Below are 113,634 nucleotides of genomic sequence, written 5' to 3'. Positions count from 1 at the left end.
ATCCGATTCGGGCGCAAAGTGCAGAATGAGATGCTCGCGGGCATTGGCCTTGAGGGGCTTCCAGATCGGATTACCGCGCCGACGGCCCGTGTATCCGAGGAAGTTTCGGCCTTGGCCACCGAAGGCGAGAAGCTGGATCAGAAAGCCGGCAATGCAGCCGATAAAATTCGGAAACTATAGCAGTCCATTGAAGCCTTCCGCGATTCACTTGCGGAAATAATAGTGGCATCGACAATCCTGCCTTCACGCAATATCAGGCCGTTTTTCTCCAAATGCTTGTTTACCTCTTTGACCAGTACCTTGCCAAGGCTGGGCTGCTCCAGTAAATGACGGAAGTTGAGAATGGCGTTCTCGTCCGGCAAACGGTCCAGTCTCAGATCAGCGAAGTGCCGCATGGATTCGATCTCGTACAGAGCGTCTTCCATCGCCAGGTCGCTCAGGTTATAGAGCAACTGCATGCAGTGGGCTCGCTGCATCGCAGACAACGGGTACGGAGGTCGTCCTTTCGGGCCCTTGGGGTAATAACGAGCTACCTTCCTCTCTAACTGCTTCTAGGGAATCAATTTGTCCATTCGCTCCAGAAAAATTTTTGCGGCGGCTCTTCTGCTTCTTAGTCTGGTACTCGGTTTCGGAGAAGGTGATCTGGTCCATGGTGGCAACGAATCCTGTGCAGTTGACGATGTTCGTTATATCGCTGATTTTGGGGACTAATTCTGAAACTCTCTAAGTAACTGCAATGTGGGGATAAGATCTGCACAGAAGGGATATCAACCTCAAGCGAAATGCTTTCCAATAGAAGCACTAAAATAAGAGTTGGAGCACTCAAAAATGAATAAGTTTAAAACCTATTTCGTAATGCTAGTGTTGGGATATTTTATGAGCATGGCTACAAATACCGCGCTCGCATCTTCCGATATAAAAATTGGAGTAATGCAGCCATTGAGTGGGGTATATGCTGGACCGGGCCAGTCTGGGCTTGATGGTTTTTTGCTTGCACTGAAACCATATACGAATAACTCTCATCAAAATTCAATCGAAGTAATTACACTTGACACGGAAGCCAAGCCTGCGCGAGCTCCGGAATTAGCAACATCCCTACTTATGCAACACAAAGCAGATTTCATTTTTGGGCCAGCTCACTCTGGCGTAGCAATGGGGATGATCAAGGTGCTGCGAGGCAAGGATACCGTGATGATTATTCCGAATGCCGGCGCTGCCGCCGCCACCGGATCGCTTTGTTCGCCGAACATTTTCAGGACCTCCTTTTCTTCTTGGCAGCCGTCCTACCCCATGGGTAAGGTTGCTCTCGATAAGGGCTACAAGGACGTGTACCTAATTAGCTGGAATTACGGTATGGGTCGAGAAAGCTTGGAAGCCTTCGAAGAGTCCTTTGAGGCTGGTGGCGGCAACGTAGTTAAGAAGGTATTGATGCCTTTTCCATCCACCAACTTTCAGCCACACATCAGTGACATCGCCGCCCAAGATCCCGATGCCGTATTCGTATTCTTTGCGGGCGGCGGCGCAGCCAAGTTTGTCAAAGACTACGATGCGATGGGCTTGCGCGGCAAAATCCCGCTGTTAGGTTCGGGCTTTCTCACCGAGGGCACGTTGGAAGCTCAAGGCGAAGCAGCCGAGGGCGTGCTTACAACCCTCCACTATGCCGAGCAGTTGGATGTGCCAAAAAACCTGGAGTTTAGAGAGACCTTCCATACCGAGTATGGCCACTATCCGGACATCTACGCAGTCCAAGGCTATGACGCAGGCCAAGCTATCATCAAAACCATCAACCTGCTTGACGGAGACGTCAGCGACAAACAGGCGGTGATCAACACCATGGAAAAACTGACCATCAACAGTCCGCGCGGTGACTTCACTTTCTCCCGGGCCCATAACCCAGTGCAGAACATCTATCTGCGGGAAGTGAAAAACGGCGTGAACGTAGTGGCCAGCGTGGCAGCGGAAGCTCTGGAAGATCCGGCACGAGGCTGTAAGCTCTGATCCGCCTGTAAAACACACCCCGGCCCGCCAACAACGGACCAGGGTGTCTCATGAAAAACACCCTCTCGGACCCGGCATGGGTCCGCTGCAACATCGCTGGGTACCTCTATGACGACCGAACTCTTCTTCGTGCAACTTATCAACGGGATTCAGTACGGCTTGCTACTGTTCCTGATTGCCTCCGGACTGACGCTGGTGTTTGGCGTTATGGGCATCCTGAACCTGGCCCATGGTTCCATGTACATGGTGGGCGCGTACCTAGTGTGGTACTTCGTCACCGTCACCGGCAGCTTCACCGTTTCGGCGGTGATCTCGGCCATCATCGCGCTGACTCTGGGCATCCTGATCGAGCGGGTGCTGATACAGCGGCTGTATAATCGCAACCACTTGGACCAGGTGCTGCTGACCATCGGCATGATCTTCGTGTTCAATTCGTTGCAGAGCATCCTGTTCGGTAACGATCCCTACGGCGTGGCCGTGCCCGGCGCGCTGGGCGGGGGTATTCCGTTTACCGACAACTCCAGCTATCCCATCTACCGCATATTCGCAGCCCTGATCTGCGTAGCCATCGCCGGCGCGCTGTATTACGTGGTGCGCAGCACCCGGCTGGGCATGCTGATCCGAGCTGGGGAGTCCAACCGGGAGATGGTGGAAGCCCTGGGCGTCAACATTAAAAGCCTCTACACCATCGTGTTTGCTATCGGCGTCATGCTGGCGGCTGTCTCCGGCATCATCGCCGCGCCCATGCGCTCGATCGTGCCGGGCATGGGCGAGAGCGTTCTGATTACCTGTTTTGTAGTGGTGGTCATCGGTGGCATGGGCTCGATCACGGGTGCATTCGTGGGCGCCTTGCTGGTGGGCCTGATCAGCACTTTCTCATCAGTGCTGATGCCGAGCATGTCCAACATGATTATCTACATCTTTATGATCCTGGTGCTGCTGGTAAAGCCCCAGGGCCTGTTCGCGAAGTAGTAAGCGGGAGCCGATCATGATTTTCGAGAAACGCACCGAGCGAATCCTCGTTCCGATGTTCTTCGTGGTGACTCTGTTCGTGCCACTGTTCCTGGAGTCCAACTCCTTTTTCGTGGATAAGGTGACGACCATCATCATTCTATCCATCTTCGTGATGTCCCTGGACTTCCTGGTAGGCCGTGTCGGCCTGATTACCCTGGGCCACGCGCTGTTTTACGGTCTGGGTGGCTACCTGTTTGTCATCCTGTCACCGGAATACGAAGCGGTGAACTTCTGGGTCTACAGCTTCTATATCTGCGGCTTAGCGGCCTTGATCGCTCTGGTGACCGGCGCCGTGGTGCTCCGGACCACGGGTATTTACTTCATTATGATCACCCTGGCGATCTCCCAGATGATGTTCTATTACTTCTTCGACTCGCTGGACTTCGGCGGTGACGACGGTGTGTTCATCTTCATGAAGCCCGAGACCAGCATCTTTGGCCTCAGTTTCCTGAACCTGGATGACCCGCAGCACTTCTACTACTTGGCGCTGTTCTCCCTCTTCAACACCCTGGTGTTCTTCAAGGTGCTGCTGCGTTCGCGCTTCGGCCGAATCGTCGAGGCCACCAAGCAGAATCCGGACCGCACCGAAGCCCTGGGCTACAACATCTTCGCTTTCCGGATCACGTGCTATGTGATTGGCAGCACCCTGGGCGCTTACGCCGGCTTCCTGTTCGCCTTGCAGTATGGCTTCGTGAATCCGTCCTTCCTGGCCTGGGAGATGTCGGGCACGGCGCTGGTCATGTCCATCTTGGGCGGTCTGGGCACCATCTACGGCGCCATCCTCGGCACCTTCGCCTATGAGGGCTTGCAGTACTTCTTCGAGCACCTGACCGAGGAATGGCTGTTGTTCATGGGCTCCGCCATCATCCTGATGGTCATGCTGCTGCGCAAAGGCATTGCTGGCTACCTCGAAAAGCTTCTGGAGAAATAACCATGGCTAACGACATCGTTCTGGAAACCGAAGCCCTGAGCAAATACTGGGGCGGCATCAAGGCCCTCAACGACATCAGTTTGCAGTTCCGGGACCAGCAGCTGCACGGCGTGGTCGGCCCCAACGGCGCTGGCAAGAGTACTCTGCTGAACATGCTTTGCGGCACCCTGAAGCCCACCTCCGGCTGTATCTTCCACAAGGGCCAGCGCATCGATACCCTGAAGCCTTGGAAATTCGTCCGGCGTGGTATCGGCCGGAGCTTCCAGAAGACCAACATCTACCCGGAAGTGACCTGCCTGGAGAACTGCGCCATTTCGGCCCAGCGCCGCTTTGGCGGCAACTTCAACCTGTTTGTCTCCCGTCACGGCAACGAGCTAGTGCGCAAGGCAGCCGAGCAGGCCCTGGCGCAGGTGGGCCTCGAGGACCGGACCCACACTATTGCCGCCGAGACCTCCTATGGCGAGCAGCGCCAGCTGGAAATCGCCATGGTGCTGGCGACCGAACCCTGCATCCTGTTGCTGGACGAACCCATGGCCGGAATGGGTCACGAGGAGTCCCAGCGCATCATCGAGTTGCTCAAGAAGCTCAAAAAAACCTACTGCATCGTACTGGTGGAGCACGACATGGATGCCATTTTCGAGCTCTCAGACCAACTCACAGTACTGGATAACGGCTGTCACCTGATAACCGGCACGGTAGATGAGGTAAGGGCCGACCCGCAAGTGAAAGAAGCGTATCTGGGAGCGGAAGAGGACGATGCAAAGGAGCGGGTAGCATGAGTACGGCACTGCTGGAAATCAAGAACATCAATACCCTGTATGGGCGCAGCCACATCCTGCACGACCTCTCGTTTCGGCTCGACAAGGGCCATTCATTGAGCCTGATGGGCCGCAACGGCATGGGCAAGACCACCACCCTTAAGTCCATTCTTGGCATCGTGCCGCCCCGTAGTGGCCACGTGTATTTCGATGGCGAAGACATCGGCAGGCTGCCTACCTGGAAACGCATGCGCCGGGACATCGCCTACGTGCCTGAGGGGCGGGGCATTTTCCACAACCTGACGGTGAAGGAACATCTGCAGATGGCGGCCCGTCCCGGCAGTAATGGCCAAGCCAGCTGGGACTACGATAGGGTGATGGAAACCTTTCCGCGCTTGCAGGAACGGTTGTCCAACCTGGGCACCGAACTGTCCGGGGGCGAACAGCAGATGCTGGCCATCGGCCGAGCCTTGGTCACCAACCCGCGCCTGATGATCTTGGACGAGGCCACTGAAGGTCTGGCACCACTTATTCGCCAGGATATCTGGAACGTCATTGCCACTATTCGGGAGTCCGATATCTCCACTCTGGTGGTGGACAAGAACATCACGGCGCTCAAAAAATTGTGTGACCGTCACGTGGTCCTGGTCAAGGGAAGAGTGCACTTCGACGGCAGCTCGGCAGAACTTGACCGGAACCTGGAAAAGGTTGAAAGGGCATTGAGTTTATAGATTTACAAGAAACGGATAAGAATAGTCATCTATCGGATAGTTAACATTGCTCAAATTGGCGATTCTTGGTTTTCAATAAAATGGAGAAATAAAACCATGAACTATCGAAATTCTTCGCTGACATTTATGATCGCGTCCAGCCTCGGAGCCGTACCTGCAACCTACGCGGTTGATCTCGGTACCTACAACGACACCTCCTTCAGCGTCGCGGGATTCCTCAAGGCGGAGGGCATCTTCGAGGATCCCGAAAATGGTGATAGCCGCATTTTTGGTCGCGCCAACCAAAGCCGATTCAACTTGAAAACCGTAACCCAAAAGCAGGGACACACCGTGATAGGCTTCATAGAGGGAGACTTCTATGGGGGCGTCTATCCGGGCGAGAACAGCGACTGGCGTTTGCGCCACGCTTTTATCAAGATTGATAACACCACTGTTGGTCAGACTTGGACCGGCCAGTTCTGGGCTGTGGCCTTCACCGACTACCTCGACTTCTTGGGTGGCCCACGTGGCACCCTGGCCGGTTTGAACTTTCGTACTACTCTAGCCAGTTACGAGTTCCAGGGCCTGCGGGTAACTGCTCAGGATCCGGTATACGCTGATGCTGATATTCCTGATCTCGCCATCAATTACAACCTCAATCTGGAGGGTGGTCACAGGATTATCCTGACCGCCAGTGGCCGGGAAGTGGACAACGGGGATTTCGTCGCCGGCGCTGCCGTCGGCACCAAAGTCATGCTGGGTCGCCATAGTCTGAACCTCAATGCCCACTATGGTGAAGGTCTGGGCGCCTTTACAGGCGTAGGCGTGAACGGTTCCCTGTCCGACGACGTCGAAAATGGAGATGCTGTGAGCCAAGCCGGCCTGAATGCTGGTTTTCGCTATGTCTTCAACGATCAGTGGCGCGCCAATGTGGCTTACACCAAAGTCGAGGTGGACGACCAGGCAGAGACCGATTACGAGGGCCAACGCGTGAACTTGATTCATAACATCATTCCAGAGTTGGAAGTCGGGGTTGAATGGCGGAAGTATAACCTGGCTTTTGGCCCGCTGGCTCCGGAAGGGCAGCAGGTCGAAGTCATGGCCAAGTACGCGTTCTGAATTGATCGTTCAGAATTAGCGTTTTTGCTGTATCGAACTGCATCGAGCAGGGAGCGGGGCGCCCCCTGTTCCTCTCGACTTGGCCGGGTTTATTTCTTCAGCTCATCCAGAGATGATCGCTGCTCAGTAATCAAAAATAGATTTCGGTGCTGTCAAATTAACTAACGTCGAACCAAGTTGTGACCTTCCCGCCTTTGTCATGCCGCAGCCACTTTCCAATCCGAGAACGCACCTACAGTGAGTTTCCAGTAGTGCCCTGCACCGATCAAGTAACGGTCGAGACTAAACAACGTGTAATATGCAGCCCTGCGCCTGTTGGGGCGATTTGAATCAACGCATCGGCCTCTCCCGCACACCGGGGGTGGCTGATGCGATAGCTCCGCTTTGTTACTAGCATACTGGGCGCTGTTATGAATGACCTCCGGCACCATATCTCGGTGTGCGACTCCATAGATCCTCGATTTATCGGACAGAAAGAAGGTAACGGTGGGAGCCTTCAAGGGGCATCAACTCCCATTGACCAGCCACTGACTAATGATGAGGAATCTCCGTCATTGGAGGCCGGAGCCACATCCTTGATGTCCCACCGGTCAAACTTTCGTTTTCCCGTCCAATGATGACGGTCCGTAAAGCCTATAATGGCCGTCGCAGGCCTGGAGCAAGAGGTTCGGAAACCGCTAGTGAGCCAGGTGAGGGCCAACCGGAAATCATTACCGACGAGCCGACTATTCAGGGTAACTTGCCGGCGGGCAGATTTGATGCCGTTGACGATCAAAGTAATGATTCGCATCTTTATACTCGTAACTTTGACGCGTTTCCCGCAATGATTGAGTTGCTCGAAAATAGAGGATGCCGATTGCTGTTTGGGGGTATCAGGAAGCTGCCGGTGTTGAAAGACTACTCAAAACGCCTGCTGGCGGTCGGAAACCCCCGGTGCTTGTCGTATCGAGTATTGAACTACGCAAGCCGAAATTACGCACTCTTGGAAGTGGATAAGCCGGATATTAACAAAGGACTATCAATCCTCCTCTTAGAGCAGCCGAGGCCAGACTTTACCTGGCATGCAACTGTCGCGGAGTTGGAACAACGGCTCATCAAGAAGTCGTTGCGCTGGCCAACAACCTATCTGGACGAGACGTTTTCTGGTGCTTACAGGCGAATATCGCACCATGGAGTGCGAGCAAGAGAAACAATGGTTAGCAAAGTAGCGTATCAGGATGTAAAGGCCATTTGTTACTGGTCCTAGAAAATCTTAGCAGAGTTATTGTGAACTGACTGTCAGGCTACTTCGGGAACGTAATCGACCCTTCGGTCCGGTCATTATATGAACGGTCCGAAAATAGAGTTACGGAGACTCTGAAAAAGTTGCGTTCAGCAACCTGATGATTGGATAAAAATAGATGCTGGTGCAAGGCCGTTCAGATTGTCGCCTAGCACTTAGCGGGCAACCGCTGGGCTGGTTGGGGAGAAAGCTCAATCTGTATCAAAACACGCAAGGCAAGCGTCTCATCATTTGTGGTCGACCGAAAAAATCGGTGTTGTAGACAGTAAGTCAGCATCCGGGAGCAAGTTCGTTGGCGTGCGCTTCAATCCAGCTTTGGCATAGAGCCCTTCGGTGAAATCGCGATCTCGATGTTGTAGACGGCGTGATCAGAATTGGCGCTCAGGTCTGTTACTGGGTCCCCTTGTGTCATCAGTGTCCGCTGAAGGCCTGCTGTCTCCGGAGGAGCGAGAAGTTCCATGTCTCACCGGAAGCTTATGAGCTGGCCCGGTAATCCGCGTGATGTTGCATATTGATCTGGCGGAAATCTGGTTAATGTGTAACTTACGTTTGCCCTAATGATTAGCTTACGATTTACTGTTACTGAATCATCGATAGCAGGGCAGTGACATGGATCAGAAAACCCCTCGAGATCAGTTTCTTTTCGCTAATGCCCGGGTAGCGAGGCGCTGGCGCAAGTTGTTGGATGAACGCCTGAATGACCTGGGGGTTACGCAGGCGCGCTGGTCCACCATGGTCTGCCTTCAGCGTAGTGGTGGATTGACCCAGCGGGAGTTAACCCACCTGATGGCCGTCGAGAATCCGACATTGGTCCGCCTGCTTGACAGCCTCGAGGAGCAGGGTCTCATTGAACGCCGGCCCAACATGCGTGATCGGCGGACCAAGCTGCTTTATCTCACCAATGCCGGCGAGCGTTTTATGAGCACATTAAATGAGCGGGCGAGTGTGTTGCGGCACGAGATGCTGAAAAACATTGAAAACACAGACCTGGAAGTTGCCCTGCGTGTTCTTGAACGGGTTATGGAGAATTCTGCCAACCTCAAAAATATTTGAGTCCGAGGCATTTTTCAGGTTCGAGCGAAAAAATTAGAGCCGGGGCGTTCCTCAAATTACAACGGTGCAGGACAATTCCACCACGGCTAGCGGTCAATAATTATCCGTGTTAGTTTTAGTTTGCACTGAACAATTTGAACGAGCAGCCGTCTCATCATTTTTGGCCGATCACCGAAAAGGTCAGTCAGCACCCGGGAGCAAGTTCTTTTGCAGCCGGTTTAACCCGACTTTGGCAGAGGGAACTTCCTTGAAATCTCGATGTTGCAGAAAATGTTATCGGAATTGGTGCTCAGGTCTGTTGCTGGGGTTCTTTGTGACATCAGCTTCCGCTGGAGGCCTGCTGTCCCTGAAAGTGGAAAACGATGCGTTTTCCGCCGGCGGCGATGGTCAATATACCAACGGCGCAGAGGTAATCTGGGCCTTCGAGCCGGCTGATCAACATTGGACCCGCCGTCTTGCGGATTTTATTCCGGGCTGGTCTGCCAGTAGTCTTGCCGGTGTAACTTACCGGTTTGGCCAACAGATCTATACGCCGGAAGACATAGAGGTGGAAGCGCTTATTGAAGATGACCGTCCCTATGCCGGCCTTTTGTTTGGCGGGATTTCGCTACTGAACGAAAGAAAGCTCGGCGGCTTGCGTTTGGCAGAAAGTTTGTATATCGACGTGGGCATCGTAGGACCGGCTTCTGGTGCCGAAATGGTCCAACGAAATACCCATGAACTTATTGCGTCAGCCAAGCCGAGGGGGTGGGACAACCAGGTTGATAACGAGCCAGTCATCAATTTCGGTTACGAACGTGCCTGGTTTGTTCAGCAGGATTTCGCTGAGCTGACCGTTGAATACGGACCGTCTGCCGGGTTTGCGCTCGGCAACCTGTATACCTACGCTTCCAGTGGCCTTGGATTTCGTTTGGGGGAGGGTCTTGATCGTAGTTTCGGCATTCCGTCAGTCGCCCCTGCACAAGGCGGACAATCTTCATTTCGGCCTAATCGGGGCTTTAGCTGGTACGTCTTCGCTGCCGTTGAAGGGCGCTATATGGCACACAACCTGTTTTTAGACGGCAACAGTTTCGAGGACAGCCACTCGGTTGATAGCCGCGAATGGGTTGGCGACGCTCAGGTAGGTGCGGCATTGACCTGGGATCGCTGGCAGATCGCCTACACCTACGTGTGGCGCAGCGAAGAATTCGAGGAAAAGGACGGCTTCGATCAGTTTGGATCGATCGTTCTGTCTACCTGGTTGTAAGTAAAGGCATGGATCGAACGGTCTTTGAGTCTTTTGTCCATTCAGAGGTTAGTTATATGCAGGCAGAGAAGAGTTTGATGGCGCGTCTATTTGTTGCAAATGCAATGGAGGTGCTGCTGGGCCGGGATCCGCGTTAGATGATGGAGGATGTCATTACCGCGACCAATACGATCAATGCCATTGCACCCCTGCAGGCGTACCCGCCGGGCGGCCTGGGGATTTTTTGGTTTGACTCCCCGACATTGTTGCCGCCGAGCAAGAACTTGTGGCCAGAAACGCTGAAATCGGAGTTACCCATGCCGCCTTCCTGCCGACGATTTCGTTTACCGAGCTGCTGGGTCAACAAAGTGCCACCGGCGGCGATCTGTTCCAGGGATCCGCATCTACCTGGCAACTGGGGGTGGCGTTGGTCGGGCTATTGCTGGACTTCGGGCGCGCCGAGGCATTAGTCAATCAGGCGGAGGCACGTCAGCGCCAGGCTCTGATTGCCTACCGTCAAGCCATTCAGACGGTATTTCAGGAGGTGCTCGACGCCCTAGTAGGGCTGCGCGGCTCCGACGAGTGCCTGCAAACGCGGGCTCGACAAGTAGCAGCCCTGCGCAACACTACTGAACGTGCCCGGCTGCGTTTTGAAGGCGGTGCTTCCAGCTACCCGGAGGTCCTGGACGCTGAACGACGCTGGTTCACGACCGAGCTCGACCTTGTAGCAACGAAACGCGACCGTTTGCGTTCGATGGTTAATCTCTATCGTGCCATGGGCGGCGTCTTCGGGGTGCTATTAACCGCGCAAACTGAGGCCAAAGAAACGGTTGATTAAGCGGTCAATACACCAGAACATGGAGAGTTGTGATGAGCGGCAGGAATTGGTGGGGAAAGCACACAATCAAAACTCTCCTGAGGGCTGGGTGGGTGCGTGGCCTGACCGCTTTAGTTGTCGTTGGCTTGGCAGCGTGGGTCAGGTGGTCTAAGCAGCCGGAAGAGTCGAGGCGGTTGAGATTAACATTGCCACCAAAACAGTCGGCCGGGTCAGGGATTTTCTGGCCGGTGAAGGAGAGTTTTTGAGAGCCGGCGATGAACTGGCGAGAATGGTACAACTGTCCTGGAGGCACAGCGCAGCGAGGCTCAAGCGCGTTTGCAGCGTCCGGATGGGCACAGAGCCAGTGGCCCAGAGGGAAGCTGAGAAGCAGGCTGTCGAGGCGCTCATTGCCCAGAGGTGAGAAGAGCTCGGCGCAGCGCATCGGCGCCTGGCGAGTAGCGAAGAACTTGCAGCCAAAGATGCCGTCCAGTGCATCATGCTTGCCTCGCCCAACACGCATTTCGTGGTGCTGGCCCAGGCGATCCTCTATCGTGGCGCGGGCTTCACCCCCGTCTGACCACAATTCCTGGCTATCGCCGTTGTCGGGGCCGCCCTTTTCGGATTTGCTCTCGCACGTTTCCGGCGGCCCCTTAACACCATGGCGTGATCAGTGCTTGGAAAAGCGCCAAGACGCGTTCAAGTGTACTGGCCCTTGGCAGGGCACGCCTGGCGAAGACCGTGCTCAATCAAGCCTGAGCTTGTAGGAATGCGACGCGACCGTTTAAAGTACGCGTTTAATCCGTATCGCATTTTGTTGGAGGACTGGCAGGGCCCGCACGGGCCCTCTGACTATGAAAATACTCACTGAATCAGACGCGCGCTTTATTGAACGCATGGGCCAGTTAGCCCAAGCAGAGGGGCTTTCCCGCATAGCAGGACAAATCTGGGCGGTCCTCATCGTGTCTGATGACCCGGTCAGTTCGTCAGAGTTGGTGGGTCTGTTGCGTGTCAGTAAGGCCAGCGTGAGTACAAATACCTGCTTTCTTGAACGGTTGGGCATTGTCGAACGTCGTTCAGCGTTAGGTGAACGGCAATATTTTTTCTCAATCCGTCCCAACCCTTATACTGCTTTCCTAGAAGGTCAGATTAAAAGATATGCGACCGCAAAATCGGTCGTCGCGGAAGCCAAGTCGACGATTACGAATGACCGCACTCGCGCCAAGCTTGCCGATCTGGAAAAGTTCTACGGCATGTATTACCAGAGCTTGAGCGATCTGTTGGAACATTTAAATGTTCAAGCCTCTGAGGATGAAAAATAGGGCATCGGGATGACCCTGTCAGTGCGGCGTATCGCCCTTGACAGAGGCAGACTGCCGTTCTTCCCGTCAACGGCAACGCCGAACATAGGTTCGCGGAGATGGCAGGTACGGTAGTGTGTTCAGTATTGTACGCGGTTCTCCCGGATTTTTTAGGTTTCAAGTTACAATCCGATTATCAGGAAATGGCTGCGAGGCGAGAGAATGAATGGGCCACGTTATTTATCTGTTCAAAAAGTCCAGCCCTGAGGCCGGCCTTATATCGGGTTTAATCAGTTTTGTGTTTAAGGCGACACATACCTGAGGTGAAGTTCATTCGGAGCGATTTCTATTGTCAGTTCCGTGTTTATGTCGATCACTAAGTTTACTACTCCATTAACAACTCCGCCGAATAGGCGGCAAAGAAGTCCGGTTCCGAAACTAAAAATTGCGGACTCTTCTTCAAGCAAACCCACCCACAGTTGCTTCACCCAAGAGGCAGGTCAGAAGCAATATCGGTTCAACGTTTCGTTGGTCGATAACTAGTTGCCCATCATCAAGGAAACTCATCGGGCCGGAAAGCTTCAGTCCATCGATTGGAAAACTGCGGAGGTTGTCCTCAAGGCGGGTATTGGCTAAACCACTCAGTCTGACATTCTGATACGGTGCATCAAGGTATACATCCGGCTCGGTCTCGAAAGTCAGCTCGCCATCTTTTTGAACAATTACGCCATTAATGAGATCGTCTCGGTTTTCGCCCTGGCAACGCATGCGCAAGACGAGAGGGCCTATGTCAAACTCTTGAGAGGCCTTTAAATCACTGGTTGCAAGTGCTGCCAGCAGTTGATTGCTCAGATCGACCCAGATGTTGCTGGGTGTGGTAAGCAGACCGAAGGACGCAACTTCACGCGTACTCGCATGCTGCCATCTTCGGCAACTGTTGGTTCACCCGCTATCTCAACATTCAGGTTTGCCGTCAGAAAGATAAATTTTTTGAACTCATCGCAAACTGAGGCACCTACTTTACAGCCAATCTGCCCGTTGTCCTCCAGAACCCCGCTACTGATCTCCGTGATGGTAAGCTTCATGGCATTTTCAGGGATTCCGCTAATCGCTTCAGGCTCTGCGGGATCCAGTTTCAGGTTAGTATTTACATCCCTGTCCGGGAGGTTTTTTCAGCGGCAGAGGTACGGATGCTCTGGTTATATCTATGGCAATAAATCGGTTTTCAAGCGATTGCCCGTCTGACGAAAGATCCCCAAGGCTCCTTCCCGGGTCGGCATACTGGCTAAGAAGTCTGGTGCACAGGGGGCACCCTGTTGATTGGTAATACCATCGGTCGGCACGTAACGGTAGGTTGTGCCTGGTTCCCAACTTTCAAGCGGTATGGCTCTTAGTTCACGGCCGTGTTGGCCGCCCTTTGCACGAGGCCGAAGTGTGCTTCGCCCAACCGAAGCTCAAGTATCACGCAATGTATTCGGACTTTTTGTCCGGGCAGATTCACTTTGATTGCAACCAGTTCAAATTCAGCTTGCCGATGGAATTATGTCGGGAACCGAACTCCTCCGCCAACCATGAAAATTATCGTCTGGCCATGCGACAGCGTGAAACCATGCTTGCGCAACTTCAGTCCGATAAACTGAGCTACCAGACCCGCCTGACGAAGGTGATGTTGTCCCGACCGCCCGGAACGCTCAGTGAAGACGAAGCGGCAGCCTCTTTATTCATGAGCAAACGCACCCTGGCACGCAAACTCAAGCGCGAAGGCCGCAGTTTCCGAAAAATTCGCGACGAGATTCTGTCCCAGCAGGCAGCGACCTACTTGCATGACAGCCAACTGTCAATCGAGGCCATTGCCGCGTTGATGAACTATCACGACAGTGCCAATTTCAGACGCGCCTTCAAGCGCTGGTGTGACCCGTCCTCTGAGCAATTCAGGCAAAATGTCAGATCACAAACAGTGCATCCGTATGATTAGTGATCATAAACAGAGGCTACTTGCGTTTGTGAAGCCAGAACCTATGCCTGAACCCCTTTATTGATCACACCGTCCATAGCGATTTGCCAAATCAAATCACCAATGGCGTCGAGTGAATGAGCCCCGTTCGGGTCGAACCAGGTTGCAACCCAGTTGAGCGCCCCAAGGCCGATCAGGCGGAGCAATCGGCCGTCAACATTCTTCCGGATCACGCCCTGTTCAATCATTGTTTCGAGGATCTCAGCCCACAGGGACTCGTATTGGTCACGCAGTTCGATGATTTCCTCGCGAGCCTCCGGGCCGAGCGCTCGCCATTCAAACAGCAGCACGTAAACCGCGTCCGAATCTAGCAACAGGGCCCGCAGATGCGCTTTGATACAAAGACGCAATCGCTCAACTGGATCATCCGAACTGGCGTAAGCCGACTCGACCTCTGCGGTAACTAGGTCGACTCCCCGGCGCATCAGCTCGACAAGGAGCGCTTCCTTGGTACTGTAACGATAATACAGACTTCCGGGTAGCATATTGCAGGCATCGGCAATCTCCTTGAGCGAGGTCCTTTCGAATCCGCTCTCACGAAAAAGCCGGGCTGCGTTAGACAAAATATTGCCCTGATCGCCCAGTTTGCTTGTAGGAGTAATCTGTCTGTCAACCATGGCTTAAACATCTCCTCAGCAAGCCAGTTTTTTATTCATCAGAGCGGCCGCCACCAGACTCGTTTCACTGATGGTACGCCATTACACCGGCGGCGAGCCATTTCCCTCAACAGATTCTTGACTTTTGGTTGGTTAACCAACCAAAATCCAGAAACGAATGTTATTCGGCAGAAAGTGACATGGCAATGACTTATGAAAATCAGCTGTTTCCCATCATTCCCGCCCCTGTGTGGAATGCAAACCGGAGTGCGCAGATCTGATGACGGATTCGAACAGAGTTCAGCATAGTGATGCTGTGTCGACGGCGTGGCAGTTCACCGAACAGGTTCCTCACGGCAGGGATCTGGGTATGCAGGTTGTCTCTGTGAACGGAAACCAGGTATGCATGCGCCTGACCCCTGAGTCTTGGATGTTCGCCGAAGATAGTAGCGAAGAGATCTGCACCAGCGTGCTCTACTCGCTGGCAGACTCGGCCAGTGGACTGGCGGTATTCGCAGAAGCCCGGGAGTTGTCGCCCACTGCCACGCTGGATTTGCGCATGGATTATTTGCGCCCTGCCATTGGCGACCGGGCCCTGTTAGCGGTGGCCACCTGTCGTCATTTAACGGACGAGGTCGCGTTCATCCATTGCGACATCCTCAGCGAGAGCGATAGTGCACTGTTAGCGACGGCAAACGCCACCTTCATGCGCAACACCCAGGGCCAGCGATTCCAGGCCGGTGGACGAAAAAAGGAGGGCGCATGAGCACGACTGGCGATTCGGCACAACCCATCTCAGGCCCTACCGAAAGCGGGAAAGAATGTTCCGACTGGGGAGCCCTGCTGGAGCGCATTCCCTACGCACGGCATCTTGAGCTTGAGGTTCAACGCTATGACGCAGGTCTTGTGGTTCATATGCCATGTCGTGAGGCCCTGATTGGCAACTTTATGCTCCCCGCCCTCCATGGCGGAGTTATTGGTGCACTGATCGAACTCATTGCGCGGGTCGCTGCGCAAAGCCAGGATACAGAGACACGTTGCCCACGCATTCTCGACAGCCACATCAATTACCTCCGCTCCGCGCAGGCCCGATCGACTTTCGCCAGCGCCGAGATCGTCCGGCAAGGCAGGCGGACCAGCCTGGTCCGGGTGACCTGCTGGCAGGGCGATAAGAGCAAACTGATCGCCAGCGGTCAGGTTCAGTTGTTGCTCCCGACGATGGCGGACAAACAAGCAGACCTTCATGAACAATAAGCACAACAGACCTGAACGCGAGGAATTCCAGGCGCCGGATGGCGCGGAGATCGCCCTGTGGCGCTGGTGGCAATCCAAAGCGCGCCCCACGGTGCACTGGGCCCATGCCACGGGTTTCCATGGTCGCCTGTACCACCCCCTGCTTGACGAGCTTGCCACGGACGTCAATGTCCTGGCCTGGGACATGCGGGGGCATGGGGCCAGCGCCGGTGCGACGAACGTGTCGACATTCCGGGGCTGGGAAACCTATTATCGCGACATGACCGCTCTGCTGGAAAGCCTGGACGAGCCGGTCTGGCTCGCCGGCCATTCCATCGGTGCCACCACCAGCATCATGGCCGCTGCCCGACGGTCAGACAAAGTGCTGGGCCTGATTCTGGCGGAGCCGGTGATCATGGATCCGGGGCAGGGCCTGAAGCTGTGGCTGGCCAAACTGCTACGCCAGTCACATCGGTTGTCACTGGCCGCCGGAGCCGCACGTCGGCGCAGGGTATTCGATTCGCACGCTGCTGCGCTGGACAACTATCGTGGCCGCGGTGGCTTCAAGACCTGGCCCGAAGCGTGGCTGGAAGCCTACATCCAACACGCTTTCCTGCCGCAGGACGATCAAGTTCGCCTGGCGTGTGCGCCGGAGTGGGAGAGCACCACCTTTGCCCATACCGAACACAACCCCTGGCCCGGTATTCGTCAGTTGCGGTGCCCGGTTATCGCGCTGGCGGCGGAACGCGGGTCAACCTTCTCACCGGCGGCGCGAAAACGCCTGCAGACCCTGCTGCCTTCGGCTGACGTCAGGGTTATTGAAGGTACGACCCATTTTCTGCCCATGGAGCAGACGGAAACCGTTCGCGATGCCATCCTGCAACTTGCTTTGTCCGGACACCGCGAGAGCTGATACCCACACCTTGATTTTGCCAATCGGGACACCTGCCATGCGCTGTATGCTGACACTGTTTATCTCGCTGCTCATTCTGTCTGGTTGTCAGCAGTCTTCGGAACCGCCCCCAGAGGCCCACGCCCCTATCCCCTGGGTAAAAACAGTTGAACTGAAGGATGCTGGCCCAACAGCGCAGAGATTTTCAGGGACCCTGCGAGGCCGCCACGAAGTTCCTCAGGCCTTTCAGATCGCCGGTCGGATTCAACATCGTTACATCGATCCCGGTCAGCGCGTGGAAAAAGGCGACTTACTGTTCAAGCTCGATACACGAGACCTTTTAGCAACGGCGGAGGGAGCCGCCGCGGATCTGAAGCGTGCAGAAGCCGCCCTGGCAATTGCCACCAATGAGCTCCAGCGCCAGCAGCAACTTGTGGGGCGTCAGTTTGTCAGCGAACAAACTCTGCAACGCCTTGAATTGGCAGAGCGTGAGGCGCGCAGCCAGGTGGAAACGGCTTCTGCACGCAATCAGCAGGCTCAGAATGCCTTGGGGTATGCGGAACTAAAAGCCGCTAATGCGGGCGTGGTCACTGAGGTCATCGTTGAACCCGGCCAGGTTGTGGGTGTGGGACAAACCCTTGCCGTTCTGGCTGAAGATCAATCGCTGGAAGTCGAGGTTTTTTTACCAGAGGGCAGTAATCCCCCCGAACGCGGTTATCTTCCTTTACCTAATGGCGAACAGCTTGCTGTGAGTCTGAAAGAGATTGCCGGGGCTGCCGACCCCCGAAGCCGGAGCTGGCGTGCCCGATACAGCCTGGAGGGCCCCTACCCCTCGTCTTTAACCCTGGGTTCGGTGGTGAGTGTGCGGTTATCACAGAAGCAAACCGCGTCCAGCCATCGCGTACCGCTGGGTGCCCTCGATGAGAGAGGGCAAGCGCCGCAGATCTGGTTGATCTCCGACGGCACGGTGAAGCCCCTTGCGGTCGAGGTTATTGATTTGGGCGAGGAGTATGCGCAGATCAAGGCCGATATCAACGTGGGAACGCTTATCGTCGCATTAGGGACACACCTGCTCACGCCTGGCATGGCGGTGCGGGAGCTGACTCAATGAGCTTACCGAATCTTTCCGCGCTGGCAGTGCGCGAGCGTTCGGTCACCCTCTTTTTTCTTTTGCTGTCCGTTGTTACCGGTTTCTACGCGTTCTCGTCCCTTGGCCGGGCGGAAGACCCTGCGTTCACCGTCCGGGCGATGGTGGTTTCTGTCGTCTGGCCAGGAGCAACCCCCGAGGTGCTGCAGAATCAGGTCGTGGATCGTCTGGAAAAGCGAATTCAGGAGGTGGCGTATTCCGATACCATTGAAACAACCATCCGGCCCGGGCAGGCCGCCATGCTTATCCGATTCCAGGATTCTACGCCCAGCAAAAAAGTGCCGGACCTCTTCTATCAAGTCCGCAAACGAATGCTCGATGAGAGGCCCAACCTGCCCCGGGGTGTGATCGGCCCCATCGTCAACGATGATTTCGCGGATGTGTATTTCTCCCTGCTGGCCCTGACGGCACCCGGGATGCCGATGCGTGAACTGACCCGAGAGGCAGAATCGATACGGGATCGCTTGCAACGGCTGCCCGGCTTGCAAAAAGCACAGCTCTTGGCGGAGCGTCCTGAGCGGGTGTATCTCGAATTTGATCAGGACCGGCTCAACAACCTCGGTTTGTCGGCAGAAGAGGTGTTGCAGGCGATAGAGGCCAACAACCGTCTTCAGCCTCTTGGCTTTGTTGATATTGCCGGCCCGCGGGTTTATGTCCGCAGCAACATCGACCTGTCTGACATTGAACGCCTCACCTCAGTACCTCTGCGTATCGGAGACCAGCATATCACCGTGTCTGATCTGGCCGAGGTGCGTTTAGGTTATGAAGATCCTTTGAACTACATCGTCCGCTCCAACGGTGAGGATGCGATCCTCCTGGGTGTGGTCATGCGTGCGGGTGAAAATGGCCTGGAATTTGGCGAGCGGCTGCGCGAGTTTGTCAGAGCTGAACAGGCCAGACTGCCCCTGGGAATGTCAATACAGACCCTGACCGATCAGGCGGAAGCGATTACTCAGGCGGTTGATCTTTTTCAGGTCAAGTTTCTGGTTGCGTTGGTCGTGGTGATGGGGGTCAGCATACTGGCGATCGGTCTGCGCGCGGGTTTGGTGGTGGGCATTGCGATTCCTGTGACCCTTGGCCTGACCTTTTTATTGATGAAAATGGCGGGCATTAACCTGGACCGCATCACCCTGGGTGCCTTGATTATCGCACTGGGCCTGTTAGTGGACGATGCGATCATCGCCATTGAAATGATGATTGTGAAGATGGAGAGCGGCTGGGACCGGGTGCGGGCAGCCAGTCATGCCTGGAGCATAACAGCCGCGCCCATGCTCTTTGGCACGCTGGTGACGGTGGCCGGATTTGTCCCCATCGGATTTGCCCAGTCCGGGGTGGGAGAATACACCGGCAACATCTTCTGGGTGCTGGCTTTTTCGTTGTTAATTTCCTGGGTGGTGGCGGTAACCTTTACGCCTTATCTGGGCGTCAAACTCTTGCCCGATTACACCGGGCATACGGGCCAGGACCTCTACCAAAGCGCGTTTTATCAGCGGTTGCGCGGGGTGATCACAGCGTGTGTACAGTACCGGAAAACCGTCGTTTTTATCACAGTGGGTTTGCTGGCGATCAGTGCTTTCGGGATGGCAACCCAGGTGCAGAAGCAATTTTTTCCCAGTTCTGATCGCCCCGAAGTTCTGATCAGTGTCTACGCTCCGCAGGGGAGCGCTATCGCCACCACGGATCAAAGTGTCAGACGCCTGGAAGCGATTCTGATGGACATGCCGGAGGTGAAAAGCCTTTCTGCTTACATCGGTGCCGGTGCGCCCCGATTCTTCGTATCGGCCAACCCCGAGCAGCCGGACCCGGCATTTGCCAAGTTGATTGCCATTGGGCAGGACGTTGAAGGGCGCGATCGCATCATCTCGGCACTGGAAGCCAGAGTCGCGGCGGGTGAATTTCCGGAGGCACGAGTGCGTGTAACGCGTTTGCTGTACGGTCCCCCGGTGGTCTGGCCGGTCAGTTTTCGTGTGCTGGGTCCGGAAGCCGATCAGCTCAGAGAGATCGCGCACCAGATCCGGACTCTCATGACCGGGCATCCGAACATCGTCATGCCGCATCTCGAATGGGATGAGCGCGTACCCACGCTCTATCTTGATATGGACCCGGAAAATCTGGGTTGGATGGGCCTGACCCCGGCGGAAGTTGCCCGGCAACTGCAGTTCCAACTTCGCGGAGTGGCCGTCACCGAACTGCGCCAGGGCATAAGGAGCGTTCAACTGGTGGCGCGTAATGCCCGTGGCGAAGTGATCATGCCGGAAGATCTTGAGATCAAAACCCGCGACGGCCGCAAACTTTCCGTACAGCAACTGGGCAAGTGGCAGGTTCGTTACGAGGACCCCGTCATAAAGCGTTACAACCGTGACCCCTTCCTGGCCGTTCAGGCCGATGTAGAAGGTGCCCAGCCACCGGATGTCACCAAGGAAATCTGGAGTGCGATGATCGCCCTGCGTGAACAGTTGCCGGAGGGTTACCGTATTGAAATCGGCGGTACGGTGGAACAATCAGCCAAAGCCAATGCGTCCATCCAGACATTACAACCGGTGATGTTGGCGTTGATGCTGATCTTAATCATGCTTCAGATGCGTTCATTTATCGGCACATTGACCGTTCTCGCCACCGCGCCACTGGGTCTGATTGGGGCTGTGCTGGCTTTGCTGCTGTTTAATCAACCCTTTGGCTTTACCGCGTTGCTGGGACTGATTGGCCTGGGCGGCATCCTGATGCGAAATACCATGATTCTGACCCAACAGGTGCAGGACAACTTCAAAGCAGGGATGGTTGCCCGGGAAGCCGTGGTCGAGGCGGCAGTCCAACGCGCCCGCCCTGTGGTGCTCACTGCCCTGGCGGCCGTTCTGGCGTTTGTACCTCTGACCTTTGACCTGTTCTGGGGGCCGCTGGCTTATGTCCTTATCGGGGGCGTAGCGGTCGGCACTCTGATCACGCTATTGTTTGTGCCGGCGCTTTATGCCCTCTGGTTTCGTTTAAAGAGCGAAAACTGATGAAGGTCGGAATAGCGTCAAGTTTTGTTAGCAAGTACTTTTCAATTAGGTCTGCCAGGGAGGTGTTTGAATTCTGAGATAATCCTCGCATACGATCTGTCGTCACACTCCTTTTCTTAATATCTAGTCGCCCCGCCTGCCCATGCGGGGAGTTATACTGATGCCCAGCCAGCCAGCCAGCCAGCCAGCCAGCCAGCCAAGCGAGTAGGCCGAGGGGGATAATGAATAGACGGCGCTTCCGTAAACGCAGCATGCTCCCATAAAGGAGCATGCTTTGGAAGTTCGCTGCAGGCTTTCATAAAGTTACCAACTCTTTAATGATGCCACGCTGCCGCAAGAATTCGAAGCTCTGACAGAGCGTCTTCCATCGCCGGGTGGCTCAGGTTATAGAACAATTGCATGCAGTGGACTCGCTGCATCGCGGACAACGGATACGGAGGTCGTCCTTTCGGGCCTTTGGGGTAATAACGGGCTACCTTCTTCTCCAGCTGCTTCCAGTAAATCAATTTGCCCGTTCGCTCCAGAAAGATTTCGCGGCGGGGTTTCCGCTTCTTGGTCTGGTACTCTGCTTTGGAGAAGGTGATCTGGTCGATGGTGGCAACGAATTCTGTGCAGTTGATGATGTCCGTATTATCGCTGATTTTGGGGACTAATTCTGAGACTTCTTAACACGCTGATGCTGTTTGTGTTTTTCTGGTGTCAGACAATATCCCGATAACACTATTGGGATGTTAGGATACTTTGTTTGTCATAACTTGAATCAGTTACTCCACCTCCTCAATATACCCGGGCGGGCACGCCCCAAGCCAATTTGTCCAGGAATATGGCCAAAGTTGAGCTATTGATTCCCAACCTTCCCAGGCAAAGCCGGTCGTTGAGTCGAATTGATCAATTTGTGGTTAGTTCATGAGATTCAGACAATAGACAGTGGTCCCGGTTAGGGCGCCGGGTGAGTTAAAGGTGACGGGATGTTCGAGTGACTTATCCGAAAGAGGCAAGACCTCGATAGAGGTCCCGACAAATGACAAAACCCGGAAAGTGTCGGCCAAATCGCAGCAGCCATTGTCGGCCGCTGTGAATTAGTCGGCGCGCCATGTAAATGAGGTCTTGCATCATCATCTTTAGGCGACGGCGTTCGGCTGGGTGGCGCATTCGGGCCGGTGAGTCTCTGGCCCATCCAGCGCAGCAGGTTGTATACCATTGTGGCGAAAGCTATTGCCAGGTTGTTGGTGTGGAGCTTGCCCGAAGGTAGACACTCCAGGTCCAGGTCGGTCTTGAATTCACTGTAGAACTGTTCACTGATGGCGTGGTAGCTACACAGTGCCATGACTTGCTGCTCGTTGGCGATGTCGGCTGGTAAGGTCGCGATCCAGCCTTCGAGGCTAACGTCCGGTTCCAGATACAGCTGTCCACTGGCGTCGCTGATGTGCACGGTCTCCTTGAGGACTCGGCGGAACCCGAGCTCGTCCGAAACTTCTTCTGACAGTACCGCTTCCATCTTGTCGTCACGGTCCAGGTTCCAGGCGCAACAGAATGGGCTTGTCCGTGGGTGTCCGGGCCTGAGGCAGAATTCGCCGGAGCGTGTCTAGGAAACCGTTGTTGGCATGCTGGCTGCCAGGGCGCAGCTCGCAACCCAGGCACCAGCCCCCCGCCCCTGGGAAGCGGCTATCGGGAGATGGCCGTCATCCCCCTTGTTGACGCCTTCCTTATGGGACTGCCTGTTGTCCTTGGGAAAGGCATCCACATTCAGCGCGACATGGCCCAGCCTCAAGGGCGATATCGGGGCTTCGACGGACTGAATAAACTCAACGATGGCCTCAACCAATACGGGCGTCAACGCCTGTCCATCCTCATCAATTCGCTGTGGCAACTGCGGAGATGGATGTGATTGCAGAAGCCGGACAATGAATGCAGTAATAGGATTTCGATCTCTGACTAATTTAGAGAATATTAACGCGAACCATCGTTGTTTATCTCCATGTTGGGTCTTTGTCCCTTGCCTTGGTGAGGGACCTTTTTAAGAGTCTCGACTCGGTAGTCTTATACGTTGATAACTACAAGTTTGGTTCATTCTCTATTAATTGAGAAGTCGTGAGGTATATATGTCAGACCGCATAAAAGAGAAAATCGAGTCAATGCTTGTCACGGATTCGGAGAAAGGAATTTATAAGCTACGGAGGGATGCCTTCACTGATGAGGAAATTTTTGAGCTAGAAATGAAGTATATTTTTGAAGGTAACTGGGTATATCTTGCCCACGAAAGCCAAATTCCAAAAAATAACGATTTCTTTACGACCTACATTGGTCGACAGCCGGTGATTATAACGCGAGACAAAGCCGGCAATCTTGATGCCTTCCTCAATGTTTGTACTCACAGAGGAGCGATGCTCTGTCGGACGAAGAAAGGTAACAAATCCGTTATGACATGCCCCTTTCATGGCTGGAGTTTTAGTAATTCGGGGAAATTGCTCAAAGTTAAGGACGAAAAAGATTCGGGATATCCTGATTCATTCAACTGTGAAGGCGAACTGAACCTCAAAAAGGTTGCGAAGTTCGAGTCTTACCGTGGATTCCTTTTTGGAAGTCTGAATCCTGATGTGCAAGAGTTGAAAGATTATCTGGGTGAATCTACAAAAATAATCGATATGATCATCAACCAATCGGAAGATGGTATTGAAGTTCTACGAGGTGCTTCCACTTATACGTTCGATGGTAACTGGAAGATGCAGGCAGAAAATGGTGCAGATGGATATCATGTTTCGGCTGTCCACTGGAACTACGTTGCTGCAGTTGCAAGAAGAAAACAGGGTCTATCTAAAACTGATGCAAAGACTTTGGATCTTAGTACTTGGAATAAGCAAAAAGGAGGATTTTACGCCTTCGAGAATGGGCACATATTATTATGGATGCAAGTGCCGAATCCAGAAGATAGACCATTGGCTGAAAAAAGACAAGAGCTCTCCAGAAAGTATGGTGAGAATAGGGCGGATTGGATGATTTCCAATATGAGGAACTTAGGAATTTATCCAAATGTTTTCTTAATGGATCAAACGAGTACTCAAATTCGTCACTTTCGCCCAATCTCACCGACTAAAACTGAAGTGACGATATATTGCTTTGCGCCTAAGAACGAAAGTGAAGGTGCGCGTACTCTACGTATTCGACAATACGAAGATTTCTTTAATGCTACTGGTATGGCAACACCGGATGATCTAGAGCAGTTTCGTTCCTGTCAGAACGGTTTTCAAGCTTCCGAGGTGCCTTGGAATGATCTTAGTCGAGGGGCTAAGCATTGGATTGATGGGCAAGATGAAGCGGCGAAAGATATTGATCTATTTCCGCTGCTAAGTGGTGCTAAAAGCGAGGATGAGGGGCTGTTTGTAGTTCAGCATGAACATTGGGCTAATACGTTAAAAAACATACCTGATGAGGAAGGGCGAATTATTTATAAAAGATGAAATTATCTGGAGAGATGTTATGACTTTTTATTACGAAAAAGTTTGTGGATTTTTATATTCCGAAGCCCGCTGTTTGGATGATAAAGATTTTGAATTCTGGATTCGGCATTATGATAAGAGTGTCGAGTTTTGGATGCCCTCTTGGGATGATGATGGTAATCTTACAAGTAACCCAAGAACCGAAATTTCACTGATGTACTATGATAGCCGTGACGGCCTCGAGGATCGAGTATTTCGTATCCAGACCGATCGGTCGGGAGCAAGCAGTGAGCCCGATCCCAGGACGCTTCATTCGATAAGCAATATAGAGATAATTGATGCTAGTAAAGAATCATGTAGTGTTCGGTATAACTGGATAACAAAAAGTTTTAGATATAATAAAGTAGATACATATTTCGGTGTCACGTTCGTTGAGTTGATTGTTAATAGTGACGAGAATTATGCAATCTCAAGAAAGAAAGTAATATTGAAAAATGACTATATAGATCATGTGCTGGACATCTACCATGTGTGAGTTGTCTACAAATTTATGGTCTGAACTTCTCACGGTCGTCCTTCCTGGTTAACCGTTTGATGAAAAGGTAGTAAAGAATGTATAAGGTAGCGCTCAATTTTGAGGACGGCTTCACTCGATTTATTACAACCTTACCAATGGAAGCAGTGGCAGACGCGGCGTACCGATCCGGAATCAATATTCCGCTCGATTGCCGTGACGGGGCATGTGGCACCTGTAAATGCCACTGTGAGTCCGGCAGCTACGAGATGGGTGGGTATATCGAGGATGCGCTCTCTGATCAGGAGGCTAGGCGCGGATATGTTTTGACCTGCCAGATGATTCCGGAGTCGGATTGCGTCGTCACAGTACCGGCTTCCTCTGAGGTTTGTATAAGGAGTCAGCAGGCCGATTTACGCGCCAAGCTTTTTGACATCAATCGCTTGTCAGAATCAACTTTGTCATTCACCGTTGCCAGTGATGAGCTGCGTGCCATGCACTTTTTGCCGGGACAGTATGTCAAAGTGCTGGTGCCGGGAACTGATCAGTGGCGTGCCTACTCCTTCAGTTCCTTAATCAACCAAGCTGATGGGTCGGTGTCCTTTCTCATCCGTGTAGTACCCGAAGGTCTGATGAGTACCTATATGACAGAAAAGGCCAGGGTAGGTGACAACATCACGCTGTGCGGTCCGTTCGGCAGCTTCTACCTGCGTGACATCCAGCGCACCGTACTGATGCTGGCTGGTGGCACCGGCCTCGCACCCTTCCTGGCGATGCTGGAAAAGATCCAGCGGGATGGCTGTGCACACCCGATCCATCTGATTTACGGCGTCACTCACGATGCTGACTTGGTTGACATGGATAAGCTGGAATCCTTCGCAAACGCCATCGATAACTTCACATTCAGTTCCTGCGTTGCCTCTAAAAATAGCAGCTGGCCACAGAAGGGCTATGTCACCGACTATATAGAACCCGGACACCTGCATGATGGCGATGTGGACATCTACCTCTGTGGCCCGCCGCCGATGGTAGAAGCGGTGGACTGCTATATGCAGGAAAAAGGTATTCAGCCAGCCAGCTTCCACTATGAAAAATTTGCGGCAAGTAAATGAGGATAGCTAAATGAGAGTTGAACGTTTTGAAAACCGCGTCGTTGTGGTGACCGGTGCTGCCCAAGGTATTGGTCGTGCTGTTGCCCTTCAGATGGCTGCCGAAAAAGCTAGCCTGCTGCTGGTGGATCGCTCCGAGTTCGTCAAAGAGGTGGCCGAGGAGGCCCTGGACGCTGGCGCGGCAAGCGTCCAGATAAGCGTCGTTGATCTGGAACGGTACGCGGATGCCTGCAAGGCAGTCGATTTGGCGGTAAGTCATTTTGGCCGCATCGACATATTGATCAATAACGTTGGCGGTACGATCTGGGTCCAGCCCTATGAAGTCTACGAGGAAGTGCAGATCGAAGCCGAGATTCGTCGCTCCTTGTTTCCGACCCTTTGGTGTTCCCATGCAGTTTTGGCACAGATGCAAAAGCAGCAAAGTGGAGTGATCGTGAACGTGTCATCCCTTGCAACCCGAAGTACTAACCGTGTGCCCTATGCGGCGGCCAAGGGTGGCGTAAACGCTTTGACCGTGTGTATGGCGTTTGAAAATGCCAAATATGGAATCCGTGTCAATGCAGTAGCACCCGGTGGTACTGATGTTGGCCCGCGGCGGATTCCTCGTAATAGTGAAGCCATGAGCCAATTGGAGAAGGGGTGGTATCAGGCTATCGTTGATGAGGCTACCGAAACGAGCTTCATGAAGCGCTACAGCGTACCGGAAGAGCAGGCCAATGCCATACTTTTCCTGGCGTCTGACGAGGCTTCCTATATCACAGGTACGGTGCTGCCGGTGGGTGGCGGGTATCAGGGGTAACCTAACCCTTTGCTCCAATTAAGAAGTTCGCACTGATTACGCCGGTGGTTGAGTAGTGCGCCTTTGCCTCAAGTTAGGAAGATAGTTTCGAACTAACTATGGAGAAATGCTTGGGAGCGGCTGACGGCACGTTTGAAATGTAACGTTGGGCTCCTCAAGGAGATCTGATTTGAGGGTGAGCCATGGCCGGATTTCAGGTGTCTAATCGCACAACGGGAGACCGCTTTACCTGCCAGGAGGGCCAGAGTGTGCTCAAGGCTATGGAGCAGAGGGGTCTGAAGTGTGTTCCTGTGGGCTGTCGGGGTGGTGGTTGCGGATTTTGTAAGATCCAAGTTCTGGAAGGGCACTTCGAGTGCGGCAAGATGAGCAGGCGGCATGCCCCGCCCGAAGCCGTTGAAAAAGGCGAAGTTCTAGCCTGCCGGATCTATCCTCTGACGGATCTAATCATTGAGTGTATGCCTCTTCCTGAGAGGACACTTGCGAAGCAAACAACAAAACTGTTGAGGTGATTGCCATGAAAAAGGGTGTCATGCGTCCCGGCCACGTCCAGATCCGCGTTCTCGATATGGGCGAAGCCATTGAGCATTATACGGGCTTGATGGGTCTGATTCAAACCGATCGCGACGACCAGGGGCGGGTGTATCTGAAGGCCTGGTCTGAAGTGGACAAGTTCTCCGTGGTCCTGCGCGAAGCGGACGAGCCTGGCTGCGACTTCATGGGCTTCAAGGTGGTTGACGAAGAGGTCCTGGTCCAGCTGGAAAAAGACCTGGTGGATTACGGCGTTGACGTTGAGCAGGTACCGGCAGAGGAGTTGAAGGATTGCGGTCGTCGTGTTCGCTTCACGGTGCCTTCCGGCCACGCCTTCGAGCTGTATGCCGATAAGCTCTATACGGGTAAATGGGGTCTTTCCAGTGTTAATCCGGAGGCCTGGCCGCGTGGTCTGAGGGGCATGAAAGCCGTGCGCTTTGACCACTGTCTGTTTTACGGTCCTGAGCTGGCGGCGACTTACGATGTTTTTGTCAATGTCCTGGGCTTCGATCTGGTCGAGCAAGTATTGGATCCGGAAGGCACACGGGTGGCGCAGTTCCTGACCGTCTCCATGAAAGAGCACGACGTGGCGTTTATCCATCACGAGGAGAAGGGCAAGTTCCACCACGTCTCTTTCCACCTGGAAACCTGGGAAGACGTCCTGAGGGCGGCGGACCTGATCACCATGACCGATACGTCCATCGATATCGGTCCGACCCGTCACGGTCTGACCCACGGCAAGACCATCTATTTCTTCGACCCGTCCGGCAACCGCAACGAAGTGTTCTGTGGCGGTGATTACTTCTACCCGGATCACAAGCCGGTCACCTGGAAGACGGAAGAGCTTGGCAAAGCGATTTTCTACCACGACCGGGCACTGAACGAACGGTTCATGACGGTGCTGACCTAACCCAATACTGGCTTCACGGGAATGAGCAGCAATGAAAGACATAAAACACTACATCAACGGACAGTACGTTGGGTCGGCCAGCGGCAAGCTCTTCGACAACATCAATCCGACTAACGGCCTGTTGATCAGCAAGGTTCACGAAGCCGGCCGCGAGGAGGTGGATGCTGCCGTCAAGGCCGCGAAATCGGCCCTGGGTGGCCCTTGGGGCAAGATGACGCTGGAGCAACGGACCGGCATCCTGCACAAGGTGGCCGACGGCATCAACGCACGGTTTGACGAGTTCCTGGAAGCGGAATGCCTGGATACCGGCAAGCCCAGATCCCTGGCGAGCCACATCGACATCCCCCGGGGCGCAGCCAACTTCAAAGTGTTCGCGGACATGATCAAGAACGTGCCCACGGAATCCTTCGAAATGCCCACGCCGGACGGCACCGGCGCGCTGAACTACGCCGTACGCCGCCCCAAGGGCGTGATCGGGGTGATCAGCCCCTGGAACCTGCCATTGCTGCTGATGACTTGGAAAGTCGGGCCTGCTCTGGCCTGTGGCAACACCGTGGTGGTCAAGCCCTCCGAGGAAACCCCCACCACCACCGCCCTGCTAGGCGAAGTGATGAAAGACTCTGGCGTACCGGACGGGGTGTTCAACGTGGTTCACGGCTTCGGTGGGGATTCCGCCGGGGCTTTCCTCACCGAGCATCCGTTGGTGGATGGTTTCACCTTTACCGGCGAGACCGGCACCGGCGAAGTCATCATGAAGGCTGCCGCCAAGGGCATCCGGGATATCTCCCTGGAGCTGGGTGGCAAGAACGCCGGCCTGGTGTTCGCCGACTGCGATATGGACAAGGCCATCGAGGGAACCATGCGCTCAGCCTTCGCCAACTGTGGCCAGGTTTGCCTGGGCACCGAGCGGGTTTACGTCGAGCGTTCCATCTTCGACGAGTTCGTTGGCCGACTGAAAGAAGCCGCAGAAGGCATGAAGATTGGTCCGCCGGATGATGCCGAGGCGGATATGGGGCCACTGGTCAGCCTCAAACACCGGGAAAAGGTTCTGTCCTATTACCAGAAAGCCGTTGATGACGGTGCCATGGTAGTGACCGGTGGTGGCGTTCCCGATATGCCGGAGGAGCTGGTCGGTGGTGCCTGGGTTCAGCCCACCATCTGGACCGGTTTGCCGGAAAGTTCGACGGTGATTACCGATGAAATCTTCGGCCCCTGTGTCCACCTGTGCCCGTTCGACACCGAAGAGGAAGCTATCGAACTGGCCAACAGCCTTCCTTACGGACTGGCATCAGCAATCTGGAGCGAGAACATTACCCGCGCTCACCGAGTCGCAGGCCAGGTTGAGGCAGGCATTATCTGGGTCAACAGCTGGTTCCTGCGAGATTTGCGCACACCCTTCGGTGGCAGCAAGCAGTCCGGTATTGGCCGTGAGGGCGGTGTGCACTCCCTGGAGTTCTACACCGAAATGAAAAACATCTGCGTGAAACTGTGAGCCGATTATGACTGCACCTGAAAACAGCCCGGAAATCGGGCGTGAGATAACCGCTGCCGGCTACCGCACCAACGTGCATGACCATGGTGCCGCCAATGGCAACAGTGATGTTCCGGTCATGATGATTCACGGCTCCGGCCCCGGCGTGACCGCCTGGGCGAACTGGCGCCTGGTGATTCCGGAGCTGGCGAAGCACCGCCGTGTGGTGGCTCCGGACATGCTCGGCTTCGGGTACACCGAGCGCCCTGAAGACAACACCTATAATCGGGAACGCTGGGTGGCTCATGCTATTGGCGTTATGGATGCATTGGATCTGCAACAGGTGGATCTGGTGGGTAACTCCTTTGGCGGCGGCCTGGCCCTGGCCCTGGCTATTGAGCACCCGGAGCGGATTCGTCGTCTGGTGCTGATGGGTCCGGCAGGTGTTAGTTTTCCCATCACCGAAGGGTTGGATGAAGTCTGGGGTTACGAGCCTTCCCTCGAAAACATGCGCCGCCTGATGGATGTGTTTGCCTTTAACAAAGGCCTGCTCACCGACGAACTGGCGGAGATGCGCTATCAGGCCAGCATCCGCCCCGGTTTCCAGGAATCCTTTGCCGCCATGTTCCCGGCACCGCGTCAGCGTTGGGTCGACAATCTGGCCAGCGAGGAGAAGGACATTCGTGCGTTGCCCCACGAGACTCTGATTCTTCATGGCCGCGAAGATGAAGTGATTCCCCTGAAGGCATCACTCAGGCTGGCAGAACTGATTGACCGCGCCCAGCTTCACGTGTTTGGCCGTTGCGGCCACTGGACCCAGATTGAACATGCCAGCCGGTTTGCCCGGCTGGTGAACGACTTTCTGACCGAGGCCGATCAAGCGGCTTCAGGAGCAGAATAATGGAACAGACACGTATACAGGCGCTGGGTGACGAGCTTTACCAGGCCATGCTCAGCCGGGAAGCAGTTGCACCGCTGACCGGCCGTGGCGAAGACATCACCATTGACGATGCCTACCACATTTCCCTGCGCATGCTGGAACGCCGCCTGGCGGATGGCGCCTCGATTATCGGCAAGAAGATCGGCGTGACCAGCAAGGCGGTTCAGAACATGCTCAATGTTCACCAGCCGGATTTCGGCTATCTGACCGACGACATGGTGTTCAACAGTGGCGAAGTCGTGCCCATCAGCGACCGGCTGATCGCACCCCGCGCCGAGGGCGAAATTGCCTTCATCCTGAAGAAAGACCTGAGCGGCCCCGGGATTACCAATGCCGACGTACTCGCAGCCACAGAGTGTGTGATGCCCTGTTTCGAGATTGTCGATTCCCGCATCCAGGACTGGAAGATCGCCATCCAGGACACCGTGGCGGATAACGCGTCCTGTGGTCTGTTTGTGTTGGGCGATCAGGCGGTTTCTCCCCGCAAGGTGGACCTGGTGACCTGCGGCATGGTGGTGGAAAAGAACGGCAGCGTGCTGAGCGCCGGAGCCGGTGCTGCGGCCTTGGGTTCCCCGGTGAACTGCGTGACCTGGCTGGCTAACACCCTGGGCGAGTTCGGCATCACCCTGAAAGCCGGTGAGGTCATCCTGTCCGGTTCCCTGGTACCGCTTGAGCCGGTCAAGGCCGGTGATTACATGCGCGTGGACATCGGTGGTATCGGCAGTGCTTCCGTGCGCTTCGCCTGACCCGGATTGAAGAGGACAACATCATGAGCAACAAAATCAAAGCGGCGATCATCGGTTCGGGCAACATCGGCACCGACCTGATGATCAAGATCCTGCGCACCGCCGAACACATCGAGATGGGGGTGATGGTGGGGATTGATCCCGAATCGGATGGTTTAGCCCGTGCCAAACGCATGGGCGTGGCCACCACCGCCGAAGGTGTGGAAGGTCTGGTGCAAATGCCCGAGTTCGCCGACATCGGCATTGTGTTTGATGCCACGTCGGCCGGCGCCCACGTTCACAATGACAAACTGCTGAGGGAACACAAACCCGACATCCGCGTGGTTGACCTGACCCCGGCGGCCATCGGCCCCTACTGCGTGCCAGTGGTTAACCTGGAGGAACATCTGGGGGAGGGCAACGTCAACATGGTCACCTGCGGTGGCCAGGCCACCATTCCCATGGTCGCTGCGGTGTCCCGTGTTGCCAGGGCCCACTACGCCGAGATCGTCGCCTCGATTTCCAGTAAATCTGCCGGCCCAGGCACCCGCGCCAACATCGACGAGTTTACCGAAACCACCTCGAAGGCGATTGAAGTGGTGGGCGGCGCCGGCAAGGGCAAGGCCATCATCATCCTGAACCCGGCCGAACCACCTTTGCTGATGCGGGACACCGTCTACGTGCTGTCCGAAGCTGCCGACCAAACGGAAGTGGAAGCCTCCGTGGATGAGATGGTTAAGGCCGTCAACCGTTATGTACCCGGTTATCGCCTCAAGCAGAAAGTGCAGTTTGATGTGATTCCCGAAGACGAGCCCATGAACGTTCCGGGTCTGGGTAAGTTCAGCGGCCTGAAGACCTCCATCTTCCTGGAAGTGGAAGGCGCCGCCCATTACCTGCCGGCCTACGCCGGCAACCTGGACATCATGACCTCCGCGGCTCTTGGTACCGCCGAGCGCATCGCCGAATCGCTGGTCAACTGAGGAGGAACGAACCATGACCTTTAATCCCGGTAAAAAGCTCTACATCTCCGACGTGACCCTGCGGGACGGCAGCCACGCGATTCGCCACCAGTACTCCATCCAGAACGTGCAGGACATTGCTCGTGCCCTGGACAAGGCGAAAGTCGACAGTATAGAAGTGGCCCACGGCGACGGCTTACAGGGCTCCAGCTTCAACTACGGCTTCGGCGCCCACACTGACCTGGAGTGGATCGAAGCGGTGGCGGACGTGGTCACCCACTCGAAGATCGCCACCTTGTTACTGCCCGGTATCGGAACCGTCCACGACCTGGACAATGCCTACAGCGCTGGCGCAAGAATCGTCAGAGTGGCCACCCACTGCACCGAAGCAGATGTGTCAAAGCAGCACATTGAACACGCTCGCAAGCTCGGCATGGACACCGTCGGCTTTCTGATGATGAGCCACATGCAGACCCCGCAGGGGCTCGCCGAACAGGCCAAGCTGATGGAAGACTACGGTGCCACCTGCCTGTACGTGGTGGACTCCGGCGGCGCCATGAACATGAACGACATCCGGGACCGCTTCCGGGCGCTCAAGGATGTTCTCAAGCCGGAAACCGAAACCGGCATTCATGCCCACCACAACCTGGCGCTGGGTGTGGCCAACTCCATCGTGGCAGTGGAAGAGGGCTGTGACCGGGTTGATGCTTCCCTGGCGGGTATGGGCGCCGGCGCGGGCAATGCCCCGCTGGAAGTGTGCATCGCCGCCTTCGACAAGATGGGGTGGGAGCACGGTACCGACGTGTACGCGCTGATGAACGCGGCGGACGACATTGTACGCCCGCTGCAGGACCGTCCCGTCAGAGTGGACCGTGAAACCCTGGCCCTGGGCTACGCCGGCGTTTACTCAAGCTTCCTGCGCCACTCCGAAGTGGCGGCGAAGAAGTATGGTCTTAAGACCGTAGACATTCTGGTGGAGCTGGGCAAACGCCGCATGGTGGGTGGCCAGGAAGACATGATTGTGGATGTGGCGCTGGATCTTCTGGCGGCGCGGAAGGAGCAGAATGCATGAGCAAGACATTAAGTCGAGAGCAGGTGCTGGCACTGGCCGAGCACGTGGAAAACGCCGAACTGCAGGCCCAGGACATCACCAAGGTTACCAATGACTATCCCGATATGACCTTCGAGGATGCCTACGACGTGCAGTGGGAAATCCGTCGTCGCAAGGAAGAGCGAGGCAACAAGATCGTGGGCATGAAAATGGGCCTCACATCCTGGGCAAAGATGGCCCAGATGGGTGTCGAAACCCCCATTTACGGCTTCCTGGCGGACTATTTCAGCGTGCCGGATGGCGGTGTGGTCGACACCAAGGAGCTGATCCACCCGAAAATTGAAGCAGAGATTGCCTTCGTTACCAAGGCGCCCCTGAAAGGCCCCGGCTGCCATATCGGCCAGGTGCTGGCAGCAACGGACTTCGTGATTCCTGCCGTGGAAGTTATTGACTCCCGCTACGAGAACTTCAAGTTCGACCTGGTAAGTGTCGTGGCGGACAACGCCTCATCAACCCGGTTTATCACTGGCGGCCAGATGGCCGATGTGGCGGACGTGGATTTGAAAACCCTGGGTGTGGTGGTCGAGAAGAACGGTGAAGTTGTCGATGTAGGTGCGGGCGCTGCCGTGCTTGGTCATCCGGCGTCCAGCGTGGCGATGCTGGCCAACCTGCTGGCAGAACGGGGTGAACATATCCCAGCGGGCACCTTCATCATGACGGGCGGTATCACCGCAGCGATCGCCGTGGAGCCTGGTGACAATATCACCGTACGCTACCAGGGGCTGGGAACTGTTTCTGGCCGATTTGTATAAACAAGGAGGCTCTATGCCCATTGCCCAACTTTATATTATTGAAGGCAGAACCGACGAGCAAAAGGAAACTCTTATCCAGGAAGTGAGTGAGGCTATGGCCCGTTCCTTGGATGCGCCAATGGATCGTATCCGGGTGATGATCACGGAAATGCCCAAGCAGCATTTCGGCATTGGTGGCCAATCTGCAAAGAAACTGGAGCGTTAAGCCCCGGCAATTACTGCGAAATTTTCTTCGGAGAAGTAACGTGAACAAATCGCTACGTCAGCCTCATCAGCAAACTAATCCTCCAGAGATTGAGCGACAGGCAGATAAGATCTCACTCACCCTGCACTGCGTCGAGCCCCCGCAGACCGAGTTGACGGAAGCCCAGAACCAGTTTGATCTCGCTATTGATCGCCTTAACTAGGTGTTTACGTCGCATGAGCCAAGAGCATTGACTGGGCGATTGGATGTCCGGCGACATTATATCGTGCAGTTCCCCGTCATTGCAGGCCTTGCGCGCCTACTTTCGACGGGTTGAAGTCACGGGTCAGGCTCAAGGCTATGATTCTACGCTTTCTTACGGTAGCCGCGAGAAAACCACTGACGCCATATCAGGCCCTGAAGATGATGAGCCTTATGTATAATCAGGACTCCTTTTGACTCCGTCATCACCTACTGCAATGGATTTTGGGCTCGAATAGGCTAAAATTTCCTAAAATCACAATGACAAAAATCAAAAATAGGATAAATAAGATGACTAAGTTGCTAGCTAATGTTTTAAGTCAGGCGACGGTTTTCGAATTCGCTCATCCGGAAGTGGTCTCGGAATTTGTAAACAAAAAAATTGGCCGTCACACAATTGAAGTAATGAATAGCCAAAAATCTCTATCACGTTTGAGTTTTACAGAAATTTCTGGGCTTGGGCTATCCTCTATTTCCTATGGTGGTGAGGTAAAAATCAAAAGTCCGGAGCTAGAAGATGCATTTCACTTGCAAATAATAACGGAAGGCGAGTGCAAGATCACTTTTAAGGACGAAAAAGTTCTTTTGAAGAAAGGTGACGCAATAATATTAAATCCGCATGAATTAATAATACTTGACTATTCTCATGACTGCGAAAAGCTAATCATTAATGTACCTGAAAGCGAATTTCAGTCTGCTGTCATTGGTGATCTGGGGCATATTCCGAAATCAGGTATTCGTTTCAAACGACTTCCAGTAAGCCTTTTTTGTTTCCCGTCATTGGTGAAACTCTTTGAGTCTGTATTTCTGGAGGTTGAGAATTGTGACTCTGACCTTTTTTGTGTTTTTGATCCATACAAAGAAATTATGGTAAAGAAAATTTTGCGAACATTTCAAGGAAATTTTAATATATATGAGAAGTCTGTGAATGCTCATCCCTGCATGGAAAAAATTACTCAATATATAGATAATAATCTGAAGAATGATATTAGCTTAGATGAGTTATGTTTTATATCAAAGGTTAGCGTTCGTTCAATTTATAATATGTTCTCTGCCTCATTTTCAACAACTCCTAGAAGTTATATAAAAAACAGAAAGCTTCAGAAGGTTAGGGAGGAATTGCTAGGTGGCCGCGCGAAAAATGTTACTGAGGTTGCGTTCGATTACGGATTTATGCACTTAGGGAGACTGTCTTGTGATTATAAGAAGCTATTTGGTGAGTTGCCTTCTGAAACCCGAAGGGCGTTACTGCTAAACGATACAAAAGTAAGCGAACATTATGGTATTCCCCCCAACAAAATAGAGACGCCCCATTAGTTAGTGCACTTACCCCGATACGCATGACACACTCCAGCCTCAAACGGAGGCCATTTCAAAGGCCTCTGGGCTGACGCCTCCCAGGTGGGTATGACGCCGGACTCGGTTGTAAAACACTTCGATGTAGTCGAACACATCTGCTTTGGCCAGGTCACGGGTTTTGTAGATCCGTTTGCGGATCCGTTCCTTTTTCAGGCTGCTGAAGAAGGATTCCGCCACCGCATTATCCCAGCAATTACCCCGACGGCTCATGCTGGGATCCAGGTTATGGGCTAGACAGAAACGATGCCAGTCATCACTGCCGTATTGGCTGCCCTGATCCGAATGCACCAACACTTTTTCCTTCGGTCGCCGACGCCAAACGGCCATCAGCAGCGCATCCACCACCAAGCTACGGTGCAGGGTGGGTTTCATCGACCAGCCCACCACGCGGCGTGAGAACAGGTCGACCACCACCGCCAGATACAACCAGCCTTGCCAGGTGCGGAGATAGGTAATGTCGGTTACCCAGGCTTTGTCCGGGTGACTCACCGTGAATTCGCGCTGAAGCTTGTTCGGGGTAAGGATCGACGGCCTCCCGGCGATCACCCTGGGCGCTTTATAGCCTCGCAGTGCTTTGATTTTATGCTCTTTCATCAACCGGGCGACTCGGTTCTTGCCGCAGGTTTCGCCAGCCTCCCGAAGGTCCAGAAACACTCGTGGCGCGCCGTACACGCCAGAGCTGCCTTGATAAGATGCCAGGATCTGCGCTAGCAGCCGCTGGTCATCAATCGCTCGGTCAGACAAGGGCTTATGCAGCCAATGATAGAATCCGCTGCGAGCCACCTGGAGCACGCGACACATGGTCATGGTGTCGAATTGGTGTCGGTGATCGTTGATGAACCGGTACTTTACTCGGGCTCTCTGGCAAAGTACCGAGCGGCCTTTTTTAGGATATCCCGCTCTTCTTCAACCCGGCGCATCTGAGCACGCAGCCTGAGAATCTCGCTCTTGGCTTCGACCAACTCGGCGGCTTGTTCATCAGACTTATCCGGTTTCACGGCCTTAACCCATTTGTAGAGGCTGTGAGCCGAGACTCCCAGTCGTTGCGACACTTCGGCGACGGTATAGCCCCGTTCCAGCACTTGTCGAACCGCTTCGTTCTTGAATTCCGGGGGGTAACGTTGGCTGCTCATGACAGTTCCTCCTATGCTCTAATCATAGGCTAGGAGTGTCTAGTGGACCGGGGTAAGTCCAATCATAGGCTAGGAGTGTCTAGTGGACCGGGGTAAGTCCAGCCTCTTTTTAGGAATGTCCGCAGTAACGGGGTAGGAACCCCCCGTCTCACGGTCGACAATCATAAAGCGTTGTTCTCTAGGCGTAATGTGTGAGAACTGCACAACTTTTTTCGGGGCTTTTGGTCTAGATGACATTTGGATACTTGAAACCTAAAAGATAAAACTTGTTTTATAAAAAACAATAAAAACAAGGTTTTGAAGGATTATTCTTATGTATCCGCTAGTATAGTGCGTTTAACCCGTTCAGCAACTAAGATCTTACGAAGTGATGGGGAAGTGGAATAGTAATAAAAAGCCCCCGAAGAACAAGGTTTCGGGGGTCAAAGATTGTAAATCTGTTAAAGCTATCAAGTAACCAGTTTATATGGCTATGAACACTTACTATCGCCACAAGACAGGCAAGTTGCACACCCATCCATCACAATCACCGCCTTGGTGCTGCACTTGCCGCACATGGTGGCGTTGGGCGGGTAGTCGCCGGCTTTGTCGTCGTTCGTGGCCGTGGTGTGGCTGGCTTCGAATTCGGCGCGTTTTTCGGCGAGGATGCGTTTGGTGACTTCGCTCATTTCCTCGCTTTCAATCAGGCCGATGGCCTTGAGGTGCTTCTCGATCACGGCGCCGATTTCGGCGACGAGAGAGGGCATGAATACGCCGCCTTTCTTGAAGTAGCCGCCGTTGGGGTCGTACACGCTGCGCAGTTCTTCCACCAGGAACGTCACGTCGCCGCCTTTGCGGAACACGGCGGAGACAACGCGGGTGAGGGCGATAACCCACTGGAAGTGTTCCATCGACTTGGAGTTGATGAATACTTCGTACGGCTGCCGGCTTTCGTGGTCGGTGCCTTCGTTGAGCAGGATGTCATTAATGGTGATGTACATCGCGTGCTCGGCCACCGGCGGCTTGATCTTGTAGGTGGTGCCCAGCAGGAAGTCCGGCCGTTCGATGTATTCGTTCATCTCAACCGGTTTGTTTTCCGGCTGCGCGGCTGGCTGTGCTGCTTCTGGGTCGGCTTTCTTTACGCGGTAGCCGACGATTTTGTTGCTGATTTTAACGGTCATGTTCGTTGTCCTGTGTCGGTTCCCGGGATCAGTATTTGCCGTAGGTGCCTTCTTTAAGCGCATCAAACAGGTTGGCGGCGTTATGGAGCTCGCCGTCGTACTCCACCTGTTCGTTGCCCTTGAGGGTTACCTTGCTGCCGTCGTCCAGGGTGAATTCGTACAGTGTGTTTTCCAGGTCTTTCTCCTGAACCAGTACGCCCTGGAAGGCTTCCGGGTTAAAGCGGAAGGTGGTGCAACCCTTCAGGCCCTTGTCGTAGGCGTACATGTAGATGTCTTTGAAGTCCGGATACGCGAAATCCTGGGGCACGTTGGCGGTCTTGGAGATGGACGAGTCCACCCACAGTTGGGCCGCGGCCTGGATGTCCACGTGCTGCGCCGGCGTCACGTCTTCAGACGTGGTGAAGTACTGGGGCAGGCGCTTGTCTTCTTCTTCGGAGAAGGGCATGGCACCGGGGTTAACCAGGTGGCGGTAAGCCAGCAGCTCGAAGGAGAATACGTCGACTTTTTCCTTGGTCTTGCGCCCTTCGCGGATGATGTTGCGCGCGTAGTGGTGCGAGAAGCTGGGCTCGATGCCGTTACTGGCGTTGTTGGCCAGTGACAGGCTGATGGTGCCGGTGGGCGCGATGGAGGTGTGGTGCGTGAAGCGGCCACCTTTCTCGGCCAGCTGCTCGATCAGCTCCGGCTCTACGCCGGCGATCTGCTGCATGTACTTGCTGTACTTGGCGTGCAGTACCTTGCCCTTGAGCTTGTCGCCCAGCTTGTAGCCGTCCTGGGACAGCTGCGGGCACTTGGTCAGCATCTTGGGGGTAACTTCAAACTCGTCGTTCATGATCGGCGCCGGGCCTTTCTCGTCGGCCAGGGCCAGGGACTGGCGCCAGCCTTCCACGGCCATTTCACGTACGACTTCTTCGGTAAACTGCACGGATTCGGACGAGCCGTACGGCATGCGCAGCATGGCGAGGGTGGAGCCCAGGCCGAGGATGCCCATGCCGTGGCGGCGCTTGTAGGTAATTTCGTGGCGCTGCTCTTCCAGCGGCAGGCCGTTGATTTCCACTACGTTGTCCAGCATGCGGGTGAAGATGCCAACGACTTTACGGTACTTCTCATAGTTGAAGCTGGCCTTGTCGGTGAACGGGTAGTCCACGAACATGGTCAGGTTCACAGAGCCCAGCAGGCAGCTGCCGTAGGGGGGCAGGGGCTGTTCGCCACAGGGGTTGGTGGCGCGGATGTCTTCGCAGAACCAGTTGTTGTTCATCTGGTTGACCTTGTCGATCAGGATGAACCCCGGCTCGGCGTAGTCATAGGTGCTGGTCATGATGGTGTCCCAGATGAACTGGGCTTTCAGGGTACGGTAGATGCGGCACGCAACCTTACCTTCGCCATTGACCACGTAACCTTTCTGGATCGGGAAGTCGCGGTACACGAACTGGGTGGTGTCGGACAGGTCCAGGCCTTCGTCTTCCGCTTCTTTCTCGGTGACGGGGAACGACAGGTGCCAGTCGTCACCATTGCGCACGGCTTCGATGAAGTCTTCGGTGATCAGCAGCGACAGGTTGAACTGGCGCAGGCGGCCGTCTTCACGCTTGGCCTGGATGAAGTCGATGACGTCCGGGTGGTGTACGTCGAAGGTGGCCATCTGCGCGCCACGGCGGCCACCGGCAGAAGACACGGTGAAGCACATGCGGTCGAAGATATCCATGAACGACAGCGGGCCGGAGGTGGTGGCACCCGCACCGGCAACGTAGGCACCGCGGGGGCGCAGGGTGGAGAATTCATAACCAATACCACAACCGGCTTTGAGGGTGAGGCCGGCTTCGTGGTTTTTCTCCAGGATGTCGTTCATGGAGTCCTGAACGGAGCCAGACACGGTGCAGTTGATGGTGGACGTGGCTGGTTTGTGGGCTTCCGCACCGGCGTTGGAGGTAATGCGGCCAGCGGGGATGGCACCGTGGCGCAGGGCCCAGACGAATTCTTTCTTGTGCTTGGCACGGTTGGCTTTGTTTTCCACTTCGGCAAGGGCAGTGGCAACACGCTCGTAGGTTGCTTCGATGTCCTTATCGACGGGTTCGCCGGTCTTGGTTTTGAGTTGGTACTTGCTGTTCCAGATGTCCAGCGAAGCTTCCTGCATTGGAATTGTTGTTATCACTGCCTGTGCTTTAGCGTTCATTGCCACCCTCGGATGTCCGGTATGTCTTTTGATGGCCGTTGCAAACCGCAGCCGGCCATACCCCATGTGTCGTTAAGATGTCTCAGCCTGGAAGGCCGTTATGCTTCAGATCCGGTGAAACACTAGATCTGGTGTTTTTCTAACCTGCTGCCCGCCTTGGAAAGGGCGTAACAGCGGGTTTTCAGGAAAGATGGTCACCCGCGTGGTTTACTGGCGCGCCGTTTGTGGTGAGCGGGCCGATCAAACCCTATATATGGGTGAATATGAGATGAGTATAACAGGATATAGTGGTCTGTGAATAAGAAGACAACTATAGATTGCGGCTCATAGCGAAAGAAAATCAATGGATGAATGCTTGAATATCCTGAAATGCCCGCAGAAACGCCGCGTTGAGGCATTTTACTTGAAACCACTAGATGTTGTGGTCAAAAACTGCGCAGCGAAAAATCTGAAAAAAGGTTCATAAAGTCAGTTAAATGTGACCGATGCACGTACCCGTTTTGTACCTGTCGCTAAAGTAGTGATGTGGAGTCGTAAGAGGTAGTGGCCCACAGGAAGTGAAAACTACTATAAAAGGAACATAATAATGAAAGGCCTGAAACGAACACTGCTTGCGCTGGGCGTCGCAGGGTTGCCTGCTGCCGCAATGGCAGACATTGTGATGCTGGAGGACAGCGCAATGGGGAACATTACCGGCCAGGCCGGTGTGGTCATTGAGTTGGAAGACCAGACAACGGGAAACATCACCGGTCAGGGAGGCATATCCATTGAGCTTGAAACCAAGATCAATATGGATCGCTTCATCTACACCGATGAAGGCTCGCTAACGGTCAGTGATATCAGTATTGGCGGTGCGGAACGGACAGACTTCTTTGGTTTCAATGGCCTGGGTGGGCCGGATTCCAATGATCTTCTGGACAACATCCGTATCGATATTGATGTGCTCGCCGACGGCGATGCGGCCATCAATATCCGCCCGCAATTCTTCAATGCCATAGATTTCCGTGTGACCTCCGGTGCGTGGGAATTGTGGGGGCAGGGCGCCCAGAACACGGCACTGATGGACAACCTGTTCATCGAGGGTGTGCTGGGGCGTGGTTCTATCCACATTGATACAGACACCGACATCATGCGGCTACGTTCGGCGTTCGCTATTGAAGTGATGGATTTCGATGTGCCGTTTGCGGCCGTGGGCATTCGTGGCCTTTCATTGACCGGTGCGGACTACGACCAGACCTTCCCGAGCGTGTTGGATCTGTTCGCGGAAGTGGACCTGTACATCTACAACGGCCAGCGTGCAGACGGTGGTTCCTCCCTGGCGATCGATATGCCCAGCTTTGCGGCGGACATCGGAATGCAGGAGGTGATTGTGGGGCAGGCCTCGATCGGCCAGATCTTTATTGATGACCTGGCGATCACCAATACCCAGATGCGGGTGTACGGTCACTAGTGACCAAACTGTCTACGGGGCATGCAAGGTGCCCCGTAGACGAGTTTGCCGGCGAGCGTGATCAGCCCAACAACAAACTGTCGTCGTCCACTTCCAGCCCGCGCTGCTTCTCGAACAGTTCCAGCAGGTCTTTCACTTCCAGTCCTTCCCGGTCCTGGCCGGCGATATCGAACACCACCTGGCCCTGATGCAGCATCACTGTGCGGTCGCCCACTTCCAGCGCCTGTTTCATGCTGTGGGTGACCATCAGCGCGGTGAGCTTCTGTTCTTCGATGATCTGTGTGGTCAGGTCCAGCACGAAGGAGGCGGTTTTCGGGTCCAGCGCGGCGGTGTGTTCGTCCAGCAACAGGATGGCGGAGGGTGTCAGGCTGGCCATCAACAGGCTTACGGCCTGGCGCTGGCCGCCGGAAAGCAGGCCCATCTTGTCGCCCAGACGATTTTCCAGGCCCAGGTTGAGGGAGGCCAGGCTGGATTTGAACTGGTCCATGTAGCGGGCTTTTACGGCTGCGCTCAGCCCACGGCGCTGGCCACGTTTGATGGCCAGGGCGAGGTTTTCCTCGATGGTCAGGCCTTCACAGGTGCCGGCCAGCGGGTCCTGGAATACGCGGGCTACCCGGCCGGCACGCTTGTGGGTGGGCAGCTTTGTCACGTCCTGGTTGTCGACGATGATGTTGCCGCTGTCCACCATCACCTCACCGGCGAGGGCGTTGAGGAAGGTGGACTTGCCGGCGCCGTTGCTGCCAATCACGGTGACGAATTCGCCCTGGTTGACGGTCAGGCTCATGCCTCGCAGGGCCGGGTTTTCCAGCGGCGTGCCCTTGCCGAAGGTGAGGGTCAGGTCGGTTGCTGTAATCATGCTTCCTCCTCAGGCCTTTTTGCGGGTAAACCGCGCGGCAACGGACGTGCGAACACCGGGCAGCACAATGGCCAGGGTGACCAGCACGGCGGTGATCAGGTTCAGGTCCTGGGCCTGTAGCCCCAGGAAGTCAGCGTTCAGCGCCAGGGCAATGGCCAGGCGGTAGACGATGGCGCCGATAACACAGGCAATCAGGGCTCGGAGAACTGTGGACGGCGTAAGCACGGCTTCACCACCGATCAGTGAGGCCAGGCCGATCACGATCACGCCCACACCCATGGTGACGTCTGCAGCGCCCTGGCTCTGGGCGAACAGGGCACCGGCGAGGCCTACCAAGCCGTTAGAGACGGCAACCCCCAGCACAATCATGGCACCGGTGGCGATACCTTGTGCACGGGCCATTCGCGGGTTTGCGCCGGTGGCGCGCATGGCCAGCCCGGTTTCGGATTTCATGAAACGCCACAGCAACAACAGGCTTACCATCACCACGATGATGAACAATAGTACCGGCACCTGATGGTAGGCCAGGCCAAGGTCGTACCAGGGTGTGAGCACGGTTTCCTCGGTGAGCAGGGCAATGTTGGGCCGGCCCATGATGCGCAGGTTCACGGAATACAGCGCGATCATCGTGAGGATGGACGCCAGCAGGTTGAGAATGTTGAGTTTGACGTTCAGCAATGCGGTTACCGCACCGGCACCCATGCCGGCGATAACGGCAGCGCCGGTGGCCAGCCAGGGGTTAACGCCTTCAATGATAAGGACTGCTGCCACGGCGGCGCCCAGGGGAAAACTGCCGTCCACGGTCAGGTCCGGGAAGTCCAGTACGCGAAACGAAAGGTAGATACCGAAGGCGACCAGCCCGTAGATCAGGCCGGTTTCGATGGCGCCATAAAAGGCAATGTTACTAAGCATGGGATAGGGTCACCGTAAATGAAAACGGGCAGCCCTTGTGAGGCTGCCCGCTAACAGTGGGTTACTTGTCGCTGTTTACGACTTTTTTCGCGTCGCTGATCAGGTCGTCGGACAGGGTAATGCCCATGCGCTCTGCGGCAGCGGGGTTCACGAACAGTTCCAGGGTGTCCACGGATTCCACATCCATGTCACCGGGGTTGGCACCTTCCAGGATGCGGGCCACCATGGCGCCGGTCTGGCGGCCGTGGTCGTAGTAGTCGAAGCCAAGGGCAGCAACGGCGCCACGGCCGACGGTGGCGGTGTCAGCGGCGAAGACCGGAATGCTGGCACGCTCGCCCACGGAGATGACGGCTTCCACGGCGCTGATCACGGTGTTATCGGTGGTCAGGTAGATGGCGTCTGCTTTGCCCACCAGGGAGCGGGCAGCACCGAGCACTTCCGAGGTCTTGGTGGCGGCGGCTTTAACCAGTTCCATGTCACGGGCCTGCAGTCGCTCTTCAAGCAGCTCCACCAGAGCCACTGCGTTGGCTTCGCCGGGGTTGTAGACGGTGCCGATGCGTTTGGCGTCTGGCACCACCCGCTCGAGCAGGTCGAGGTGGCGTTCGATGGGCAGCATGTCGGTCACGCCGGTGATGTTGGCTCCCGGAGCCTTCAGGCTTTTCACCAGCTTGGCGCCGACTGGGTCAGTCACCGCTGAGAAGACCACTGGAGTCTCGCGAGCGGCGGCGGCCATGGTCTGGGCCGACGGCGTGGCGATGGCGACGATCACGTCCGGGCCTTCACCCACGAATTTGCGGGCAATCTGTGACGCGATGGCGGCGTTGCCCTGGGCGCTTTCGTGCATGATACGAACCTGTTCGCCGTCGTTATATCCCTGTGCTTCCAGTTCGTCCCTGATGCCCTGGTAGACAGCATCCAGTGCCGGATGCTCCACAATCTGGGTGATGGCGACTACTCGCTGTTCGTCGCTCTGTGCCATGGCGGGTGCAATGGCCGCCATTGCCAGTAGGGCGGTGCCGATCAGCGTACGCAGAATCTTGTTAGCCATAAACCGGTCTCCGGGTCTGTTCAGACTGTTTGGGCGCGCCGGGAGATCGAACGCGCGTTTTATAATGGGGCGGGAGTTTATCACAGGCTATTGGATTGATGGGTAAGGGAAGGTACCTTTTACAGGGATTTGCGCGGCAGTATGCCGGCCAAAAGTACATGTGAAGTGGAATAGTTTTAGTTCCGTCACGTTTTGACGGTGACGGCTGTGGTGAAATAGGCTACTAAAGTCTAATGCAGTGCAGCCCTTACATAATAAAAACACCGATAACTCAAAAATAACACAACGCAAGGAAGGTCCATGGACACTACTGACAAACTCCCCCTGGATATGGTTTATCACTGGGAACACGCCAAGGCGGATTCCCTGTACATGACTCAGCCCATTGGCGACGGCAAGGTTGTCGAATACACCTGGAAGCGTGCGGTGGATGAAGCCCGCCGGATGGCCTCGTACCTGAAATCCCTGAACCTGCCGGAAAAGAGCCGGGTCGGGATCATATCCAAGAACTGCGCGCAGTGGATTATGTCGGACTGGGCCATCTGGATGGCCGGACACATTTCCGTGCCGCTGTACCCGACCCTGAATGCGGATACGGTGAACTACATCCTTAACCACAGCGAATGCGACGTTCTGTTTGTCGGTAAGCTGGACGACTGGGACCAGATGAAGTCCGGCGTGCCGGAGTCCGTGCGTTGTATTTCCTACCCACTGAGCCCGCCCAACGACTTTGAAACCTGGGACGACCTTGTGGGCAAGTACCCGCCACTGGAAGAGAACACCCAGCGGGATGTGGATGAACTGGCCACCATTGTGTACACCTCTGGCAGCACCGGCCGGCCGAAGGGCGTTATGCTGAGCTTTCGTAATATGGCATTTGCGGCCGCCGGTGGCACCCAGGTGCTGGGCGTTGGCGCGGAAGAGCGCATGCTGTCCTACCTGCCGCTGGCGCACGTTTTCGAGCGCACGTTTGTGGAGCTGGGCTCGCTGTACTCCGGTTTCCAGCTGTTCTTTGCCGAGTCGCTGGATACCTTTGTCCAGGATCTGCAGCGGGCACAGCCGACGCTGTTCCTGTCAGTCCCCCGCCTGTGGGTGAAGTTCCAGCACGGCGTTCTTCAGAAGCTGCCCAAGGAGAAGCTGGAAAAGCTGCTGAAGGTTCCGCTGCTGAACAAGGTGATCAAGAAGAAGGTGCTCAAAGGGCTGGGCCTGAACAAGGTCAAACTGGCTGGCAGTGGCTCCGCACCTCTTTCCAACGATGTGCTGGACTGGTACCGCAACCTGGGGCTGGAACTGCTGGAAGGCTACGGCATGTCCGAGAACTTTGCCTATTCCCACATGAACAAGCCTGGCCGTTCCCGCACCGGCTACGTGGGTGAAGCACTGCCCGGCGTGGAAATGAAGATCAGCGACGAGGGCGAAGTGCTGGTGAAAAGCCCGGCCACGATGATGGGGTACTACAAGGACGAAGAGAAAACCCGCGAAACGTTCTCAGAGGACGGTTTCCTGAAAACCGGCGACAAGGGCGAAATCGACGAGATGGGACGCCTGAAGTTGACCGGCCGCATCAAGGAAATCTTCAAGACCAGCAAGGGTAAGTACATCGCCCCCGCACCGATCGAGAACCGCCTGATGTCTCATGAGGCCATCGAAATGGTGTGTGTTTCCGGGGCCAACCAGACGCAACCCCACGCGCTGGTGATGCTGGGCGAGGAGATTCGTCCGAAGATGGCTGATGAAGCATTCCGCAAGGACATCGAGGCCAGCTTCAAGCAGTTGATTACAGACGTGAACAAGACCGTGGACCCTCACGAGCAACTGGCGTTCATTACCGTGGTCAGCGATGAATGGTCCATCGAGAACAGCTTCCTGACCCCGACACTGAAGCTGAAGCGTAATGTGGTGGAGGATGCGTATCAGGAAAATGTGGACTCCTGGTACGCAAAACGTGAGCCGGTCATCTGGCAGTAGAGAAAACCGACGTAAGTCGCATAGGGAAAGCGCTGAAACGGGCATAAACTGAAGACATATTCAGGAGGGAATATGACTCAGTTAGCCCGGTTTCAGAAACGCATTTATGACATGATTCCGCTCTCGGAAGCATTGGGTGTGGAGCTGGTTTCCTATGACGGCCATGCGTTGTTGGTCAGTGCTCCGCTGGCCCCCAACCACAACCACCAGGGGACCGGCTTCGGGGGGAGTGTCTACTCGGTTGCAGTGATTTCCGCCTGGGGGTTGGTTGAGCTGGTATTGACCGACCTGGGATTGGCCGGAAAGGTGGTGATCCAGGTAGGTGAAATTGAGCACATTGAACCGGTAGACACGAACTTCTTCGCCCTGTGCCGCCTTCCCGGCGGTGAAGTCCCTGACCGATTCCGAAAAAGCCTGGCCCGCCACGGCAAGGGCAGGCTTTCCCTGATTGCTGAAGTGTACTGCGGCGAACCCACCACGGAACCCGTCAGAGAACCCGTTGCGGTTTTCCAGGGCCGTTTTGTGGTTCAGGGCGCGCATTCCCGTTCGGTGATCTAAGCGGACTTCCCGGCTGCCGCTTGAAGGCGGCGAACGTCAGCTAATGGCCCGGGTGTCGGAAATGGACTTGCTCATGAGGATGATCGGAATGATGCCGGCCAGCACGATAATCAATGCCGGCAGGGCGCTGTGGGCGAGCTTCTCGTCCGAGGCAAACTGGTACACGTAGGTGGCCAGGGTTTCAAAATTAAAGGGCCGCAGGATTAACGTCGCCGGCAGCTCCTTCATACAGTCCACGAACACCACCAACGCCGCCGTAATCAAGGTGCCCCGCAACATCGGCAGGTGAACCTTCAGCAGTGTGTTGCCCGGTGTATGGCCCAGGGACCGGGAGGCCATGTCCATACTGGGTGTAATTTTCTGCAGGGCACTTTCCACGCTGCCAGCGGAGACCGCCAGGAAGCGAACGGTATAGGCGAACACCAGCGCAAATGCGGTACCACTAAGCAGCAGCCCACTGCTGACCCCGAAGTTGTCCCTCAGGATGCCATCCACCCAGTTGTCAAAACCGGCCAGCGGCACAATCACACCCACTGCGAGCACGGCCCCGGGCATGGCGTAGCCCAGGCTGGACAGCCGCATCATCACGCGCATGCCCCGGGTATCGTGCAGGCGGCGGCTGTAGGCGAGGGTGACGCCAATGATCAGCGTGGTCAGCGCGGCGGTTCCCGAGAGAAACAGGCTGTTGAGCGTGTTGCGGACGAAGTCCGGGTTCCAGCTTTCGTCGAAGTACTCCCAGGCATAGTGGCCAAGAGTGGCTGCCGGCAGCAGGAAACCGAAGATCACCGGAACGGCGCAGACGGCCACGCACACCCACTGGCGCGGGCGTGAGAGGGTAAAGCGACGGATTGGCTCGCGGTTGTCCCGCGCTGCGAATTGTTGCTGTTTGCGCCGGGAATAGCGCTCCAGGGTCACCAGGATAACGACGAAGGCCAGCATGGTGGTGGCAATCTGCGCGGCGCCTCCCAGGTTCCCCAGGTTCATCCAGGTGTCGAACAGCCCGGCGGTCAGGGTTTGTACCGCAAAGAAATCCACCGTACCGAAGTCGTTCAGGGTTTCCATCAGTACCAGCGACAGGCCAACCGCTACGGCAGGCCGGGCAATCGGCAGCACAACCCGGAAGAAGGTGCTGATGGCGGAATGCCCCAGGCTACGGCTGACCGCAAACAGGGAAGGGGATTGCTCCAGGAACGCGGCCCGTGCCAGCAGGTACACATAAGGGTAGAGCACCAGGCCGATCATCAGGGTGGCGCCTTCCAGGCTGCGGATTTCGGGGAACCAGTAGTCGGCGGCGTTGTGCCAGCCAAACCAGTCCCGCATGGCGGTCTGAACCGGCCCGGCGTAATCCAGAAGGCTGGTATAGACATAAGCGATGACATAGGCAGGCACCGCAAAGGGTAGCAGCATGGCCCATTCAAAAAACTTGCGACCGGGAAAGTCGCACATGGTGACCGCCCAGGCGCTGGCGAGGCCGATAACCAGCGTGATGAAAGCCACGCCGGCCATGAGTTGGAGTGTGGTAACCAGATAGCGGGGAAGCGTGGTGTCCAGCAGGTGAGGCCAGATATTCTCTTCCGGAAACAGCGCCAGGATAAGCACCGACAGTACCGGAAGCGCCACGATGGCGGTGGTCACTGCGGCGGTGATCAGCCAGCGTTTCGAGGTCCGTTTTGCCAGCAGGGGGTATCTCGCCCCGGTCTGTTCAATGGCCTCGGACATAGGTTTCCTTTGGGTGAATTGGGAATAGGGTGCGGATTGTACAAAAAAGCCGGGACCTGAGTCCCGGCTTTTTCAATACAAGGATGGTTTAGTTGTCGTAATCGACGCGATCAACCATCTTCACCGCTGCGCTGCGGTTCTCCGCGATTTCCTGGAGAGACAGGTCGTCCGGGTTAATCTCACCCCATTCGGCCACCATGCCGGAGGGCTTTACGTCGGGGTTGGCCGGGTATTCGGTGTTGGCCTCGGCGTAAATCTGCTGTGCCTTGGGCTCTGACAGGAACTCCATCAGGCGGATGGCGTTGTCACGGTTGGGCGCACTTTTGGTCAGGGCGATACCGCTGATGTTGATGTGAGTGCCACGGCCAGCTGCGTTGGGGAATACCAGACGTACGGACTCAGCGGCCTCGCGCTGGTTCTCGTCGTTCAGCATGTTGCCGTAGTAATAGCTGTTACCGATGGCAATGTCGCACTCGCCGGCATGGATGGCCTTGATCTGGTCGCGGTCGCCGCCCTGGGGCTTGCGTGCCAGGTTGTCTTTCAGGCCTTCCAGCCACTCTTCAGTGGCTTCTTCGCCATGGTGGGCGATCATGGAGGAGAACAGGGCAATGTTGTAAGGGTGCTTGCCGCTGCGGGTACAGATGCGGTCATCCCACTTTTCATCCGCCAGTTGCTCGTAGGTAGTGATCTCGCCTTCTTCAACACGTTCCTTTGAGGCATAGATCAGCCGGCCGCGGGTGGTGAGGGCGAACCACTTGCCGTCAGGATGACGAAGGTTCTGCGGGACGTTACTCTGCAGGGTTTCGTTTTCAATGCCTTCAACGAGGTCGCGCTCAACCAGCTCGTTGATGCGGGAGATATCCACCGTCATCACCAGGTCCGCGGGGCTGTTGCGTCCTTCACGCTCCAGTCGCTCTGCCAGGCCTTTCTTGGCGAAGACGACGTTGGTTTCGATACCGGTTTCTTCCTGGAACGCATTCAGCAGCGGTTCCAGCAGGTAAGCCTGGCGGTAGGAGTAGATGTTGACCTCGCCGTCAGCGCTGGCCTGCAGGGGCAGCGCGCAGGTTGCTGCGATGGCAGTCGCCGCAAGTTTCATTTTCATGGTAGGTATTCCTTTATGGTTTTGGGTAAGGGGTGATCTTTATACGTGTAGTGAGACGTAATGGTAGTTAACAATGCCAACTATTCTTATTTGTGTTGCGCTGAGTGTCAATACACCGTTGCCAACTTATCGCGGAAATGGTGTTATGCTTCGGAAGACTATAAAAACTATGTAAAAAGTGGTGGGCATACAGACTATGGTTGGGAATGATCGAAGAGTGCACGGTCGCACAGCAATGAGTGCGAAGGTTCGGGTTACCCATGAAGAACTTGGTGAATTCGTGTTCTCAACCAGGGACATTTCCGATGGCGGCGTTTTTATTGTTGTCGACACCGAACCCTTCGCACCGTCGATCGGTGACAGTGTTCAGGTTCAGGTGCAGGGCCTTCCGGTGCCTGCTCCCGTGCTGGATATGGTGGTGGTACGTAAGACCAACGACGGTTTTGGTCTACAGTTTGCGGATCAATAGACGGTGCTCACCTGAATGATATTCAACAGATTTTTCCTCCCTATGCGGCTTATCGTCGCCGTTCTGCCAGTTGTCCTGAGTGGGTGCGCATCCTATTACACCCACTACGCGGTGTTTCCCGCTGAGAATTCGGCTGGCGAAGATCGCCAGGTAAAATTGACGTGGCAGACTGCCGAATACCCCGGCTGGTGGGTGGCGGATAACCGGTCCACACCCATTACCGTCGAAACCCAATGCAGCGCCCGTGAATGGCGTCTGGTGGATGACAGCCATGAAGACGCCGCCGACCAATCCTGCGGCGAGGGTATCCGGGCCTGCGGTAACGAAGGGCTGGACCGTGTTGCCCGCACGGGTGCGTCGGCAGCTGGCAAGCGCTGCATGACGATAAATGCGGACGATCCGGCGGCACGCGTCACCGATATTGGTTCGTCACTGGATCTGCTGGTGTCCTGTGAGCCCGTCAAGACCGTTCGGGGTAGTGGCGATGATGCCGACAACATCGACTATATCCGGGCTTCAACGGTGCCTTACACTATCTATAGCCGCAAATCCCCCCGTGGATCACTTCACGCCCGGCCGCCGGAACTGGATGATTCGGTTTGTGACGACGAATAGCCGGGCAACGACTTGTCAGTAATGTGAATGGTGTCACGTTGCTACATTTTGTTTCCTGATGATAGTTTCGGTTACTCCCTGTCGCGTTCCGGTTACTTCACACTACATAAATGTAATGGACTCTTTCTGAGCGGGCGTCACAATAGTGATTATCGATTCGTGCACGTGTTAGAGGTGTCCCGTGGGAGTCCGTCAAAAGAAAATTGCTGTACACGATCTGGAGATTGGCATGTTTGTGTCCGATCTCGATCGCCCGTGGCATCAGACGCCTTTCCCCATCCAGGGCTTTCACATCCGCTCCCAGAACGACGTGCGTTCGCTGGTGACTCACTGCAAGTGGGTGATTATCGATGAGGCCGAGGTTCGCGAGGCCATCGATCAGAGCAAACCCGGAAATCGCATCTTCAGGCGCCCGAGCAAACGCTCAGGGCATGATCGAGATTCGGTACAGTTGCCGCCTCTCAATATCAAGGAGCCGGTCAAGTACGACTCCGTAACGACCATGCGCAGAGAACTGAAGGTGTCCAAGAAGCTGATGATCGATGCGGAAGCGTCGCTGAATCAGGTTTTCGAGGCCATTCGTCAGCATGAAACGCCGGACCTTCGGGGGGTGGCTGTCGTCACCCAGAAAATGGTTTCCAGCGTTGTTCGCAATCCCGATGCCATGCTGTGGCTCAGCCGCACCCGTCACCATGACAACTATACGTATCGGCACTCCCTGAATACGGCAGTATGGGCGCTGGTCTGTGGTCGTCAGTTGGGTCTGAATGAAGGCCTTCTCAATCACCTTGGGCTGGGCTGCCTGCTGTCTCAGGTTGGCAAGCTGGACCTTCCAGCCCGCATTCTTGCCAATGAGGGCAAGCTGGATTCCGAGGACTTCTCCGTGTATCGCACTTACGTGGAGCGCGGTGTTGCGAAGCTTGCGGACAGCGGTTTATCCCGTGCGGTTCTCAGTGTTGTGCAGGGCCACCGCGAACGGCATAACGGATCCGGTTTCCCGGAAGGTGTCCGGGGCGACCGGATTCCACTGCTGGCCAAGGTGGCGGGGCTGTCGGAGTATTTCGAGACACTGATTGGCCCGCGGACTTCGGCGGAGCCCATGACGCCGGCCCGCGCGGTGACGCTGTTGTATGAAATGCGCAACATTGAATTCCAGGAGGACCTGGTGGAGCAGTTTATCCAGGCCATTGGCATTTACCCCACCGGCAGCCTGGTTGAGCTTAACGATGGCCAGCGCGGTATTGTGGTTTCCCATGCGCCGGAGCGTCGGTTGTGGCCGAAGGTTATGGTGATGACGGACTGCTATCACCGGCCGTTGAAGTCCGCCCGGATCGTGGACCTTGCAAAATACAATGAAGGGCGTGGCGCGCATGACACCCTGACCGTGGCCGAGTGCCTGCCCCATGGCACGGAAGGGTTGAATCCGGAGCACTACGACGTCACTGGTGCGGAGTCCCGCTGGAACCTGTCACGCATTGTCGGCGCCTGATACGGCTCGGGTTATCGAGCAATTATTGAATAAGTACCCTGAGCTGTTTCTTCACCCATCGGTAGGTACCTTCGGGGCGGAAGTTCACCAACAGCTCGGATTCTCCTCCGGATTCACCCGCAACAAAATACTCCACAGACGCTGACTGCCAATCGAAAGAGTGCACCACCACATCCTGATCGCGGGTGCTGATGGCTTCGATGGTATCCAGTTGCGGCTGATCGGCTATCTTGCGTACCCGCACGGTTTTGATGGCGGTGTCCGATGCGGGGAATTCTGCCACATAATCGTCCAGGTAATAACGGTTGGCCAGTTTGGTGCTGATGGTGTCCAGTTCCCGCGTGAGATAACCCTCGGCGTCCTCGGCATCCACATCCTCCAGGCTGCGAACGGCGTTGAGGATGCGATCGCGCTTGCTTTGCAGGTCCTCCCGATACTCGACGTCTTCGTCACGGTCCTCTTCTTCGTCCGGGCGAGGGTCCGCGTTGGCGATTTCCTCTTCGGTGGGTGGGTCTTCACAAAGCTCATCGTCGGCTGGGTAGAAGCAGATGCTTTGCAGCAACTGGTTGGCGGGAGACGGCGAGTTGCCGCCTTCGGCGAAGTCGCTTTCAGGAACATTGAAGTCGATCGGCGCGTCCAGGTCGGGTAGCGCGGCATTCAGTTGCGTAATAACCCGCTCCCGTATGTCGATGCCCTGGCCATTGGAGAGGTTCAGGCTCCAGTTGAGCGCCAGTAGAAACCGCGTCATGTTGATCAGGGTAACTTCATCCTGGATCAGTTGCTGTTCTGTCAGTCGGTGGTTCTGCAGTCCTTCGTCGGTGGTGCCTGGTATCTCCAGCGCGGTTCGCAGGTCCGGGAAGAATTCCAGAGGGGTGACAATGGACCGCGCGGGAATCCCATCCGCCAGTTGCAGGTTGCCGACGCGAAGGCTGATCCGTTCGCCGGGGTAGTAGTTGAAGCGTCCGTTGGCGTCAGTGGTGCCGTTGCGGCTGGCTGTGGAATAGGTAAGCCCGGAGATACCCGCCGGCATGAGCTGCCCCGTGCGTGAGCCATCATCTCCGCCGCTGCCGTCGCCACCGAAGCACCCGGCCAGTAGGACCGTTAATGCGAGCGGGCAAATCAGAGACGGTAATGCAGATGTGTAGTGAACGGATCTCATGGTGGCGCGTACATTCCCTGGCGTTCGGTCGGTGGTGCAAGACCTTTTGTAAGTTGTTGTAACCGGCATTATAAGGACGGCATTGGTGCCATATCGGGAAACCTGTCGCAGTTTGGGGTTTTAGTCGGTATAGCAGGATTGCGCCGAACTACTTGAATTTCACTTTCCGGGCCTCCAGTTATAGCTTTTGTTTTTTCTATTCCACTATTGGGCGCGGCAGCAGCATTGTCGGTGGCCCCTGCAGCTCTGGATTCACTATGACCAACGCACTTGAAATCGAAGGTCTGGTCAAGACCTATGGCGACGGCTTCCAGGCCCTGAAAGGGATTGACCTGCATGTCGCCGAAGGTGACTTTTTTGCCTTGCTAGGACCCAACGGGGCGGGGAAGTCCACCACCCTTGGCATTGTTTGCTCACTGGTGAATAAAAGCGCGGGCAAGGTTCGGGTATTCGGATCTGACATCGACACCCATCTATCGGACGCCAAACTGAACCTGGGTGTTGTGCCCCAGGAGTTCAACTTTAACCAGTTTGAGAAGGTGTTCGACATTGTGACCACCCAGGCGGGCTATTACGGTATTCCTCTGAAGAAGGCATCGGAGTCCGCAGAAAAGTACCTGCGCCAGCTTGGGCTCTGGGATAAGCGCAATACGCCGGCCATGATGCTGTCGGGGGGCATGAAGCGGCGGCTGATGATTGCCCGGGCGCTGGTGCACGAACCCAAGCTGCTGATCCTGGATGAGCCCACGGCCGGGGTGGATATCGAGTTGCGCCGCTCCATGTGGACGTTCCTGGAAGAGATGAACCGACAGGGCACCACCATCATCCTGACCACCCACTACCTGGAGGAAGCGGAAGCCCTGTGCCGCAATATTGCCATCATCGACCACGGCAAGATCCTGCGTCACACCAGCAAGCGAGCGTTGTTGCAGCAGTTGAGCTCTGAAACCTTCGTGCTGGACACCGCCGAGCCGTTGACGGAAGCACCGGTGCTCGACGGTTTCTTCAGTCACATGGATGACGAGGGCGCCCTGGTGGTGGATGTGGAAAAGGGCCAGAGTCTGAACGGCATGTTCATCCAGCTGGAAGAGCAGGGCGTTCGCGTGGTCAGCATGCGCACCAAGGCCAACCGACTCGAAGAGCTGTTTATCCGCATGGTTGAGGACAACAACCCCCGTAACGCCACCCAGGGAGAAACCGCATGAGAACGGATGCGATGCTGACCGCGTATAAAACCATCGTCACCCGTGAAATCCGTCGCTTCATGCGGATATGGCCACAAACCCTGTTGCCACCGGCGGTCACCATGACGCTGTACTTTATTATTTTCGGCAACCTCATTGGCTCGCGCATCGGGGTGATGGGCGGCTTCGATTATATGGCGTTCATTGTTCCAGGGCTGATCATGATGTCGGTGATCACCAGTTCCTACGCCAACGTGGTGTCGTCGTTTTTCTCCATGAAGTTCCAGCGCAGCATTGAGGAGTTGCTGGTGTCACCTGTGCCCAACTGGGTGATCCTCGCCGGCTATGTTACAGGTGGTATGTCCCGGGGGTTGGGCATTGGGTTGATCGTAACGCTGCTGTCACTGGGCTTTACGCAGTTGTCGATCCATCATCTGCCGATGGTGATCCTGACGGTGTTCCTGACATCGGCGCTGTTTTCGTTGGGTGGTTTCATCAACGCCATGCTGGCGACTAAGTTTGATGATATTTCCATTGTGCCGACCTTTGTTCTGACACCGCTGACTTACCTGGGCGGAGTGTTCTACTCGATCGACATGCTGCCGGGGTTCTGGCAAGGGGTGTCGATGATCAACCCGATACTCTACATGGTGAATGCCTTCCGCTACGGTATTCTGGGCGTGTCGGATGTTAATCCCTACGTCGCCCTTGGTATGATTCTGCTGTTTATTGCCATTCTGTCTGCCATTTCCCTGCGCATGTTGGCGCGCGGTAAGGGCATACGTCACTGATGAACGTTTCCCAGGATTGATCATGGCCCTTAATGATGCCCCGCTGGGCAAATCCAGCGACTACCCGGATGCCTACGATCCGCAATTGTTGTTTCCCGTGGCACGGGAGGAAAACCGTCGCCGCATCGGCCTGGAGGATGGCCGCTGGCCCTGGTTCGGGGAAGACTTGTGGCAGGCCTGGGAGATTTCCTGGTTGCGCACCGGGGGCGTGCCCGCAGTCGCCTGGGCGGAAATTCGGGTGCCTTCGGCGTCGCCGTCGATTATTGAGTCCAAGTCTCTCAAGCTGTACCTGAATTCCCTGAACCAGACGGTGTTTTCCTCCGCCGATCAGGTTCGGGATGTGATTGCCCGTGACCTGTCGAGCGCAAGCGGTGCGGCGGTCAATGTAGACCTGCACAGTGTTGATCAGGGAGCGAGAGCGGTCGGTCGGCCGGAAGGCTTCGTGCTGATCGACGACGAGGATGTGGAATCCGTGGGCTACGACTACAACCCGGACAGCCTACAGGCGACGGGTGATGTGGTGTCGGAGAAACTGTGCTCGCACCTGCTGAAAAGCAATTGCCCCGTCACCGGCCAACCGGACTGGGCAACGGTGCTGATCGATTACACCGGCCCGGCGATGGACCGGGCAGGGCTGCTGCAATACATCGTGAGTTTTCGCCAGAAGCAGGACTTTCATGAGCATTGTGTGGAAACGATGTTTACCGACCTGATGGCCCGTTGTCAGCCGCAGAAGCTGTCGGTGTGCGCCCGTTATACGCGAAGGGGTGGTCTGGATATCAACCCCTGGCGCAGTACCGACCCGGAAGAGGCGGTAGGGCCACGGTTGATCAGGCAGTAGGTGTAAAGGCGGGAACGGTCAGGAATCCTCTTCCTGGCGCAGTCGCTCAGCGGCATCCTCGAGCGCAGACAGGATGGACTCCCGTTCCCGTTCGGTGATTTTTTCCGAATCCAGGTACATGGCAAAGCCGCTGCGTTCGTGCTCAAGGAAACTGCGGTTGGGGCCCATGTCGCGGCGGAAATCCACCACTTCGTAGATGGAGACCGGGCGGCCGAAGCCTTTAACCGTGATCTCGCCCTTGTCGCGGCACATGATGCGGTCCTTGATCAGCGAGAAGGTTTCGTAGGAGATCAGGATTTCACCGGGTTCAGCCAGGGATTCCAGGCGGCTGGCCAGGTTCACTTCCTTGCCGATGATGGTGTAGTCCATGCGGTTCTCGGCGCCGAAGTTGCCAACGGTGGTGTAGCCTGTGCTGATGCCCATGCGGATTTCCAGCGGTGTCTTGATACCCTGGCTGCGCCATTTCTGCCGCATGATTTTCATGTGTTTACGCATTTCCACCGCCATGGACACGCAGGCGAAGGCGTCTTCTTTCTGGCCCCGGCTGGTGGGGTCACCGAAGAAAATCATGATGGAATCGCCAACGAACTTATCGATGGTGCCGCCGTATTTGAGGGCCACTTCCGACATTTCGTTGAAGTAGTGGTTCAGCAGTTCCGTCAGTGCTTCCGGCTCCATCTCTTCGGACAGTTCTGTAAAACCCTTGATGTCGGAGAAGAAGACGGCCAGTTTCTTGCGTTGTGTTTCCAGCCGCACGTCTCTTTCACCGGTAAAGATGGACTGCCACACCTGCGGTGACAGATACTTGGAGAGTTTGTGGGACAGGGCAATGGATTGTTCCCGCTGATTCTGGATCTGGGTTTTTGCCATCATCAGCGCGCGGGCCTGCTGGTGGGAATAGAACGCAGTCACACAGATATAAAGGCCGGTGGCACTGATCGCGATAATGCTGGTGATCATCGGCGACTGCAGTGACTCGGCGGGGCCCACGATGGCAACGCCGATGGCGCCGCAGGCGGCCATGATCATGGTGCCTAGCAGCCACTGGCGGATGCCGCCCACAATCAGGCAACTGAACATCAGCATCAGTGCCACGGCGACCGAGGGTATCGCAATCAATCCAATGCAGCCGACGAATCCACCCCCGATGGCGCAATCCGTTAACAGCATTTTCTGGCGAATACGGGATGAGTTACGGAGAAACGTTCGTCGGGTAAGTTGATGGGCAATGTGTGGCCAGGTCAGGGCGCCTGAAAGCAGCCACAGCATCCACAGGCCGAAGACGTCTTGCAGTACGCCTGACACAATAATGCCGGCGGTCGCCGTATACGCCAGTATCCTGCCGTTGTAATCCGGCATGGGCGGGATGGCAATTGGATGGTTCTGCGCGTCAAGCACGGCGGCCTTGCTGGCATTGGTACTGGCGTTACGCAGGTCAATCGGTGCGCTCATCATTCAGAAACGGATCCGCCCGACGAGCATATCTCTGAACATCACCCAATCGCCCATCAGGCTGTACAGTGGGTGTTTGAAGGTGGCAGGTCGGTTTTTCTCGAAGCCATAGTGGCCAACCCAGGCAAACCCGTAGCCGATGACGGGCAGGAGCAACAGATAGAGGAACTTGGCCGTTACAATGGCGTAGAGTGTAACGAGGATAACCAGTAGGCTGCCGACGAAGTGAAGCCTGCGGCAGTTTACATCGCTATGTTCTTCAAGGTAGTACGGATAGAAGTCCGCGAAATTGCGGAATGTTTGCTGTTGGCTCATAGGGCGTCTACCGGCTCGCTTATCGTTTTTAAGGTAGATAGTACTGTCTGATAGTGGAAAGTACTTAGACTAAAGACTAACAGTAAACCATCTGTCCCACAATTCATACGGTCGTTTGGCCCGAACTGACGTATTGAAATCAACCACAGCGAGGCGATATGACAGCAGTAATGGAAGCCCTGTTAAAACGATCTTCAGAGCCACGCCTGGAGGCGCCAGCACCGGACCCGGCAACGCTTGAAAATGCCTTTGCCTGCGCCGCGAGGGCGCCGGACCATGCGCTGCTTCGGCCCTGGCGGTACCTGATTATTGAGGGAGACGAGGCATTGAACGCCCTGGGTGAATTGTTTGCCGCCACCTGTGGCGACGGCGCCTCGGAAAAGGAGCGGCAAAAACGCTGCAAGAAGGCACTGCGGGCGCCTATGGTGATCGTTGGCATTGCGTCTTACCAGTCCCATCCCAAGGTACCGGAGATCGAGCAGTCCATGTCGGCCGCGGTGGGGATGGGGTATTTGTTGTTGGCTCTGGAGTCCGCCGGGTTTGGAGGCATGTGGCGTACCGGTGCCATGGCGCACGATCCAGCTATCAAGCGAGGCTTGGGGCTGCAGGACAATGAGATCATAACCGGATTTCTGTATACCGGCAGTGTCAGTGCGAACAAGCCCAGCATACCCAGGCCTGAACCCAAAGAGTTTGTCAGGCGCTGGCCCCACTAGTTGCCGCCCCGTTGCCCCCGCCCCCGGCGCGGGGGAAATCCCTTGCCGCTTTCCGCCCTCAATTTACGATTCGAATAAGCCGATACCTGCCTCAGCCCGCACACCACAACATCTCCTGAAAACTGGCATTGCGATTGCTTTTACCTCTGCAAGAACGCACAAACGGCAAAACGACCAACGCCGTGTGCAGGAATCGGAGGCACTATGGCAATTTCCCTGGACAAAGCATTAGGCATTCATCAGCACGCCCTGGAAGGCAGGGTAAAGCGTGCGGAGGTGTTGGCCAACAACCTCGCCAACGCAGATACCCCGGGCTATAAGGCGCGGGATGTGGACTTTCAGGCGATGATGCAGAAGGCCCAGGACAGCATGAGTGGTTTCGGCATGACCCGTACCCACGAGTCCCATATGGACACCTCGCCCATGGGCGCCGACAGCGAATTGCTCTATCGGGTACCGCACCAGCCGTCCGTGGATGGCAACACGGTGGATGCCCAGCAGGAGCAAACCCGTTTCATGCGTAATGCCATGGATTACCAGGCCAGTTTCCAGTTCCTGGACGGAAAGGTTTCAGGCATCAAAAAGGCACTCTCTGGCCAGTAAAACTGGGCGCAGCCATTAATTGAGGAGCACCATCATGTCTCTGGGTAATATTTTCGACATCGCCGGTTCCGGTATGACAGCCCAGTCGCTGCGGCTGAACACCACTGCGTCCAACATCGCCAATGCCGAGACGGCCAGTTCCAGTACGGATCAGACCTATCGCGCCCGCAAGCCTGTTTTCGCGGCGATACAGCAGTCCATGCTGAATCCGTCTCAGCAGAGCATGGCGTTTGGCAGCGACAATGGCCCGGGGGCAGGCGTTCGGGTTGAAGGCATCGTCGAGAGTGACGCCGAGTTGCAGATGCGCTACGAGCCTGATCATCCCGCCGCGAACGAGGATGGGTACGTGTTCTACCCCAACGTCAACGTGGTTGAAGAAATGGCGGACATGATGTCGTCGTCGCGCAGCTTCCAGATGAATGTGGACATTATGAACAGCGCCAAATCCATGATGCAGCGTATCCTGACCCTGGGTCAGCAGTAACCGAGCGAGGATTGAATCATGAGCGTAGTGAAAAACACGACAGACGCTTCGGATGTGCTGAGCCAGTATCGAGTGCAGCAGGATCAGGCCAAGAGCGGAAGTGAGCTGGGCAAGAACGAGTTCATGGAATTGATGATCGCTCAGCTCAAAAACCAGAACCCTCTTGAACCTCAGGACAACGGCGAGTTCATCTCCCAGCTGGCGCAGTTCAGCTCCCTGGAGGAAATGCAGAGCCTGTCCGGCAGTGTCGACGATATGGCCAGCCAGTTCCGCTCCACCCAGGCACTGCAGGCCTCTGCAATGGTCGGGCGTACGGTCTTGGCACCGTCATCCATTGGCGTGCTTGGCGCGGACGGTGAGATATCCGGCAACGTTTCCGTTCCGGCAACCACATCCGGGCTGAGAATCACCATTGAGAATGAGTCCGGTGAGCAGGTTCGGCAGATTGATATGGGTGAGCAGCAGCCTGGCCAGACAGCGTTCAGCTGGGACGGCAAGGATGGCAACGGCAACAGTTTGCCACCCGGACGCTACAAGGTGGTGGCAGAGGCTTCATACCCGGGCGGGCTTGAACAATTGGGCACCATGGTCAGCGCCAATGTCGACAGTGTGTCGTTGGGGCAGGGTGGCAGCATTACCCTGAACCTGGCGGGGATGGGCTCGATCGCTCTGCAAGATGTTCAGCAAATTAATTGAAACCGGTGAAACAGTAAGAGGTGAAGTATGGCTTTCAATACAGGTCTTAGCGGCTTAAGGGCGTCATCGGTTGATCTGGATGTCACCGGTAACAACATTGCCAATGCGAGCACAGTAGGCTTCAAGAGCAGCCAGGCGCAGTTTGGCGACTTGTATGCCAGTGGTTTCCTGAGTGCCGGCACCAATCCGATCGGGGACGGTGTACGGGTACAGGATGTGAAACAGAATTTTGGGCAGGGCAATATCAGTTTCACCGATAACGGCCTCGACCTTGCCATCAACGGTGACGGCTTCTTTGTGCTGAACAACGGCGGTGAAGTGCGGTATTCCCGTGCCGGCCAGTTCGGTATCGACAAGGACGGCTTTGTCACCAACAACCAGAACATGCGGGTTCAGGGTTTCGTCGCCGATGATGACGGTAATCTCTCCGGTATTCGTGGTGACCTGCAGATTGAAACCGATAACCTGGCACCCCGCCGTACGACCAGCCTGCGCTCGGACCTGAACCTGGATTCCCGGGAAACCGTGTTGGAACGCCGAGTTGCCGATATGGGTGATTACACGGCTCCCGCCGGGTCCACCGGTTTTCCGTCTGAAACCTTCGAAATCACCTACGCAGATGGCAGCGTGGTGAGCGTGCCCATCAACGCAGCGGGATCGACTGATTTCTCAGCGGCTGACGTCGTGGATGTGCTCAATGGGCAGGACGGTCTCTCTGCCTCCGCAACCACTACCTATGAGGGGATGTCCGAAGCGGATTTGAACGCCGCCATTGCGGCTGGCAACTTCAGCTTTGACCTTGCGGTAGGCGGGGTTACTGTGCCCGTGGATACGACGGGTGTGACCGATGCCGCTTCGCTGGTCAGTGCGATCAACAACGCCCAGGCGCCGACGATCTCGGCGTCACTCACAGGCGGTAACCTGAGGCTGATCGACAACCGCGGCAACAACGTCACCGCCGGTTTTACCAGCGACGGCCCGAACCAGGCGCCGGAGACAACCGTTGGCACGGTGAGGCCACAGGCCGATCGTGAGATTACCGATATTGCGTCAACCAGCGGTGCCACGAACCTCACGGATTCATGGAACGCGCGCAACATTGAGATCACCAACCAGTTCAATCCGTTGGATCAGCGTACCTACAATCACGCAACATCGACCACCGTTTACGACAGCCTGGGCAACTCTCACGAGATGACCCAGTTCTATGTGAAGCAACCCGCCCCAGGTAATGGTGTGGGTGTGAGTGAATGGTCCGTATACCTGCAGATCGACGGTGAGTTCGTGGCCGGAACCGATCAGAACCCGTACCAGGCTCGCTTTGATCAGGACGGCGAGTTGCAGTCCGTGAACGGTGATCCCAACGGCGAGATTCTGATCAGTGACTGGACGCCGAAAGATGCCGACGGCACTCCGAACGGCGCAGATGGCCCTCCAGGACCGGGTGATAATATCACCACGCCAATTCCAGAGCCGCCGACCACTTCGGCCTTCGTGCTGGACCTTGGCAATACCACCCAGTACGGGAGTAACTTTGGGGTAAACGACCAGCGTCAGAACGGGTATGCCACCGGCAGGCTGTCGGGTCTGGATGTGTCGGACCAGGGTGTTCTGTTTGCCCGGTACACCAACGGTCAATCCCAGTCCCTGGGACAGGTAGCGTTGGCTTCATTCAACAATACCAACGGTCTGTCGCCGGTGGGCGAAACCACCTGGGTTGAAACCTTCGAGTCCGGCCAGCCGATTATCGGTGCGCCTGATACCGGAACCCTGGGGTCGATCAAAGCCAGCTCCATCGAGGAGTCCAACGTGGACCTGTCGGCGGAACTGGTAAACCTGATCATTGCCCAGCGTAATTACCAGGCCAACGCCAAGACGATCGAGACCTCCGACGCCGTTACCCAGACGGTGATCAACCTCCGCTAATCCTGAAATGTGAACATGGCACAACTCCTGCTAGAACATAGGAAAGACTGGAAACAGTCAATATTCCGGCAGGAGTTTTCCCATGGACAAAGCCCTCTATATAGGAATGTCCGGCGCCAAGCAGAACATGCTGTCCCAGCGCGCCCACGCCAATAACCTGGCAAACGTCAGTACCACCGGTTTCAAGGCGGATTTCGCCCAGGCCCGCAGTATGCCGGTTTTTGGTGAGCATCATCCCACCCGTGCCTATGCCATGGCCGAGAGGCCTGGAACAGACCTTTCCGCCGGTGCATTGATGGACACTGGCCGCAAGCTGGATGTCGCCGTTGAAGGTGATGGCTGGCTGGCCGTGCAGAATCAGCAGGGCGAGGAAGTATTCACCCGTTCCGGCAGCATGCAGATCGACGTCAATGGCCTGATGCGTCTCTCCAGCGGAGAGATGGTCATGGGTAATGGCGGACCGGTGGCACTGCCGCCGTTCGATAACGTGCAGATTGGCGCGGACGGAACCATTTCCGTGGTTCCTGTTGGCGGTCCGCCGGACCAGTTGGTTGAGGTGGATCGACTGAAGCTGGTGAACCCACCCCGGGACACGCTGGAAAAAGGTGCAGATGGCTTTATCCGTCGCAAGGCGGACCAGGCGCTGGATGGTCCAGAGCCGCCTGATGCCAATATGCGCGTCGCGTCGGGGTTTCTGGAAAGCTCTAACGTGAACGCCGTGGAGGAGATGATCTCCAACCTGCAGTTGTCCCGTCAGTATGAGATGCAGGTAAAGATAATGACCACCGCCAACGAGAATGCCGAGGCGTCGGCACGACTGTTGCAGAACCTTTGATAAATCCTATGAACATCGCCCGGGTGAGCGCAGAAGCGGCAAAAATCGGCCGCATTGAAGACGCCCCCGGCAAGGAGTAGACGACATGCATCCAGCACTTTGGGTCAGCAAAACCGGGTTGAGCGCGCAGGACACCAATATGTCCACGATCTCAAACAACCTGGCCAACGTGAACACCACCGGTTTCAAACGCGACCGCGCGGTGTTTCAGGATCTGCTGTACCAGATCGACCGGCAACCCGGTGGTCTGAATACCCAGAACTCGGAGCTGCCGTCCGGTCTCCAGCTGGGTACCGGTGTTCGCATCGTCGGCACCTCCAAGCAGTTTTCCCAGGGCAACCTGGAAGTCACCGAGCAGCCCCTGGACATGGCGGTGAACGGCCGTGGGTTCATGCAGATTCTGCTTCCAGACGGGCAGATTGCCTATACCCGTGATGGTCAGTTCCAGCTGAACTCCAACGGCGACATCGTCAACCCCGACGGTTACACCCTGGAGCCGAACATCAACGTTCCGGAGAACGCCACCAATATCACTATCGGCAAGGACGGCACAGTAACGGCGGTTACCGATGACCAGGCGGCCCCGGTCAACCTGGGCGAAATTACTTTGGTTGATTTCATCAACCCTCAGGGCCTGCAGGCAATCGGTAACAACCTGTTCAAAGCAACCAATGCCAGTGGTGATCCCGCCGAGGGTGAGCCTGGTATCGGCGGCCTGGGCACACTGGAGCAGGGCATGGTGGAGGCCTCCAACGTGGAAGTGGTGGAAGAGTTGGTGAATATGATCACCACCCAGCGCGCCTATGAAATGAACTCAAAAGTGGTCTCCGCAACCGACCAGATGCTGCAGTTCATCACCAACAACATTGGTTAACCGGTAGCGGACGGCAGGAAGGGGGAATCATGACACCCATTATTACCAACAACAGAACGACCAGACATCACGGCGGCACCTTTGCGCTGGTGGCGATCCTGGTTGTCCTTCAGGGGTGTACCGCCATGAGCCGGCCACGGGCTGTTCCGGATGATCCGCAATACGCGCCAGTCCGCGCGGAAGCGATGATGCAGCGGGACCCGGAATCCGGCGCTATCTACCAGTCCTCACGGAACTACAGTCTCTATGGCGATACCGTGGCTTTGAACGTCGGTGACATCCTTACGGTGACCCTCGAAGAGTCGACCCGCGCCAGCAAGAACGCTGAAAGCAGCATTACCAAAGACAATGAGATTTCCATTCTGGACCCGCGCATTCTGGGCCGAAGCAATCTTGACCTGGGCACCGACATTGATCTGGAACGTGATTTTGAAGGCCAGGCGGAAGCGGACCAGAGCAACAGCCTGAATGGCAATATCACCGTAACCGTCACGGAAGTCCTGCCAAATGGCGTTCTCCATATCCGTGGCGAGAAATGGCTGTCCCTGACCAACGGTGATGAGTATATCCGCCTGACTGGTCTTGTTCGGCCGGAGGATATCTCGCCGGACAACACCGTGGCGTCCAATCGTATTGCTGATGCCCGTATTGCCTACGGCGGTACCGGTGATTTCGACCAGGCTAACCAGATGGGCTGGCTGGCGAGGTTCTTCAACAGTGAGTGGTTCCCGCTATGAAAATGCTGAGGCTTGGGATACTGATGATTGCGCTCTCCGTGATCGCAGCGCCGGTGCTGGCGGACCGCCTGAAGGATCTGGCGCGCATCAAGGGTGTGCGTAACAACCAACTGGTCGGCTACGGGCTGGTGGTTGGCCTGGACGGTACTGGTGATAAAGCGCCGTTTACCAACCAGACCTTTCGCAACATGATGACCCAGTTCGGCATTACCCTGCCGCCGGGCGTGAACCCCAATCTTGCCAATGTGGCTGCGGTTACCATTACTGCGAATCTGCCGCCCTTCGCCAAGCCAGGCCAGGAACTGGACATCACAGTGTCGTCCATCGGCAATGCCGACAGCCTGCGTGGCGGTACCCTGTTGATGTCGCCGTTAAAGGGGGCCGACAATCAGGTCTATGCCATGGCTCAGGGTAGCCTGGTGGTGGGTGGCTTCGGTGCCCAGGGCGCCGACGGTTCGCGGATTACCGTAAACGTTCCCAGCGTTGGTCGGATTCCCAATGGCGCCACCATCGAGCGGGAGGTAATGTCGCCCTTTACCCGTGGCGATACCATCACCTTCAACCTGTTGCGAGCTGACTTCACGACGGCTCGCCGGGTGGTGGAAGCGATTAATGGTCATTTGGGCCCGGACATGGCGTATGCCCACGATGCGACCTCGGTCTCCGTCAAGGCGCCGAGGGACCCATCCCAGCGCGTAAGCTTTCTGTCGATTCTGGAAAACATTGAGGTTAATCCGGCGGAAGACGCTGCCAAGGTGGTGATCAACAGCCGCACCGGCACCATTGTGGTGGGGCAGAACGTCAAGGTCAGCCCGGCGGCGGTGACCCACGGTAACCTGACCGTCACCATTGAAGAGAATCCCGAAGCCAATCAGCCAAACCCGTTCACCGATGGTGAAACGGTGATCGAGCCCAATACCCAGATCGCCATTACCGAAGACCCGGCCCGGATGTTCCAGTTTGGCCCGGCGGTCACCCTGAACGAGATTGTCCAGGCCGTGAACCAGGTAGGTGCGGCGCCCGGTGACGTAATGGCGGTGCTCGAAGCCCTCAAACAGGCCGGTGCCTTGCGCGCTGAGCTGATTGTGATTTAGGGGGCGTGATGCAGGATTCCAGTCTCCAGAAGGCCCAGGTTTATACCGATTTCGGCGGCCTGAACGCGTTGAAGGCCCAGGCCAGGACCGACAAGGAAGCGGCGCTTGAGGAAGTGGCGAAGCAGTTTGAAGGCCTGTTCCTGTCGGAAATGGTCAAAGCGATGCGCAAGGCCGGTGATGTGTTTGCGGAGGGCAACTACCTCAACAGCCAGCAGTCGGAGTTCTATCGAGAGATGTTCGACAGCCAGTTGAGCCTGACGCTATCGCAAAAGCAGGGCACCGGTATATCCGATGCCCTGGTGCGCCAGCTTAGCCGGCAGATTCCTGGTATGGATGAGAAGGGTGAGCCGATGGCGGCCCATAAGACCGCGCTGGCGGATTATGACCGTAGTATGCCGGTACTTTCGCCGCGCCTGCCTGAGCAGATGGACAAGGTAAATCAGGTGGCTGACACCGCCCGCAAAGAGCCTGCACAGGAAGTCAGCACCGTCATGCCAAGCCGGTTCGACTCACCGGAACAGTTTGTTCGTGAACTCCTGCCCGTCGCGGAAAAGGTAGCGGCGCAAAGCGGCATCAACCCGAGGTTGATGATTGCACAGGCAGCACTGGAGACCGGTTGGGGCAGACACATGATTGAAGGCGACGGTGGTTCTCCCAGCTTTAACCTGTTCGGTATCAAGGCAGACACCCGCTGGCAGGGTGAATCAGTGAACATTGCCACCACGGAATTCCGCGAAGGCGTGCCGATGAACGAACGGGCCGCGTTCCGGGCCTACCCGGACTATGAATCCAGCTTCCGGGATTATGTCTCGTTCCTCGAATCCAATCCCCGTTATCGGGATGTGCTGGCGGCCGCGGATGACCCCGAGTTGTTTGCAAACCGGCTTCAGGAAGCGGGCTATGCCACCGATCCGAACTACGGTGCCAAGATTCGCCGCATTATGAATAATGACTCCATGGCAACGTTGTCCATGGGTACGCGTGGGGCTGAGGAGTAAGCATTATGGCAGGGCTTATCAATATTGGTCTGACCGGTATCCTCGGACACCAGGCGGCGCTGAACACCACCGGTAACAACATCACCAATGCCAACACGCCGGGCTACAGCCGTCAGGAGGTGCAATTTGAAACCCAGTCGGCGCAACGCACCGGCGCGGGCTCTATCGGCACTGGTGTCAGCATCACCAACATCCGTCGCCTGGCGAACGAATATCTGACGCAACAGGTGCGTGAAGACAGCTCTTTGTTCGGTGAGCAGGAAGCACTGAACTCGGAGTTGTCCCGCCTGGACAACCTGCTTGGCGGCGAAACAACCGGCTTGAGCAATGCCCTGAACAATTTCTTCGCGAGCCTGCAGAATGCTGCAGAAGATCCGGCCTCGTTGCCCCAGCGCCAATTGGTGTTGAGCGAGGCGCAACAGGTGGTGAACCGATTTGAAGCCCTGAATCAGGAGTTCATTCAACAGCGGGAATCCGTCAAGACCCAGATGGAGCAGGGCGTCAAGGACGCCAATACGCTGTTGAAAAGCATTGCACAGCTGAACCTGGCGATCTCCGAATCCCCCGGCTTGGCCCAGGGCCGTGAACCCAACGAGCTGCTGGACAAGCGCGACGAAAAACTGCGTGAGTTGTCTGAACTGGTCAACATCAGTGTGGTGCAAGCAGAAGGTAGCCAGGTGAATGTCTCGCTGCGCAATGGGCAGGCGTTGGTGGTTGGTGACAGGGCGGCACAACTGGGAACCCGCGATAACGCGGAAGACCCGACCAGATTGGAATTCACCCTGACGACCGGTGGCCGGACCCTGAACGTGGACAGCCAAATCAACGGTGGCAAACTCGGCGGCTTGCAACGGTTTGAGTCAGAGGCCCTGCAGCCTGCCTTCGCCGAACTCGGCCGGGTTGCGATTGCCTTGTCCGAAACCCTCAATCATCAGCATGAAATTGGCATGGACCTTGAGGGTGACCTGGGTGGCCTGTTTTTCAGTGACGTCAACTCCCAGGCGGCCCAACGCGGCCGGGTAATTGCCAATACCAGTAACGGAGCTCCGCGGGACGCTCAGCTTGCGGTCGAAATTATCGACAGTTCCCAGCTTCCCGCGGGCAGTTGGTCGTTGCGGTTTGGTGGCGACGGTCGGGATTTCGAGTTGGTGGATCGTGCCACGGGTGAGGTGGTTAACCAAGGCCGCCTGCCGGACCCTGTTCAGTCCGAAATATCCATGCCGGGGTTCAATATCCGTATCGAAGGGGGCACCTTCAATGCCGGTGACAGCTTCCTGATCGAGCCGACCCGGAACGCGGCGGCCAATATCGGCCTGGAACTCGATCGTGAAGAGGACCTTGCATTTGCAAGCCCGGTAAGGGCGGAAGGTTCTGCCAGCAATACCGGCGATGCCACGATCAACCAGGGCAAGATGCTGGATGTCAGGGATCCGTTTACCAATTCGTTGCTGAGCAATTTCCGACAGGACGGACAACTGGACCCACCGCTGGATATTCAGTTCCGGGACGATGGTGGCCAGTTGGTCTATGACATTGTCGACGCCAATACGAACACGGTGCTGCAGGCCGGTGATGCCGCGGCCGTGCCTCCGGTCAATGTGTTCCAGTCAGGCCAGTCCAATAAGCTGTTCACTGAGGATCCGCGTTCGCCGGACTATTTCGGCTTTCAGTTCGAGATCTCCGGCAACCCGAGGCCCGGGGATTCGTTCAGCATCAATTACAACTCCAACGGTGTATCGGACAACCGCAATGCTGAGTTCCTGGCGGCGTTGGGAACCGAGAATACCCTTAACAGCGGTAGCCAGAGTTTTGCTGAAGGCTACGCAGGGTTGGTGGAAGCTGTTGGTGTGAAAACCCGACAGAGCCAGCTGGATAAAGACGCCGGTAGCACGCTACTGGAGCAGTCCACCAATCAGCGGGAATCCGTCTCTGGCGTCAACCTGGACGAAGAGGCCGGCAAGCTGATCCAGTATCAGGCGGCTTACAACGCGTCCGCCCAGGTGGTGAGCGTGGCTCAGGATTTGTTCAATACCCTGTTACAGAGTTTCCGGTAACAGTGCGAGGTGATGTGACATGATCAGAATTTCATCACAACAGATATTCTCCGGCGGTATAAACCGGCTGCAGGAACTGAATAGCAGCCTGAACCAGACCCAGGAGCAGATTTCGACGGGCAAGCGGGTCAATAAACCGTCAGACGACCCGGTTGCGGCGGCGCGTATCCTGAAGCTTGATCAGGAGCTGTCCCGGATCGAGACCTATCAGCGCAACGCTGGGCTCGCAGAAAACCGGTTGCAGCAGGAGGAAAGCGCGTTGGCCAGTTCGGTGGATGTTATCCAGCGGATACGGGAGCTGACCGTCCAGGCTGGTAACGGCTCGCTGTCACCAAATGATCGCAAATCCATCTCCTCGGAAATGAAAGAGCGCATCGGGCAGCTGGCCAACATCGCCAATACCCGTGATGCGTCCGGCGAGTACATTTTCAGTGGCTTTCAGGGTTCCACCGCGGCTTTTGGGAAAGACGCATCCGGCAGTTGGGTGTACCAGGGTGATGAGGGCCAGCGGGTGCTGGAGATCGACGATGGCGTAACGGTGCCTATCAGCGATCATGGTAAAGGCATCTACTCTTCGGTTCCCGCAGCAGTGTTTGCCGAGAGTGACCCTGGCAATGCGGCCGCCGCTCGAATCGATGGTATTCAGGTGATCAATGATGGCGCACTGTCGGCGGTTTCACCGGACGATATCACCATTACCGTTGATACCGTTGCGGGAACGGTCAGTGCTGTGAATAGCCGCACCGGCGATCCCCTGACTGTGACTCCGGCGGCGTATACCAGTGGTGAGTCCTTCGAAGTTGCCGGTGTGCAGGCGACGATTACCGATGCGGGCGATGGCGATGAGTTCACCCTTCGCGCGGGGGAGAGGCAGTCGGTTTTTGCCACCATCGAAAACCTGATTGACGGCCTCGATAACATCGACAAAGGTTCGCCGGCCGGGCAGGCGGCCTATGACGACCTGATCGCAGCGTCTTTGCAGAACCTGGACAATGCCCAGGAAAGCATTGTGCAGAAGCAAACGGAAATCGGCGGGCGCCTGAACGCCGTGGACTCTACCAAATCGTTCCTGGAAGACTCGTCTGTGTACAGTGAGGACATCCGTTCGCAACTGCGTGACGTGGACTACGCCGAAGCTATCAGCAACCTGAGCTTCCAGAGCTTCGTGCTGCAGGCTGCACAGCAGTCGTTTGCTCAGGTCTCTCAGCTGTCGTTGTTCGATCGCTTGTAAAAAGCCTGCCGGAACAAGGAAGTCCGGCACTTGTTATTGCTTTCAGATTCAACCTCAGTATAATCCCCAGCACTCTCCGATGGCGGCGTGGTGAAATTGGTAGACACGACGGATTCAAAATCCGTTGGGGTAAAACCCGTGGCGGTTCGAGTCCGCCCGCCGCTACCATTTACGATCCGCACAGTGCGGTGTAAACAGTCCATCCAATGAACGTCTCCGATTTTCACTTTGATCTACCGGATGAGCTTATCGCCCGGTATCCCCTCAAAGAGCGCAGTGCGTCCCGGTTGCTCAGTCTCGATGGGCTGTCCGGTGACACCAGGCACTTACGGTTTACCGATCTTCCAGGCCTGCTTCAGCCGGGCGACCTACTGGTCTTCAACGACACGCGAGTGATTCCAGCGCGCCTTTTTGGCCGCAAGGAAACCGGCGGTCAGGTGGAAGTGCTGGTTGAGCGTGTACTTGGAGAGCACGACATTCTCGCTCACGTACGGGCCTCCAAAGCTCTAAAAGAAGGCCAGAAAGTGCTGCTTGAAGATGGCACACCGCTACGGATGAGCGGAAGGGATGATGCGTTGTTTCACCTGCATTGTGACAGCGACGAACCCGTCCTTGAGGTTCTTGAGCGGATCGGTCATATGCCGCTGCCTCCCTACGTGGATCGCCCGGATGAATCCTCGGACCGCGAACGCTACCAAACGGTGTACGCCCGGGAAGCCGGTGCGGTGGCGGCTCCGACCGCCGGCCTGCATTTTGATGACCGGATTCTGGCCGAGCTTGAATCGCGGGGCATTGAAACCGCGTTTGTAACCCTGCATGTGGGCGCTGGCACATTCCAGCCGGTGCGTGTGGAGGGTATTGAAGATCATGTGATGCACAGTGAAGTGGCCCATGTATCGCAAGAAACGGTTGATGCGGTGAATGCAGCCCGAGCCCGGGGAGGTCGTGTCGTAGCCGTTGGTACCACCTCTGTGCGGTCCCTGGAATCCGCCAGTCGCGGCGGTGTGGTTCGACCTTTTCAGGGCGAAACCGATATTTTTATTTACCCCGGCTATCGTTTCCAGGCCGTGGACGCCATGGTGACGAATTTTCACTTACCGGAGTCAACGCTGATCATGCTGGTCAGCGCGTTTGCCGGTTATCAGAACGTGATGTCGGCCTATCAAGCGGCTGTCGACGAGCGTTACCGCTTTTTCAGTTACGGTGATGCGATGTTTATCACAGCGCAGGAGCCAAGCCTGGGCGCCCTCTCTTCCTGTTCAGGGAAGGGCAGCCAGAATCCGGAGAACGATGATGAGTGACCAGTGTTATATGTCCTTTGAAAAACTCGGGGAAGATGGCCGTGCACGACGCGGACGCCTGACGTTTCCCCGGGGTACGGTGGAAACCCCGGCTTTCATGCCGGTGGGCACCTACGGCACCGTCAAGGGTATGCTGCCGAGGGACATCAAGGATATTGGGGCCGAGATCATCCTTGGCAACACCTTCCACCTGATGCTGCGGCCGGGTACGGAAGTGGTGAAGGCCCATGGCGATTTGCATGACTTTACCCAGTGGCAAGGCCCGATCCTCACAGATTCCGGCGGATTCCAGGTGTTCAGCCTGGGCGAGATGCGCAAAATCACCGAAGCGGGCGTGACATTCCGTTCGCCAATCGATGGTTCACCGGTAGAGCTGTCACCGGAGATCGCCATGCAGGTGCAGCGCGATCTCGGGTCGGACATTGTGATGATTTTTGACGAGTGTACGCCGTACCCGGCCACCGAGAAGCAGGCGAGTGAGTCCATGGAGCTGTCCCTGCGTTGGGCTGCCCGGAGCAAACAGGCACACGCCGGTAATCCGGCCGCGCTGTTCGGCATCGTTCAGGGAGGGATGTACGAATCGCTGCGGGACCGCTCACTGGAAGGGCTGACGGAGATCGGATTCGACGGCTACGCCATAGGTGGATTGTCGGTGGGCGAGCCCAAAGAGGATATGATCCGTATCCTGGATCATCTGCCACCCAAAATGCCGGAAGACCGCCCCCGTTACCTGATGGGCGTAGGGCGGCCCGAGGATCTTGTGGAAGCAGTGCGCCGCGGCGTAGACATGTTTGACTGCGTAATGCCCACGAGAAACGCGCGCAACGGTTACCTGTTTACCTCCACCGGCATCATCAAGATCCGCAACGCCAGGCACCGGCACGATACCGCGCCGCTGGACGATCAATGCGACTGCTACACCTGCGAGAACTTTTCGAGAAGTTATCTGCATCACCTCGATAAATGTGGAGAAATGCTCGGCTCGCAACTCAATACTATCCACAATCTGCGGTACTACCAGAACGTGATGGCTGGATTGCGTGGCGCAATTGAAGCAGGTACATTGTCGGACTTTATTAGCGACTTCTATGCCCGCCGCGGTGAAACCGTGCCTCCAATGGCGCAGTGACTGCGGGATAAGCCGATTCTGAACCGCTACCTGAACTTTTCTTAAAAACGGAGATAGTCAATGAAATCAATCAAGTTACTTGTTGCTGCACTCTTTGCTGCGATGCCGGCACTGGCCATGGCACAGGATGCGGGTGCCCAGGGTATGGGAGTGATGGGGCAGGTGATCTTCTTTGCCGGCTTTATCCTGATTTTCTATTTCCTGATCTGGCGTCCCCAGTCCAAGCGTGCGAAAGAGCACAAGGCGCTGATGGCTGGCCTGAACAAAGGCGATGAAGTGGTTACCTCCGGCGGTGTGGCCGGCAAGATCACCAAGGTTTCCGATGACTTTATCGTGGTTGAAATCGCTGACAACGTAGAGATCAAGGTTCAGAAAGTTGCTGTTGCAGCGGCACTTCCGAAAGGAACTCTGAAGGACATCTGATCGACCGGTTTTCGACTCAGGTCTGAATTTGCCAAGCTGAAACATCACAGCCGGCCGACTGGCCGGCTTAAAGGGACCCCATGCTGAACAAGTATCCGCTCTGGAAAAACCTGGTTATCGTGATCGCGCTGGTGATCGGGTTCGTCTATGCCTTGCCTAACGTCTTTCCTGACGACTTTGCCGTACAGATCACCGGTGCCCGGAGCAGTACCGAAGTCGATCAGCGGATTCTCGACAGGGCTGTTGATGCACTCGAAACCAAGGGGATCCAGGTCAAGGAATCCGAGTTGCAGGAGCGCGACGCCCTGATTCGCCTGAACGACGCCGAATCCCAGCTGAGGGCTCGGCCGGTAGTGCAGGAGGCGCTTGGAAGGGATTATCTGGTAGCCCTGAATATGGCGCCGTCAACACCGGGATGGCTGGAAAGCCTGGGTGCGGGCCCGATGAAGCTCGGCCTCGACCTGCGGGGTGGTGTTCACTTCCTGTTGGAAGTGGATATGGAAACCGCCGTCGACCAGCGCCTCGAAGCCATGTCTGGTCAGATCAAGCGCGAATTGCGTGAAGAGCGTGTGCGCTACCGCGGTGGCGATGTGGAAGGCAACCGTTCCATTGTTCTGAGTTTCCGTGACCAAAGTTCCCGCAGCGAAGCGTTTGACCTGATCCGTGACCAGTACAACCAGTTCCTGCTCGATGAGCAGACAGAGGAAGGTGAGTACCTGCTGGTGCTGTCCATGTCGGAAGCCGAAGTGAAGTCCATACAGGACTACGCACTGGAGCAGAACCTGACCACCATCCGTAACCGGGTCAACGAACTTGGCGTGGCGGAGCCTCTGGTGCAGCGCCAGGGTGCGGACCGCATCATTGTGGAATTGCCTGGTGTGCAGGATACCGCTGCGGCAAAGCGTGTACTGGGTGCTACTGCCAACCTGGAGTTCCGTCTTGAGGCCCGCCAGGATGCGTCATCAGCTGATATCGAGACGTTCCCGTTCCGTGACAACCCTAACCGTGAAGCCCGTCTTGAGCGGGAAGTGATCGTCACCGGTGACAATGTCTCTAACGCACAGCAGGCCTTCGACGAGAACGGCCAGCCACAGGTCAACATCACCATGGACTCGGTGGGCGGCGATCTGATGAACCGTGCAACCCGCAACGCCATTGGGCGTCGCATGGCGGTCCTGTTTATCGAATACCGGACAGAGACGGAAGAAGTGGTTGTGGATGGTGAAACCCGCACGATCGACAACCGCGTTGTCGAAAAGGGCATCATCAGCCTGGCGACGATCCAGTCTGCGCTGGGAAGCAGTTTCCGGATTACCGGGCTGGATTCCATCCCGGAAGCGGCGGAGTTGGCATTGCTGCTGCGAGCCGGTTCGTTGGCTGCGCCAATGTACTTTGTTCAGGAGCGGACGATTGGTCCCAGCCTTGGGCAGAAGAACATTGATGCCGGCATGATGTCGGTCCTGCTCGGCTTTGTGTTGGTTCTCTGCTACATGGTGGTGTACTACCGTGGCTTTGGTGTGATCGCCAACATTGCATTGACGCTTAACCTGATGCTGCTGATCGCCTGCATGTCGATTCTCTCAGCAACCCTGACGCTGCCGGGTATTGCCGGTATCGTGCTGACGGTGGGTATGGCGGTTGACGCCAACGTGCTTATCTTCGAGCGTATAAAGGAAGAGTTGAAATCGGGCATACCGCCACAGTCGGCGATAAACTCCGGTTATTCCCGGGCCTTCGTTTCGATTTTTGATGCCAATATCACCACCCTGTTGGTGGCGGTGATCCTGTTCGCCATGGGGTCCGGCCCGGTGAAAGGGTTCGCGGTGACACTGTCGATCGGTATTCTTACGTCGATGTTCTCCGGGCTGATGGTCAGTCGCAGCATTGTAAATCTTGTATACGGCGGTCGACAGGTTGAAAAGCTGTCGATTGGGGGGAAACTGGCCAATGTCTGAAGTTGAGAAGAAACCTATCGATTTTATGGGCTTTCGGAAGATTGCTTCCGTTGTGTCCATTGCGCTGATTGTTGCTTCCATTGCGTTGCTGGCAGTGCGCGGCCTGAACCTCGGGCTGGACTTTACCGGTGGTACCTCCGTTGAGCTGGAATACCAGCAGGCGCCCGCTCTGGACAATGTTCGCCAGACGTTGGAGGGTGCAGGATATGAGCAGTTTGTGGTCCAGAACTTTGGTTCGGACACCACGGTGCTGGTGCGGATGGCGGAGTCCGAGAACGACAAGTTGGCCGCTGAAGTCACGGCCGCGTTGTCGGCTGGTGGTAATGAGCTTGAACTGGTGAGCTCCGAATTTGTCGGCTCCCAGGTTGGCGACGAGCTGAAGGAAGACAGTGGTCTGGGAATGCTCATTGCGCTGGCAGTGGTGCTGATTTACGTCGGTATGCGGTTCCAGTTCAAGTTCGGTATTGCCTCTGTTGTGCCACTGGCCCACGACGTCATCATTGTTCTGGGTGTGTTTGCCCTGTTCCAGTGGACGTTCGACCTCAGTGTGCTTGCAGCGTTGCTTGCGGTTATCGGTTATTCCCTTAACGATACCATCGTGGTGGCGGACCGGATTCGCGAGAATTTCCGCAAGATGCGTGAAGGGGGCTCCGAGCACATCATCAACGAGTCCATTCATCAGACCATCAGCCGGACCATCAACACGTCCGGTACGACATTGGTGGTGCTGTTCGCCCTGTACTTCCTGGGTGGTGAAGCGATCAACAACTTTGCGCTGGCTCTCATCATCGGTGTGGTGGTGGGTACATACTCATCCATCTATGTGTCAGCAAACCTGCTGGTTGCCCTGGGTGTGGCACGGGAGGACCTGATCGTTCCGCCGAAGGAAGGTCTTGCTGGGCAGGAAGAGGAAGAAGAGCAGCCGCCCGAGTGGTTGAACCGGATGTAAGTCGGTCAGCCACAAAAAAGCCGCAACACCAAATGGGGTTGCGGCTTTTTTTATGCCTGGCCGTTGGCCTTTATGTCTAGCGAGGCAGTCGGCCCCGGAACGGGTGAAGTGTCTTGAGTACTTCACGGAACAGCTTGGGGTTTGCGACGATCAACTGCTTTGCTTTCTCCGTTGAGGGGTTGCCGGAGAAATCGCCGGTCAGAGCGCCGGACTCCAGTGCCAGCGTGACGCCGATGGCCAGGTCAGCCGGCTCAGGACGGAAAATGACAGCGGCGTCCAGATGGCCGGAAGCAACCCGGGCGATATCAAGGGCCACGCAACCTGTGGTTCGGAACATGCTGCTGTCACGGGCCAGCAAGGATGCCATCTCGCCCCACATCAGTGGGTCGTCAGAAGAGCGGGTCTGGTCGAGAAGATTGCTGACCACGGCTGCACGGTCGGCATGCTTGACGTCGCTGGTGCGCACCCGCCGACTGTTTAGTGCAGCACCGTGGCCGCGACTGGCAGAGTATTCCTCACCGGTGACCGGATTGATCAGCAGCAGGTTCTCGGTGCGGTTGTTTTTCTTTTGCAGCAACGCAACGGCGAAGTCAGGAATGCCGCGCAAAAAATTCTCACGTCCGAGTACCGGGAAAATGTGCCAGCTCTTGTCGTTACCGTCGGCGTCCGCCTCATTCAAAGGAGCGATGGCGTGGTCCTTGTAGGCTTTGTCGAGCTGTTCGGAAAAATTGTCGTAAATGGACTGTTCGACCCGCTCCAGTTGCCTGCGGCGGTCTTCGCTGTCGCCGTTGGGTTCCTGGCGTTCGAAGTGTGCTTTCAGATAGTCGGACCCCTGACGCGCGACGCGCAGGGCCATTTTGATTGCTGGTTGCATCTGAGTGTTCATTATCCGGGTGTGTGAAGGCCGCATAGCATATCAAAAACTGACCCGCCTTGTATGTTTTTCCACTCCGCAATGTCACGGATGGCGCTGTATCAGGGCATGTCCGGAGAGGCGGGGAAGGGGGTAGATCTGCTATCATGCGCACCTTTCCAGTTTTTACAGAGATTCTACCGCCATGCACAAGCCAGCTAAGCCCCTGGAGGGCCCTGACACCTACAACGACCAGATCCGGATTGTCCTGGTTGAGACGTCCCATTCCGGTAACATCGGTGCGGTCGCCAGGGCCATGAAAAACATGGGGCTGGGAAACCTGTGGCTGGTAAATCCAGCGTCCTTTCCTGATGAGGCCTCCTACGCCCGTGCAGCGGGCGCCTCCGATATTCTCGACAAGGCCACGGTAGTTTCGACTCTGGACGAAGCTATTGCCGATTGTGTGTGCGTTATGGGTACCAGCGCGAGGGGGCGAAAGGTCCCCTGGCCGGTTATCGCTCCACCAGACGCCGCGGCCAAGGCTTCGCAGCAGTCAGAAGCGGGGCAGGTGGCGCTGGTCTTTGGGCGTGAGAACCATGGGCTGAGCAATGAAGAGTTGCAGCGTTGTCATTTCCACATTCATATCCCGTCAAATCCCGATTACAGTTCCCTGAATCTGGCCATGGCGGTTCAGGTAATGTGCTATGAATTGCGTATGCATTATCTGAAAGGCCTTGAAGGTGGCGACGGCAGCCCATATCTCAAGCCTATGATGGCGCCCGGCGATGAAGGTTGGGATGTGCCGCCCGCGCCTGTCCGCGATGTTGAGGGTTTTTTCAGTCATCTTGAACAGGTGCTTGTGGATGTCGACTTTCACCGCCGGGACAATCCCCGTCAGTTGATGACGCGGCTGCGGCGGCTGTTCCAGCGTGCCGGGCTGGATCAGATGGAGATCAATATCCTTCGGGGAATACTGACCGCCGTACAGAAATCGGCTGGTGCTGCGGATACCGCAAAAAATACGTCAAAGGCTGATTCAACGGCCGGTGAACAGGAATAGGGTTATGTTTGAACGTCTAAGGGAAGATGTGAACAGCGTGTTTCATCGTGATCCCGCCGCTCGCAATACTTTCGAAGTGCTGACCAACTACCCGGGTTTGCACGCGCTCCTGTGCCACCGGTTCTCCCATTGGCTTTGGGGTCTTGGCCTGAAGTGGATCGCACGAACGTTTTCTTCGATCGCCCGTTGGCTGACCGGCATCGAAATTCATCCAGGTGCCACGATCGGGCGGCGTTTCTTTATAGATCACGGCATGGGTGTTGTCATTGGTGAGACCACGGTAATCGGTGACGACGTCACGCTTTATCAGGGCGTTACCCTGGGAGGGACGAGTTGGAACAAGGGTAAGCGCCATCCGACGCTGGGTGACGGTGTTGTGGTGGGTGCCGGTGCCAAGATCCTCGGGCCGTTTACGGTGGGCGAGGGCGCCAAGATTGGCTCCAACTCCGTGGTGACCAAAGAGGTTCCGCCTGGCGCGACGGTTGTCGGTATTCCTGGTCGGGTTGTGGTGAAGCGCAAAGGGGAAGATGACGCCCGGCGCAAGGAAATGGAAGAACGCATGGGCTTCGATGCCTATGGTGTGACCGAGGAAATGCCGGACCCGGTAGCCCGGGCCATGCGCAGCCTGCTGGATCATATGCATGCTGTGGATGACCGCATTGAGAATATGTGCAAAGCGCTTCGCAAGGTGAACAGTGAATACCAGAACGGCGAGTTGCCGCCGCTGCAGGAGGAGGATTTTGACTGCGTGCGGGACGACGAGCCGTCGCAACGGTGAATACTTGACTGTTTTGGTAGGTCAATTCATACTCGGCGTTGTTAAAGCCGAATCAATCCCTGACCGGGGCTGACGTTATGAGACTGACCACCAAAGGCCGCTATGCGGTGACGGCAATGCTGGATCTCGCCCTTCATGGGGATCAGGGGCCGGTGAGTCTGGCTGACATTTCTGCCCGGCAGGAGATTTCCCTCTCGTATCTCGAGCAGTTATTTTCCCGCCTTCGCCGTCACAAACTGGTGACGAGTATCCGGGGCCCTGGCGGTGGTTATCGCCTGAGCCGTGAGGCAGACTCCGTCTTTATTGCGGAAGTTGTCGACGCGGTCAGCGAATCCCTGGATACCACCCGTTGCGGCAACAAGGGTGATTGCCAGAATGGCGAGAAATGCCTGACCCACCACCTGTGGTCTGATCTCAGTGATCAGATTCATCAGTTCCTCAGTGATATCAGTCTTGGGGACCTGATGCGCAAACGGGAGATTCAGGTGGTTGCCGATCGGCAGAACAGGCGCCATTCAGACGGCGACTCACAGACGATTAACACCGAGCGCCTTACGGATCAGGCGCCGGCCTGAACGACTATCCTGAAACTTCTATGAAAAAGCCCGTCTATCTGGATTATGCGGCCACCACGCCCGTAGACCCTGTCGTTGCCGAAGAAATGGTCAAATACCTGACACCTGATGGTGTGTTTGGCAACCCTGCATCACGCTCCCATGGCTTTGGCTGGCAGGCCGAAGCCGCCGTTGAAGGTGCCCGCCGGCAGGTGGCAAGCCTGATACATGCAGACCCACGTGAGATTGTGTGGACGTCCGGCGCTACCGAGTCCGACAACCTCGCCATCAAGGGTGCTGTTACAGGCAAGAACAATCCGCACATTGTGACATCGATGATTGAACACAAGGCGGTGCTTGATACCTGCAAGTGGCTTGAAGGGCAGGGTGTTGAGGTGACCTGGCTCAAACCGGGCGCGGACGGGCGGGTGTCCTGTCAACAGGTTGAAGATGCGCTCCGGGACAATACCGCTTTGGTCAGCCTGATGATGGTCAACAATGAACTGGGTAGCCAAACGGATATCGCGACCATCGGTACCATGCTTCGCGAACGCGGTGTGCTGTTTCATGTGGACGCGGCGCAGGCGGCTGGCAAGACCGAGGTGGATGTGGGAGCCATGCCAGTGGACCTGTTGTCTTTGTCGGGGCACAAGGTTTACGGGCCCAAGGGTATTGGCGCCCTCTATGTGCGGCGTTCTCCGGACGTGCGAATTGAATCGCAGATTCATGGCGGTGGTCATGAGCGGGGCATGCGTTCTGGCACACTACCTACGCACCAAATCGTCGGCATGGGCAAAGCCTTTGATCTGGCCGGCGAAAAACTCGAGCAGGAGAAGGCGCGGCTGGAATCCCTGCGGAAGCGTTTCATGTCGGGCCTTGAAGGTCTTGAGGGCGTGACGCTTAACGGCAGTGCCGAACATCGGGTGCCGGGTATCATCAACCTCTCGTTTGCCGGTGTCGATGCGGAATCCCTGATGCTGGGATTGCGTGAATTGGCGGTTTCGTCTGGTTCGGCCTGTTCTTCGGCCACTATTGAGCCTTCGTTTGTACTCAAGGGCATTGGGCTGGATGATGAGCAGGCGCATCGAGCTCTCCGGTTTTCCTTTGGACGCTTTTCGACGGAAGAGGAGGCAGACTTCGCAGCGGCGCAAATCGTTGACGTTGTTACCCGTCTCCGTTCAGTGCGGTAGGCAGTTGCCTCCGGACTGCGTATAATCCCAACCCTGAAATTTTTCTGAACCTGAATGGAGATAGATCATGTCAAATGAGCGCACGCTCTCGATTATCAAGCCCGATGCAGTCGCAAAAAATGTGATCGGCGAAATCTACACACGCTTCGAAAAAGCGGGCCTGACCATCGTCGCTGCGAAAATGATGCACCTGACCCAGGAGCAGGCAGAAGGGTTCTACGCCGAGCACAAGGAGCGCCCGTTTTTCAATGATCTGGTTGCGTTCATGACCTCCGGCCCTGTGGTTGTTCAGGTTCTGGAAGGCAATGGTGCTATCCTGAAGAATCGTGACCTGATGGGAGCAACCAACCCCAAGGAAGCGGAAGCAGGCACCATTCGTGCCGACTTTGCATCTTCAATTGACGCAAACGCTGTTCATGGTTCAGATTCCGCCGCGTCAGCTGAGCGCGAAATTGCGTATTTCTTTAATGACAGTGAGATCTGCCCGCGCGGCTGATCAGGCTGTATCGGGCCGGACATACGTCCGGCCCGTATTGGTTATTTGATTGAGGTTATGAAATGACAGCTGTTGCTGAGAAAACCAACCTTCTGGGAATGCCCAAGGCCAAAATGGAGGCCTTTTTTGAATCCCTGGGGGAGAAACGTTTCCGCGCAACACAGGTGCTGCAATGGATTCACCAGCGCGGGGCCGATGACTTCGATCAAATGACCAATATGAGTCGGGTGCTGCGGGAAAAGCTGAAGGCCGTTGCGGAAATTCGTGGGCCGGAGGTGGTGTACGACGAGTCCTCCAAAGACGGTACCCGCAAATGGGTCATGCGCATGGACAACGGCAACAGTGTTGAAACCGTGCTCATACCTGACGGCGAGCGCGGCACGCTGTGCGTATCGTCGCAGATTGGCTGCAGCCTCGATTGCACGTTTTGTTCAACGGGCAAGCGTGGATTTAACCGCAATCTTACCGCTGCCGAAATCATCGGGCAGGTCTGGGTTGCGCGTAAGGCGTTCATGCCATTTGAACCCGGCCCGGACCGCCCGATTACCAATGTGGTAATGATGGGGATGGGTGAACCGTTGCTGAACTTCGACAACGTTGTCGATGCCATGAACCTGATGATGGAGGACCTGGCGTACGGCATTTCCAAGCGACGTGTCACCGTCAGCACCTCTGGGGTGGTTCCGGCACTGGACAAATTGGGTGAAGTTACCGATGTTTCACTGGCCATTTCGCTCCATGCGCCCAATGATGAGTTGCGTAACCAGTTGGTGCCGTTGAATAAAAAGTACCCTATTGCGGAGTTGCTGGCAGCGACGCGTCGTTATCTTGCACGTCTGCCTGACAAGCGGAAGGCAACCATTGAGTACACGGTCATCGAAGGCGTTAATGATCAGCCTGAGCACGCCAGGGAACTCGCTGTTGTTCTTCGCGGCCTGCCGTGCAAGATTAACCTGATCCCGTTCAATCCGTTTCCCGAGAGCGATTTTCGCCGTCCCAGTAACAACGCGACCCGCCGTTTCCAGGCAGTCCTGAACGAGGCCGGCTTTATCGCCACGGTGAGAACCACTCGCGGTGATGATATCGATGCAGCCTGTGGTCAGCTGGTAGGGATGGTGGAAGACCGCACCAAGCGTAGTCAGCGTTATATCCAGGTGCAGCAGGTCAGTCCGTAAACCCGGTGCCGATATGCACCTTCCAATTCAAGAGGAATTGCCGACTGTGACATTTATTCCAGTGAAAAGGATGCGAGCCGCGCTTGTCGTGGTATTGCTGGCGATGTTTGTCGCAGGGTGTGTGACCAATACCGATAGCCGGTTTGCCCGCGAGGCAGATCGCGACAAGGCCGTCAGGAATTATGTCCAGTTGGGTACCGCCTACATCGGCCAGGATAATCTCGAAAGGGCCCGGCATCACCTTGAACGAGCACTAGAATTGTCTCCCGATGACCCCGGGGCGCTGGCAGCCATGGGGCTGATCTATAACGCCGAGGGCGAACCGGAACTGGCTGAGCGGTCGTTCCGGGAGTCACTCGATAGTGATCAGGGCTATACCCGCGGGCGGGTTTATTACGGTGCCTTCCTGTACGGTGCGGGCCGATTCGAGGACTCCCGTGAACAGTTTCTGGCCGCGTCGAGGGATACGTCCTACAACGACAGGGCATCCGTGTTTTTTAACCTAGGATTGACGGAAGAGAGAATTGGCAACCTTGAGGGCGCCACGACGGCGTACCGGCGCGCCGTTGAATTATCCCGTGGTGATGCAAAGTCACTGCTTGCGCTGTCACGGACGTTGGTCGAATCCGGAGAGCTCCAGGCCGCCTCTCGTCACTACAGCCGCCTGATGACGTTGATGCAACGGAACCAGAATCTCCGCCATTCTCCGGAAAGTCTTTTTACCGGCATCCGCATTGCCCGGCATCAGGGCGACAGGAACCGGGAATCGAGTCTTGCGCTCCAACTGAAGAACAATTTTCCAAACTCTGTCGAATACCAACAATACAGGGTGATGACATCCAATGGACAGTGATGACGCACAACAACCGTCGGGCCTGAGTGAGCCTACGGGCCAGTTGCTCAAACGTGCGCGTGAGCAGAAGGGGCTCAGTGTTTCCGCCGTGGCCGATGCCCAGCACCTTCGCCCGGCGATAATACAGGCGATAGAGGACGGGCATTATGAACAGATCGACAGTGAACTGTTCCTTAAAGGCTATGTCAGAACCTACGCACGACAGGTTGACCTTGATCCGGATGCGGTGATCGCGACGCTGGATGAGGAGCTCGAACCGCTACGACAGCAAAAAGTGCAGGCAGAAGAAGCGAATCCGCTGATTGATATCGAGCGTCGCAGGCGGCGCAAGCGCCGCGTTGCAAAGTTTCTGCTTCTCCTGCTGGCCATAGCAGTAATTGCCTTTCTCGCATTGCGCTTTATGGGCGAGTTGGACGGTATAACAGGCGACACGACGGAACCGGCTGTGTCCTCGGAAACGGCTGCTCCCGCGCAGCCTGAACCATCCGAAGAGACGGTGTCGGTGGACGATACTGTCGATACCGAGTTAGCCGAGCCTGAAACCGAGGAAGAGGCCGATAGGCTATCCGCGCCGGTTGATGAAGCGTCGATCGTTGAGGACAATAGCGAGTTGGCAGAGCTGCCTGAGGACCCTCAGGTGAATGAGCAGATCTCTGGCTCTCCGGCCCCGACGGTTGAAGACGATTCCGCTCCGGCTGCGCAACCTGCTGTCGATGAGATTGATGAGAGCCAGGTTCCGGTGGTGACCAGTGAGCCGGAGCCAGCGTTTCAGGAGAGCGCCCAGCCAACGGCTGCCGTCGGCAGCGCTCGCCTGGAAATGACATTCAGCGATGAGTGCTGGGTTCAGGTAACCGATTCGGCGGGCAATCGCCTGGTGGGATCCCTGCAACGGGATGGTGACAGGATTAATGTATCAGGCAGGCTGCCCATCGACGTTGTTGTCGGCGCAGTCGATGCCATCGAATCTATAAGATTTGATGGCCAACCGATTGACCTTTCCGGTTATCGGGTCGTCAACAACCGAGCAGAATTCTCGCTGGATATCTGAACGTTTCGAACCCTCTTTTGCGGTTAGCAGGCTATATGAATCACGAATCTCCGATCAAAAGACGCAAATCACGCCAGATAATGGTAGGCGATGTTCCCGTGGGTGGCGATGCGCCTATTGCTGTCCAGAGCATGACCAACACCAACACCTGTGACGTGGATGCAACCGTTGGCCAGATCCGCGCCCTGCAGGAAGCTGGAGCGGACATTGTGCGGGTATCCGTGCCTACAATGGATGCTGCGGAAGCGTTCGGCAAGATTCGCTCAATGGTGTCGGTACCATTGGTGGCTGACATCCATTTCGATCACCGAATTGCTCTGCGGGTGGCGGAACTGGGTGTTGATTGTCTTCGTATCAACCCGGGTAATATCGGTCGGGATGACCGTGTCAGCGCCGTGATCAGCGCCGCGCGGGATGGCAATATCCCGATTCGTATTGGCGTCAACGCAGGCTCGCTGGAAAAGGCACTGCAACGTAAGTACGGGGAACCGACACCCGAGGCTCTGGTTGAGTCGGCCATGCGCCATATCGACATTCTCGACCGTCATGATTTTCAGGACTTCAAGGTGAGCCTGAAGGCCTCAGAGGTCTTCATGACGGTGGCGGCATATCGTCAGATTGCTGCACAGATAGAACAACCCCTGCATCTGGGTATTACCGAGGCTGGTGGCTTTCGCTCCGGGACAGTGAAGTCCTCTGTTGGCCTGGGCATGCTGCTGATGGACGGCATTGGGGATACCATCAGAGTGTCGCTCGCGGCAGACCCGGTGCAGGAGATCAAGGTCGGCTACGATATTCTCAAAAGCTTGCGCCTGCGCAGCCGGGGTATCAACTTCGTCGCGTGCCCAAGCTGCTCACGCCAGAATTTCGATGTCATCCAGACCATGAATGACCTTGAGGCTCGTCTGGAAGATGTCAACGAGTCCCTGGATGTTGCCATCATTGGCTGTATTGTAAACGGGCCGGGCGAGGCCAAGGTTGCTGACCTGGGCTTGACCGGCGGTAGCCCCAAGAACCTGTTCTACGCGTCGGGCAAGCCCAATCAGAAGCTCGACAATGCCAACCTGACCGACGACCTGGAACGGCTGATCCGTGAGGAAGTGGCGCGTCGCAAGGAAAAGGAAGAAGCGATCATTACCCGCTCGGCCGACTGAGAGCAGATCGTCAAATCACCGACACAGATAAGGTAGTAACTTGGCTAAGATCCAGGCAATCCGCGGGATGAACGATATCCTGCCAGAGCAGACGCCGGTGTGGCAGTTTGTGGAAGACACGGTCAGGAAAGTGCTTTCCCAGTACGGTTATCAGGAAATTCGCATGCCGGTGGTTGAGCAGACGGACCTGTTCAAGCGCTCTATTGGCGAAGTGACGGATATCGTTGAGAAAGAGATGTACACCTTTGAGGATCGCAACGGTGACAGCCTGACCCTGCGCCCCGAAGGTACGGCCGGCTGCGTGCGTGCCGCCGAAGAACACGGTCTGCTTTTTAATCAGACCCGCCGGCTTTGGTACACCGGCCCCATGTTTCGTCATGAGCGCCCCCAAAAAGGCCGTTACCGTCAGTTCCACCAGATCGGCGTGGAATGTTTTGGCATGACCGGCCCGGATATTGATGCTGAGCTCCTCGTGTTGACGGCCAGGCTCTGGCGCGCGCTAGGACTGAGTGAACACACCCGCCTGGAAATCAATTCCATAGGTACGTCTGCTGCCCGTCGGGAATACCGCGAGGCGCTGGTCGCGTACCTCTCGGATTACCGGGAGCAGTTGGACGAAGACAGCCAACGGCGTCTTGGCTCGAACCCGCTACGCATTCTGGACAGCAAGAACCCGGATACCCAGAGACTTCTGGTGGACGCGCCTCGTCTGGATGATTACCTCGACGACGAGTCTCGGGATCATTTTCGGCAACTGCGCTCGTTGCTGGACGCGGCTGGCATTGAGTATACGGTGAATCCAAAGCTGGTTCGCGGGCTCGACTATTATGGCAAAACTGTATTCGAGTGGATTACCGACAGCCTGGGTGCCCAGGGGACGATATGCGCCGGTGGTCGCTATGATGGGCTGGTGGAGCAATTGGGAGGCAAGCCCACGGTTGCGGTCGGTTTCGCCATGGGGCTCGAACGACTGATCCTGCTGCTGGAAACGCTTAACCTTGTGCCAGACAGTGCCAATGGCAATGTCGATGTGTATGTTGCGGCTATGGGTGAATCCACCGTGGCACCCGCATTGGCGCTGGGTGAATCCCTTCGTGACGCTTTGCCGGGCGTAACGGTTATGGGGCACTGTGGCGGCGGCAGTTTCAAGAGTCAGATGAAAAAGGCTGATCGCAGTGGCGCCCGTTACGCGGTCATTCTGGGTGAGAATGAGGTTGCCAACGGGACGGTCGGCCTTAAGCCGTTACGGTCAGACGAGGGGCAACTAGACGTTGCTCAGGGTGATCTGGCCGCGACGCTTGAAGAATTGCTTGGCCGCTGATGGCGCGCCGACGAGTTACAGCATAATAATCATCTATTGCAGGAGTCATCATGGCTGAAATGCGTACTGAGGAAGAAACGGTCCAGGCAATCAAGGACTGGTGGAAGAAGAATGGCAGCTCGCTCCTGATTGGCGTCGGTGCGGCGCTTGCGATTGTTTTCGGGTGGCAGGCCTGGCAGAACCATCAAATGCAGCAGCGTACGGAAGCGGCTTCCCAGTTTGCCGAGCTGATCAATGCCTATAGCGATGAGACAGATGAAAATCGCGCAGATACCGTTGCCTACGTGGCCGAGAACCTGCGAGAAGAATACAGCGACAGCGCCTTCGCTGTTTATGGCATGTTGATGCTTGCTCGCCAACAGGTTATGGACCAGGGCGATCCGGAAGGGGCGATCGAATCCCTGACCTGGGCGCAGGAAAAAGCCGGCGAAAGCGGAGCGTTGGCAATGGTTATTCGCAACCGCCTGGCCCGCGCCCAGTTCGCGGCGGAGCAGTACGAAGAGGCTTTGGCAACCATTGAGGGTACGGACAATACCGGCAGTTTCGGCGCTATTTTTACCGAGCTTAAAGGCGATATCCTGCTAGCCCAGGGTAATCGTGAGGGGGCTCGTGAAGCGTATCTGGCGGCCCGTGAAATGAACCAGCAGGGTCGTAGCGGCATTCTTGAGCTCAAGCTATCCGACCTTGGTGTTGAGGAGGGAGCCTGATGCCCTGGTTGGTTAACGGGCATACCAGACTCCTTTCGCTTGCGGGTATGCTGACACTGGCTGTCCTTGCAGGATGTAGTACCAGCGACACCTTTGAGCAACCTGCACCGGTTCCGGAGATTTCATCCAGTGTCGGGCTTGAGCCTGTCTGGAGTATGGGTGTTGGGGACGGGCATGATGACAACTTCCTGTACCTCGCCCCTCTGAACACCGGAGACCGTTTGTATGCGGCATCAGCCGATGGCGAGGTTTATGCCGTCGGCTCCGAAAACGGCGAGGTGTTCTGGTTCCGGGATCTTGACGAGGAAATCAGTGCCGGCGTTGGTGGCGATCAGGGAAACCTGTACCTGGTCACCCGTGATGCTGAGCTGATGGCCCTGTCGCGCGAAGATGGTTCTGCGCTTTGGCGGCAGCCTTTGCCCAACGAAGTGTTGGCGTCCCCCCAGTCCAACGGACGCCTGGTGGTGACACAGACCATTGATGGCAAGGTGCTGGCGTTTGATACCGCCTCCGGGGAGCAGGCATGGCAATACGACAGTGATGTCCCGGTCCTGTCAATACGTGCAGCGGCGTCGCCGCTTGTCGGGGCAGACCTTGTGCTGGCTTCACTGGCCAACGGGAAGCTCATGGCGATCTCCACTGAGACCGGCCAGCCCGTTTGGCAGTATGAAGTCGGCCAGCCGCAGGGCCGTACCGAGCTTGAACGGCTTGTTGATGTGGCCGGTGAGCCGCTGATTCTAGAGAGCGCAGCGATGATTGTGGGCTATCAGGGCAAGCTTGCGCTGGTTGACCTGCAAACCGGACAGGAAATCTGGAGTCGTCCCGCCTCCAGCCTGCAGTCACCAATGATCGGCAACGGTAATATTTTTGTCGCGGGTGCCAACGGCGATATCACGGCCTACCGCGGTTCCGACCGTCGCGAGCTGTGGGTTCAGGACCGGTTATCCTGGCGGCAGCCAACGCAGCCGGTTGTCTATGAGGATTACCTGTTGATAGGTGATTTCGAGGGCTACATTCATATGTTGTCGTTGGAAGACGGCAGCCTGGTGGGTCAGCTTGAATTTGACGACGAGGGCCTGCGGGTGCCTTTCCAGCGCCTGCAGAACGGTAACCTTCTTGTGTATGGCAATAGCGGTAAACTGTCGGTATTGAAACTCCGGACGCTCGACTGAGTGCTCCTTTCCGGCCCTATCGCTGTGAAGCGCGGGCCCTGTTTAATGTGTAGCGAAAGACTATGACCCCTGTAATTGCTCTTGTCGGGCGCCCCAACGTGGGCAAATCGACACTGTTTAATCAAATGACGCGGTCCCGGGATGCGCTTGTAGCGGATTTCCCCGGTTTAACCCGTGATCGTAAATACGGTGAGGGCAATTACGAAGGGCAGCGCTTTATCGTGATTGATACCGGTGGCCTGACCGGGGGTGAGGAAGGCCTGGACGCTGAAATGGCCCGCCAGTCCATGCAGGCTGTCGAGGAAGCTGACATTGTCCTGTTTCTGGTAGATGGCAAGGCTGGCCTCAATGGCGGCGACGAACTGATTGCTGCCCATCTTCGGAAAACCGGCAAGCGGGCGCATCTGGTGGTCAACAAGACGGATGGCCAGGACCCCGACATCGCCGCTTCCGATTTCTATGGCCTGGGCTTCGAGTCCACCTATCTGATTGCTGCCTCTCACAACCGGGGCATTCGCTCCATGCTGGAAGAGTTGCTGCCGTCCGAGGAAGAGCGTGAAGGACAGGACCGTGCCGATCGTTATCCGGGCATACGCATTGGTATTGTCGGGCGACCGAACGTGGGCAAGTCAACATTGGTCAACCGCATGCTCGGAGAGGACCGGGTGATCGTCTATGACATGCCCGGCACCACCCGGGATAGCGTTTACATCCCGTTTGAACGCATGGATAACCAGTACACACTGATCGATACGGCCGGTGTGCGCCGGCGCAAGAATGTCAGTGAGGTGGTGGAGAAGTTTTCCATCATCAAGACCCTCCAGGCTATCGATGACGCCCATGTGGTCATCCTGGTTATCGACGCCCGGGAAGGTCTGGTGGACCAGGATCTTCATCTGATTGGCTTTGTTCTGGATGCCGGCCGTTCCCTGGTGATTGCGGTCAACAAATGGGACGGCATGGACCCGGACGACCGGACCAAGGTAAAAGAGCAGGTTCAGCGCCGCCTGGCCTTTCTTGATTATGCTGACAAGCACTACATATCTGCCCTTCACGGCTCCGGTGTGGGCGTCATGTACGATTCGGTTCACGCCTGCTATGAGTCAGCGATGGCCAAGTGGCCGACCAATCGCCTGACGGCCATCCTCCAGGATGCTACCGCCCAACATCAGCCGCCGCTTGTGCAGGGGCGTCGAATAAAGCTGCGGTACGCCCACCAGGGTGGGTCCAACCCTCCAGTGATTGTGGTGCATGGAAATCAGACTGACGCGTTGCCAGGGGCTTACAAACGCTATCTGGAGAATACCTTCCGTAAAGTGCTGAAGGTCAATGGTTCTCCCATTCGCTTCGAGTTCCGTTCCAGTGAAAACCCGTTCGCTAATAAGGTTAGCCGGCTTACGCCGCGTCAGAAGGTCAAACAGGACAATGACCTGAAGAAAGGGCGGCCGGTACGGAAGAAAGCGCGAATGAAGAGCAAGAAACGCTGAAACGATCCGACCGTCGGGGCAGCGCCAGGCAGTCGGTGCTGCATCAAAGGGCGCGATGGTTGGTCTTTAGCCACTCCTGAAACTCGTTTTCGGGCATCGGCCTGCTGTAGAAATAGCCTTGTGAATAGTCACAGCCTTCCTGTTGCAGGAAGTGTGTCTGGGCTTCTTCTTCCACGCCTTCTGCAATTACACTCAAGCCAAGACTGTGGGCCATGTTGATGATGGCCTTCACCAGCGAGGCGTCCTCCCGCTCCTTCATCACGTCCTGAACAAAGGATTTGTCGATTTTCAGGGTATCGAAAGGGTGGCTCTTGAGGTAGCTGAGCGCCGAATAGCCGGTACCGAAGTCATCAACTGACAGGCGAATGCCGGATTGATCGAGTTGCCGCAGGATATCGGCGGTTTCTATGGTGTTATCAAGGATCAGTCGCTCAGTGATTTCCAGTTCCAGTTGCTGGGGGGGCAAACCGCTGGCTTTGAGAGCATTCATGACGGTGTCGACAAAGCCCGGATCCCTGAATTGCCTGGGAGATACGTTGACTGAAATGCCGATGTCCGTACCAGTGGACTCTTTCCAGCGTATGGCCGCCAGGCAGGCTTCCCGTAACACCCATTCACCAATCGGCGTTATCAGGCCGGTTTCTTCCGCCAGGGGTATAAACCGGTCGGGCATGACCATACCCATACCGGGGTTATTCCAGCGCAGCAGGGCTTCGGCAGAGCACAGTTGTCCGGACTCAGTGCGAACAATGGGCTGGTAGTAGAGCTCAAACTCTTTTTGCTCCAGGGCCCGGCGCATCAGCGATTCCATCTGCAGCCGTTCATGGGAGACTTCCGTCATTTCCGGAGCAAAGAGAGCATAGGCACTTTTACCCTTGTGTTTGGCCTGGTACATGGCGGCATCGGCGTGTTGAAGCAGGGTGCCGCTGTTATCGGAGTCGTTCGGGAAAACGGAGATACCGATACTGGTGGTTACGAACACTTCCTGGCCATTCAGCAAGTAAGGAGGGGCAAAGGTCTTGAGGATACGCTCTGCCACCTGTGACGTCGCCTCGGGGCCCGTCAGGCCGGGCAATATCACCAGAAACTCATCACCACCAAGCCTGGCGACGGTGCTGGTACCTCGAAGGCAGCTGGAAATCCGTCGTGCGGCCTCTATCAGGAGGTTGTCACCGGCGTCGTGCCCAAGGGTATCGTTAATGTGCTTGAAGTTGTCCAGGTCGAGAAACATCACGCCAACCAGGGAGCTTTCGCGTCTTGCCTGGGCCAGGGCCAGTTTCAGGCGATCCAGGGCGAGCATCCGGTTGGGAAGCCCGGTCAGGATGTCGTAGTTAGCCTGTCTGAGCAGTTGTTGCTCGTAGCGCTTGCGAATGCTGATATCTTCGCCAAGAATCAGGTAGCCGGTGGCTTCGCCCTTGGAATTCTTGATGGGGGTTACGATCAGTTGTTCCCAGAAGCGCTCACCGTTCTTGCGAACGCTGTTGATTTCCCCCTGCCAGACCCCCACGCGTTGGACCTGAAGTCGGATGGATTGCCACAGTTGGCGGTTTTCTCGATGGGCCTGTGCATCCTCGGATAGCACGCCCGGGTGTTTTCCGGCGATGGTGGCAGCGTCGTAGCCGGTGAGCTGGCTGAATTTCTGGTTGGCGTATTCGATACGCCACTGGCGATCACAAATCAGCACCGATGACGGGCTTTGCTCAATCGCCTTGGAGAATTTTCGGATTTCCTGGGCATCGCGCTCCTGTCGCTCGAGGTCATCGTTGAGACGTTCCCGCATCTGGTTGATGGCAACGGTGACCTGGGCCAGTTCGTCATTTCGATTCAGTTGGGTGTCCGGTCGGTCCAGTTCAAGCGGGTCTGACAGGTTGTTGAGTGAGAAATTGCGGGCGTAGTTGGCCATGGTGGTCAGGTGCCGCGCAATGAAGTGCTGGAAAATCCAGATGATCAGGATCGAAACGAAAAAGGTCTTCAGGAACTGGGTGGTCAGCACCACTACGACTTTTTGGCGCATGTCCGAGAACACCCGCTTCAGATCGGCGGTGATGGTCAACTGACCCAAACTGAACATTTCATCACCCTGGTGGGTGAGCTTGAACGTATGGCTGATTGTCTGGGCGTTGCGAGGGATTTCGCCCATGACCAGTTCGGAATCCGGTTCAATTTTGAGGCGTAGGTGAACGATGTCTGGCAGGCTGAGTATGCCTTCGAGCTGGGTCTGTAGGAGTTTCTGATCCAGCGCCCATAGGCTGCGGGCCAGACTGGAGGTATAGCCGGTTTCGACAACCATCATGCGCCTGTCGATCTGCGACAGGTCCTTCCGGTAATCCGAGTATATCTGGATAGCTGAAGAGATGAGCGTGAACAACGAGCTGAACAACAGGATGTATGCGAGCAGCCTGAAGGACAGGGGAGACCCGGTTCGAAATCGTTGCAGGCGAGTCAACAGTTTTTGCATGTCCTATACTTCGGCCACCCTGGCAGGTTTCAATGAGCATGGTCAGACGGTGTTCTCAGGACTATAGCAGCAGTTTCTTGCAAATGCCTCGCAAATACAGGAAAAATCGGGAGAAATGTGTCACTGTTCAGGATTTGTTAATGTCTTGGGAGCGGGCGGTGATCGGGGGTGTTGGACGCCTGCGCATGCAGGGCTGATCGATTGGGAGTGCAGAGTGGACCTGCAAAGAAAAAGAAGCTGAAAAAATGGCGTCCCCTAGGGGGTTCGAACCCCTGTTGCCGCCGTGAAAGGGCGGAGTCCTAGGCCACTAGACGAAGGGGACGCATCGCTTCAAAAGCTTGCCTCGTCGAGGTGGCGCGTATATTAAGTAAGGCGATACGAGCTGTCAAACGGTTTTTAAAAAAAATAATAGCTTTCGCGAGCACAGCAAGTTGGTCGAGGAAGCTGCCCTGAGCCTTTCCGAGGACCGCCTCAGTACCTTACCGAATCCGCCAGGGCTGGGCCCAATTCAGGATATTGGAAATGGAACCCTTCGGCTTCGAGTCTTTCGGGTATGGCCATTTGGCCGGTCAGTAACAACCGGGACATTTCGCCCAGCGCCAACTTAAGGACCGGACTTGGTGCCGGGAAAATGGCCGGCCGGCCCAAAACGCCGGCAAGACACTTTGTAAACTGCCGGTTGGTGACCGGGTTGGGGCTCACGACGTTGTAGGGGCCGTTGGCCTTGTCGGATTCGAGCATCCAGACAAGCGCTGCGACCACGTCATCCCGGTGAACCCATGGCATGAACTGTTCGCCGTCGCCAAGTCGTCCCCCAAGACCCAGGCGGAAGGGTAGAAGCATGCGCTGCAGGAAACCGCCACCCGGGCCAGCAACAATCCCCGTCCGCGACAGGCATACGCGAACGCCGTCAGCCTCCAGGCTCAGAGCTTCCTGTTCCCAGTCACGGCACATGCGATGAGTGAATTCGTCATGGGGCAACGTTTGCTCAGTCACGCGTTCACGGCCCTGGTCGCCGTAGAAACCCACCGCAGAACCGGACACCAGCACGCTCGGGAGTGATTGCCAGCTCCTTATCACGTTCGCCAGGAGGCTAGTAAGGCCGATACGGCTGTCCCGCAGTTCCTGTTTGCGGCGATCGGACCACCGTTTATCGGCGATGCCTTCGCCAGCCAGGTTGATAACCGCACCGAACCCCGGGTGGCCTCGTAGCAGCTCGAGATCTCCCAACGCCTCTACACGTCCACAAAGAGCCTGAACGTTTGCCGTGGACTGTCTGCTGAAGACGGTTGGGGCGTAGCCTTTGCTGATCAGTTGTTGGCACAATGATTGGCCGATGAATCCGGTGCCTCCGGTGATCAGAATCCGATTATCCATTGCTGCTCGCTCCTGGGTCGGTTAATGGTCGGCTATTGATAGTTGTCGGTGATGGGTTATGCCGGCTGTTTGTGGCTGTCGAGTTCGTGGATCACAACGTCACGAATGGCTTTCCCCAGTTCGGGGTTCTCACCGATGGGTGGTGCAAGCGTAATGCTGACCTCGTGTTGGCTTTGTAGCCCCTCGATCATCGCGGGAACGTCTTTTCTGAGATGACGGCCCGCCGCCAGGAACAGCGGCACGACGGTATACTGTCGGACGCCTTCACTTGCTCCCTCGCTGATAACCGTATCCAGGGAGGGCTCTGCCAGTTCCATATAGGCAATGCGGGACCCGGGTACAGATTCAAGTGTCGGGGTTGCCAATGCTTCGAACGTCCGGCACCAGCGCTCATCGCTGCTTCCATGGGCAAGTAGGATTATTCGGGGAGCTTCTCCGTTCATAGTATCTCCTGGTATGAATAAAAGCTGGGATAGTAATCTAAAGTGTAGCAGCCGCAGGCCTGCCACTGTGCTGCTCGATGACGATAGGATGGGTATATGTTCGATTGGAAAGAGATTCTGGATTTCTGGTTTGGTGAACTTGATGAGCACGGCCTGCCGGACAGCTTTCACAGGAATCGCTGGTTCCGTTCCACGCGTGCCTTCGACCAGGAAATCCGGCGACGCTTCCTGTCGATGGTCCTTTTTGCGTCAGAGGACGGTCTGCGGCACTGGCGCAAGACGGCCGGTGGGGCTCTTGCAGAGATCATCCTGCTGGATCAGTTCACACGGAATATACATCGGGGCGGAGCGCTGGCGTTTTCCAATGACCGGTTGTCTGTAAAGCTCTGTAAGGCAGCGATGCGTGATGGACAGGACATGGAATTGCCCCCGGTAAAGCGGGGCTTCCTCTATATGCCGCTGCAGCACTCGGAAAAACGTGAGGATCAGGATCTGTCTGTGGAGTGTTACTCACAATTGGCCGCCGCCACCGATGGCATTGTCGGAGATTTTATGGAGAGTTTTCTACAATCCGCCCGTGACCATCGGGATATCATCCACCAATTCGGCCGTTTTCCACACCGCAACCAGGCACTGAAACGCTCCTCGAGCCCGGAGGAGCAAGCCTACCTGACCAACGGTAAGCGCTTCGGCCAATAAATGCCTTCAAATCCGTTCAACAGGCCGGAACTGCCAAGCCCATCAAGGTTTCATGGCGCCTTATGCGGCAGAATTTACAAAAACTAACAAGAATCAGGCTTCGCTGCACAGGTCTCAGGGCCATTGCAGGCGGCCGGCGATCGAAACAAGGAAAACCAGCCATGGGGCAGTTACAGAACCCCGCACTCCAGGCGAACAGTGAACTGCCGGAGAACCGATTACTTCGGCAGTCGATTCGCTACAGGGGGCGCAAGACCTTACGTGTAAAAAGCGAGCTACGGCGTCTTAAAATCCTGGAGGCGACCCTTCGTATTGCAGCTCGTGACGGTTTGCGAGGCATAAAGCATCGAGCTGTTGCGAGGGAAGCGAAAGTGCCTCTGGCCGCCACCACCTATTACTTTCGCGATATTCATGAATTGATCAGTGACTCATTCATGCTCTTCGCTGAAAAAGCCCGGGACAATCTTGATGGCTTTTATGACACCATCAATCTGGTGCTGGATACCACCCCTGCAGAAACCCTTCGGCGCAATGGTCCCCAACGCAAGGAATTGGCTGCGCGTTTGTCGGTAATATCGACGGCCTACCTCCATGAGCAGTTTACTAAGCGAAGGCAGCAGATGCTGGCGGAGCAGGTGTTCCTTATGGAGGCGCTAAGGGATGACCGTCTTGCGGGCCTGGCAAGAAGCTATCGTGAAGCCTGGACCGCAGGCCTGCGGCAGATACTGAAGCGGCTGGATTCGCCATCACCGGAGAGAGACGCAACGCTGCTGGTGAATGTCACTCTGGGTATGGGATATGATTCTTTACTCAACGATCAGCGTGTGGATTACGCTGCACTGTCTGAGACCGTTGCGCGCGTGATCGGGTTGGCGTTAGGCGAACAGGAGATCGTACCGGTCTGAATATGGGGATGAAAAAGGTCCTGAAAAAAGAGTTGACGAACCAGGATGAATCCGTAGAATACGCGTCCGTTGATCAAGCGGGAATAGCTCAGTTGGTAGAGCACAACCTTGCCAAGGTTGGGGTCGCGAGTTCGAATCTCGTTTCCCGCTCCAGATTCCAAAAACCCGGTCTTTTCGAAAGGAAAGGCCGGGTTTTTCATTTTTAGCCTGCAAGCCACAGTCTTCACACCCTGTTCTCGGTTATACTGCCAGGTCATATTGGATGCCTTGTCGTCAGTGTTTCGGGAGCGCCCATGCAGGTACATTCGTTGTATGTCTATCCGGTCAAATCCCTGGCCGGAATCCAGGTTTCTTCATTCCTTCTGGACGAGTTCGGTCCGGCCGATGACCGTCGCTGGATGATCGTTGATTCCGAGCGCGAGTTCGTTACCCAGCGAAGCAATCCGGAACTCGCCATGATCAAAACCCGGTTGGACTCAGGGCAGGTCTTTGTCGATATACCGGGGGAGGGCGAGTTTCCATTGTTGCCGGACACTGAGGAGTGTCGTGTCAGGGTCTGGCGGGACTGGGCGAAAGCGGTGTACGGAGAGGACAAGGCATCTGCTGCATTGTCCCGCTACTGTGGCCAGAAATTTCGCTTTGTGTATATGCCCGAGGAAACCTTCCGCCGCGTTGATGCGAGCCGGGTTACCGAGTATCGTCGGGTCAGCTTTGCCGATGGTTTTCCATTCCTGATCACCAATCTTGCGTCCCTTGAAGAGCTGAACTCGCGCCTTGATTCGGCCATCGATATGCGAAGGTTCCGGCCGAACATTGTTGTTGAGGGCGCGGGGGCCTGGGATGAGGACAACTGGACATCTGCACGCATCGGGGAAACGGCATTCACGCTGGTAAAGCCCTGTTCCCGCTGTGTTATGACCACCGTGGACCCGGACCAAGGCGTAAAGTCCGTAGATCTGCAGCCTTTAAGGATGCTTGGAACCTATCGGCGAACCTCTGACGGCGTCATTTTCGGAATGAACGCCATTCATGAATCGGACGGGACCATCCGGGTCGGCGATCCGATTACTCTGCAAACGACTGCCACAACGGAGAATCAGTAACGTGCCATTGTTAACGCTGGATGCCGTATCCCTTGCTTTTGGCATGCAGCCATTGCTCGACCAAGCCTCTATGACCATCGAGGCGGGTGAACGTGTGTGTCTTCTTGGCAGGAATGGCGAGGGAAAATCCACACTACTGAAGATCGTCAGCGGTGAGGTAACGGCGGACGGCGGTGTTGTCCGGCTGGACGACGGTGCGGTGTTGTCAGTGCTGCCCCAGAATCTCCCCGTCAATGATACTCGAACCGCGTATGAGGCCGTTTCCGGTGCTTTCCCGGAGACCGGGGAATTGCTCGCGGAATTTCATCGGTTGTCCCAGACTGCGGATGAAGCCAGCCTGGACCGACTGATGAAAGTACAGGAGCGCCTTGAGGCGCTGGATGGCTGGCGTCTGGACCAGAAAGTCGGCGCCATCCTCGAGCAATACGGCATCGACCCGGAGCAGCGTCTGAACACGCTCTCCGGCGGTTGGCAGCGACGCGTCCTGTTGGCGCGTGCCCTGGTGACCGAGCCGGATATCCTGTTACTGGATGAGCCTACCAACCACCTGGATGTGCCCGCCATTGCCTGGCTGGAAGAGGCCCTTGGTCAATTCCGTGGCGCGATTCTGTTTGTCAGCCACGACCGCGCGTTTATACGCCGCATGGCCACGCGCATCGTGGAACTGGACCGCGGGCATCTGGTGAGTTTTGCCGCTACGTACGACCGCTATCTGGACCTGAAGGAAAAGGCTCTGGAGGAGGAAGATCGCCAGAATGCGTTGTTCGACAAGCGGCTAAAACAGGAAGAGGCGTGGATACGCCAGGGGATCAAGGCTCGTAGGACCCGCAATATGGGCCGGGTGAGGGCGCTAAAGGCCATGCGTGAAGAACGCCAGCAACGTCGCGAACGCGGTGGAACTGCGAGCTTTTCGGTGGAAGACGCCGCCCGTTCCGGGAAACTGGTGGTGGAAGCCAGTGATGCCGGATTTGCCTATCCTGATGGTACCGCGGTCATTCGCGACATGAACATGACGGTCCTCAGGGGCGATAAGATTGGCCTCGTTGGTGAAAATGGCACTGGGAAGACCACCCTGGTCCGGCTAATGCTGGGAGACCTGAAGCCCACAGATGGCCGAATTCGCCTCGGCACCAATTTGCAGATCGCCTACTTCGACCAGCTCCGGGGTGAGCTCGATCTTGAACGCAATGCGCTGGATAACCTGTCCGAGGGGCGGGAGTTCATCGAAATTAACGGCCAGAGCAAGCACGTACTGGGATATCTGCAGGAATTTTTGTTCAGCCCGGAACGGGCGCGGTCCCCTGTGCGTGTCTTTTCCGGGGGTGAGCGTGCGCGTCTTCTTCTTGCCAAGCTCTTCAGTAAGCCTGCCAATATCCTGGTGCTGGATGAGCCGACCAATGATCTGGACGTGGAGACCCTGGAGTTACTTGAATCCCGGCTGGTGGAATTTGCCGGTACTGTGATCGTTATCAGCCACGACCGCGAGTTCCTCGATAACGTCGCTACTGATACGGTGTTCCTGGACGGCTCTGGCAGAGTCGCGGAGTTTGTCGGTGGGTATACCGATTGGCGGAGGCAGGGTGGCCGGTTCCCTTCTGAGGGGGTAAGCCGAAAGGCCACCAAGCCGCCAAAGAACCAGAGCCCAGTGCCGGAAAAGAAGCCGGAAACGCCCGCAGTGGCAGACACCAAAAAAACAAAACCCGTAAAACTCAGCTACAAACTGAAGCTTGAACTGGAAAAACTTCCGGGCCAGATTGAAGAGCTGGAGGCGGAACTGGAAAAGCTTCGGGCACAGATTTCCGATCCGGAATTCTACTCCGGGCCCGCTGAGAGCGTCTCCACGACCCTGGCGGACCTCGGGGACAAGGAAGCCCACCTGGAGAAGGTCATCGAGCGCTGGATGGAGCTGGAAGAACAGGCGAATCAATGAATGTAACGTACCACTTCAAATTTGAAGACAAGCGTTCCGAGACGTTTAAAGTAACGGACCGGCCAGCTGAGCCGGTGGGCAACCTGCCGAGCTGGACAAGGTTGGAGCACTGCCAATGCGCCAACTGCCCGCTGAAAGCATCGGAGTCGCCACGATGTCCCGCCGCCGTTGAAATGCTTCCGGTTGTGAATGCCTTTCAGGCAGAGGACGCCTACCAGAAGGTGACTGTGGAGGTTACAGACGACCGCAGGCGTTATTCCAAGGACACCACGCTTGAGGAGTCCCTGAGGTCATTGCTGGGGCTGAAAATGGCGACAAGCGGGTGTCCGGTGTTGTCCGAACTGAAGTCGATGGCCGTGCATCACTTGCCGTTTGCCAGCAACGATGAATTCATCATGAGGAGTGTGTCTCACTACCTTTTGCAGCAGTACCTGGCGAAACGTAACCACAAGGAGCCAGACTGGGAACTGAAAGGGCTGGTGGAGAGAAATCAACGCCTGCAGTTGGTCAACCAGGCGTTATGGCAGCGGATTCATTCGGTGTGCGAGGGGGACAGTAACCTGAAGGCATTGCTGAACTTCTTCTCAATGGCCTCCAGTGTGAGCTTTTCCCTGGAAAGTCAGCTTCGAAAACTGGAAGCAAAAATGAAGGGCGACGGCGCCGACTAGGGCGCCGCGGCCATCGTCCGGCTACTGGATGCGGATCGCAAGGACATCGCAGACGGTGCCATGCAACACACCGTTGGCGGTTGATCCGAGAAGCAACTGGAACCCTTTGCGGCCGTGGCTTCCCACGATGACCAGGTCCACACTCTGCTCTTCAGACAGCCGATGGATTTCGGATTCAGGGCGCCCCACCGTCACTATCTGATTGTCTTTGCCAACATTGTACTTTTCACCGTACCCGGCAAGCTGTTCCTTTGCCGCCTTGTCCAGTTGATCCTGAAGTTCCGTCAGGTCCATCGGAATGTCGCCCCCATAGGCGTAGCCAACAGGCTCCACTACGTGCACAAGCATCAACTCAGCACTATGGGCTTTGCTTATTTCGACGGCCTTATTGAGTACCTGGGGGGCCTCTTCGGTCAGATCGATTGCCACCAGTATCTTCTTATAGATCGACATCGCATCGCTCCTTCGCGGATGGGGTCAAACTCTTGGTGTGCCAAAGCAGTACCTTGTCCCATAAGTGTAAACCAACACTGACAGGTATCAATGACTGACTGGAAAGGTGACAAAAGGAGAGTTGGCTGGGGCTACAATCTGCCCCAGTCGGAGTGGACGTCAGGCGTTTTCGCGCAACAGGCCAATGGTTGTTTCCAGGCCCCGGAGAATGCCTTTGGAATAGCGGTCGATCACAAACGCAACGTTGTTGTCGTTATAGTTAATATAGGAGCCCCGAATGAACTCCCACTTGGAGGTCAGGTCGTCCAGAGCGGCTTTTAGTGGGCCTTGGGCACCGCCTTTGGTGATCTGTGACAGGAAGGCGTCAAACTGCTTTGCCTGCTCGTCAAGAGGGATGTCGTTGGAGGAGCCCTGGAAGGTTTGCGATACCGAGGAATGGGTGCGGGCGGAGTACTTGGCCATCATCTGTGCCATAGTGACTGCCGCCGAGCGTGCGGCTTCAACTCTCTGGGCAGTTGCGACTTCGGCGCTTTCCCGGGCAACCGCGTACATCTCTGAAGCCACCTGGTTCATCGATAACGCCTGGTTCGCCATATCGGACACCAGGCGCAGGTCGGGATAACCGGTGTTGCGCACGTCGTTGATGTTGCTCCGCATCAGATCCTTGAATTTGTCGAACTCCACGTTGAGGCTTTCAACCTGTTCTCCGGACAATACGCCGGCGGTGCTGTCGGCGACCGAATTCATGGATTCGTTGGCGGCATTGATACTGGCGACAATCTCGTTCAGGGTTTCGGTATCGCCGCTTGCGCTGAACCGATAGTAGGCGTCGAGTGCCATGTAGTTATTGACCCGGAAGTTATGCAGGTCCGAAAGAAAGCCGTCGCCTTCCTGGGCGCGGACCGTAAAGGAGGTGATCAGTAACAGCACGAGCGCCGTTACCAGGGAACGTACCCGCAAGCGAGCGTCTTTCATCGGATGGGTCTCCGTTAAGGCTGTTTTATTATTGTGGACTAAAGTCTTAGGCTGAAGGTAAAGTAACTCCGCCGACCAATCAAGTTGTTTTGGGGGGCGCTACGGGAGTAAATGTAAACAAATTTAAAATTTACGTGATAAACCTACCGTTTCGCATCAATACCTCGAACTACATACTTGATAAACAACAATTCCATTCGCCTCCTGATGCCGTTCGGCTGTCCATTTCGAGGCTGGTCGGGTTGATTCTTCCAGAAACAAATTGACAAACGAGCCGTTTTTTTTCATCGTGTCACACCACGATTCAAACGACTGTATGAATTTTTGGATCGCTTGATCGGGTATTGATTGAAAACAGTGACCGAAATCTCGCTGCATCAGCGGTCGTCTTGCGAAGCGCTTGTGCGGCTGTTTCAGCAGTTCCAAACACAGACTGGAGATCAGTTGATGATTTACGAAGGTAAAGCCATCACGGTTAAAGAGATCGAAGGCGGGATCGCTCAGTTGAACTTTGACTTGCAGGGCGAGTCAGTGAACAAGTTCAACCGTCTCACGATTGAAGAGCTCCGCGCCGCGACTGACAAACTGGAAGCGCAGAAGGGCCTGAAAGGCCTGGTTGTGACCAGTTCCAAGGACAGCTTTATTGTTGGCGCCGACATTACGGAATTCACCGACCTGTTTGCCGGGCCGGAAGAAGACCTCGTTGCCAACAACCTCAAGGCCAATGAAGTATTCAGCGCGATTGAAGATCTGCCTTTCCCCACCGTAACGGCGATCAACGGTATGGCGTTGGGTGGCGGCTTTGAAATGTGTCTTGCCACGGACTACCGGGTGATGGACAAGAAGGCCAAAGTAGGTCTTCCGGAAGTAAAGCTGGGCATTTTCCCAGGTTTCGGTGGCACTGTGCGTCTGTCCCGTCTGGTCGGTGTTGACTACGCGGTTGAATGGATCTGCGGCGGCACTGAGAACCGTGCCGACAAAGCCCTTAAAGTCGGTGCAGTTGATGCCGTACTTGAGGGTGAGAAGCTGGTAGATGCGGCCATCAGCATTATCAACCAGTGCAACGACGGCAAGCTGGATTACCAGGCGCGTCGTGAAGAGAAGAAGGGCAAGATCAAGCTGAACGCCATGGAAAGCATGATGGCTTTCGAGATCTCCAAGGCGTACGTTGCCGGCCAGGCTGGCAAGAACTATCCGGCACCGGTCGAGGCGATCAAGGTCATGCAGAAGCATGCCGGCCTTACCCGTGACAAAGCGATCGAGGTTGAGGCTAAAGGCTTCGCCAAGATGGCCAAAACCAACGTGGCAGCCTGCCTGGTTGGCCTGTTCCTGAACGACCAGGAGCTGAAGAAAAAGGCCAAGGCCTGGGAGAAGGAAGCCAATGACGTGAAACTGGCGGCCGTTCTGGGCGCTGGCATCATGGGTGGCGGTGTGGCTTACCAGTCCGCATTGAAGGGTACGCCCATCATCATGAAGGACATCGCCCAGGAAGGCATCGCTCTGGGTCTTAAAGAGGCCAAGAAGCTTCTTTCCAAGCGCGTTGACAAGGGTAAAATGGACGCCAGCAAGATGGCTGACGTTCTGAACAGCATCACGCCGACACTCAACTACGGCGACTTCAAGAACGTCGATTTGGTTGTTGAGGCCGTTGTTGAGAACCCGAAGGTTAAAGACGCTGTTCTGCGTGAGACCGAAGACAATGTTCGTGAAGACGCGATCCTGACGTCCAATACCTCCACCATTTCCATCGATCTTCTGGCCAAGAACCTGAAGCGTCCGGAAAACTTCTGCGGCATGCACTTCTTTAACCCGGTGCACATGATGCCCCTGGTTGAGGTTATCCGTGGTGAGAAGACCAGTGACAAGGCTATTGCCACCACAGTGGCCTACGCCAAGGCCATGGGTAAGACCCCGATTGTGGTCAACGATTGCCCAGGCTTCCTGGTCAACCGTGTGCTGTTCCCGTACTTCGGTGGTTTTGTGAACCTGGTACGTGACGGCGCGGATTTCCAGCACGTCGATAAGGTCATGGAGAAGTTCGGTTGGCCGATGGGCCCTGCCTATCTGCTGGACGTGGTTGGCATGGACACCGGCAAGCACGCTGGCGAAGTCATGGCTGACGGCTTCCCGGACCGCATGAAGCACGAAGGTACTACCGCCATTGACGTGATGTTCGATAACAACCGATACGGACAGAAGAACGACAAGGGCTTCTATAAGTACGAACTGGACCGCAAGGGCAAGCAGAAGAAGGTTGTCGACGAAGAAACCTACAAGCTGCTTGAGCCGGTTGTTCAGGGTAAGAACGATTTCAGCGACGAGGACATCATCGCACGTATGATGCTGCCTCTGTGCCTCGAAACCGTTCGCTGCCTGGAAGACGGCATTGTTGAAGACCCGGCAGACGCCGATATGGGCCTGATTTTCGGTATCGGCTTCCCGCCGTTCCGTGGTGGTGCCCTGCGTTATATCGACGACATGGGTGTCGACAAGTTCGTCGAGCTGGCAGACAAGTTTGCAGATCTTGGTCCCCTGTACCATCCGACCGAGAAGCTGCGTGAAATGGCCAAGACTGGCGAAAAGTTCTTTGGCTAACCCTGAACGAGATTTCCGAACGGAGAAAGATCTATGAGCCTTAATCCGAGAGACGTTGTCGTCGTCGATTGCGTGCGGACTCCGATGGGGCGTGCCAAAAACGGCTGCTTCCGCAATGTTCGTGCGGAGACCCTGTCGGCTGCGCTTATCGAAGCACTGTTTGAGCGCAACCCGAAGCTCGACCCGAAAGAAGTTGAAGATGTGATCTGGGGCTGTGTAAACCAGACCAAAGAGCAGGGCTTCAACGTGGCGCGTCAGATTTCATTGCTGACCCGCATCCCTCATGAGTCTGCTGCGCAGACCGTGAACCGTCTGTGTGGTTCTGCCATGAGCGCGATCCACACCGCCGCCCAGGCGATCCAGACTGGCAACGGCGATGTGTTCTTCGTGGGTGGTGTTGAGCACATGGGTCACATTCCCATGACCGACGGTTTTGACCACAACCCGGCTGCGTCCAAGTACTCTGCCAAAGCGTCCAATATGATGGGCCTGACCGCAGAAATGCTCGCCAAGATGCACGGCATCACCCGTGAGCAGCAGGACGAGTTTGGCGCACGTTCACATCGCCTGGCGCATGAAGCCACTCAGGAAGGCCGCTTCAAGAACGAAATCGTTCCGATTGAAGGTCATGACGAGAACGGCTTTAAAGTGCTGATCGAGGAAGACGAGACCATTCGTCCCGAAACCACCGCTGAATCGCTGGGTCAGCTGAAGCCAGCGTTCGATCCGAAAAACGGTACAGTGACTGCAGGTACGTCCTCGCAGCTGACTGACGGTGCCGCAGCCATGGTGCTGATGTCCGCAGAGCGTGCTGAAGCTTTGGGCCTGAAGCCGGTTGCCAGGATTCGCAGCATGGCTGTTGCCGGTTGTGATCCCGCGATCATGGGTTACGGCCCGGTTCCGGCCACCAAGAAGGCGTTGAAGCGCGCAGGCCTGAAAGTCGAAGATATCGACTTCTGGGAACTGAACGAAGCCTTTGCGGGTCAGTCCCTGCCGGTCCTGAAAGACCTGAAGCTGTTGGGTGTAATGGAAGAGAAAGTAAACCTGAATGGTGGCGCGATTGCCCTTGGGCATCCGCTGGGTTGTTCCGGTGCACGTATCTCTACAACCCTGCTGAATGTCATGCAGGCCAAAGGCGGTAAGCTTGGTGTTTCCACCATGTGTATCGGCCTGGGGCAGGGCATTGCAACGGTATGGGAGCGTCTCTGATTCATTGAGCAGAATCAGTAACGCTGTCTCAGGAGGCCCGGCAAACGCCGGGCTTTCCTGTCTCTGACTGGAGAAAAAGGCGCCTGGAAATAAAAGAATGGGTTGTCTTGCTTTTCTTGACCCTGTAAAACAATGCACCTATACACTTGTGGCGGCTATGGACTGTTTTCTAGCCGACTGATTTTACAGCGAGTTTCCGGTTTGCTGATTTTTTAACCGATTATCGCCAAGGACACAGATCTCCGATATGGGTAAAAGCCTCGTTATTGTCGAGTCGCCAGCGAAAGCGAAGACCATCAACAAATACCTGGGGTCTGACTTCATTGTGAAGTCCAGCGTCGGGCACATTCGCGACCTTCCGGTCAGCGGTAGCGGCTCAACGTCAGATCCGAAAGAACGTGCCAGGCAGGCCGCGTTGACCCGCAAGATGAGCCCGGAAGAGAAGGTGGTTCACAAGAAACGGAAGTCCAGGGAGCAACTGGTTGCCCGCATGGGGGTAGATCCTGACCAGGACTGGAGCGCCCGATACGAGATACTGCCCGGCAAGGAAAAGGTTGTCAGCGAACTCAAGCGGTTGGCAAAGTCCGCCGATCATATCTATCTCGCGACGGATTTGGACCGTGAAGGGGAGGCGATCGCCTGGCACCTCCAGCAGACCATTGGGGGCGAACCCGAAAAATATCGCCGCGTGGTGTTCAATGAGATAACCAAGCGCGCAATCCAGGAGGCCTTCAAGGATCCGGGGAATCTCGATAACAACCGCGTTAACGCGCAGCAGGCGCGTCGATTCCTCGACCGGGTCGTCGGCTATATGGTATCGCCATTGCTGTGGGCCAAGATAGCACGCGGCCTTTCGGCCGGTCGGGTTCAGTCGGTTGCAGTCCGGCTTATCGTCGAACGCGAAAGGGAAATCCGCAAGTTCATTCCCGAAGAGTTTTGGCAGTTGCATGCTGACCTGGCTTCGAAGCAGGCCGAGCAGCCCGTTCGTTTTGAAGTGACCCGATACGACGATAAAGCCTATCGTCCAGTCAGTGAGAAACAGAGTGTCGAACATGTTGACCGCCTGAAAGATGGCACGTTCAAGGTGGCCAAACGAGAGGACAAGCCGACGCGCTCACGTCCCTCCGCCCCCTTTATTACGTCCACGCTGCAGCAGGCGGCCAGCAACCGGATGGGGTTCAGCGTCAAGAAAACCATGATGCTGGCCCAGCGCCTTTATGAAGCCGGCTTCATTACCTACATGCGTACCGACTCGACCAACCTGAGCCAGGACGCCGTGAGCGGTTGCCGCGAATTTGTCAAAAAGCAGTTCGGTGATAAATTCCTGCCGGAGAAACCAAGGGTATACGGTAGCAAAGAGGGCGCCCAGGAGGCCCACGAGGCCATCCGTCCGACCGATGTGAGTCGTAGGCCAGCCGATATAAGCGGCCTGGAGAAAGATGCTGAGAAGCTCTACGACCTGATCTGGCGCCAGTTTATTGCCTGCCAGATGGCTGATGCTGAATTCCTGAGCACGTCCATTGTGGTTGCCAACGGTGATTACGAGCTTCGTACGCGGGGGCGGATCATCAAGTTTGAGGGTTTCCTCAAAGTGGCGCCCCAGTCGGCCAAGAAAGATGAAGATATCGCGCTTCCTGACATCAAGGTTGACGAAACCCTGGCACTGAAGAAGCTCGATCCCAGCCAGCATTTCACCAAGCCGTCGCCGCGCTATACCGAGGCGAGCCTGGTCAAGGAGCTGGAGAAGCAGGGTATTGGGCGGCCATCCACCTACGCATCGATTATCTCCACCATTCAGGATCGCGGCTACGTCCGTTTGCAGAATCGCCGCTTCTACGCTGAAAAAATGGGCGAGATCGTCACCGAACGGTTGTCGGAATCCTTTCCGAACCTGATGGACTTTGACTTCACCGCCAAAATGGAAGGGGAGCTGGATGACATCGCCGGTGGCGAGGTGGACTGGAAAAAGGTGCTCAATGATTTCTATGGTCGTTTCCGTCAGCAACTGGAAACCGCCGAGAGTGGCGAAGACGGAAGCATGCGGGCGAATACCCCGACCGAGACCGACATTCCGTGCCCCACCTGTAGCCGCCCCATGCAGATCCGCGTGGCCAGTACCGGCGTTTTCCTGGGATGCTCAGGGTACTCCCTGCCGCCTAAAGAACGGTGCAAAACGACCATCAACCTGGTGTCCGGTGACGAGGTTGTCAGTGCGGACGAAGATGTCGATGGCGAAGGTGAAACCCGTCTGCTCCGCAAGAAGCGGCGTTGCCCGAAATGCGGAACGGCCATGGACAGTTACCTGGTGGACGAAGGTCGCAAACTCCATGTGTGCGGTAACAACCCGGATTGTTCCGGCTATGAAGTGGAGAAGGGTACGTTCCGAATCAAGGGTTATGAAGGTCCAACCCTGGAGTGCGACAAGTGCGGCTCCGAAATGCAGCTTAAAACCGGGCGTTTTGGGAAATACTTCGGCTGTACCAATACCGAATGCAAGAACACACGCAAGCTGCTGAAAAGCGGCGAGCCTGCGCCTCCCAAGATGGATCCGGTGCCGATGCCTGAGCTGCAGTGCCAGAAGGTTGAAGACACCTATGTGCTGCGTGATGGCGCTTCCGGATTGTTCCTGGCTGCCAGCAAGTTTCCCAAAAATCGGGAGACGCGTCCGCCACTGGTTATGGAGATCAAACCTCACCGCAAGGAAATTGATCCCAAGTACGGTTACTTGATGGATGCTCCGGAGCGTGACCCGGAAGGTAATCCGACGGTTATCCGTTACAGCCGGAAGAGCAAGGAGCAGTATGTGATGTCGGAAAAGGACGGCAAAGCGACAGGCTGGTCTGCGTGGTTTGTGAACGGCAAATGGCAGCCGAAAGAGAAGTGACTATAGGATGACTGGCAGGTTGGGCTCGACACCTATCCTGCCAGTTGTTTGAAAGCGAACCTCAGGGTTTCTTGCGTAGCCGTTGTATCAGTGAAGACGTATCCCAGCGGCTTCCCCCCATCTGCTGAACATCTCCATAGAACTGGTCAACGAGTGCGGCGACCGGAATCCTTGAGCCGTTTTTTCGCGCCTCTTCGAGGCAGATTGCCAGATCCTTGCGCATCCAGTTGACAGCGAAGCCGTGCTCGAACTCCCCATCAATCATGGTGCCTGAGCGATTTTCCATCTGCCACGATTGAGCTGCTCCTTTTGAGATCACGTCGACGACCTTGCGGACATCCAGTTCCGCCTGTTCGGCAAAGTGAAGGGCTTCCGAGAGGCCCTGAACCAGTCCGGCGATGGCGATCTGGTTGACCATCTTCGTCTTCTGGCCGCTGCCGATCGGTCCCATGTGGTTCAGGGCTTTGGCGTAATGCTCCATCAGCGGTTTCGCTTGCGAAAAAGGGTCGGCCTCCCCGCCACACATAATGGTAAGCTGGCCGTTTTCCGCACCCTGCTGACCACCGGATACCGGGGCGTCAATGAACTCAAGGTTGCGGGCGCTGGCAAGCTGGCCCAGTTGCTCTGCAATGCCTGCCGAAGCAGTTGTATGGTCGACCAGCACGGCGCCGGGCTTGGCGTTGGCAATGATGCCCTCAGGGCCTTCATAGACTTTTTCCAGATCTATATCGGCACCCACACAGGTAAATACGAAGTCTGCGTCAGCAACGGCGGCGGCGATAGAGTCGCAGGCCTTGCCTTTATATTGGCTCGCCCAGCTCTCTGCTTTGGCGTGAGTGCGGTTCCATACCTGGACTGTAAGGCCGGCGTTTGCCAGGTGGCCTGCCATTGGATAGCCCATTACGCCGAGACCGATAAATGCGGCAGTTACGTTCATCACTGTTTCTCCAGACGTGGTTGGTGTTAGCGCGAAGTAGGCATCAATCATTGCAGAATGTGAGGGCACAAAAAAGGCCGCTGATGCAGCGGCCTTTCGATTTCGGCTATCCGGGAGCTACTTCTTGGGGTAGCTTCTTGCTTCGGAGCCTGTGTAGAGCTGTCGCGGCCGGCCAATGCGGTAGTCGCCGCTGACCATTTCGTTCCAGTGTGAGAACCAGCCAATGGTCCGCGAAAGGGCGAATATAACCGTAAACATGGACGTCGGAATGCCGATGGCCTTGAGGATCAGGCCGGAGTAGAAGTCCACGTTCGGGTAGAGTTTGCGCTGGACGAAATACTCGTCTTCAAGGGCAATCTTCTCGAGACGCTGTGCGATCTTCAGGAGAGGGTCGTTCTCCAGGCCGAGCTCAGTCAGAACTTCATGCGCAGTTTCGGCCATTACCTTGGCGCGCGGGTCAAAGTTCTTGTAGACCCGGTGACCAAAGCCCATCAGGCGGAATGGGTCGTCCTTGTCCTTCGCCTTGGCGATGAATTTCTCGATGTTGGACTCGTCCCCGATTTCCGCGAGCATGTCCAGAACTGCTTCGTTGGCGCCGCCGTGTGCAGGACCCCACAGCGCTGCAATACCGGAGGCAATACACGCGTAGGGGTTGGCGCCGGTTGAGCCGGCCAGGCGAACGGTTGAGGTGGACGCGTTCTGTTCGTGATCGGCATGCAGGATGAAAATCTTGTCCATCGCCTTGGCGAGGATCGGGTTTGGCTTGTATTCCTCACAGGGAACACCAAACATCATCTGCAGGAAATTCTCAGAATAGGTCAGGTCGTTGCGGGGATACATGAACGGCTGACCAATGCTGTACTTGTAACACCAGGCCGCAATGGTCGGCATTTTGGCGATCAGTCGGTGAGCAGTGATTTCACGCTGCTCGACGTTGGTGACATCCATCTGGTCGTGATAGAAAGCCGACAGGGCTCCAACGACGCCGCACATAATGGCCATCGGATGCGCATCACGGCGGAAACCCTGGAAGAAGTTGCGCATCTGGTCGTGCAACATCGTGTGGTTTTTGATGGTGTCGTGGAAGCGCTTGTTCTCTTCCGCTGTCGGAAGCTCGCCGTTAAGCAGGAGGTAGCAGACTTCCAGGTAGTCGGAGTTTTCTGCCAATTCCTCGATTGGGTAGCCTCGGTGCAGGAGAACGCCCTTGGCTCCGTCGATGTAGGTGATCTGGGATTCGCAGGCTGCGGTGGATACAAATCCAGGGTCGTACGTAAAGACGCCTTCCTGGACGAGGCTTCTCACGTCAATGACGTCAGGGCCGACGGTGCCTGAGTAAACCGGTAGCTCAATGGACTTGTCACCCACCGAAAGCGTGGCTTTCCTGTCGGTCATGGTGCTCTCCTATTTATCAGCATTTGGAAGCGCTAGAAGGCGCGTATTATCGCAAAACTGGCGGCAAAATATAGGGCGTTGGCTTTTTTTGTCAATGGAAGAGGCAATAAAACCCATTATTTGACGCCTGCTGTAAATCAGGGAAATCCGGAATACGGCTGCTTTCGAGGTTTAATTGATTTTGTCAATCCTCTTTATAGCGAGTCCCAGGGCCTGATTTAACGGGCCCTGACAGAGTTGCGCGTTTGTAATTGAAAAGGGTACTCCTTATAATCCGTAGCCCGGAATCGGGGATATAACAGGCCGCAGCGTCAGATATCAAAAGAGCGCATGCCGGTTTTTCTCCCTCCTGAACATATCGTGTGCCGGATCCGTTCAGCATACCGATCCTTACATACCAACCATCCGCATCCGGTTTTTTCCGGCCCCGCGGAACCAAGAGAGAGTGTGAGAGCGCTGTGAATAGCAAACGACCAGTAAATCTCGATCTCGGCAAGTTTCATTTTCCGCTGCCAGCCATCACGTCCATACTGCATCGCGTCAGTGGCATCATCATTTTTGTGGGTGTTGCTTTCATGTTGTACGGGCTTCAGCTTTCCCTTTCCGGGGAAGAAGGCTTCAGTCGGGTTAGTGGCTTGCTGGACAGCTTCCTTGCGAAGCTGATTACCTGGGGCATTCTGTCTGCCTTGCTGTACCACCTGGTTGCGGGTATCAAGCACCTGCTGATGGATATGGGCATCGGCGAAGAGCTGGAAAGTGGCCGGCTCGCGGCGAAAGCCACAGTCGTCATCTCCGTTATTCTCATCCTTCTGGCAGGAGTCTGGGTATGGTAAACAGCGTCACGAATCTCGGACGTAGCGGTGTTTTCGACTGGATGATCCAGCGTGTTACCGCCTACGTGCTTGCTCTGTATACAGTTTTTCTTTTCGGGTTCATCCTGACCACTGACGTTAATTACGACAGCTGGTCGGCGCTTTTCGACCAGACCTGGTTCCGCATCTTCACCCTGCTTGCACTGCTCTCAATCGGCGCGCACGCCTGGGTTGGGCTCTGGACAGTGACAACGGATTACATCAAGGCGACCCTGCCGCGCTTCCTGGTACAGGCACTTTGCGGTCTGGCCATGTTCGTGTATTTGGTCTGGGGCATTCAGATTCTTTGGGGGCTTTAATTAATGGCTAATATCAAGACCATGTCTTATGACGCGATTGTTATCGGTGGCGGCGGTGCCGGTATGCGTGCCGCCCTTCAGCTGACAGAATCCGGCGTCAATACCGCATGTATCACCAAGGTATTTCCGACCCGTTCCCACACTGTATCTGCCCAGGGCGGTATTACCTGCGCCATCGCCAGTGCCGACCCCAATGATGACTGGCGCTGGCACATGTACGACACCGTCAAGGGTTCCGACTATATCGGTGACCAGGACGCGATTGAGTACATGTGTTCCGTGGGCCCCCAGGCTGTGTTCGAGCTGGAACACATGGGGCTGCCGTTCTCCCGTACCGAGCAGGGCCGTATTTATCAGCGTCCGTTTGGTGGTCAGTCCAAGGGGCCGGACAATCCTGCCCAGGCGGCGCGTACCTGTGCTGCTGCGGACCGTACCGGTCACGCGCTCCTGCACACGCTCTATCAGGCGAACCTCAAGGGCGGAACCACCTTCCTGAACGAGTGGTACGCCGTTGATCTGGTGAAGAACAGTAAAAACGAAGTGGTTGGTGTCGTCGCCATCGAAATCGAGACTGGCGAAGTGGCTTACATCAAGTCCAAGGCAACCGTTCTTGCCACTGGCGGTGCAGGTCGTATCTACGCCTCCACCACCAACGCCCTGATCAATACCGGCGACGGTATTGGTATGGCGCTCCGTGCCGGTTTCCCGATGCAGGACATGGAGATGTGGCAGTTCCACCCCACGGGCATTCATGGCGCCGGTACTCTGGTAACAGAAGGTTGTCGAGGTGAGGGCGGTTACCTGATCAATTCCGAGGGTGAACGTTTCATGGAGCGTTACGCTCCGAACGCCAAAGACCTGGCTGGTCGCGACGTGGTTGCCCGCTCCATGGTGATTGAGATCCTGGAAGGCCGTGGATGCGGTCCGGACAAGGATCACGTTCTATTGAAGCTGGACCACCTTGGTGAAGAAACACTGAACCTGCGCCTGCCGGGTATTTGTGAGCTTTCACGCACCTTTGCGCACGTGGACCCGGTTAAAGAGCCGGTGCCGGTTGTGCCAACCTGTCACTACATGATGGGCGGGATTCCCACCAACGTAGGTGGTCAGGCCCTGACTCAGGATGAAAACGGCAATGACACGCCTATTCCCGGGTTGTTTGCCTGCGGTGAAGCAGCTTGTGTATCCGTTCATGGTGCCAACCGTCTTGGCGGTAACTCCCTGCTGGATCTGGTCGTCTTCGGCCGTGCTGCTGGCTTGCACATTGAAGAGCAGCTTCGTGGCGGCTTTGAGGTGGACGGCGCCAGTGAGGAAGACATCAAGAACGCGATGGCGCGCCTTGATCGCCTGAACAGCGCCTCGGAAGGCGAGAGCGTTGCCGAAGTGCGCAAGGATCTGCAGAACTGCATGCAGCTTTACTTCGGTGTGTTCCGTGACGGCAAGAGCATGGAAGAAGGTCTTGAGAAGCTGGAAGCGATTGGTAAGCGCGTACGCAATACCAGGCTCGCGGATACCAGCAATGCCTTCAACACCGCGCGTATCGAAGCCCTTGAGCTTGATAACCTTTATGAAGTTGCACTTGCAACGGCTGTTTCAGCCTACGAGCGCAAGGAAAGTCGCGGTGCTCATGCCCGTAACGACTTTACTGAGCGTGATGATGAAAACTGGCTGAAGCATTCGCTGTACTTCCCGCTGGACAAGCGTGTTGGAAAGCGTGATGTAAACTTCGCTCCGAAAACGGTGGATACATTCCAGCCGAAGATCCGGACTTACTAAGGGGGATTGTGCAATGTTAGTAAGCCTGTACCGCTACAACCCGGAAACCGACAATGCGCCCTATATGCAGGACGTAGAGCTGGATATACCGGAAGGAAAGGACCTGATGGTTCTGGATGTCCTTAACCTGGTCAAGGAGCAAGACCCCTCAATGGCCTATCGCCGTTCCTGTCGGGAAGGCGTCTGTGGGTCCGATGGTATGAACATGAATGGCAAGAACGGTCTTGCCTGCATCACGCCGCTGTCGGAAGTGCTCAAGAACAACAAGCTGGT

107 protein-coding genes, 3 tRNA genes and 3 pseudogenes (1 of these 113 running past the window's edge) are annotated in these 113,634 nt (G+C 56.0%); 87 read left to right on the top strand and 26 right to left on the bottom strand.

Translation table 11 applies throughout. The annotated features are described in order from the left end of the window. Positions 1–137: 137 nt before the first annotated feature. Entirely contained in the window at positions 138–458 is a 321-nt protein-coding gene (locus JJO78_RS16325; RefSeq protein ID WP_264754865.1) for a transposase, read from the bottom strand. 370 nt (positions 459–828) lie between these two features. Between JJO78_RS16325 and JJO78_RS16320 the strand changes: the two genes are divergently transcribed. From JJO78_RS16320 to JJO78_RS16265, 12 genes and pseudogenes are all read left to right on the top strand, one after another. Then, entirely contained in the window at positions 829–1,998 is a 1,170-nt protein-coding gene (locus JJO78_RS16320; RefSeq protein ID WP_040474606.1) for an ABC transporter substrate-binding protein, read from the top strand. A gap of 108 nt (positions 1,999–2,106) precedes the next feature. Next, positions 2,107–2,970, top strand: a complete 864-nt coding sequence (locus JJO78_RS16315; protein ID WP_007154320.1) for a branched-chain amino acid ABC transporter permease — start codon at positions 2,107–2,109, stop codon at positions 2,968–2,970. Between the two features lie 16 nt (positions 2,971–2,986). Then, a complete protein-coding gene (locus JJO78_RS16310) occupies positions 2,987–3,943 on the top strand; it encodes a branched-chain amino acid ABC transporter permease (protein ID WP_085680950.1) in 957 nt (318 codons plus the stop codon). A gap of 2 nt (positions 3,944–3,945) precedes the next feature. After that, positions 3,946–4,722, top strand: coding sequence for an ABC transporter ATP-binding protein (locus JJO78_RS16305; protein ID WP_007152450.1), 777 nt, complete (start codon positions 3,946–3,948; stop codon positions 4,720–4,722). Continuing rightward, positions 4,719–5,432 carry an ABC transporter ATP-binding protein gene (locus JJO78_RS16300; protein ID WP_007152449.1) on the top strand — a complete coding sequence of 238 codons (714 nt, stop codon included), beginning with the start codon at positions 4,719–4,721 and terminating at the stop codon, positions 5,430–5,432. The genes JJO78_RS16305 and JJO78_RS16300 overlap by 4 nt, the downstream gene beginning before the upstream one ends. 96 nt (positions 5,433–5,528) lie before the next feature. Further along, positions 5,529–6,530: a hypothetical protein gene (locus JJO78_RS16295; RefSeq protein ID WP_007152448.1), complete on the top strand. Its 1,002-nt coding sequence runs from the start codon at positions 5,529–5,531 to the stop codon at positions 6,528–6,530. A gap of 613 nt (positions 6,531–7,143) precedes the next feature. After that, entirely contained in the window at positions 7,144–7,776 is a 633-nt protein-coding gene (locus tag JJO78_RS16290; protein WP_085680944.1) for a Tn7-like element transposition protein TnsE, read from the top strand. Positions 7,777–8,421: 645 nt separating this feature from the next. Further along, positions 8,422–8,865: a MarR family winged helix-turn-helix transcriptional regulator gene (locus JJO78_RS16285; RefSeq protein ID WP_269400010.1), complete on the top strand. Its 444-nt coding sequence runs from the start codon at positions 8,422–8,424 to the stop codon at positions 8,863–8,865. 295 nt (positions 8,866–9,160) lie between these two features. Next, on the top strand, positions 9,161–10,111 hold the full coding sequence (locus tag JJO78_RS16280; RefSeq protein ID WP_438941598.1) for a lipid A deacylase LpxR family protein: 951 nt from the start codon (positions 9,161–9,163) through the stop codon (positions 10,109–10,111). A 265-nt stretch (positions 10,112–10,376) separates the two neighbouring features. Then, positions 10,377–10,928, top strand: a complete 552-nt coding sequence (locus tag JJO78_RS16275; RefSeq protein ID WP_157665609.1) for a TolC family protein — start codon at positions 10,377–10,379, stop codon at positions 10,926–10,928. 457 nt (positions 10,929–11,385) lie between these two features. Next, positions 11,386–11,574, top strand: a pseudogene (locus JJO78_RS16270) (hypothetical protein); the annotation flags it as partial. 184 nt (positions 11,575–11,758) lie between these two features. Further along, positions 11,759–12,226: a GbsR/MarR family transcriptional regulator gene (locus JJO78_RS16265; RefSeq protein WP_007152442.1), complete on the top strand. Its 468-nt coding sequence runs from the start codon at positions 11,759–11,761 to the stop codon at positions 12,224–12,226. Positions 12,227–12,664: 438 nt separating this feature from the next. Here JJO78_RS16265 and JJO78_RS16260 read toward each other — a convergent pair whose 3' ends face one another. Continuing rightward, on the bottom strand, positions 12,665–12,979 hold the full coding sequence (locus tag JJO78_RS16260) for a hypothetical protein (protein WP_157665608.1): 315 nt from the start codon (positions 12,977–12,979) through the stop codon (positions 12,665–12,667). A 74-nt stretch (positions 12,980–13,053) separates the two neighbouring features. Then, a complete protein-coding gene (locus JJO78_RS16255; RefSeq protein WP_007152440.1) occupies positions 13,054–13,290 on the bottom strand; it encodes a hypothetical protein in 237 nt (78 codons plus the stop codon). A 383-nt stretch (positions 13,291–13,673) separates the two neighbouring features. Here JJO78_RS16255 and JJO78_RS16250 point away from each other — a divergent pair, with 383 nt between their 5' ends. Further along, a complete protein-coding gene (locus tag JJO78_RS16250; RefSeq protein WP_273624128.1) occupies positions 13,674–14,180 on the top strand; it encodes a helix-turn-helix domain-containing protein in 507 nt (168 codons plus the stop codon). Positions 14,181–14,221: 41 nt separating this feature from the next. Here the strand turns inward: JJO78_RS16250 and JJO78_RS16245 are convergent, their stop codons facing one another. Further along, entirely contained in the window at positions 14,222–14,836 is a 615-nt protein-coding gene (locus JJO78_RS16245) for a TetR/AcrR family transcriptional regulator (RefSeq protein ID WP_085680932.1), read from the bottom strand. Between the two features lie 259 nt (positions 14,837–15,095). On the opposite strand from JJO78_RS16245, the gene JJO78_RS16240 reads away from it, so the two are divergent. From JJO78_RS16240 to JJO78_RS16220, 5 genes are read left to right on the top strand one after another with little or no spacing between them, the layout of a single operon-like run. Then, on the top strand, positions 15,096–15,581 hold the full coding sequence (locus JJO78_RS16240) for a PaaI family thioesterase (RefSeq protein ID WP_085680930.1): 486 nt from the start codon (positions 15,096–15,098) through the stop codon (positions 15,579–15,581). Further along, positions 15,578–16,069 carry a PaaI family thioesterase gene (locus JJO78_RS16235; protein WP_269400007.1) on the top strand — a complete coding sequence of 164 codons (492 nt, stop codon included), beginning with the start codon at positions 15,578–15,580 and terminating at the stop codon, positions 16,067–16,069. Before JJO78_RS16240 ends, JJO78_RS16235 begins: the two co-directional genes overlap by 4 nt. Continuing rightward, positions 16,059–16,961, top strand: coding sequence for an alpha/beta fold hydrolase (locus JJO78_RS16230; RefSeq protein ID WP_085680926.1), 903 nt, complete (start codon positions 16,059–16,061; stop codon positions 16,959–16,961). Before JJO78_RS16235 ends, JJO78_RS16230 begins: the two co-directional genes overlap by 11 nt. Before the next feature lie 37 nt (positions 16,962–16,998). Next, a complete protein-coding gene (locus JJO78_RS16225) occupies positions 16,999–18,051 on the top strand; it encodes an efflux RND transporter periplasmic adaptor subunit (RefSeq protein ID WP_085680924.1) in 1,053 nt (350 codons plus the stop codon). Further along, positions 18,048–21,086 carry an efflux RND transporter permease subunit gene (locus JJO78_RS16220; protein ID WP_085680922.1) on the top strand — a complete coding sequence of 1,013 codons (3,039 nt, stop codon included), beginning with the start codon at positions 18,048–18,050 and terminating at the stop codon, positions 21,084–21,086. Before JJO78_RS16225 ends, JJO78_RS16220 begins: the two co-directional genes overlap by 4 nt. A gap of 314 nt (positions 21,087–21,400) precedes the next feature. Here JJO78_RS16220 and JJO78_RS16215 read toward each other — a convergent pair whose 3' ends face one another. Further along, on the bottom strand, positions 21,401–21,592 hold the full coding sequence (locus tag JJO78_RS16215) for a transposase (protein WP_227517747.1): 192 nt from the start codon (positions 21,590–21,592) through the stop codon (positions 21,401–21,403). A 475-nt stretch (positions 21,593–22,067) separates the two neighbouring features. Continuing rightward, positions 22,068–23,010 (bottom strand): annotated as a pseudogene (locus tag JJO78_RS16210) (IS1380 family transposase); the annotation flags it as partial. A 178-nt stretch (positions 23,011–23,188) separates the two neighbouring features. Between JJO78_RS16210 and JJO78_RS16205 the strand changes: the two are divergent. From JJO78_RS16205 to JJO78_RS16135, 16 genes and pseudogenes are all read left to right on the top strand, one after another. Then, the gene (locus JJO78_RS16205) at positions 23,189–24,544 is read left to right on the top strand and encodes a Rieske 2Fe-2S domain-containing protein (protein WP_085680916.1); all 1,356 of its coding nucleotides are present in this window, start codon (positions 23,189–23,191) and stop codon (positions 24,542–24,544) included. 19 nt (positions 24,545–24,563) lie between these two features. After that, on the top strand, positions 24,564–25,058 hold the full coding sequence (locus tag JJO78_RS16200; RefSeq protein ID WP_085680914.1) for an aromatic-ring-hydroxylating dioxygenase subunit beta: 495 nt from the start codon (positions 24,564–24,566) through the stop codon (positions 25,056–25,058). A gap of 77 nt (positions 25,059–25,135) precedes the next feature. After that, positions 25,136–26,149, top strand: a complete 1,014-nt coding sequence (gene benC / locus JJO78_RS16195) for a benzoate 1,2-dioxygenase electron transfer component BenC (protein WP_007152425.1) — start codon at positions 25,136–25,138, stop codon at positions 26,147–26,149. Between the two features lie 10 nt (positions 26,150–26,159). Continuing rightward, complete coding sequence (locus JJO78_RS16190) at positions 26,160–26,945, top strand: 1,6-dihydroxycyclohexa-2,4-diene-1-carboxylate dehydrogenase (RefSeq protein WP_007152424.1); 786 nt, start codon at positions 26,160–26,162, stop codon at positions 26,943–26,945. Positions 26,946–27,127: 182 nt separating this feature from the next. Beyond that, a complete protein-coding gene (locus JJO78_RS16185) occupies positions 27,128–27,454 on the top strand; it encodes a 2Fe-2S iron-sulfur cluster-binding protein (protein WP_007152423.1) in 327 nt (108 codons plus the stop codon). Positions 27,455–27,459: 5 nt separating this feature from the next. Then, positions 27,460–28,383, top strand: a complete 924-nt coding sequence (locus JJO78_RS16180; RefSeq protein WP_007152422.1) for a catechol 2,3-dioxygenase — start codon at positions 27,460–27,462, stop codon at positions 28,381–28,383. 31 nt (positions 28,384–28,414) lie between these two features. Then, positions 28,415–29,875, top strand: coding sequence for a 2-hydroxymuconic semialdehyde dehydrogenase (locus JJO78_RS16175; protein ID WP_269400006.1), 1,461 nt, complete (start codon positions 28,415–28,417; stop codon positions 29,873–29,875). Between the two features lie 7 nt (positions 29,876–29,882). After that, positions 29,883–30,755 (top strand): alpha/beta fold hydrolase, encoded by an 873-nt coding sequence (locus JJO78_RS16170; RefSeq protein WP_007152420.1) that lies wholly within the window; start codon positions 29,883–29,885, stop codon positions 30,753–30,755. Beyond that, a complete protein-coding gene (gene dmpE / locus JJO78_RS16165) occupies positions 30,755–31,540 on the top strand; it encodes a 2-oxopent-4-enoate hydratase (protein ID WP_007152419.1) in 786 nt (261 codons plus the stop codon). The genes JJO78_RS16170 and dmpE overlap by 1 nt, the downstream gene beginning before the upstream one ends. Before the next feature lie 23 nt (positions 31,541–31,563). Further along, positions 31,564–32,499 (top strand): acetaldehyde dehydrogenase (acetylating), encoded by a 936-nt coding sequence (locus JJO78_RS16160; protein WP_273624113.1) that lies wholly within the window; start codon positions 31,564–31,566, stop codon positions 32,497–32,499. 13 nt (positions 32,500–32,512) lie between these two features. Beyond that, positions 32,513–33,550, top strand: a complete 1,038-nt coding sequence (dmpG, locus tag JJO78_RS16155; RefSeq protein ID WP_269400005.1) for a 4-hydroxy-2-oxovalerate aldolase — start codon at positions 32,513–32,515, stop codon at positions 33,548–33,550. Further along, the gene (gene dmpH, locus JJO78_RS16150) at positions 33,547–34,341 is read left to right on the top strand and encodes a 2-oxo-3-hexenedioate decarboxylase (RefSeq protein WP_228210719.1); all 795 of its coding nucleotides are present in this window, start codon (positions 33,547–33,549) and stop codon (positions 34,339–34,341) included. Before dmpG ends, dmpH begins: the two co-directional genes overlap by 4 nt. Before the next feature lie 13 nt (positions 34,342–34,354). Next, positions 34,355–34,546: a 2-hydroxymuconate tautomerase gene (locus JJO78_RS16145; protein WP_007152415.1), complete on the top strand. Its 192-nt coding sequence runs from the start codon at positions 34,355–34,357 to the stop codon at positions 34,544–34,546. Positions 34,547–34,586: 40 nt separating this feature from the next. Then, entirely contained in the window at positions 34,587–34,748 is a 162-nt protein-coding gene (locus JJO78_RS16140; protein WP_157132742.1) for a hypothetical protein, read from the top strand. 119 nt (positions 34,749–34,867) lie between these two features. Next, positions 34,868–34,968, top strand: a pseudogene (locus JJO78_RS20615) (IS1595 family transposase); the annotation flags it as partial. A 109-nt stretch (positions 34,969–35,077) separates the two neighbouring features. After that, on the top strand, positions 35,078–36,103 hold the full coding sequence (locus JJO78_RS16135; protein WP_085680900.1) for an AraC family transcriptional regulator: 1,026 nt from the start codon (positions 35,078–35,080) through the stop codon (positions 36,101–36,103). A 39-nt stretch (positions 36,104–36,142) separates the two neighbouring features. On the opposite strand, the gene JJO78_RS16130 is transcribed toward JJO78_RS16135, so the two are convergent. From JJO78_RS16130 to JJO78_RS16120, 3 genes are all read right to left on the bottom strand, one after another. Then, positions 36,143–37,278 (bottom strand): IS3 family transposase gene (locus JJO78_RS16130; RefSeq protein WP_438941596.1). Its coding sequence is split into 2 segments (ribosomal slippage): positions 36,143–37,026 and positions 37,026–37,278, totalling 1,137 coding nucleotides; the frame shifts between segments, so codons are not numbered across the junction. A gap of 470 nt (positions 37,279–37,748) precedes the next feature. Beyond that, entirely contained in the window at positions 37,749–38,438 is a 690-nt protein-coding gene (locus JJO78_RS16125; RefSeq protein ID WP_085680898.1) for a TSCPD domain-containing protein, read from the bottom strand. A 28-nt stretch (positions 38,439–38,466) separates the two neighbouring features. Beyond that, positions 38,467–40,605 carry an adenosylcobalamin-dependent ribonucleoside-diphosphate reductase gene (locus tag JJO78_RS16120; protein WP_269400003.1) on the bottom strand — a complete coding sequence of 713 codons (2,139 nt, stop codon included), beginning with the start codon at positions 40,603–40,605 and terminating at the stop codon, positions 38,467–38,469. Between the two features lie 586 nt (positions 40,606–41,191). On the opposite strand from JJO78_RS16120, the gene JJO78_RS16115 reads away from it, so the two are divergent. Then, entirely contained in the window at positions 41,192–42,055 is an 864-nt protein-coding gene (locus JJO78_RS16115) for a DUF6160 family protein (protein WP_269400002.1), read from the top strand. Between the two features lie 61 nt (positions 42,056–42,116). On the opposite strand, the gene JJO78_RS16110 is transcribed toward JJO78_RS16115, so the two are convergent. From JJO78_RS16110 to JJO78_RS16100, 3 genes are all read right to left on the bottom strand, one after another. Then, the gene (locus JJO78_RS16110) at positions 42,117–42,911 is read right to left on the bottom strand and encodes an ABC transporter ATP-binding protein (protein WP_007152408.1); all 795 of its coding nucleotides are present in this window, start codon (positions 42,909–42,911) and stop codon (positions 42,117–42,119) included. Between the two features lie 9 nt (positions 42,912–42,920). Further along, a complete protein-coding gene (locus tag JJO78_RS16105; RefSeq protein WP_007152407.1) occupies positions 42,921–43,823 on the bottom strand; it encodes an ABC transporter permease in 903 nt (300 codons plus the stop codon). A 61-nt stretch (positions 43,824–43,884) separates the two neighbouring features. Then, positions 43,885–44,871, bottom strand: coding sequence for an ABC transporter substrate-binding protein (locus JJO78_RS16100; RefSeq protein WP_269400001.1), 987 nt, complete (start codon positions 44,869–44,871; stop codon positions 43,885–43,887). 300 nt (positions 44,872–45,171) lie between these two features. On the opposite strand from JJO78_RS16100, the gene JJO78_RS16095 reads away from it, so the two are divergent. Both JJO78_RS16095 and JJO78_RS16090 read left to right on the top strand, forming a co-directional pair. Beyond that, on the top strand, positions 45,172–46,839 hold the full coding sequence (locus JJO78_RS16095) for an AMP-binding protein (RefSeq protein WP_269400000.1): 1,668 nt from the start codon (positions 45,172–45,174) through the stop codon (positions 46,837–46,839). A 72-nt stretch (positions 46,840–46,911) separates the two neighbouring features. Continuing rightward, on the top strand, positions 46,912–47,397 hold the full coding sequence (locus JJO78_RS16090; protein WP_041333170.1) for a thioesterase domain-containing protein: 486 nt from the start codon (positions 46,912–46,914) through the stop codon (positions 47,395–47,397). Between the two features lie 36 nt (positions 47,398–47,433). Here JJO78_RS16090 and JJO78_RS16085 read toward each other — a convergent pair whose 3' ends face one another. Beyond that, complete coding sequence (locus tag JJO78_RS16085; RefSeq protein ID WP_091642017.1) at positions 47,434–49,116, bottom strand: ABC transporter permease; 1,683 nt, start codon at positions 49,114–49,116, stop codon at positions 47,434–47,436. An 88-nt stretch (positions 49,117–49,204) separates the two neighbouring features. Beyond that, the gene (locus JJO78_RS16080; protein ID WP_075196866.1) at positions 49,205–50,218 is read right to left on the bottom strand and encodes a Fe(3+) ABC transporter substrate-binding protein; all 1,014 of its coding nucleotides are present in this window, start codon (positions 50,216–50,218) and stop codon (positions 49,205–49,207) included. A 196-nt stretch (positions 50,219–50,414) separates the two neighbouring features. On the opposite strand from JJO78_RS16080, the gene JJO78_RS16075 reads away from it, so the two are divergent. The 3 genes from JJO78_RS16075 (at position 50,415) to JJO78_RS16065 (ending at position 52,791) form a co-directional block, all read left to right on the top strand. Beyond that, the gene (locus JJO78_RS16075; RefSeq protein ID WP_036208246.1) at positions 50,415–50,687 is read left to right on the top strand and encodes a PilZ domain-containing protein; all 273 of its coding nucleotides are present in this window, start codon (positions 50,415–50,417) and stop codon (positions 50,685–50,687) included. Between the two features lie 15 nt (positions 50,688–50,702). Further along, positions 50,703–51,302: a hypothetical protein gene (locus tag JJO78_RS16070; RefSeq protein WP_269399999.1), complete on the top strand. Its 600-nt coding sequence runs from the start codon at positions 50,703–50,705 to the stop codon at positions 51,300–51,302. A gap of 181 nt (positions 51,303–51,483) precedes the next feature. Further along, entirely contained in the window at positions 51,484–52,791 is a 1,308-nt protein-coding gene (locus JJO78_RS16065) for an HD-GYP domain-containing protein (RefSeq protein WP_269399998.1), read from the top strand. Positions 52,792–52,813: 22 nt separating this feature from the next. On the opposite strand, the gene JJO78_RS16060 is transcribed toward JJO78_RS16065, so the two are convergent. Then, positions 52,814–53,950, bottom strand: coding sequence for an organic solvent ABC transporter permease (locus JJO78_RS16060; RefSeq protein WP_269399997.1), 1,137 nt, complete (start codon positions 53,948–53,950; stop codon positions 52,814–52,816). Between the two features lie 257 nt (positions 53,951–54,207). Between JJO78_RS16060 and JJO78_RS16055 the strand changes: the two genes are divergently transcribed. The 3 genes from JJO78_RS16055 to queF are packed head-to-tail and all read left to right on the top strand — an operon-like array spanning position 54,208 to position 56,766. After that, entirely contained in the window at positions 54,208–55,155 is a 948-nt protein-coding gene (locus tag JJO78_RS16055) for an ABC transporter ATP-binding protein (RefSeq protein ID WP_036208221.1), read from the top strand. After that, positions 55,152–55,925: an ABC transporter permease gene (locus JJO78_RS16050; RefSeq protein ID WP_036208218.1), complete on the top strand. Its 774-nt coding sequence runs from the start codon at positions 55,152–55,154 to the stop codon at positions 55,923–55,925. Before JJO78_RS16055 ends, JJO78_RS16050 begins: the two co-directional genes overlap by 4 nt. A 22-nt stretch (positions 55,926–55,947) precedes the next feature. Then, positions 55,948–56,766: an NADPH-dependent 7-cyano-7-deazaguanine reductase QueF gene (gene queF / locus JJO78_RS16045; RefSeq protein ID WP_036208215.1), complete on the top strand. Its 819-nt coding sequence runs from the start codon at positions 55,948–55,950 to the stop codon at positions 56,764–56,766. Positions 56,767–56,784: 18 nt separating this feature from the next. Here queF and JJO78_RS16040 read toward each other — a convergent pair whose 3' ends face one another. Both JJO78_RS16040 and JJO78_RS16035 read right to left on the bottom strand, forming a co-directional pair. Then, entirely contained in the window at positions 56,785–58,221 is a 1,437-nt protein-coding gene (locus tag JJO78_RS16040; protein WP_213479874.1) for an adenylate/guanylate cyclase domain-containing protein, read from the bottom strand. Continuing rightward, on the bottom strand, positions 58,222–58,533 hold the full coding sequence (locus JJO78_RS16035) for a DUF962 domain-containing protein (protein WP_036208209.1): 312 nt from the start codon (positions 58,531–58,533) through the stop codon (positions 58,222–58,224). A gap of 158 nt (positions 58,534–58,691) precedes the next feature. Between JJO78_RS16035 and JJO78_RS16030 the strand changes: the two genes are divergently transcribed. The 18 genes from JJO78_RS16030 (at position 58,692) to secF (ending at position 76,538) form a co-directional block, all read left to right on the top strand. After that, positions 58,692–59,249: a nitroreductase family protein gene (locus JJO78_RS16030; protein ID WP_228210712.1), complete on the top strand. Its 558-nt coding sequence runs from the start codon at positions 58,692–58,694 to the stop codon at positions 59,247–59,249. Positions 59,250–59,453: 204 nt separating this feature from the next. Further along, positions 59,454–59,852, top strand: coding sequence for a flagellar basal body rod protein FlgB (gene flgB, locus JJO78_RS16025; protein WP_036208203.1), 399 nt, complete (start codon positions 59,454–59,456; stop codon positions 59,850–59,852). A gap of 34 nt (positions 59,853–59,886) precedes the next feature. Next, positions 59,887–60,336 carry a flagellar basal body rod protein FlgC gene (gene flgC, locus JJO78_RS16020; RefSeq protein ID WP_036208201.1) on the top strand — a complete coding sequence of 150 codons (450 nt, stop codon included), beginning with the start codon at positions 59,887–59,889 and terminating at the stop codon, positions 60,334–60,336. A gap of 18 nt (positions 60,337–60,354) precedes the next feature. After that, positions 60,355–61,032 (top strand): flagellar hook assembly protein FlgD, encoded by a 678-nt coding sequence (locus tag JJO78_RS16015; protein ID WP_269399996.1) that lies wholly within the window; start codon positions 60,355–60,357, stop codon positions 61,030–61,032. A 27-nt stretch (positions 61,033–61,059) separates the two neighbouring features. Further along, the gene (locus JJO78_RS16010; protein WP_273624101.1) at positions 61,060–62,958 is read left to right on the top strand and encodes a flagellar hook protein FlgE; all 1,899 of its coding nucleotides are present in this window, start codon (positions 61,060–61,062) and stop codon (positions 62,956–62,958) included. 82 nt (positions 62,959–63,040) lie between these two features. Continuing rightward, positions 63,041–63,793: a flagellar basal body rod protein FlgF gene (locus JJO78_RS16005; RefSeq protein WP_273624099.1), complete on the top strand. Its 753-nt coding sequence runs from the start codon at positions 63,041–63,043 to the stop codon at positions 63,791–63,793. 85 nt (positions 63,794–63,878) lie between these two features. Beyond that, positions 63,879–64,667 (top strand): flagellar basal-body rod protein FlgG, encoded by a 789-nt coding sequence (gene flgG / locus JJO78_RS16000; RefSeq protein ID WP_036208192.1) that lies wholly within the window; start codon positions 63,879–63,881, stop codon positions 64,665–64,667. A gap of 29 nt (positions 64,668–64,696) precedes the next feature. Continuing rightward, positions 64,697–65,404 (top strand): flagellar basal body L-ring protein FlgH, encoded by a 708-nt coding sequence (flgH, locus tag JJO78_RS15995; protein WP_085680869.1) that lies wholly within the window; start codon positions 64,697–64,699, stop codon positions 65,402–65,404. Beyond that, positions 65,401–66,498 carry a flagellar basal body P-ring protein FlgI gene (locus JJO78_RS15990; protein ID WP_136634111.1) on the top strand — a complete coding sequence of 366 codons (1,098 nt, stop codon included), beginning with the start codon at positions 65,401–65,403 and terminating at the stop codon, positions 66,496–66,498. Before flgH ends, JJO78_RS15990 begins: the two co-directional genes overlap by 4 nt. 8 nt (positions 66,499–66,506) lie before the next feature. Beyond that, entirely contained in the window at positions 66,507–67,496 is a 990-nt protein-coding gene (gene flgJ / locus JJO78_RS15985; RefSeq protein WP_269399995.1) for a flagellar assembly peptidoglycan hydrolase FlgJ, read from the top strand. Positions 67,497–67,501: 5 nt separating this feature from the next. Next, positions 67,502–69,550 carry a flagellar hook-associated protein FlgK gene (gene flgK, locus JJO78_RS15980; protein WP_126812863.1) on the top strand — a complete coding sequence of 683 codons (2,049 nt, stop codon included), beginning with the start codon at positions 67,502–67,504 and terminating at the stop codon, positions 69,548–69,550. Positions 69,551–69,569: 19 nt separating this feature from the next. Next, a complete protein-coding gene (gene flgL / locus JJO78_RS15975) occupies positions 69,570–70,781 on the top strand; it encodes a flagellar hook-associated protein FlgL (RefSeq protein WP_041333186.1) in 1,212 nt (403 codons plus the stop codon). 81 nt (positions 70,782–70,862) lie between these two features. Further along, positions 70,863–70,949: transfer RNA gene (locus JJO78_RS15970), tRNA-Leu, on the top strand. Between the two features lie 38 nt (positions 70,950–70,987). Continuing rightward, positions 70,988–72,082, top strand: a complete 1,095-nt coding sequence (gene queA, locus JJO78_RS15965; protein ID WP_228210709.1) for a tRNA preQ1(34) S-adenosylmethionine ribosyltransferase-isomerase QueA — start codon at positions 70,988–70,990, stop codon at positions 72,080–72,082. Between the two features lie 10 nt (positions 72,083–72,092). Further along, positions 72,093–73,211 carry a tRNA guanosine(34) transglycosylase Tgt gene (tgt, locus tag JJO78_RS15960; RefSeq protein ID WP_041336522.1) on the top strand — a complete coding sequence of 373 codons (1,119 nt, stop codon included), beginning with the start codon at positions 72,093–72,095 and terminating at the stop codon, positions 73,209–73,211. A 60-nt stretch (positions 73,212–73,271) separates the two neighbouring features. Then, positions 73,272–73,634 (top strand): preprotein translocase subunit YajC, encoded by a 363-nt coding sequence (gene yajC / locus JJO78_RS15955; RefSeq protein WP_036208174.1) that lies wholly within the window; start codon positions 73,272–73,274, stop codon positions 73,632–73,634. Positions 73,635–73,714: 80 nt separating this feature from the next. After that, a complete protein-coding gene (secD, locus tag JJO78_RS15950; protein ID WP_269399993.1) occupies positions 73,715–75,589 on the top strand; it encodes a protein translocase subunit SecD in 1,875 nt (624 codons plus the stop codon). After that, entirely contained in the window at positions 75,582–76,538 is a 957-nt protein-coding gene (gene secF / locus JJO78_RS15945; protein WP_041333189.1) for a protein translocase subunit SecF, read from the top strand. The genes secD and secF overlap by 8 nt, the downstream gene beginning before the upstream one ends. 76 nt (positions 76,539–76,614) lie before the next feature. Here secF and JJO78_RS15940 read toward each other — a convergent pair whose 3' ends face one another. After that, on the bottom strand, positions 76,615–77,412 hold the full coding sequence (locus JJO78_RS15940; RefSeq protein WP_075196852.1) for an inositol monophosphatase family protein: 798 nt from the start codon (positions 77,410–77,412) through the stop codon (positions 76,615–76,617). A gap of 184 nt (positions 77,413–77,596) precedes the next feature. Here JJO78_RS15940 and trmJ point away from each other — a divergent pair, with 184 nt between their 5' ends. The 13 genes from trmJ to der all read left to right on the top strand — a co-directional run bounded on the left by trmJ (position 77,597) and on the right by der (position 90,386). Then, positions 77,597–78,451: a tRNA (cytosine(32)/uridine(32)-2'-O)-methyltransferase TrmJ gene (trmJ, locus tag JJO78_RS15935; protein WP_075196851.1), complete on the top strand. Its 855-nt coding sequence runs from the start codon at positions 77,597–77,599 to the stop codon at positions 78,449–78,451. A gap of 4 nt (positions 78,452–78,455) precedes the next feature. Further along, the gene (cysE, locus tag JJO78_RS15930) at positions 78,456–79,229 is read left to right on the top strand and encodes a serine O-acetyltransferase (protein ID WP_041333191.1); all 774 of its coding nucleotides are present in this window, start codon (positions 78,456–78,458) and stop codon (positions 79,227–79,229) included. Positions 79,230–79,306: 77 nt separating this feature from the next. Continuing rightward, entirely contained in the window at positions 79,307–79,804 is a 498-nt protein-coding gene (gene iscR, locus JJO78_RS15925; protein WP_036208160.1) for a Fe-S cluster assembly transcriptional regulator IscR, read from the top strand. A 20-nt stretch (positions 79,805–79,824) separates the two neighbouring features. After that, on the top strand, positions 79,825–80,973 hold the full coding sequence (locus JJO78_RS15920) for an IscS subfamily cysteine desulfurase (protein WP_075196850.1): 1,149 nt from the start codon (positions 79,825–79,827) through the stop codon (positions 80,971–80,973). 67 nt (positions 80,974–81,040) lie between these two features. Continuing rightward, a complete protein-coding gene (gene ndk, locus JJO78_RS15915; RefSeq protein ID WP_269399992.1) occupies positions 81,041–81,469 on the top strand; it encodes a nucleoside-diphosphate kinase in 429 nt (142 codons plus the stop codon). A 62-nt stretch (positions 81,470–81,531) separates the two neighbouring features. Then, positions 81,532–82,644: a 23S rRNA (adenine(2503)-C(2))-methyltransferase RlmN gene (gene rlmN, locus JJO78_RS15910; protein WP_036208154.1), complete on the top strand. Its 1,113-nt coding sequence runs from the start codon at positions 81,532–81,534 to the stop codon at positions 82,642–82,644. A 70-nt stretch (positions 82,645–82,714) separates the two neighbouring features. Further along, the gene (pilW, locus tag JJO78_RS15905; protein WP_126813246.1) at positions 82,715–83,497 is read left to right on the top strand and encodes a type IV pilus biogenesis/stability protein PilW; all 783 of its coding nucleotides are present in this window, start codon (positions 82,715–82,717) and stop codon (positions 83,495–83,497) included. Beyond that, on the top strand, positions 83,487–84,545 hold the full coding sequence (locus JJO78_RS15900; RefSeq protein WP_269399991.1) for a RodZ domain-containing protein: 1,059 nt from the start codon (positions 83,487–83,489) through the stop codon (positions 84,543–84,545). The genes pilW and JJO78_RS15900 overlap by 11 nt, the downstream gene beginning before the upstream one ends. A 35-nt stretch (positions 84,546–84,580) precedes the next feature. Beyond that, positions 84,581–85,699 carry a flavodoxin-dependent (E)-4-hydroxy-3-methylbut-2-enyl-diphosphate synthase gene (gene ispG, locus JJO78_RS15895; RefSeq protein WP_036208144.1) on the top strand — a complete coding sequence of 373 codons (1,119 nt, stop codon included), beginning with the start codon at positions 84,581–84,583 and terminating at the stop codon, positions 85,697–85,699. A 40-nt stretch (positions 85,700–85,739) separates the two neighbouring features. Next, positions 85,740–87,020, top strand: a complete 1,281-nt coding sequence (gene hisS, locus JJO78_RS15890; RefSeq protein ID WP_091642033.1) for a histidine--tRNA ligase — start codon at positions 85,740–85,742, stop codon at positions 87,018–87,020. Positions 87,021–87,070: 50 nt separating this feature from the next. Then, a complete protein-coding gene (locus JJO78_RS15885; protein WP_036208138.1) occupies positions 87,071–87,727 on the top strand; it encodes a YfgM family protein in 657 nt (218 codons plus the stop codon). After that, on the top strand, positions 87,727–88,899 hold the full coding sequence (bamB, locus tag JJO78_RS15880) for an outer membrane protein assembly factor BamB (RefSeq protein ID WP_127401130.1): 1,173 nt from the start codon (positions 87,727–87,729) through the stop codon (positions 88,897–88,899). Before JJO78_RS15885 ends, bamB begins: the two co-directional genes overlap by 1 nt. A 62-nt stretch (positions 88,900–88,961) precedes the next feature. Beyond that, complete coding sequence (gene der / locus JJO78_RS15875) at positions 88,962–90,386, top strand: ribosome biogenesis GTPase Der (protein ID WP_273624083.1); 1,425 nt, start codon at positions 88,962–88,964, stop codon at positions 90,384–90,386. A gap of 43 nt (positions 90,387–90,429) precedes the next feature. Here der and JJO78_RS15870 read toward each other — a convergent pair whose 3' ends face one another. The 4 genes from JJO78_RS15870 to JJO78_RS15855 all read right to left on the bottom strand — a co-directional run bounded on the left by JJO78_RS15870 (position 90,430) and on the right by JJO78_RS15855 (position 94,664). Further along, complete coding sequence (locus tag JJO78_RS15870) at positions 90,430–92,844, bottom strand: bifunctional diguanylate cyclase/phosphodiesterase (RefSeq protein ID WP_273624081.1); 2,415 nt, start codon at positions 92,842–92,844, stop codon at positions 90,430–90,432. Positions 92,845–93,090: 246 nt separating this feature from the next. After that, positions 93,091–93,166: transfer RNA gene (locus JJO78_RS15865), tRNA-Glu, on the bottom strand. Positions 93,167–93,315: 149 nt separating this feature from the next. Further along, a complete protein-coding gene (locus tag JJO78_RS15860) occupies positions 93,316–94,221 on the bottom strand; it encodes a TIGR01777 family oxidoreductase (protein WP_273624079.1) in 906 nt (301 codons plus the stop codon). A 56-nt stretch (positions 94,222–94,277) separates the two neighbouring features. Then, positions 94,278–94,664, bottom strand: a complete 387-nt coding sequence (locus JJO78_RS15855) for a sirohydrochlorin chelatase (protein WP_036208116.1) — start codon at positions 94,662–94,664, stop codon at positions 94,278–94,280. A 96-nt stretch (positions 94,665–94,760) separates the two neighbouring features. Between JJO78_RS15855 and JJO78_RS15850 the strand changes: the two genes are divergently transcribed. The 6 genes from JJO78_RS15850 (at position 94,761) to JJO78_RS15825 (ending at position 99,969) form a co-directional block, all read left to right on the top strand. Next, the gene (locus JJO78_RS15850; protein WP_036208113.1) at positions 94,761–95,363 is read left to right on the top strand and encodes a DUF924 family protein; all 603 of its coding nucleotides are present in this window, start codon (positions 94,761–94,763) and stop codon (positions 95,361–95,363) included. Positions 95,364–95,524: 161 nt separating this feature from the next. Further along, entirely contained in the window at positions 95,525–96,268 is a 744-nt protein-coding gene (locus JJO78_RS15845; RefSeq protein WP_051946981.1) for a TetR/AcrR family transcriptional regulator, read from the top strand. 77 nt (positions 96,269–96,345) lie between these two features. After that, positions 96,346–96,421 (top strand) — tRNA-Gly (locus JJO78_RS15840). A 140-nt stretch (positions 96,422–96,561) separates the two neighbouring features. Continuing rightward, positions 96,562–97,371 (top strand): MOSC domain-containing protein, encoded by an 810-nt coding sequence (locus tag JJO78_RS15835; RefSeq protein ID WP_273624076.1) that lies wholly within the window; start codon positions 96,562–96,564, stop codon positions 97,369–97,371. Position 97,372: 1 nt separating this feature from the next. Continuing rightward, positions 97,373–99,301 (top strand): ATP-binding cassette domain-containing protein, encoded by a 1,929-nt coding sequence (locus tag JJO78_RS15830; RefSeq protein ID WP_213479842.1) that lies wholly within the window; start codon positions 97,373–97,375, stop codon positions 99,299–99,301. Further along, a complete protein-coding gene (locus JJO78_RS15825; RefSeq protein ID WP_075196843.1) occupies positions 99,298–99,969 on the top strand; it encodes a DUF6901 family protein in 672 nt (223 codons plus the stop codon). Before JJO78_RS15830 ends, JJO78_RS15825 begins: the two co-directional genes overlap by 4 nt. A gap of 21 nt (positions 99,970–99,990) precedes the next feature. On the opposite strand, the gene JJO78_RS15820 is transcribed toward JJO78_RS15825, so the two are convergent. Together JJO78_RS15820 and JJO78_RS15815 are read right to left on the bottom strand one after the other, a co-directional pair. Further along, positions 99,991–100,422 carry a universal stress protein gene (locus tag JJO78_RS15820; RefSeq protein ID WP_041333209.1) on the bottom strand — a complete coding sequence of 144 codons (432 nt, stop codon included), beginning with the start codon at positions 100,420–100,422 and terminating at the stop codon, positions 99,991–99,993. A 159-nt stretch (positions 100,423–100,581) separates the two neighbouring features. Further along, a complete protein-coding gene (locus tag JJO78_RS15815; protein ID WP_085680839.1) occupies positions 100,582–101,397 on the bottom strand; it encodes a hypothetical protein in 816 nt (271 codons plus the stop codon). Positions 101,398–101,844: 447 nt separating this feature from the next. Between JJO78_RS15815 and fadB the strand changes: the two genes are divergently transcribed. From fadB to topA, 3 genes are all read left to right on the top strand, one after another. Continuing rightward, positions 101,845–103,992 (top strand): fatty acid oxidation complex subunit alpha FadB, encoded by a 2,148-nt coding sequence (gene fadB / locus JJO78_RS15810; RefSeq protein WP_036208096.1) that lies wholly within the window; start codon positions 101,845–101,847, stop codon positions 103,990–103,992. 33 nt (positions 103,993–104,025) lie between these two features. After that, a complete protein-coding gene (gene fadA / locus JJO78_RS15805; RefSeq protein WP_036208088.1) occupies positions 104,026–105,201 on the top strand; it encodes an acetyl-CoA C-acyltransferase FadA in 1,176 nt (391 codons plus the stop codon). A gap of 247 nt (positions 105,202–105,448) precedes the next feature. Next, a complete protein-coding gene (gene topA, locus JJO78_RS15800) occupies positions 105,449–108,085 on the top strand; it encodes a type I DNA topoisomerase (protein ID WP_228210705.1) in 2,637 nt (878 codons plus the stop codon). A 61-nt stretch (positions 108,086–108,146) separates the two neighbouring features. On the opposite strand, the gene JJO78_RS15795 is transcribed toward topA, so the two are convergent. Beyond that, a complete protein-coding gene (locus JJO78_RS15795; RefSeq protein ID WP_410174115.1) occupies positions 108,147–109,073 on the bottom strand; it encodes an NAD(P)-dependent oxidoreductase in 927 nt (308 codons plus the stop codon). Between the two features lie 66 nt (positions 109,074–109,139). After that, positions 109,140–110,414 (bottom strand): citrate synthase, encoded by a 1,275-nt coding sequence (gene gltA, locus JJO78_RS15790; protein ID WP_036208079.1) that lies wholly within the window; start codon positions 110,412–110,414, stop codon positions 109,140–109,142. 458 nt (positions 110,415–110,872) lie between these two features. On the opposite strand from gltA, the gene sdhC reads away from it, so the two are divergent. The 4 genes in view from sdhC to JJO78_RS15770 are tightly spaced (at most 13 nt apart) and all read left to right on the top strand, a layout consistent with a single transcriptional unit that may run on beyond the window. After that, positions 110,873–111,247 carry a succinate dehydrogenase, cytochrome b556 subunit gene (gene sdhC / locus JJO78_RS15785; RefSeq protein WP_036208076.1) on the top strand — a complete coding sequence of 125 codons (375 nt, stop codon included), beginning with the start codon at positions 110,873–110,875 and terminating at the stop codon, positions 111,245–111,247. Beyond that, positions 111,241–111,585, top strand: coding sequence for a succinate dehydrogenase, hydrophobic membrane anchor protein (gene sdhD, locus JJO78_RS15780; RefSeq protein WP_036208073.1), 345 nt, complete (start codon positions 111,241–111,243; stop codon positions 111,583–111,585). Before sdhC ends, sdhD begins: the two co-directional genes overlap by 7 nt. Before the next feature lie 3 nt (positions 111,586–111,588). Then, positions 111,589–113,361 (top strand): succinate dehydrogenase flavoprotein subunit, encoded by a 1,773-nt coding sequence (gene sdhA / locus JJO78_RS15775; protein WP_199447923.1) that lies wholly within the window; start codon positions 111,589–111,591, stop codon positions 113,359–113,361. Positions 113,362–113,374: 13 nt separating this feature from the next. Continuing rightward, positions 113,375–113,634, top strand: the 5' end (the start) of a protein-coding gene (locus tag JJO78_RS15770; RefSeq protein ID WP_036208067.1) for a succinate dehydrogenase iron-sulfur subunit. It continues 445 nt past the right edge of the window; the window shows 260 of its 705 coding nt (coding positions 1–260); it begins with the start codon at positions 113,375–113,377; its stop codon lies beyond the right edge, outside the window.

The organism is Marinobacter sp. DS40M6 (genome assembly GCF_028581595.1).
GTDB classification, from domain to species: Bacteria; Pseudomonadota; Gammaproteobacteria; order Pseudomonadales; family Oleiphilaceae; genus Marinobacter; species Marinobacter salarius.
Note: the sequence above shows the minus strand (reverse complement) of the source record. Positions and strands in the feature narration are given on the sequence as shown.

Excerpts from the sequence above, each read along its gene's own strand:
- JJO78_RS16285 (WP_269400010.1), top strand. The coding sequence starts at position 8,422 with ATGGATCAGAAAACCCCTCGAGATCAGTTTCTTTTCGCTAATGCCCGG.
- JJO78_RS16230 (WP_085680926.1), top strand. The coding sequence starts at position 16,059 with ATGAACAATAAGCACAACAGACCTGAACGCGAGGAATTCCAGGCGCCG.
- JJO78_RS16125 (WP_085680898.1), bottom strand. The coding sequence starts at position 38,438 with ATGACCGTTAAAATCAGCAACAAAATCGTCGGCTACCGCGTAAAGAAA.
- JJO78_RS15825 (WP_075196843.1), top strand. The coding sequence starts at position 99,298 with ATGAATGTAACGTACCACTTCAAATTTGAAGACAAGCGTTCCGAGACG.
- JJO78_RS16160 (WP_273624113.1), top strand. The coding sequence starts at position 31,564 with ATGAGCAACAAAATCAAAGCGGCGATCATCGGTTCGGGCAACATCGGC.
- JJO78_RS16320 (WP_040474606.1), top strand. The coding sequence starts at position 829 with ATGAATAAGTTTAAAACCTATTTCGTAATGCTAGTGTTGGGATATTTT.
- JJO78_RS16135 (WP_085680900.1), top strand. The coding sequence starts at position 35,078 with ATGACTAAGTTGCTAGCTAATGTTTTAAGTCAGGCGACGGTTTTCGAA.
- JJO78_RS15940 (WP_075196852.1), bottom strand. The coding sequence starts at position 77,412 with ATGCAACCAGCAATCAAAATGGCCCTGCGCGTCGCGCGTCAGGGGTCC.
- JJO78_RS16120 (WP_269400003.1), bottom strand. The coding sequence starts at position 40,605 with ATGAACGCTAAAGCACAGGCAGTGATAACAACAATTCCAATGCAGGAA.
- JJO78_RS16145 (WP_007152415.1), top strand. The coding sequence starts at position 34,355 with ATGCCCATTGCCCAACTTTATATTATTGAAGGCAGAACCGACGAGCAA.
- JJO78_RS16070 (WP_269399999.1), top strand. The coding sequence starts at position 50,703 with ATGATATTCAACAGATTTTTCCTCCCTATGCGGCTTATCGTCGCCGTT.
- ispG (WP_036208144.1), top strand. The coding sequence starts at position 84,581 with ATGAATCACGAATCTCCGATCAAAAGACGCAAATCACGCCAGATAATG.
- JJO78_RS16290 (WP_085680944.1), top strand. The coding sequence starts at position 7,144 with ATGATGACGGTCCGTAAAGCCTATAATGGCCGTCGCAGGCCTGGAGCA.
- JJO78_RS16170 (WP_007152420.1), top strand. The coding sequence starts at position 29,883 with ATGACTGCACCTGAAAACAGCCCGGAAATCGGGCGTGAGATAACCGCT.
- dmpG (WP_269400005.1), top strand. The coding sequence starts at position 32,513 with ATGACCTTTAATCCCGGTAAAAAGCTCTACATCTCCGACGTGACCCTG.
- JJO78_RS16010 (WP_273624101.1), top strand. The coding sequence starts at position 61,060 with ATGGCTTTCAATACAGGTCTTAGCGGCTTAAGGGCGTCATCGGTTGAT.
- JJO78_RS16075 (WP_036208246.1), top strand. The coding sequence starts at position 50,415 with ATGGTTGGGAATGATCGAAGAGTGCACGGTCGCACAGCAATGAGTGCG.
- benC (WP_007152425.1), top strand. The coding sequence starts at position 25,136 with ATGTATAAGGTAGCGCTCAATTTTGAGGACGGCTTCACTCGATTTATT.
- JJO78_RS16250 (WP_273624128.1), top strand. The coding sequence starts at position 13,674 with ATGTATTCGGACTTTTTGTCCGGGCAGATTCACTTTGATTGCAACCAG.
- iscR (WP_036208160.1), top strand. The coding sequence starts at position 79,307 with ATGAGACTGACCACCAAAGGCCGCTATGCGGTGACGGCAATGCTGGAT.
- JJO78_RS16015 (WP_269399996.1), top strand. The coding sequence starts at position 60,355 with ATGAGCGTAGTGAAAAACACGACAGACGCTTCGGATGTGCTGAGCCAG.
- JJO78_RS16115 (WP_269400002.1), top strand. The coding sequence starts at position 41,192 with ATGAAAGGCCTGAAACGAACACTGCTTGCGCTGGGCGTCGCAGGGTTG.
- der (WP_273624083.1), top strand. The coding sequence starts at position 88,962 with ATGACCCCTGTAATTGCTCTTGTCGGGCGCCCCAACGTGGGCAAATCG.
- JJO78_RS16255 (WP_007152440.1), bottom strand. The coding sequence starts at position 13,290 with ATGAAGCTTACCATCACGGAGATCAGTAGCGGGGTTCTGGAGGACAAC.
- JJO78_RS16305 (WP_007152450.1), top strand. The coding sequence starts at position 3,946 with ATGGCTAACGACATCGTTCTGGAAACCGAAGCCCTGAGCAAATACTGG.
- JJO78_RS16205 (WP_085680916.1), top strand. The coding sequence starts at position 23,189 with ATGTCAGACCGCATAAAAGAGAAAATCGAGTCAATGCTTGTCACGGAT.
- gltA (WP_036208079.1), bottom strand. The coding sequence starts at position 110,414 with ATGACCGACAGGAAAGCCACGCTTTCGGTGGGTGACAAGTCCATTGAG.
- ndk (WP_269399992.1), top strand. The coding sequence starts at position 81,041 with ATGTCAAATGAGCGCACGCTCTCGATTATCAAGCCCGATGCAGTCGCA.
- JJO78_RS16190 (WP_007152424.1), top strand. The coding sequence starts at position 26,160 with ATGAGAGTTGAACGTTTTGAAAACCGCGTCGTTGTGGTGACCGGTGCT.
- JJO78_RS16090 (WP_041333170.1), top strand. The coding sequence starts at position 46,912 with ATGACTCAGTTAGCCCGGTTTCAGAAACGCATTTATGACATGATTCCG.
- JJO78_RS16235 (WP_269400007.1), top strand. The coding sequence starts at position 15,578 with ATGAGCACGACTGGCGATTCGGCACAACCCATCTCAGGCCCTACCGAA.
- JJO78_RS15795 (WP_410174115.1), bottom strand. The coding sequence starts at position 109,073 with ATGATTGATGCCTACTTCGCGCTAACACCAACCACGTCTGGAGAAACA.
- dmpH (WP_228210719.1), top strand. The coding sequence starts at position 33,547 with ATGAGCAAGACATTAAGTCGAGAGCAGGTGCTGGCACTGGCCGAGCAC.
- JJO78_RS16030 (WP_228210712.1), top strand. The coding sequence starts at position 58,692 with ATGACAGCAGTAATGGAAGCCCTGTTAAAACGATCTTCAGAGCCACGC.
- JJO78_RS15815 (WP_085680839.1), bottom strand. The coding sequence starts at position 101,397 with ATGAAAGACGCTCGCTTGCGGGTACGTTCCCTGGTAACGGCGCTCGTG.
- JJO78_RS16085 (WP_091642017.1), bottom strand. The coding sequence starts at position 49,116 with ATGTCCGAGGCCATTGAACAGACCGGGGCGAGATACCCCCTGCTGGCA.
- JJO78_RS15835 (WP_273624076.1), top strand. The coding sequence starts at position 96,562 with ATGCAGGTACATTCGTTGTATGTCTATCCGGTCAAATCCCTGGCCGGA.
- dmpE (WP_007152419.1), top strand. The coding sequence starts at position 30,755 with ATGGAACAGACACGTATACAGGCGCTGGGTGACGAGCTTTACCAGGCC.
- JJO78_RS16325 (WP_264754865.1), bottom strand. The coding sequence starts at position 458 with ATGCAGTTGCTCTATAACCTGAGCGACCTGGCGATGGAAGACGCTCTG.
- JJO78_RS16035 (WP_036208209.1), bottom strand. The coding sequence starts at position 58,533 with ATGAGCCAACAGCAAACATTCCGCAATTTCGCGGACTTCTATCCGTAC.
- JJO78_RS15870 (WP_273624081.1), bottom strand. The coding sequence starts at position 92,844 with ATGCAAAAACTGTTGACTCGCCTGCAACGATTTCGAACCGGGTCTCCC.
- JJO78_RS15820 (WP_041333209.1), bottom strand. The coding sequence starts at position 100,422 with ATGTCGATCTATAAGAAGATACTGGTGGCAATCGATCTGACCGAAGAG.
- flgG (WP_036208192.1), top strand. The coding sequence starts at position 63,879 with ATGCATCCAGCACTTTGGGTCAGCAAAACCGGGTTGAGCGCGCAGGAC.
- topA (WP_228210705.1), top strand. The coding sequence starts at position 105,449 with ATGGGTAAAAGCCTCGTTATTGTCGAGTCGCCAGCGAAAGCGAAGACC.
- trmJ (WP_075196851.1), top strand. The coding sequence starts at position 77,597 with ATGCACAAGCCAGCTAAGCCCCTGGAGGGCCCTGACACCTACAACGAC.
- JJO78_RS16055 (WP_036208221.1), top strand. The coding sequence starts at position 54,208 with ATGACCAACGCACTTGAAATCGAAGGTCTGGTCAAGACCTATGGCGAC.
- JJO78_RS16240 (WP_085680930.1), top strand. The coding sequence starts at position 15,096 with ATGACGGATTCGAACAGAGTTCAGCATAGTGATGCTGTGTCGACGGCG.
- secD (WP_269399993.1), top strand. The coding sequence starts at position 73,715 with ATGCTGAACAAGTATCCGCTCTGGAAAAACCTGGTTATCGTGATCGCG.
- tgt (WP_041336522.1), top strand. The coding sequence starts at position 72,093 with ATGTCCTTTGAAAAACTCGGGGAAGATGGCCGTGCACGACGCGGACGC.
- JJO78_RS15885 (WP_036208138.1), top strand. The coding sequence starts at position 87,071 with ATGGCTGAAATGCGTACTGAGGAAGAAACGGTCCAGGCAATCAAGGAC.
- cysE (WP_041333191.1), top strand. The coding sequence starts at position 78,456 with ATGTTTGAACGTCTAAGGGAAGATGTGAACAGCGTGTTTCATCGTGAT.
- flgJ (WP_269399995.1), top strand. The coding sequence starts at position 66,507 with ATGCAGGATTCCAGTCTCCAGAAGGCCCAGGTTTATACCGATTTCGGC.
- JJO78_RS16200 (WP_085680914.1), top strand. The coding sequence starts at position 24,564 with ATGACTTTTTATTACGAAAAAGTTTGTGGATTTTTATATTCCGAAGCC.
- JJO78_RS15900 (WP_269399991.1), top strand. The coding sequence starts at position 83,487 with ATGGACAGTGATGACGCACAACAACCGTCGGGCCTGAGTGAGCCTACG.
- rlmN (WP_036208154.1), top strand. The coding sequence starts at position 81,532 with ATGACAGCTGTTGCTGAGAAAACCAACCTTCTGGGAATGCCCAAGGCC.
- sdhA (WP_199447923.1), top strand. The coding sequence starts at position 111,589 with ATGGCTAATATCAAGACCATGTCTTATGACGCGATTGTTATCGGTGGC.
- JJO78_RS16100 (WP_269400001.1), bottom strand. The coding sequence starts at position 44,871 with ATGGCTAACAAGATTCTGCGTACGCTGATCGGCACCGCCCTACTGGCA.
- flgH (WP_085680869.1), top strand. The coding sequence starts at position 64,697 with ATGACACCCATTATTACCAACAACAGAACGACCAGACATCACGGCGGC.
- JJO78_RS16265 (WP_007152442.1), top strand. The coding sequence starts at position 11,759 with ATGAAAATACTCACTGAATCAGACGCGCGCTTTATTGAACGCATGGGC.
- JJO78_RS16220 (WP_085680922.1), top strand. The coding sequence starts at position 18,048 with ATGAGCTTACCGAATCTTTCCGCGCTGGCAGTGCGCGAGCGTTCGGTC.
- queF (WP_036208215.1), top strand. The coding sequence starts at position 55,948 with ATGGCCCTTAATGATGCCCCGCTGGGCAAATCCAGCGACTACCCGGAT.
- pilW (WP_126813246.1), top strand. The coding sequence starts at position 82,715 with ATGCGAGCCGCGCTTGTCGTGGTATTGCTGGCGATGTTTGTCGCAGGG.
- yajC (WP_036208174.1), top strand. The coding sequence starts at position 73,272 with ATGAAATCAATCAAGTTACTTGTTGCTGCACTCTTTGCTGCGATGCCG.
- secF (WP_041333189.1), top strand. The coding sequence starts at position 75,582 with ATGTCTGAAGTTGAGAAGAAACCTATCGATTTTATGGGCTTTCGGAAG.
- JJO78_RS16185 (WP_007152423.1), top strand. The coding sequence starts at position 27,128 with ATGGCCGGATTTCAGGTGTCTAATCGCACAACGGGAGACCGCTTTACC.
- flgK (WP_126812863.1), top strand. The coding sequence starts at position 67,502 with ATGGCAGGGCTTATCAATATTGGTCTGACCGGTATCCTCGGACACCAG.
- JJO78_RS16050 (WP_036208218.1), top strand. The coding sequence starts at position 55,152 with ATGAGAACGGATGCGATGCTGACCGCGTATAAAACCATCGTCACCCGT.
- fadB (WP_036208096.1), top strand. The coding sequence starts at position 101,845 with ATGATTTACGAAGGTAAAGCCATCACGGTTAAAGAGATCGAAGGCGGG.
- flgL (WP_041333186.1), top strand. The coding sequence starts at position 69,570 with ATGATCAGAATTTCATCACAACAGATATTCTCCGGCGGTATAAACCGG.
- queA (WP_228210709.1), top strand. The coding sequence starts at position 70,988 with ATGAACGTCTCCGATTTTCACTTTGATCTACCGGATGAGCTTATCGCC.
- JJO78_RS16295 (WP_007152448.1), top strand. The coding sequence starts at position 5,529 with ATGAACTATCGAAATTCTTCGCTGACATTTATGATCGCGTCCAGCCTC.
- JJO78_RS16095 (WP_269400000.1), top strand. The coding sequence starts at position 45,172 with ATGGACACTACTGACAAACTCCCCCTGGATATGGTTTATCACTGGGAA.
- JJO78_RS15860 (WP_273624079.1), bottom strand. The coding sequence starts at position 94,221 with ATGGATAATCGGATTCTGATCACCGGAGGCACCGGATTCATCGGCCAA.
- sdhD (WP_036208073.1), top strand. The coding sequence starts at position 111,241 with ATGGTAAACAGCGTCACGAATCTCGGACGTAGCGGTGTTTTCGACTGG.
- JJO78_RS16110 (WP_007152408.1), bottom strand. The coding sequence starts at position 42,911 with ATGATTACAGCAACCGACCTGACCCTCACCTTCGGCAAGGGCACGCCG.
- fadA (WP_036208088.1), top strand. The coding sequence starts at position 104,026 with ATGAGCCTTAATCCGAGAGACGTTGTCGTCGTCGATTGCGTGCGGACT.
- JJO78_RS15920 (WP_075196850.1), top strand. The coding sequence starts at position 79,825 with ATGAAAAAGCCCGTCTATCTGGATTATGCGGCCACCACGCCCGTAGAC.
- JJO78_RS15845 (WP_051946981.1), top strand. The coding sequence starts at position 95,525 with ATGGGGCAGTTACAGAACCCCGCACTCCAGGCGAACAGTGAACTGCCG.
- flgC (WP_036208201.1), top strand. The coding sequence starts at position 59,887 with ATGTCTCTGGGTAATATTTTCGACATCGCCGGTTCCGGTATGACAGCC.
- bamB (WP_127401130.1), top strand. The coding sequence starts at position 87,727 with ATGCCCTGGTTGGTTAACGGGCATACCAGACTCCTTTCGCTTGCGGGT.
- JJO78_RS16310 (WP_085680950.1), top strand. The coding sequence starts at position 2,987 with ATGATTTTCGAGAAACGCACCGAGCGAATCCTCGTTCCGATGTTCTTC.
- JJO78_RS16225 (WP_085680924.1), top strand. The coding sequence starts at position 16,999 with ATGCGCTGTATGCTGACACTGTTTATCTCGCTGCTCATTCTGTCTGGT.
- JJO78_RS16175 (WP_269400006.1), top strand. The coding sequence starts at position 28,415 with ATGAAAGACATAAAACACTACATCAACGGACAGTACGTTGGGTCGGCC.
- JJO78_RS16005 (WP_273624099.1), top strand. The coding sequence starts at position 63,041 with ATGGACAAAGCCCTCTATATAGGAATGTCCGGCGCCAAGCAGAACATG.
- JJO78_RS15850 (WP_036208113.1), top strand. The coding sequence starts at position 94,761 with ATGTTCGATTGGAAAGAGATTCTGGATTTCTGGTTTGGTGAACTTGAT.
- JJO78_RS15855 (WP_036208116.1), bottom strand. The coding sequence starts at position 94,664 with ATGAACGGAGAAGCTCCCCGAATAATCCTACTTGCCCATGGAAGCAGC.
- JJO78_RS16300 (WP_007152449.1), top strand. The coding sequence starts at position 4,719 with ATGAGTACGGCACTGCTGGAAATCAAGAACATCAATACCCTGTATGGG.
- JJO78_RS16315 (WP_007154320.1), top strand. The coding sequence starts at position 2,107 with ATGACGACCGAACTCTTCTTCGTGCAACTTATCAACGGGATTCAGTAC.
- JJO78_RS15990 (WP_136634111.1), top strand. The coding sequence starts at position 65,401 with ATGAAAATGCTGAGGCTTGGGATACTGATGATTGCGCTCTCCGTGATC.
- JJO78_RS16060 (WP_269399997.1), bottom strand. The coding sequence starts at position 53,950 with ATGAGATCCGTTCACTACACATCTGCATTACCGTCTCTGATTTGCCCG.
- JJO78_RS16080 (WP_075196866.1), bottom strand. The coding sequence starts at position 50,218 with ATGAAAATGAAACTTGCGGCGACTGCCATCGCAGCAACCTGCGCGCTG.
- JJO78_RS16245 (WP_085680932.1), bottom strand. The coding sequence starts at position 14,836 with ATGGTTGACAGACAGATTACTCCTACAAGCAAACTGGGCGATCAGGGC.
- flgB (WP_036208203.1), top strand. The coding sequence starts at position 59,454 with ATGGCAATTTCCCTGGACAAAGCATTAGGCATTCATCAGCACGCCCTG.
- JJO78_RS16105 (WP_007152407.1), bottom strand. The coding sequence starts at position 43,823 with ATGCTTAGTAACATTGCCTTTTATGGCGCCATCGAAACCGGCCTGATC.
- JJO78_RS16040 (WP_213479874.1), bottom strand. The coding sequence starts at position 58,221 with ATGATGAGCGCACCGATTGACCTGCGTAACGCCAGTACCAATGCCAGC.
- JJO78_RS16180 (WP_007152422.1), top strand. The coding sequence starts at position 27,460 with ATGAAAAAGGGTGTCATGCGTCCCGGCCACGTCCAGATCCGCGTTCTC.